Below are 110,967 nucleotides of genomic sequence, written 5' to 3'. Positions count from 1 at the left end.
TTGACCTAACTGGTCATGCTTTCGCCGAAAACTTGACCAATTAGGTCATGGTGAACGATTCGGGAGGCAGATAGGGTCGTTTGCCAGGGCCAAGGAATGCTTGCCGAAGCCCGCCACCTGGTCAGACGGGGTGCAGCATGAGCGACGACCTTATCCAAGCGGCCCAATACGTGCGGATGTCCACGGAACATCAGCAGTATTCGACGGAAAACCAGTCTGATGTTCTAAGGGATTACGCCAATAGGCGTGGCATCCAGATTGTTCGAACCTTCAGTGATGCGGGGAAAAGCGGTCTTCGTCTGGACGGGCGGGACGGGCTGAAGGAACTCATCGAGACGGTGCAATGCGGGCGAGCGAACTTCACCATGGTTCTGGTGTACGACGTGAGCCGATGGGGGCGTTTTCAGGACGCCGATGAGAGCGCCTATTACGAGTACATCTGCAAACGGGCCGGGATCACCGTTCAGTACTGCGCCGAGCAATTTGAAAACGATGGCAGCCCGGTGAGCACCATCGTGAAGGGAGTCAAGCGGGCCATGGCCGGTGAATACAGCCGGGAGCTTTCGACAAAGGTCTTCAAAGGGCAATGCCGATTGATCGAACTCGGGTTCCGGCAAGGAGGTGCAGCCGGGTACGGATTGAGGCGGCTGCTTATCGACCAGGCTGGAAAGCCAAAAGCAGAGCTACAACCCGGCGAACAGAAGAGTCTTCAAACGGATCGGGTGGTTCTGGTGCCTGGACCACCGGAAGAGCGAGCTGTTGTTCGTCGGATCTACCGGCTCTTCGTGGAGGAGGGATACACCGAGCGTCAGATTGCCGGAGAACTCAATCGCGCAGGGATCTTCGGAGAGTTGGGCCGGAATTGGACCCGAGGAATGATCCACCAGGTGCTCACAAACGAGAAATATGTTGGAAACAATGTGTATAATAAGATTTCATTCAAGTTGAAAAAGAAGCGAGTCAAGAACCCACCTCAGATGTGGGTTCGACGCAACGGGGCCTTCGATGCCGTAGTGGATCTGGTTGATTTCACGGCGGCCCAGGAAATCATCCTGGAACGGCACAAACGGTCTTCAGACACTGAGCTTCTAGAAATGCTTCGGGGCCTCGCCCAACGCCATGGCCGCTTGAGCGGGCTGATCATCGACGAGGCAGAAGGGATGCCATCGAGTTCGGCCTATCGGCAGCGCTTCGGGAGCCTGGCGAGGGCCTATCAACTCATTGATTACCTGCCTGATCGGGACTTCGCCTACGTGGAAATCAACCGAAGGCTCCGACAACTTCATCCCGAGATCATGGTGCAGGTCATCAAGGCACTTGAAGACCACGGGGGAACCGTAACACGCGATTCCGAGACCGACTTGCTCCTGGTCAACGGGATGCATTCGGTCGCGATTGTCATTGCCCGATGCCAGGTCTCTCGGGCCGATGCCTTGCGCTGGATCGTCCGATTGGATGCTGGGCTCGCACCAGATCTCACGCTCGTCGTGCGGATGGACTCTGCGAATCTGGCCCCTTTCGATTATTACCTTCTCCCATCATTGGATGTGAAGGAGGCTCGCCTCAGGATCAAGGAGGACAACGGCCTCTTCATGGATGGCTACCGCTACGAATCCCTTGAATATTTTTTGGGGATCGCCCAGACGGTTCGCGCCGGGGCGGCAGCATGACCAAGGTGCAGCTTGTTCCCATCGACAAGATTCGGGTGATCAACGCTCGGGGTCGCAGCAAGGGTAAGTTCAGAGAGATCGTCGAGAACATCGCCAAGATTGGTTTAAAGAAGCCAATCACCGTCAGCCGCTGTGATGGTGACGATGGCTTCGACCTGGTCTGTGGGCAGGGGCGTCTAGAAGCCTTCATCGCCTGCGGCGCCACTGAAATTCCAGCCGTGATCGTAGAGATCCCGCTGGAGGATCGCCTGCTATGTAGCCTGGTAGAGAATCTCACCCGGCGAACACCATCATGCCTGGAGCTGGCGAGAGATCTGGCTGGGTTAAGGGAACGTGGCCACAGCTTGTCCGCCATCGCGGCGCTCACAGGCGTCAGCGAGAGCTACGTGGTGCAACTCGTTCGTCTCATTGAGAACGGTGAGGATCGGCTCGTCGCTGCGGTCGAGCGTGGCGAAATTCCCATTACCTCGGCCATGGAGATCGCGACCGTGGGTGACGCGGAAATGCAGCGCAGCCTTCAGGACGCCTACGACAGTGGAAAGATCCGAGGGCGTGCCCTCCTGAAGATGCGCAAACTCATTGAAGAGCGTCGTGCTCGTGGCAAAGATTTTGGGAAGTCCAATTCCCGCAGATCGGCCAAGGCCCCTTCACCGCAGGATTTGGTTCGCACCCTTCGCAAGGAAACCCAGAAGCAGGAGCTGCTGGTGAAGAAGTCCCGGCACTGTGAGCAACAACTTCGGTTCGTTCTGACGGCGCTCAAGGACCTGATGAAGAACGATCACTTCGTGACGCTCCTTCGGGCTGAGAAGCTCGATTCCCTGCCCAAGTATCTGAACGAAATGCTCCAGAAATGAGTGGCCTACGGATTCAGCCCGCCTTTGAGCTTGAAGGGATCACCCTTCGGGTCGATAGGCTGCTCCCGACACGGGGAACTGGAGAGAACCTGAAGGAGTCCTCAAAATTCCGCGCCTTGGTGGCCTCCATTCGAGAGGTGGGGATTATTGAGCCGCTGAGCGTCTTTCCCCAAAAGGGCGGGAAATATCTCCTGCTCGATGGCCATGCTCGGGCCGAGGCCTTGCGAGAATTGGGGATCGCGGAGGCCCCATGCCTCGTGTCCCTCGCAAATGAAGGCTACAGCTATAACAAGAGGGTGAACCGGATCGCGCCGATTCAGGCCAATCGGATGATCCTGAAGGCACTGGACGCTGGGGTCCCCGCTGAACGCATTGCTCGGGCGCTCAACTTGGCGGTTGATACGGTGCGCTTGAATCGCAGCTTGCTCTTTTCGATCTGCCCAGAGGCTGTAGGCCTTCTCCAGGACAAGCAGGTTCCCTTGAAGACCTTGGCTCTCCTCAAGAAAGTGAAGCCGCTCCGGCAGATCGAAATGGCCGAGATCATGGTCGCGGCTGGAACCTATTCCGTGACCTATGCCCGCGCCCTCGTGATGACCACTTCCAAGGAACAACTTGTCGATCCAGATAGCCCCAAGAAGATCCCGGGCATCCATCCGGACGACCTCGCTCGCATCGAGCACGAGATGCGAATCCAGGAGAAGGACTTCCGCATGCTCGATGAGACCTACAACGAGCACGTCATGGCCCTGACGATAGCTCGTGGGTACCTCAGGCCGCTGCTCGACAACAACCGGGTGGTTCGGTTTCTCGCCCAGAACTTCCGAGAGTTCCTGACGGAGTTCCAACGGATTGTTGAGTCGAATGCCTTGGATACATGAGGACCATTGCCCTCCGGTTATCTCGGACAGTTGGCATTTCCAACCAGCAGGCCCATCTGTCGTCCAGACTTCAAGAGTCCAATTTCAGCCAGATTTGCCGTGCACCCTTTATTTGTAATACTTAGCATTTCTCCCGATCAAGAAAGGCCTGAATTTCTGTGTACGGAACGATGATGGATCGACCTTTTCGTACAACCAGAATTTTACGGTCTTTGATTAGGGAACGAACTGCACTTACGCCCATAGAGATGATTTTTGCCGTCTGCCTAATCGAAAAGGCCAATTTCGGAAGTGGCACAACATCCTCTTCCTGTATGGCTTTCTCCGTTTGTCTTCGGCTCATTTGGATTCTCCTTTCCGGTTGGGACATCGCTGAAACTGGTTGTTCTTGGTGGCTCAAAACATCTGACATGAACCAAATTTTTGGGTTAAGAGGTGATCTTTGTCTCCTGTGGCATGACAACAAATGTAATCAATAAATGACATAGCCTTAGGTGATGGCGCAAACCTCGCTGCTGGATCTCTGGTCAAGGAACCTCTGGCTAGTTTTCGCTGGCTACCAATGATGCATTCAAAGAATCGAATCTATTTGAATTGTATTAGGCATGAAATATCGTGTCAATATAAATAATAACAAACTTCAAAAATAGCCAATGAATTCAAGCAAAAAACGAATCAAAAATATTTAACATTTTAATAATTTCGATTTATGACATTCGTGGTTGCTATCAGATTTTAAACAACTTATTGTGGTTAAAATCTGTAAAGAATTCATAACGGAACGATCTGATGACCCGTGGCAATTCAAGGTCGTAATGCCTTGTCTCCTGCCTCGCTATGGTTGTCATCAACGCCCACGGAGCCGGGAAGGGCTCCGTCCGGGGTGCCCCTATGCCCGGATCAGGAGTCGGGGCATGAGGGCTCCTGGTGGCCTTCCTTGAGGGCGCAGGGCAGACGATTACAGAGACCCAACCCTGCAACGACGGGTGGCCCTGGAGACATGAGGAGGTCGGCTGGTAATGGAGTAGGGGCTGGATGTTTTTGAGGTGCGCTGGAGCCTGCTGTCGGATCGGACATCCCTTTCGCGCCAGCGTTGTCCAGGGCTGCGAATCCCAGTATTTCCGCTGTCTCGGTGTGCCAAGTGGTGCTGGGCGCTGTAGGGTGGTTTTGCAGAACTGGTACAGACGAGGCTCGAGTGTTTGGGAAAAATAGCCACTTTGGGACATCAAAAAACCCCGCAAGCGATTGAGCTTGCGGGGTTTGTCTTGGTGGACCTGATCAGGATCGAACTGACGACCTCTGCATTGCGAACGCAGCGCTCTCCCAGCTGAGCTACAGGCCCACGAATCTCCAGTCTACCCGGCCTGAGGTCCGCGTCAATGCTTGGCCTTGCAGAACAACGGCCGCCCGATGGGGCGGCCGTTGGCAGGGGCTGCGAAAAAAATTACATCAATGCCTGCATGATCTTGTCCAGCTCGGCGGGGCTGGGCTTGAGCAGGTCCTCGCCCAGAGTGGTCAGAGGTTCGTCCACCAGGTTCAGGACCTCGGGCAGGGGGGGCTGGGTGGGGTTGATGTAGAGCAGTCCGGTGAGGAATTCGCCCTTGGCCATGGACTCGTGGATGGCCTTCATGGCGCCGAAGCGGTCCGTGGGCTCATAGCCCTCGTGGATGGCCTTGATGGCGACCTTGGAGCCGTCGGGGAAGGTGACGACTTCCGTCTCGCCGGCCGGGATGTCGACCTGCTCCACCTCGGAGTACTGGATGAAGCCCAGGTCGTGGAGGGGGAAGTCGTGATCCTTCACATGCTTGTAGGAACGGGTCGAGGCATCGTGGTTGTTGAAAGTGACACAGGGGCTGATGACATCGATGACCACGGTGCCCTGGTAGGCGAAGGCGGCCTTGAGGATGGCGTTCAGCTGCTTGGGGTTGCCGGAGAAACTGCGGGCGACGAAACCGCAGCCCAGCTCGATGGCCAGCGTGCAGGGATCGATGGGCGGGAAATCGTTCACCGCGCCGGACTTCAGGTGGGAGCCCTTGTCGGCGGTGGCGGAGAACTGCCCCTTGGTGAGGCCGTAGACGCCGTTGTCCTCGATGATGTAGATCATCGGGACGTTGCGCCGGACGGCATGCACGAACTGGCCCATGCCGATGGACATGGAATCGCCATCGCCGGAGACGCCGATGTTGATGAGGGTCCGGTTGGCCAGGGAGGCGCCGGTGGCGATGGAGGGCATGCGGCCGTGGACGCTGTTGAAGCCCCAGCCCTGGTTGATGAAGTAGGCGGGCGTCTTGGACGAGCAGCCGATGCCGGAATACTTGGTGACGCGGTGGCCTTCGAGGTTGGATTCGAAGGCGGCGTTGATGAGCTGGGCAGTGATGGCGTCATGGCCGCAGCCGGCGCAGAGGGTGGACTTGGAGCCCACGTAGTCCTGCTTGGTGAAGCCGAGCTTGTTGGTGGGGGCGGCGGGCGCAGGGGTGGCAGAAGTCGTGGTGGTCATGGTCGGCTCCTCTTACTTCTGCTCGAAGGCGGTGATCTGGTCCACGATGCTCTTGGCGTCGATGGCGTAGCCGTCGAAATGCAGGACGCTCTTGAACTTGGTGGCGTGCTCGGGGTAGGTCTCGCGGAAGAGGTTGGCCATCTGGCCATCGCGGTTCTGTTCGACCACGTAGACCACCTGCTTCTCCTTCACGTAGGCATCGACCTCGGCGGTGAAGGGGAGTGCGCGGAGGCGCAGGTAGTCGGTCTTGAGGCCCTGGGCCGCGAGGAGGTCCTGGGCCTCGACGACGGCGGGATCGCTGGAGCCGAAGGCCAGGACCCCCTTGTCCGAGCCCAGGTTGCGGAACACGGGGCCGGGCACGTGGGCCTTGGCCGTCTCGTATTTCTTCCTCAGGCGGTTCATCACCTCGAGGTAGTCCTCGGGCTTTTCGGAATACTGGGCGTAGGCGTTGTGGCCGGAGCCGCGGGTGAAGTACGAGCCCTTGCCGCCGGGGGTGCCGGGCAGGCTGCGGTAGCAGATGCCGTCGCCATCCACGTCCTTGTAGCGGCCCCAGTCCTTCATGTCGGCCAGCTGCTGCTGGTTGAGCACCTTGCCGCGGTCATAGGGCTTGGCGGGATAGGCGAAGGGCTTGGAGGCCCAGTTCTGCATGCCCAGGTCCAGATCGGTGACGACGAAGATGGGCGTCTGGAAGCGCTCGGCCAGGTCGAAGGCATCGTAGGCGAACTGGAAGCACTCCTCCATGTTCCCGGGGTAGAGGTTCACGTGCAGGGTGTCGCCGTGGCTGCACTTGGCGCAGAGCTCCACGTCGGACTGCTGGGTGCGGGTGGGGAGGCCGGTGCTGGGGCCCGTGCGGGCGACATTGAAGAAGACGCCGGGCGCCTCCACGTAGTAGCCCAGGCCGATGAACTCGCTCATCAGCGAGATGCCCGGGCCCGCGGTGGAGGTCATGGAGCGGGCGCCGGCCCAGCCGGCGGAGAGCACCACGCCCGCGGAAGCCAGCTCGTCCTCCATCTGCACGATGGCGACGGTGGACTTGCCGGTCTTGGGGTCCTTGCGGTACTCCTCCGCGTATTCGATGAAGGTCTCGACCAGGCTGGAGGCCGGGGTGATGGGATACCAGCCCACCACGGTGACGCCGGCGAAGAGGGCGCCCAGGGCGCAGGCCTCGTTGCCGTCGATGATGATGAGGCCCTGGGTCTTGTCGTCGCGCACGACCTTGATGTGGTCCTGGTCCTCCAGGTTCTCCATGGCCCAGTCATAGCCGGCCATGCAGGCCGTCTGGTTGAGCTCGATGGCCTTGGTCTTGCCCTTGAGCTGCTTGGCGATGGCCTTCTTGACCTCCTCCATGTCGATGCCGAGCAGGCGTGCGGCCACGCCGACATAGATCATGTTCTTCACCAGCTTGTGCAGCTTGGGCTCGGGGCAGGAGGCGGTCACCAGCTTCTGGAAGGGCACCGGGGTGTAGGCGAGGTCGCTGCGCAGCTTGTCGAGCTGCAGCGGCTCATCGTAGATCACGAGCGCGCCGGGGTCGGCCTTGGCGATGTCCTCCTTGGCCGTCTCGGGGTTCATGAGGATCAGCATCTCGTTGCTGGCCTTGCGGGCCACGTAGCCCTGGGCGCTGGCGCGGATGGTGAACCAGGTGGGCAGTCCCGCGATGTTCGAGGGGAAGAGGTTCTTGCCGCTGACGAACACGCCCATCTGGAAGATGGCGCGCAACAGAACCGTGTTGGCCGTCTGGGAACCCGATCCGTTGACCGTGGCCACCTGGATGGAAAAATCATTGATCCGGGTTTTCGCTCCTCCGACAGGCGAGGGGGCGGCAAGGGCGGCAGTCATGGGACTCCTTTCGCATCGGGGCAATGGCGACGAAGAGGGCGTAAATACTAGGCTCGCCAAGGCATCCGTCAGTATGACAGAGGCCAACAGGGGCATCCAGGAAAGGTGTTGGAACGCATGCCCGGGTCGGTCTGAAATAAAGCGAAAAAAAAGGGATTGACGACCTGTGGATCGGCTCTTACCTTGAAGACCATGAAAGCCAGCGATCTCACCAAGCGCCAGCAGGCGGTCCTGAAGTTTATCCGCACCTTCGTGCAGGACGAGGGGCGAAGCCCCACCCTGGCCGAAATCGCCAAGGGTGTGGGTTCCAGTGCCGTGTCCACCATCCACAAGCATGTCCAGCACCTCATGGACAAGGGCTTCCTCGTCCGCAGCCACGGCAAGGGGAACAACCTCGTGGTGGCGGCGGGCCCGGCGCTGGAGGAACCGGCCCCCAGGCCGGAACGCGGCGAACCCCTCAGCCCCGTGCGGATCTTCCCCTTCTGCGGGGATGTGGCCGCCGGCTCACCCATCCTGCCCGAGAGCAGGGCCCTGCCCATCGAGGTGCCCAACAGCATCCACCGGCAGCGGGACGAGCTCTTCGTGCTGCGCGTCCGGGGCGATTCCATGGTCGACGATGCCATCCTTGATGGCGACCTGGTGGTGCTGCAGCGCAAGGGCGAGTATCGGAACGGCGATCGCGTGGTGGCCCTCATCGACCAGGAGGAGGTCACCCTCAAGGAGTTCCGGCGCGACGCCCGGGGCGTATGGCTCGTCCCCCACAACCCGGAGCTTCAGCCCCGCTGCTACGCGCCCCAGAACATCGACATCCAGGGGGTCCTCGTCGGCGTCATGCGCAGCTGTTGACGGGGCGAATCCGGAACCGCCGAGGGCGGTGAAGGGCGGCCCGTGTCTTTCGAGGTTGCGCCTCCAGGTTGATCAGCCTGGCAGGTGGCCGCGGATGGCCGTCCCCATGTCGGAGGTACTCAGGGAACCGCCCAGATCGCGAGTGCGGGCGCCGCTGGCCATTGCGGCCGCGACCGCTGCCTCCACGGCCAAGGCTTCGGATTCCCAGCCCAGGTGCCGGAAGAGCAGGGCCGTGCTGAGGATCATGCCCACGGGGTTGGCCAGGCCCTTCCCGGCAATGTCCGGCGCAGAGCCGTGCACCGGCTCCGCCAGGACCGCACAGCGGAAGGGCCGATGGGGGGCCCAGCTCAGGGAGGGCGCCGTGCCCATGCCGCCGGCGAAGGCGGCCGTGAGATCGCTGATGAGGTCACCGAGGTAGTTGTCGGCGGCGATCACGCCGAAGGGAGATGGATCCTGCACCAGCGCGCAGAGCAGGGCATCCGCGTGCATGCCGCGTGCGGTCACGCCCGGGTGCGCGGCGCAGAGTTCCTGGAACACCCGGACCCAGAGCCCGTGGCCGTGCTTCAGCACATTGGCCTTGTGCGCCAGGGTCAGGGGGCAGCTCCGGGCGCGGGCGCGGGCGAAGGCGGCTTCCAGCAGGCGGCGCACGGCCGGCTCGGTATGCACGGCCAGGTCCACCGCGCGGCCGGGTTCCGTGGAGCCCTGCAGGCAGTACGCCCCTTCCGTGTTCTCGCGGTAGACCTCAAGCCAGAGCCCTTCTCTCTGCAGCCCCGGCAGAGGCCGGCAGGGCCGGAAGTTCACCATCAGCTCCAGACCCTGGCGCAGGCGCAACAGGATCTCCTCGGCATGACGGCCGTCTGGAACCCGCGGATCGCCCACGGCCCCGAAGAGGATGGCGTCGCAGCCGTCGCGCAGCGCCGCATAGGCGGCCTCAGGCAGAGTCTCTCCCGTGGCCAGGTAGTGGTCCGCCCCGTAGGGCAGGCGCTCGACCTCCAGGCGGCGGCCCCGGGCCCGGGCCCAATCCAGCAGCGGCACAGCCTCCGCCATGACCTCGGGTCCAGCTCCGTCACCGGGGATGAGGGCGATGCGCGCCGCGTGGTCCAACACCTTCTGCTCCGTTTCTGTTTCCAGTTCCTGCCGATGGTGCCACACTCCCACCCCTCGGGAGGCGACCATGGACCGGAGATGGAGGGTGGCAATGGGACTTTTCGCTAGCCTCGGCCTGGCCTCGGCCGGCGAGATCGCGGAAGGCATGAAGGCCCCGGCCTTCGAGGCCCGCGATCAGCACGGCGCCCTGATCCGGCTGGCGGATCTGCAGGGGAAATCTACGGTGGTGCTGTATTTCTATCCCAAGGACGATACGCCGGGGTGCACCGCCGAGGCCTGCAGCCTCCGGGACGGCTTCGCGGCGATCCAGGCGGCCGGGGCGGTGATCCTCGGCGTGAGTGCCGATACGACTCAGAGCCACAAGGCGTTTGCGGAGAAGTTCCACCTGCCCTTCAGCATCCTGGCGGATCCGGACAAGCACATCATCGAGGCCTACGGGGTGAAGATGCCCCTCATCGGGATCGCCAAGCGGACCACCGTGCTCATCGACCGGCAGGGAGTCATCCGCAAGATCATCCGGGATGTCCGCACCAAGGACCACGACCAGCAGGTCCTCGCCCTCCTGAAGGCTCTGCCCTGAGCGTGCCTGACAAAATCCCCACCGGCTTTTTCGCGGCCTCCTCGGGGTTTTGTTCGGCACTCTGAGTCCCAGCCGCACCCAGACCGGGGAAAACCCGCAATTGCATTGAGCCCGGAAGGATTTCCGGGCTAAACTTTTTCTTCCCAAGAGGTTCAAGAATGGTGTTCTTCAACCACGCCACCCGGCAGATGACGGCGAAAATCGTCTACTACGGGCCCGGTCTGTGCGGGAAGACCACCAACCTCAACACCATCTACGGCAAGACGAGCCAGAAGGCCCGGGGCGAGATGGTGAGCCTCAATACCGAGACGGACCGCACCCTCTTCTTCGACCTGCTGCCCATGGACGTGGGCATGGTGGGCGGGTTCAGGACCAAGCTCCAGCTCTACACGGTGCCGGGGCAGGTGTTCTACAACAGCACCCGCAAGCTCGTGCTCAAGGGTGTGGACGGCATCGTGTTCGTGGTGGACAGCCAGGTGCCCATGCTGGAGGCCTGCCGGGAGAGCTGGCTCAACCTCGACGAGAACATGCGGGAACTGGGGCTGAACCTGCAGGACATCCCCGTGGTCTTCCAGTGGAACAAGCGGGACTTGAAGCATGTGGTTCCCGTCGAGGAACTCGAACTGGCCTTCAACCCCCGGGGCGTCCCCAGCTTCCAGTCCGTCGCCTCGGATGGCACCGGCGTCTTCGAGACCCTGCGCGGCATCACCCGGCTCGCCCTGTCCCACATCAAGACCCATGTGCTCGGCGAATCGCCGGCGGCCCCCGGTCCCGCCGCCCCCAGCCCGACCGCCGCCAGTGCCCACCCGCCCTCCGAGGGCGGGGCCCTCACCTTGTCGGACCTGCCCTCGGTCACCGACCTGCTCGACATGGAAGGCTCGGTCCAGGCCTCGGGAGGCGCCCCTCTGCCGGATCTGGACGACGACACGGGCATCTTCATCGAGGCGCCCCACCTGCCGGAGCCGCCCCTGGAAGACGAGACCCTCTCCTTCCTCATGGAGGAGGGCGTAGGGCCCTTTGACGCCGAGGCGTTCTCGGCCTTCCAGGCCGAAGAGCCCCACCCGGACGAGCCGTCGCTCCAACCGGAGGCGCCGGCGCCCTGGGAACCCCCCGCTGCGGAGCCGCCCACGGCGTCCAAGTCGGCGGTGAAGGCCGATCCCCTGGCGGCCCTGACCTCCCTGAAACTGGAAGGCAAGCGCCCCGTGCCCCGGCCCAGGAGCGCGGATCCCAAGGACGCCATCAGCTCTCTGCTGGACGAGCTGACCCACGTCGGACGCCAGGGCGCGCCCTCCGTGCTGCGGCTCGAAGTGCCTGCCGGCCTGGAAGGCCAGGAGGTCGAGGTGGTCGTGCAGCTGCGCCACCAGGGGGTGGTGGTGGCCGAGGGGCAGATCCATCGCCCGGCCCCGGCCAAGGGCGGCACCGCCAAGCTCAGCGTCGAGCTGAAGCGGAGCTGAGGTGCGCAGCTTCCGCGGACTCTGTCTCCTGGCCCTGGCGGCGGCGCCGCTGCCGGCGGCTCTGCCAGCCTGGTGGACCGCGTTTCCCCGGGTGCCCGCCCTGGCCAGCCGCTTCCGCCAGGAAAGCGACAGCGCCGTGTTCGGCAAGATGGCCCGGGAAGGGAACCTGCTGCTGGCCCGGGGCGGGAAGCTGAAGGTGACCTACGATTCGGGGCTGACCGTGACGGCCGACGGCCGCCACCTCGTGCAGTACGATCCGGATACCCGCACTGCCCAGCAGGTGGAGCTGGCCCGGGCCGTGCGCGACTTCCCCCTGCTGGGGATCCTGCTGGATCCTTCGCGGATCGAGGCCCTCTACCGGGTCGAGGCGCTCGGGAATGATGCGGTGAAGCTGATTCCCAGGGCCCCCGATGTTCCCGCGCTCAAGGCCACCGGCCGAAAAGGCCTCCTCCACAGCCTCGAGTGGACCGATCCCACCGGCGCGCGCCAGCGGCTGGAGCTCCTGGATCCGAAGACGCCCGCCCCGCCGGGGCCTGCCGCTTTCAAGCCCCAGGTGCCCAAAGGTACGCGCTGGGCTACTCCGAACGGCTGAAGGCGTCGAACACTTCGGGCTGCGGGAAGCGGTCGCGGAGCCAGGCGTCGAGTTCCGGGACCGTGTCGAAGATGCGCTCCGCCCCGGCCTGTTCAAGCTCCGCGTGGTTGCCGTAGCCCCAGCCCACGCCGATGGCCTCCAAGCCGTGATCCCGGGCGGCCTCCATGTCCACGCCCCGGTCGCCGATGAACACCCCTCCAGGCCAGAGCGTGCCCTGCCGGACCAGGCCCGCCACGACTTCGGTCTTGGGTTGCCAGCGGCCCTTGAGGGTGCTGCCGAAGATGTCGTCGAAGATGAGGTTGAGGTCGAACTGGTAGGCGATGCGCCGGGCGAAAAGGCCGGGCTTGGCGGACACGATGTAGATGCGGTGCCCCTGGCGCTTGAGCCGGTGCAGCAGGTGGAAGACGCCCGGGTACAGCTCGTGCTCGAACACCCCGTCCTCCCGGTAGCGCTCCCAGTAGAAGTCCAGCGCCGCCTCCAGGCGCTCCGGATCCTCCAGACCCTCGAGGGTGGCGAGCGACTCGCGCATGCCGAACCCGATCCAGCTGCGGATCGTGGCCTCCTCCGGCAGGGCCAGCCCGAAGGTCTTGCAGGTCTTCCGGAGACAGTTCCGCACCCCCAGCAGGGGATCCACCAGGGTCCCGTCCAGGTCGAAGCAGACGAGGCCCGGGGCCTCCGGCGCGGCCATCTCCCGCTACTTCTTCTGCCGGTTGTAGGCCTCGATGGAGGACCGGACGAAGGCATGGGCTTCGTCCTTGCCACCCCAGCCGTCGCTCGACACGCTCTTGCGCTCAAGGTCCTTGTAGGTGAGGAAGAAGTGCTCCACTTCCAGGAGGAAGTGCGGGGGCAGATCGCTGCGGGAGGTCACGTGGGCGTAGGTGGGATCGTCCGTGGCGACGGCCAGGATCTTCGAGTCCAGTCCCTTGTCGTCCCGCATTCGCAGGAGGGCGATGGGCCTGGCGCGGATCACCACGCCGGGGTAGGTGGACCCGTTGATGAGCACGAGGACGTCCGCGGGATCCCCGTCCTCGGCCAGGGTGCCGGGGATGAAGCCGTACTCGGCGGGGTAGTGGAAGGGGGAGAACAGCACCCGGTCCACATGGACCAGACCCGTGTGGTGGTCGATCTCGTACTTGATGCGGGAGCCCGTGGGGATCTCGATGATGGCATTGACGATTTCGGGCGCCTGCTTGCCGGGATCAAGGTGGACCAGGGACATGGAGGCTCCGCAAAGGCCCCTATTTTCACACGCTTTGTGACCTTCGTCACGGAGTCATGTCGGCCGGCCCTGGAACCGCAGGAAGGCCTCGCGATCTTCGCCCCTGGGTTCGGCATCGATCACCCGCTGGAGGGCCTCCCGCGCTTCGGGGAGACCCTGGGCCGCCAGGGCACGTGCGGCCGATAGGCGGACGGCTTGCGGCTCGGTGGCCCCGAACAGGCCTTTCCGGCGCAGCAGCTCGGCCAGGACCGGCAGGCTCCGGGGCGAGGCGATGTGGCCCAACGTATCGATGGCCTGGACCCTGAGCCGCTCCTGGACGCGCTTGTCCTGGGCGAGCTCGGCGACGGGGGCGACGCTGCTTTCGGAGCGGAGCTGCCCCAGGGCGAAGAGGATCTCCTGGAGGGTCTCGGAATCCGTATCCTTCAGGCGGGCAAGCAGGTGCGGCTCCGCGGAGGGGCCGCCCAGCTTCCAGAGGGCCCGGACCGCGGTCCGGCGCACCCTGGGCTCTGGGTGACGGAGGAGGGGCGCGATGGCGGGCAGGCAGCCGGCGTCCCCCAGGTCGGCCAGCAGGGTCAGGGCGTTCCGCACCAGGAACCAGGCTGGCGAGGCCAGCGCTTCCAGCAGGGGCGGGATCGACAGCGGCCCGAGGCTGCGCAGCGCTTCCACCAGGCGGCCGCGACGGGTCCGGTCATCCTCCGCACCGAGGCGGGCCACCAGGTGGCGGGCCATGGGCGCCCCGAGGTATTCCAGATAGGGGTGCACTTCGGCGGCCAGCAGGTGCCGGTCCACGCCCAGGATGTGCGTGGCGGCGGCGTCCATCAGGTCGGGCCGGGTCAGCGCGGCGCGCAGCTGGCCCAGGGCCTCCATGCGCCAGGGCTGGGGCTCCCCGAGGAAGGTGCACAGCCCCTCGAGTTCCCGCAGGTCGGAGATGCCCTGGCTCAGCTCGCCCCGCAGGATCAGGGCGGCGAGCAGTGGATCCAGGGCCTCGGTGGTCCAGCGATGGACCGGTGGTTCGGGTTCCCACGCGAAGTGGGCGCGCAGGGCCTCGGCCAGGGGACCCTCGCCGCCCGGAGGCAGGCCCGGCTCCATGGCCCAGTTGGCCACTCCCGCCAGGGTCTGGGCCGCCTTGAGACGGTCCTGCATCCGGTCGTCCCGCAGGGCCTCCAGCAGGAGATCCTGCACCCGGAGGAAGGCGTCGAAGCGGCGGTGGTCCAGGAGCTCCCGGAGGAAGGCCAGGCGCTGGGCCAAGGTCAGTTCGAAGAGGTAGCCCTCCTCCAGAACCTTCACCAGCTTCGCCTCGAGGCTGAGGGCGTCCCAGTCCGTCAACCGGAGCAGGGCCTCGGCCTGGCTGGCGTCCAGGCCGGAGCGGCGGAGGTGGAGCACGAGGGTGTGGACCAGGGCGTCCCGGTCCGGCAGGGGGCGGAGGATCTGCTCGAGGGGGCTCTGGAGCTGCGGCCAGGTGGCGCCCAGGGCCAGGGCGGAGGCGACGGCCACCGAGAGGATCTCCCCCGCCAGGGACTTCACGCCCAGCGCCAGGCCGGCGGGGTGGTCCGGAAGGGTCGCCAGGCCTCCGAGCAGGCTCAGCTGCACATCCGGCTCCAGGCCCATGAGGACCTGCCGGAGGGTGCCGAGCTGGGCGGGCGAGGGCATGGTGTCCTGCAGGCCGAGCTCGTGCCCGAGGGGCCCGAGGCCGCCCAGGTCGGCGCCCTGGAAGCCCCGCAGGAAGCCGAGGCCGCGGCGCTCGCCGGGGCCCGGGGGGCCGGGATGACCGGACAAGGCCGCCAGAAGTGCATCGCGGATGGCCTTGACCAGAGGGTCCTGGGGCGGGGTCAGCAGGCTGGCGGGAGCGGCGTGGTCCGCCTGGTCCTCCCCGCCGGGCTGGACCGCCTGGTAGCGGACCTGGGACACCTTGATGTGCTTCACATCCGCAGCCTGGAGGATGAACTCGATGCCGCCGCGCTCCTCCAGGTTCTGGGGCTTGAGCGACAGGGCCTGGAGGAACGCGAGGCACTCGTCTTCCGTCACCCCGCGCTCGAAGACGAATCCGCTGACGTTCCGCTCGGACACCAGGCGGACCAGCGCCGCGACATGGGAATTGCGCCCGTCCTGGACGGCGCCGTCGGCGAAGGCCTTGCCACTGGTCACCACGAACTGGAGGTGGCTGCTCTCCGCCAGCCACTGCTCCAGGGCGCCATGGGCGGCGGCCACGGCGTCCTTCGCCCTCGGGTGGGCCGCGGTATACATCTGGAGGGCCTTGAGGGCCATGACCAGGGTCTGGGCGAGTCGCAGGAAATCGTTCATGCCGGAGTCGCCTTCATGGGGTCGGACCATTCCCGGCGCAGCTGGGCGTAGTGGGCCTCCAGGAAGGCCAGGCGCCGCTGCCCCTCCGCCCGGGCGATCTCGGTGTTGAAGCTGGCGGTGATGCCCCGGGCCAGGTCCAGCCAGGCCTCGCCGCGGCGCAGGATCTCCTCCGTGGTGATGGGCTGGAAGGCGCCGCTGATGCAGCCGAAGTGGATGAGGCTGGCCGCGCCGATCTTGCTGAGCTTGTCGCAGTCCCAGAGGCAGGCTGTCTCAAGGGGCTCCAGGCGCTTTGTGAGCTTCAGCCCCACGTGATGCTCGATGGCGTGGCGCACTGCGGGGATCTTCTCCGCCGGGAAGTCGGTGCCCGCCAGGATCTCCTCCACCTGGGCCGAGGCGTCCTGGGCGTGGGTGTCCTTGGCCTGGGGATCCTTCAGGCGCTTGGCCACGTCGTGCAGCCACGCCGCGCACTCGACCACCTCGGGGTCCGCGCCTGCCAGGGGGGCCAGCCAGCGGGCCAGGAGCACGGCGGCGTAGGTGTGCTCGAAGCGGTAGTTGAAGATGGGCTGGTACACCCCATCCACCTCGTGGCCGATGCCCCAGAACCGGATGGCGTCAGCGTCCGAAAAACGCCGCAGGGCCGATTCGCAGGCAGGTCGCCAGGGGGTGCCAGGGTTCATGCGTGGGCTTCCTGATGGGCATGGAGGGCGTCGAGGGTGGCGCTGATCTCCTGGCACATCACGCGGTCGGTCCAGGGCGCGCAGGCCGTGGCGAGGCGGTGGACCAGGGGCTGGAGGCCCTGGGCGGGAGCCAGCCCGATGATGCGGAGCCCTTCGAGGGCCATGCGGGCCTCGATGGCCAGCACCTGCTCAAGGGCGTCCACGGCGCGCAGCAGTTTCCGCGCGGCGATGGGTCCCATGCTCACGTGGTCCTCCTTGCCGGCGCTGGTGGGGATGGTGTCCACGCAGGCGGGATGGGCCAGGCCCTTCATTTCGCTCACCAGGGCCGCAGAGGTGACGTGGGCCATCATGAACCCGGATTCGAGGCCGCCGTTCTGGGTGAGGAAGGCCGGGAGGTCGCTGTAGGCGGGGTTCACCAGGCGCTCCTGCCGGCGCTCGGAGATGCTGGCCAGGTCGGCCGCCGCGATGGCGAGCACGTCACAGGCGAAGGCGGGATACTGGCCATGGAAGTTGCCACCGGAACGGGACTCCTGGGTGTCTGTAAAGATCATCGGATTATCCGTGGCACTGTTGAGTTCCCGCTCGAGGATGGCGCTGGCGAAATGGAGCGCATCGCGGGTGACGCCATGTACCTGGGGGATGCAGCGCAGGCTGTAGGCGTCCTGGACGCGGTGGCAGTCCTTGTGGCTTTCCGAGATCTCGCTCGAGGCACCCAGGATTCCTCGCATGCGCTCGGCCACCGCGATCTGGCCGGGGTGGGGCCGCGCAGCGTGGATGCGCGGGTCGAAGGCGGAGCGGGTGCCGCGCAGGGCCTCCAGGCTGAGGCCGGCGATCTCGTCCGCCAGCGCAGCCAGGCGGGTGAACTTCTCCGCCGCCAGGTTGCCGAGGGCCGTGATGAGCTGGGTCCCGTTGATGAGGGCGAGCCCCTCCTTGGCCTGGAGGGTCACGGGCTTCAGGTCCGCCTGGGCCAGGGCCTGGCGACCGGGAATGGGCCCTGCGGCGGACCATGCCAGTCCTTCGCCCACCAGGAGCAGGGCCATGTGGGCGAGGGGGGCCAGATCGCCGCTGGCGCCCACGCTGCCCTGGCTGGGCACGACGGGAACGATGTCGCGGTTCAGGCACTCCGCCAGCAGACGGATGGGCTCGGGCCGGATGCCACTGTGGCCCTTGAGCAGGCAATTGATGCGGGCGGCCATGAGGGCTCGGGTCTGATCCTTGGGCAGGGGGTCGCCCACACCGGCGGCGTGGCTCCGCACCAGGTTGAGCTGGAGCTGCTGGAGTTGATCGGGGGGGATCACCACCGTCGCGAACTGGCCGAAGCCGGTGTTGATGCCGTAGACCGTGCGGCCCTCGGCCACGATGCGGTCCACCACGGCCCGGTTCTCGGCCACGAGCGCGAGGGCGCCTTCGTCCAGAGCGACGCCTTCGCCGGCGGCGATGCGAGCGAGCAGGGGGGCGGTGAGGGACTGTCCATCGAGGCGGATCATGCAGGCACCTTGCGGGAGAGGGTGAGGGCGAGGAGGAAGGCCAGGCCCAGGGTCAGGCCGGCCACGGTGTACGAGGCCTGGCCGCCCCAGCGCGCAAAGGCGAAGGTGCCCACGGCGGGGCCGATGATGCGCCCCAGGCCGGTCATGGCGTTCAGCACGCCGAAGAGGCTGCCCTGGTCCTCCGGCGGGGTCAGCTGGCTGGCGAGGGCCGAGCCGGCGGTGTTGCTCATGCCGCTGCCCCAGGAGAGGGGGATGAACAGCAGCACGAAGGGCCACATCCAGGCGGCCATGGGCATGAGCGGCAGGGTGATGCCCAGGAGGAGCAACCCTGTGATGAGGGCCCACCGCTCGGGGATGCGCTTGGACACCACCCGGACGAGGCCGCCCTGGTAGATCACCATGAGGATGCCGATGCCGGCGAAGAGGTAGCCGACTTCGCGCTGGTGGAAGTCGAAGCGGGCATGGACCAGCAGGGCGAAGGTCCCTTCCATCATCGAGAAGCCGGCCATGGCCAGCAGGGACACGACCAGGAGCTGGGGCATGCCCGGTCGCTTGAAGGCCTTCACCAGGGCGTGGCCGCGGGTTTCGCGGGACCGGGCCTGTGCGGCCTTGTCGAGGGTTTCCGGGACCCACAGGGCCACCAGGAGGGAGGCGGCCAGGGAGAGGCCCGCCGCCACGAAGAAGGGCAGGTGCCAGCCGCGGGTCTGGAGGAGGTGGTGGCCGAAGGCGCTGCCACTGAGGATGCCGGCCATGGCCGGGCCCAGTACGAAGCCCAGGCCGAAGGCCGCGCCGATCATGCCCATGGCCTTGGAGCGCTCCTCCGGGGCCGAGCTGTCCGCCATGGCCGCCTGGGCCACGGAGATGTTGCCGCCGGTGATGCCATCCAGGATCCGGGCGGCGAGCATCCACTCGAAGCGGCTGGTGAGGGCCAGCATGAGGTAGCCGATCGCCGAGCCCACCAGACTCATCCACAGCACCGGCTTGCGGCCGATCTTGTCCGAGGTGCGGCCCAGGATGGGCGACGCGATGAACTGCATGAGGCTGAAGCTGAGGAAGCCCACCCCGGCCCAGAAGGCCCCCGGTGTGGTGCCGGTTCCGCCCAGGCCCAGAAGGTGGTTGACGCTCTCCATCCAGGCGCTCGGGTGATCCGCGATCTCCTTGGCGTAGAGGGGCAGGATGGGGATGACGATGCCGAAGCCCAGCAGGTCGACGAACACGGTGAGAAAGATGGCCAGTCTGGCGCGCTTGGAAGACGGCATGAGGTTCTCCAGCCGACCAGTTTAGCTTGGGATGCGTCTCAACTTCCCAGGGCTCTCTGGATCACGGTCTTCAGTTCTTTGAGCTGGTAGGGTTTCTGGAGGAAACCAGCCGGCCCGCCGTCTGGAAGGGTCTGGAGGGAATCCTGCTCCGTGAACCCGCTGCTGAGCACCACGGGGACGGCCGGGTCGAGGCTCCGCATGGCCCGGAAGGCCTCGCGGCCGTCCATGCGCGGCATGGTGAGGTCCATGATCACCAGCCTGAGTTCCTGCTGGTGCTCTCGGAACCGGTCCAGGCCCTCGAGGCCGTCCCGGGCGGCCACCACCCGGAAGCCGAGGGCCGCGAGGGCCAGCCCGGTGGCCTCGAGGATCTGGTCCTCATCGTCCACCAGCAGCACGAGCCCGTGGGAGGGCACCGGGCTGGGGACCGGTTCGTTCCGCAGCTCCTGGAAGATGGCTTCATCCAGGGCGGGGAAGCAGAGCCGGAAGCGGCTGCCCCGCCCGACCTGGCTGGTGATGTTCAGTCCGGCCCCGTGACCCCGGAGGATGCCCAGCATGGCCGAGAGGCCCAGACCGCGGCCGGTGGCCTTGGTGGTGAAGAAGGGATCGAAGATGCGCTCCATCACCTCGGCCGTCATGCCGCAGCCCGTGTCCTCCACCTCGAGGACCACATGGCGGCCCGGCTTGGGGGTCTCGAGGTGGTATTCGCGCCGGAGGGTGGAGGCGTCGAGATCCTGGAAGGAGGTGCTGAGGTGGATGGTGCCTTCCTGATCCCCGATGGCGTCGGAGGCATTGGTGACCAGGTTCATGACCACCTGCTGGAACTGGGCCCCGTCCGCCTGGATGGCTGGAAGGTCCGGCTCCAGGTCCAGCTGCAGGCGGATCTTCTTTGAGATGGTGACTTCCAGCAGGTGCGTGAGGTCCCGGACCACGGCATTGAGGTCGTGGGGCTTCACCTGGAAGTGGCCCCGTCCCGAATAGGCCAGCATCTGCTTGGTCAGCTCCGTGGCGCGCAGGACGGTGGCTTCCATGTTCGCGAGGTAGGGGCGGGCCGGCGAGGTGTCCTCGAGCTTGAGCTGGGCGAGGTTCAGGTTCCCCAGCACCACGGTGAGCAGGTTGTTGAAGTCATGGGCGATGCCGCCCGCCAGGACGCCGAGGCTCTCCAGCTTCTGGGACTGGCGGAGGGCCTCCTCCGCCGCTCGGCGGTCGGTGATGTCCGTGGCGATGCCGATGATGGATTCGATGCGGCCCTGATCGTCGAAGACCGGGGTGAGCAGGTTCTCGAAGACCCGGTCCCGGAAGCGGACGGTCTCGCGGGAGGGCTGCCCCTGCAGGGCCTGGCGGACCTGGGTCAGCACGAGCGGGTCCCATCCCCGGCCGTCGAACACGGAACGCCCCACGATCTCCCCCGGGCGCAGGCCGATCCGGGTGAGCCCCAACCCCTCGGACAAGGTGAAGCGACCCTCCCGGTCCAGCTGATAGATGATGGCCTGCGAATAGGCGAGGACAGTCCTGAGACGCCGCTCGGTGGAGCGCAGGGTCTGTTCGGCGATCTTGCGATCGGTGATGTCCCGGGTGATGGTGAGGAGGCAGGGGGCCCCATCCACCTCCATCACCTTCCCGGACATGAGGCCGGTGAGAACGCTGCCGTCCTTGCGGCGGAAACTGGCTTCCAGGCCGATGTATTCTCCGTGGTCCTGGATCAGCTGGACGGCCCGGGTCCGGTCCTCGGGGCTGGCCCAGAGCCCCAGTTCAAGGGCGGAACGCCCCAGGACCTCCTCCCGGGTCCACCCGGTGAGGCGGGTGAAGCCGTCGCTCACGTCCAGGTAGGTGCCGTCCGCCAGGCGGGTCAGGTTGATGGCGTCCGGTGTGGCGTGGAAGGCCCGGGAGAACTTGTCCTCGCTGCGCCGCAGGGCCGCCTCCACGGCCTTGCGCTCCGTGACGTCCCGGGTGATGGACAACATACAGGGCTGTCCGTCGACCTGGATGATGGTTCCGGAGAGGACCCCGGTCCGGAGGCTGCCGTCCTTCATCCGGAAGGAGGCCTCCAGATCGTTGAAGCTGCCCTCCCGCCGGATCAGGTCCAGGGCCCGGTCCCGGTCCGCCAGATCGGCCCAGATCCCCAGTTCGAGGGTGGTGCGCCCCAGGGCTTCAGCGCGGGTCCAGCCGCTCATGCGGCTGAAGGCCTCATTGACGTCCACGAGGGTCCCGTCCGGGCGGGTGAGGTTGATGGCGTCCGGGCTGGACTGGAAGACCTTCGAGAACTTCTCTTCGCTGAGCCGGAGGGCGTCCCCGGCGGTCCGGCGCTCGATGGCCATGGCCACCTGGCCCGACACGAAGACGAGCAGATCCCGCTCTTCGGGCGTGTAGTGCCGGTCGCCCTCGTAGATCTGGATGGCCAGGACGCCGAACACGCCCCGGGCTCCGATGAGCGGAACCCCCAGCCAGTCCAGGGTGTCCGTTCCGAGGGGCTCGACCTCGCCCGCCGCTTCCAGGCTGTGCAGGATCTCCCCATCCAGGAGCAGGGGGCGCTCCGTGCGGAGCACATATTCCGTCAATCCGAGGCGGAGGGTCCGGGGCGGCGGGACGGGGTCCGAGGCATCCACGAAGTAGGGGAAGGAGACCGTTCCCGACTCCCGGTCCCAGAGGGCGAAGTAGAGGTTCTCCGCCGGCATGAGATCGCGGACGATGGCGTGGACCCGGCCGTACAGCTCCTGGAGGTCCGTGGCTCCGAGGGCGGCCTGGGCGATGCGGTAGGTCGCGCTCAGGTAGTGACGCACCATCACCAGGGCCTCGGCCGGGTTCTCAGGTTCCCTGGGTGGATGCATGAATCCGTTATCGGGTCAGCACCCCCGTCCGCACAAGTACCGAATGAAATCAGGCCCAGCGGAACCGGCGGACCGCCAGGGCGAAGGCCGCGCAACCCCAGGCGGCCACGATGGCCAACCCCACCCCATGTCCCGCCAGGGTGCCCCCATCGTTGAACACGGCCCGCAGGGCCCGCAGGAACGGGGCCAGGGGCATCACGGCCACGGCGTGCTGGAGCCAGGCCGGCGCCGAATCCAGGGTGAAGTAGACGCCGCTGAGCATCATCAGCGGGAAGAACACCAGGTTCGAGATGGCGGCGTAGCCCTCGGAGGTCTCCGCGAAGCCGCTGAGGGCGAAGCCGAACGCCATGAAGCAGCCGGTGCCCAGGGTCATGATGAGCAGCAGGTCCAGGAAGGAGCCCTGGTTCTGGATGCCGAAGGCCAGGCGGCCCACCAGCAGCAGGATGCCGGCCTGGATCACGGTGACCGTGAGACGGTGCAGCACCTGGCCCAACAGGAAGATCCACTTGGGGAGGGGTGTCACGGCCAGGCGGCGGAACTTGCCCTTTTCCCGGTAGGACACGTTCACCATGCCCACGCTGAAGAGGCCCATGCTGACGAGGTTCAGGCCCAGCAGACCCGGCAGCAGGAAGGATGCGTAGTTGGTGGAGTGCTTGTGCCCGGGGCTCTCCACCTGGATGGGGATCCGCTGCGGTTCGGGCTCCCCGTTCAAGCGCGCCTGGGCTACCAGCCAGGCCTGGTTCACCAGCCCGGCGGTCGCTCCCGCCTGGGCCATGAGGTAGCTGTTCAGGCGGAGGCGGTAGCCCGTGCCCTCCGTTTCCAGCTGGGCCGCGGTCTCGCCCCGGGCCCAGCGGGCCTCGGCCTCGGCCTTCGGCAGGGTCTGGACCTTGAGCTGCAGGTCCGTCAGGGCCTGGTCCAGGGCCGTGTCCCGCGCACTGGGTACCGGGGCCTGCACCCGCACGAGGGAGAGCTTGGGACCGCCACCGTCCCGGAAGATCGTCCCGAATCCCATCAGGAGGATCACGGGGAAGGCGAAGGTCCAGAACATGGCCACGCGGTCGCGGCTGTAGAGCCGCCATTCCATCACGAACTGCCGCCAGAGCATCATCGTCACTCCCTCAGGCTGCGCCCGGTGCGGTGCAGGAACACATCCTCGAGGGTGGCCCGGCGGATGTGCACCTGCTGGAAGGGCACCGCCGCAGCCTCGGCGGCTTCCAGGAGCCGCGGGAGGAGCGCCTTGGGATCGGGCGTGGGGATCTCCCAGAGGTCCGCGCGGCACTCCACGGGCTGGTCCAGGCGTGCGGAGAAGGCGGCCGGATCCGGCGCCGCGCCGTCAAACGTCAGCTCCACCACGCTGGGGATGGCCAGCTCCGCGATGAGCGAGGCCGGGGTGCCGGTGGCGATGACCTTCCCGTGGTCCATGATGGCCAGCCGGTCGCAGAGGGCCTCCGCCTCGTCCATGTAGTGGGTGGTGAGCATGACGGTCCGGCCTTCGCTCTTCATGCGGCGCACCACGTCCCAGAGGCTGCGCCGGGCCTGGGGATCGAGACCCGTGGTGGGCTCATCGAGGAAGACCAGTTCGGGATCGTTGACCAGGGCCAACGCCAGGGCCAGCCGCTGCTGCTGCCCGCCGCTGAGGGTGATGTGGTAGGCGTCGGCCTTCTCCTGGAGCTGCACCAGGTCCAGCAGGTCCTCCGTGCTCCGCCGCTTCGGGTAGTAGCTGCCGTAGAGGTCGAGGGATTCCCGGGGCGTGATCTTGTTGAAGAGGCTCGTGCTCTGGAGCTGGACGCCGATTCGGGCGCGGATCTCCTGCCCCTGCTTCGCCCAGGTCAGGCCCAGGATCTCGATGTCGCCGCCGTCGGCCTCGGTCAGGCCCTCGATGATCTCCAGCGTGGTGGTCTTGCCAGCCCCGTTGGGCCCCAGCAGGCCGAAGACCTCGCCCCGGGCCACTTCCAGGTCCACCCCGTCCACGGCGACCACCTTGGGGAAGGCTTTGCGCAGGCCGCGGATGCGGAGGGCTGGATCGGACATGGATACCTCTGGAATGACCATCATGCCCGGGTTCGATCTCTGTGGGCACAGGGAGGTGCTCAGGACAGGTGCGCCAGGGGGATGAGGCCGAACCACAGCAGGTAGGTCAGGGCCAGGAGCATGAGGCCGTTGACCCGTTCGCAGGGAGCGCCCCGGCGCAGGTACTTCCGGATGGCCCGGGCCAGCAGGAACCCATGGGGGATGGCCAGGAAGACGGCCCATCCGCTGATTCCGCCGAAGAGCCCTACCTGCTGCCAGACCACACCGGACACGGCCGCCGCCACCGTGAAGCCCAGGGCGGCCCAGGCGGCGCCCCGGCGGCCCAGGAGGACTGCCAGCGTCTGCTTGGACACGGCCCGGTCGGCCTCGTGATCGGGCAGGGCCGACAGGGTGATGGCGGCAAGGGTGGCGAAGAAGAGGGGGACTCCGATGAGCCACGGGTAGGGGTCGTGCCACCCTCCAGACTGGAGGAGGCCGCCGCAGAGGATCGCCGCGAAGCTGTGCGTGAGACCCACATCGAGTTCGCCGAGGCCGCGGTAGCTGAATTTCAGAGGGGGTGCGGTGTAGCCCACCGCAAGGACCGCCAGGGCGAGCATGACCAGGGGGCCGGGCCCCCCAGCGCGGGGCAGGGCGACCAGGGCCGCCAGGGTCAGGCCCAGGAGCAGCGCGAGGCCGAGCATCACCCCCTGCACGCTGCTGGGGGCGAGTTCCGCCTCCACCAGCACCCGGCTGCCGCCATTGAAGGGGCCGGCGTTCCGGTTGAGGCGGTCGGTGCCCTGATCGAACCACTCGTTGCTGACCACGGTGAGCGCCTCCATCAGGAAGAGGCCCAGATAGCCCAACCAGTAGATCGGTGTCGAGAAGGTCCCGCCATGGCGCCAGGCCGCCAGCGCGCCGATGGTGTATGCCACCCATGCCATGGGGTAGAACTGCAGGCGGAGCAGCCGCAGCCAGGCACTGGTGCGGGCGCGGAGGCGATGGCGCCGAAGGCGGTCCGGAAGGCGGGAGGCTTCCGCCCGCGTCCGATCCAGCCACCGGGCCCGTGCCTCGGCCGTAGCGGGCTTCACGGGGCCGAAGGTGGAGATGAAGGTGGGCGCGACCCCGCAGAAACCCAGCGTGGCGCGTCGCATGGCCTGGTGGCCGGGTTGGCGGTAGACCAGCCGGTACACCCAGGGCGGCGTGTCCATGGTGACCAGCAGGTGCGCCGACCGGCCCTTCAGCAGCTTCGTCCAGGAGGCGGGATCTTCCTCGTCGGCCGCGAAGGCGAAGCCGGGGGTGAGCACGCGATCGAGGAAGCCCTTGAGCAGGGCGGGCAGGGTGCCCCACCAGGCGGGGTAGACGAAGACCAGGTGGTCGGCCCAGCGGATCAGCGCCTGGGCCTTGACCAGGTCCGGCTCCAGGGCCTGGTCCCGGGGCGAGGGCAGCCGCACGTGGGGATCGAAGGCCAGGTGTGCAAGGTCGAGGCGCGCGACCGCCAGACCCGCGGCCCGGGCGCTCTCGGCATAGGCCGAGGCCAGCGCGTCGCAGAAGCTGTCCACGCGGGGATGCCCCAGGATCACCAGGACCCGCGGGGACCGGCCTTCGGTGGGTGCCGCCATCTGCCCTCCATCCGGGTGGGACCGGGTCATCCTACTCCGGTGCCTCTGGGCGCTCAGGCCCGCCAGACGCCCCAGTCCGGCCGGTGGCTGGCGATCTGCGCGGCAGCTTCGTCCCGGGCCCGGGCGGTGGCATACCGGGCGGCCCAGCAGCTGCCGGAGCCGCAGAGCAGGGGGTCGCCGCCGGTGTCGCGCAGGGCGTCGCGCACCTCGGCCAGGGGGGGGCACACCCACAGGGCTGCGCCCGTGAGGTCGTTGCGCCAGGGCGGGGCCGCGCCTTCGGGCTGGGAGGCCAGGGCCTCGGGAAAGGGGTAGCCCACGTCCTGGAGGGCCCGGTACACGCTGGGCGTGCTCACGTGCAGGCCCGGGTGGACCAGCAGGATGGGTTCCAGGGGGACCGGCCGCAGCGGGAACACCCGCTCGCCGCGGCCCAGGCCCAGCACGGTCCCGCCCAGGAGGAACAGGGGCACATCGCTGCCCAGGCGGGCCGCCATGCCCAGCAGCTGGTCATCGCCCAGTGCCAGATCGAACATCCGGTTGCCCAGGCGCAGGGCGGCCGCCGCATCGCTGCTGCCGCCGCCGAGGCCCCCGCCATGGGGGATGCGCTTCTCCAGGCGCAGGGCCGCAGGCAGGGGACGCTTCGCTTCTGCCTCCAGCAGGCGCCAGGCCTTGATCACCAGGTTGGATCCGTCGGCCGTCAGTCCTTCACCCGTGGGGCCGCTGATGTCGAGCGTCAGCGCCGGAGCCGGCTCGCCCGTCAGCGTGTCCGTCAGGTCCGCCACTCCTTCCAGCACGGTGGTGACCAGCTCCAGCTCGTGGAACCCGTCCGCGCGCCGACCCAGGACGGCGAGGAAGCGGTTGAGCTTGGCGGGGGCCTGGATCGCGAGAGCCATGACTCCAAGGTAGCGCATCGCTCCGCTAGGCTGGTCGGATGGTCCTCTTCTTCCGCACCCTCTGGAAGTTCCTCACCCTCGGGTTCCGGCCGGCCCTGGACCCGATGGGCACCTCGATCCTGCGCTTCCGCGTGTGGCCCAACGACCTGGATGTGAACATCCACATGAACAACGGCCGTTTCCTCAGCATCATGGATCTGGGCCGCTTCGACCTCAGCTTCCGCACGAAGCTGGGCCGGGCCATGCTGCGGAACCGCTGGCAGCCCCTCGTGGGGGGCATCACCATGCGCTACCGCCGCAGCCTCGCCCCCTTCGAACCCTACGAGCTGCACACGCGGCTCCTGGGCTGGGACGAGAAGTGGGTCTTCCTGGAGCAGCGCTTCCTCAAGCGTGGCGGTGACCTGGCCGCTGTGGGCGTGGTGAAGGCCCTCTTCCGGGGGAAGGCCGGCAACGTCCCCATGGCCGAGGTGCTTCGCCTGATGGACTACGAAGGGCCCCAGCTCGAGGTGCCGGAAGCCATCCGGCGGTGGGCGAAGGGGTGAGTCGAAGACCGCGTCCGCGTCTTTCGTAGGCGCGCGGGTGGAGCCCCCGCGCCTAAGGACTGATAGCTGATGGCTGATGACTGACAGCCGATGACTACAGTCCGTCTTCCAGCTCGAATTCAGGATCCGGGATCGAGAGGATGTCCGGCCCATCCTTGGTGATGGCGATGTCGTGCTCGAACTGGGCAGAGAGCTGGCCGTCGCGGGTGCGCACGGTCCAGCCGTCGGCCTCCACCAGGCACCGGTGGCTGCCGAGGTTGAGGATGGGCTCGATGGTGATGGTCATGCCCGGCTCCATGCGGAAGCCGGTGCCCGGCCGCTGGTCGGCGAAGACCACCTGGGGATCCTCGTGGAGGTCCCGGCCCAGGCCGTGGCCGATGTACTCGCGCACCACGGAGTAGCCGCGCTCCTCGGCGAAGGTCTGCACGGCGGTGGCCATGTCGCCCAGGCGCTCGCCGGGGCGGCAGTGCTCGATGCCCACGAACATGGCCAACTGGGCCGTCTGGATGAGGCGCCGGGCCTCGTCGCTGATCTGGCCGACCCCCACGGTCAGGCAGGTGTCGCCGTGATAGCCGTCCAGCTTGGCGCCGCAGTCGATGGCGATGATGTCGCCCTCCTGGAGCACATATTTGGAGGGGATGCCGTGCACCACCTTGTCGTTCACGGAGGTGCAGAGGGTGGCGGGGAAGCCGTGGTAGCCCTTGAAGCTGGGCGAGGCGCCCTGCTGGCGGATGTAGGCCTCGGCCACGCGGTCGATCTCCAGGAGGCTCACGCCGGGCTTGGCGGCCCGGGCGGCCAGGCGCAGGGCGTTGGCGGCCACGCGACCGGCTTCGCGAAGCTTCTCGATCTCCTTGCGGCTCTTGTAGCGGATCTGTTCTCGGATCAGGACCATCTTGCCCTCGATCACCAGTCTAGCGGGTCGACGGTAGAATGTCGGGATGACGCGACCCTGGACGATCCTGGTGACGACAACCTTCCTCGCGGTGGGCCTGATGGCCTGCCGGGGCGTCCCCGCCCGTCCGGCCTCCGTCCCCCCCGAGGCCATGTGGTGCGCCGAGGCCAAGGACGGGCTCTTCCTCAAGGTCGGCGGCCACCAGAGCACGCTCTGGCAGCTGGAAGTCTGGGATCGCAAGGGCCGATCCCTGGGTTCCGGATCCTTCCGGTTGCGGGGCTTTGCCAAGGCCAGGATCGTCCCCGAGGAAGTCCTGGCCTGGGAGAATGGGGCCCTGCATCTGAAGGACGGCACCTGGCTGGTTCCGGAAAAGCCCTGATGCCCTACACCCGCGAGGAGAAGGACTGGCTGGAGCGCGAGTGGGCCTTCCGGGCCTGGGGTCGCGCCGGCCTGCTCAGCACCGACGACTACCGGCAGGTCCTGGCCTGGGAGGCCGGGGGCATCCCCATGGACCTGGTGGTGGCGGCCCTCAACGCCTTCTTCGATCGCCGCGAGAAGCGGGAGAAGCCGCGCACCTTCGTGGCCCTCAAGCACCTGGATCGCGATGTGGCCAAGGCCGTGAAGCTGCGCGAGGCCGTGGTCCGGGCCGGCCCCGAGCTGGATGCCGGCAAGGGCTGGGCCCAGGTGAAGGCGCCCCTGAAGGACGATCCGGCCGCGAAGGCCGCCTTCGAAGCGTGGCAGCGGCTGCGGGCCACGGCGCCCTCGCCGGAAGCCGCGGGCTACCTCGCGCATCACGACGGGGAGCGGGAGGCCCGCGCCGCCTTGTTGGGCCTGGCCGAGGCTGCCCTGGGCTCGGCCGTGGAGGCCCTGAAGTCCGACCTCCGCCAGCGGCTCGAAGCCTCCGAGATGAAGGAGGGGAGCCTCGTGTGGAAGCGAGCCTGGAACCACCACTGGGCCCGGCTCGTGGCCGCCGCCTGGAATCTGCCGCTGGAGGGCGCATGACCGTCGATCCCCGCTGGCTGCAGGAGCTGGAAGCGCCCACGGAGCAGTTCTTCGCGGCCTTCGCAAGCCAGCTGGCGGAGCCGGACGGGCTGCGTGACGGGCTCCGCGAGGCGGTGAAGACGCTGGTCCCCCGCATCGACTGGGAGGCCTACCTGCCTCATGTGCCGCACGGCATCCTCGGCCTGCGCGCGGTGCTGCGCCTGCAGCCCCTGCTGAGCGAGGCGGGCTTCCATCGCGCCCTGGCCACCCAGGTGCACATGGCCGCCCATGAAGGGCGCCGCTCGCCGCAGGTCCTGGCCCAGGTGGTGGCGGCGAAGGGCAGCGGCCAGTGGCGGAACCTGGAGGCCTTCGTCGAGTCCCGGCGGCCTGGTTTGGCCTACGCCGAAGCCCAGGGGTTCGACCTGCCCGGAGCAGTGGATTTCCAGCGTCTTCGCAGGCTCACGGAGCTCGACATGGCCACGGTCGGGCACAAGGCGGTGGTGTGCGACCACCTCGCTGACCTGCACGAGCGGTTGGAACGGCCCAAGGCCACGGGGCGGAAGCTCTTCGGCCTGGCGGCCTGGGTGGCGGCTTCGCCCGAGGACACCTTCTGGGCCCGCCGGGCCGCCAAGCGGCTGGGAGAGACGGGGGAAACCGTGCCTTGGACCCCGGCGGGGCTCGACCACTCGGCCTGGGAGCCCCAGGTGCGGGAGATCTGCGACCTGGGCCTGGTGGCCGTCCTGGACGGGTTCACTACCCGGCTGAAGGCGGGCCAGGGGAGCGGGGACCTGCTGGCGACCCTGGTGCTGGCCGCCTCCGAGAAGCAGCTGGATGCCCGCCGGGACCTGGAGGGCAAGACCGCCTGGACCTTCGTCTACCTGGCTAGTGTGGCCCGCGCCCGCGCCGCAGACCCCCGCATCTGGTGCCAGGCCGCGGCCCTGGTGAACCTCTTCCCCACGGACGAGCCCGAGGAGCGGGTGCAGGCCGCCAGGATCGGTGCGCCAGACGCCACGGCCCTGACGGAGGCGGTGCTGGATGTGGAGCCGGCCTTGGCCATGGCCCATGCCGGCGGGCTGGCGAGGTGCGGCCGCGCGGAGGCCGCCCTGGCTGCCCTGGCCGAGGCCGCGGCCCAGGACGACCCCACCTTCAACCACGCCCACCAGCTGTTCGCCGTGGCGGCGGCCGCGGACCTGTCGCCCGACCTGCCGCCTCCGGTGCAGGAGGCCATGCTGGTGGCCCTGGCCAAGAGCCTGGCCAACAGCCAGGGCAGCGGGGACCTGGGACGGCTGGCGGACCGGGCGCTGGCCGCGGCTCGGCCATGAGCCGGACCTTTGCCTTCCTCCGCGCCATCAATGTCGGTGGCCATACGGTCACCATGGAACGGCTGCGGGAGCTGTTCGCGGGCTTCGGGCTGCGGGGTGTGGAATCGTTCATCGCGAGTGGGAACCTCATCTTCGAAACGGGCCGGGAGACCGAGGCGGTCCTTTCCAGCCGCATCGAAGCGGGTTTGAAGGCGGCTCTGGGCTACGAGGTGGCGGTCCTGCTCCGCGGAGAGGCGGAATTGGCTGCCTTGGTGGCGGGGTGCCCCTTCCGCGAGGTCGAGGTGTCCGCCGCCAAGGCCTTGAACGTGGTCTTTCTCGCCGCGCCGCTCACAGAGGCCCAGGAAATGAAGCTCCAGGCCCTCACCACGGCGGTGGACGCCTTTCGAACGACCGGTCGCGAGGTGTGGTGGCTCTGTCAGGTGAAGCAGAGCGAATCCACCTTCTCCAATGCCGTCTTCGAGCGGGCCCTCGGCGTGCGGGGCACGATCCGCGGCTTCAGCACCTTGCAGCGGCTGGCGGCAAAGCACCTGAAGGCTTGACCCATCGGCCCCGGGCCATGGAACAATCGCGGATCCGAGGTCACGCATGGGCAAGAACCGGCTGGAAGCCTTCAGTGACGGCGTGCTCGCCATCATCATCACGATCATGGTGCTGGAGCTGAGGGCGCCCCGCGGCGACTCCTTCTCGGCCCTCAAGCCGCTTCTGCCGACCTTCGTGGGCTATGCGCTGAGCTTCATCTACATCGCCATCTACTGGAACAACCACCACCACATGCTCCACGCGGCCAGGAAGGTGAACGGGCCGATCCTGTGGGCCAACACGCACCTGCTGTTCTGGCTCTCCCTGGTGCCCTTCGCCACGGCCTGGATGGGCGGCAACCAGTTCGCGGCCCGACCGGTGGCCCTCTACGGGGTCGTCCTGCTCATGGCCGCGCTGGCCTATTACCTGCTGAGCCAGTGCCTCATCCACCACCATGGCCGCGGGTCGCTCCTGGAGGCCGCCGTCGGCGCGGACTTCAAGGGGAAGGTCTCCATCGGGATCTACGCCTCGGCCATCTGCCTGTCCTTCGCCAATCGCTGGGCCGGCTTTGCGCTCTATTGGGTGGTGGCTCTCATCTGGCTGGTGCCGGATCGGCGCATCGAGCGGATTCTGGCCCACCAGGACTCCGGGGACGGCGGCTCCCGGCCCTGAAGGGACGCGGAACCCGGCTCAGAACCGCCAGGTGAGGCCCGCCGCGAACGAGGCGTCGTCGGTGTTCTCGTGGTGGGTGATGTTGTTCACGTAGCGGAAGGTCACCGTGGTGCGGGCGCTCAGGTAGACGTGGACGCCCAGGTCGTGCTGCAGGCTGTTGTCATGCAGCTTGGCGAAGGGCTGGGGCGTGCTGAAGCCGCTCAGGAAGTAGAGCTGCACGAAGGGCTGGACCCGTCGGTTCCGGCGGCCCTGCCAGGTCAGGTGGGCCCCCAGGTCCGAGGTGTAGTCCAGCTGGTTGTAGGCGGCGTTGCCGCGGCCCCGGTGGGTGTAGGCGGCCCCGGCGTAGATCACCTGGGTAGGCGTCGCCTGCCACCAGCCGCTGAGCCCGCCTTCGACGTCCCAGCCCGACTGGAACGAGTTGTAGGTGCGGGCCAGGGGCGGCTTCACGGTGAAGGTGGCGCTGAGGCCCGTGGACGCGTTCTGGTGGATGAGGTGGACCACGCCGAACAGGGGGTCCTGGACGCGGGTGGGCTGGGCGCCGACCCGCACGAAATCCAGCTGTCCGTACCGGATGGTGGCCACCACGGCCTGGTTGCGGGCCACCTCGGTGCGGCCCCACTGTTCAAAGCCGAAGGTCTTGTGGAAGGCTTCGATGGGGGCGTCCAGGTCGCCGCCGCCATGGCGCTCCACGGGCAGCTCCACCCAGACGTCCGTGCGGTCCGTGAGGCCGCGGCGCACCTGGAGGGTGGTCCGGGCGATCTCCTCGTCGAAGTAGAAGACGAAGGGGGCGGTGGGGTACTCGGCGGCCAGGGCCTCCAGCGAGGCGCGGTCCATGCGGTGCCGCCCCTGGAACCAGGCGGGCGGATGATCCTTGATGAGGTCGGAGAACTCGAAGACGTTGGCCCGGACGTGGGTGAGGGAGACCTGCCACCGCCCCTCGCCGATGGGGCGGGGCGCCTGGGGCTGGTAGGTCATGGGGGCCTGGAGCAGGGTGAACATGTTCCGGGTGGGCAGGGGGCCCAGCTCCGGGTAGGGCTCGTCCTGGGCCTGGAGGGACAGGCCAAGGGCCAGCGCGAGGATGGCGCGCATGGGGGTGCTCCTTGGTGAAGGCGGGTCGATGACCCTTTCCCGCCCGGCGGGGGTGCCGCTGGCGATGGGTGGTGGGGGGCCGGAGTCGTCCGGGCCGTGCTTTCTTTAGGGAAGCCTATTTCCCTACGAAAGCAATATTGAGATTTTAGCTTCCCCTTGTCAAGCAGCTTTCTTGGAGATAGTTTTAAAGGGCCCCCTCGGGCCCATGGACCGCCCCATGAACCTCCCTGAATCACCGAGCTGCCGCTGCTTCCGCATGGCCATCGACCTGCTGGGCAAGCCCTGGACCGGCCAGATCCTGTGGATCCTCCAGGAGGGCCCCCTGCGGTTCAACGAACTGGCCACCAGGGTCCAGGGCATCGGCGAGAAGGTCCTTTCCGCCCGCTTGAAGGAGCTGGAGTGCCAGGGCCTGCTGGTGCGCCGCGTCCTGCCCACCACGCCCGTGCGGGTGGAGTACGAGCTCACCTGCAAGGGGCAGGGCTTCCGCCAGGTGGTGGAGGCCGTCACCCAGTGGGGGACCCAGCTCGCAGACCCTGAGGCTCAGGCCCGGTAGTTCGGCATCACGGCGCCCTTGGCCCATTCGAAGATGAGGCTGGTCTGGATGTGGGCCACTTCCGTCCGGGTGGTGAAGGCGTCCAGGGCCAGGTCGCGCAGGTGATGCGCGTCCCGCACGGCCACATGCACCTGGAAATCATGGGTGCCCGCGACGTGGAAGACCGACAGCACCTCGGGCAGCCCCAGGGCGTGCTTCCAGAAGGCCTTCACCTGGGCGCGGCTATGCTGGCGCAGCTGGACGGCGATGAGCGCTTGGAGGCCCACGCCCAGGGCCTGGGGGTCCACTTCCGCATGGGCCCCCCGCAGCACGCCCTCGGAACGCAGCCGCTGCACACGTGCCAGGCAGGAGGACGGCGCCAGACCCACGGCGGCGGCGAGTTCCTTGTTGGATAGCCGTGCATCCTTCTGCAAAAGGTTCAAAATGTCGCAATCAATTCGGTCAAGATCCATGAATGTCATTGTTTCACGAAATAAATTCGGGGGATCGACGAATTTTTGAAACCTACATTGGAGACAGGAGCATCCCCATGTCCAAGCCCCTCCCCTCCACGTCGATCGAAACCCAGGCCGTCCACGCGGGTCGCGAGGTGCTGCACGAACAGGGCATCCATGCCATGCCCATCGACCTGAGCAGCACCTATCCCCTGCACGACCTGGACGAGGGCGGGCGCAGCCTGGAGGCCATGGCCATGGGCGGGCTGCCCATCGGGAGCCCGGTCTATTCCCGCCTCTACAATCCGACCACCGCCCGCTATGAGCAGGCCTTGGCCCAGTTGGAAGGCGCCGAGGAGGCGGTCGCCTTCGGTTCCGGCATGGCGGCGGTGACCGCCTGCCTCATGGCGGCCAAGCAGCGCGGCGGCCATGTGGTGGCCGTGCGTCCCCTCTACGGCGGCACGGACCACCTGCTGGCCTCCGGGATGCTGGGCCTCGAGGTGACCTGGGCCGAGGCCGACGGCATCGCCGCCGCCCTCCGTCCCGATACGGCCATGGTCATCGTGGAGACACCCGCCAATCCGACCCTGGCGATGGTGGACCTGGATGAGGTGGTGCGCCAGGCCGGCAAGGTGCCCGTGCTGGTGGACAACACCTTCGCCACGCCCATCCTCCAGAACCCCATCCGTCAGGGCGTGACCCTGGTCCTCCACAGCGCCACCAAGTTCCTGGGTGGGCACGGCGACGTGCTGGCGGGCATCGTGGCCACCAACGACGACTGGGCCACGGAGCTGCGCAAGGTCCGCGTCATCACCGGCAACGTGCTGCATCCCCTGGCGGCCTACCTGCTGCATCGCGGTCTGCCCACGCTGCCTCTGCGCGTGCGGGCCCAGCAGGCGGGCGCCCAGGTCATCGCCGAGCGCCTGGCCAAGCATCCCGCCGTCTCCGCCGTCCACTTCCCGGGCCTGCCCGGTCAGGACCCCAAGGGCCTCCTGGGCCGTCAGATGAAGGGCCCCGGCTCCCTCATGGCCTTCGAGCTGAAGGGCGGTTTCGAGGCCGCCGCCGTGGTCATGGCCGAGGTGAAGCTCATGACGCCGGCCGTCTCGCTCGGCAGCGTGGATACGCTCATCCAGCATCCGGCGGCCCTCACCCACCGCGTGGTGGAGGCCGAGGCCCGGGAGCACTCCGGCATCTCCCAGTCCCTCATGCGGCTGTCCGTGGGCCTGGAGAGCCCTGAGGATCTGTGGGCGGATCTCGAGCAGGCCCTGGCCAAGGCCATGGCGCGCCAGGCCGTGGGCTCCGCCCACTGACCGCGCAGGCCCACAGGGAGCGGATTGACCAGGGTCGTATGCTGGGGTGTCCCCACCTCGGAGCGATCCATGGCTTCGCACGACAGCCTGATCCATCTCCACTGCGGTGACGCTTCCGCGGTGGTGCACCGGCGCTCGGGCCTGCCCGGTTCGGTGCGTGTCTGCCGGGATTCCCCGGCCGTGGGTCCGTGGACGCCGGATGCCTCCCAGCTCCCGGGCCTGAGGGCGGCCTGGTGGGGCCTGCCGGTGGAGGAGGCCCCGGCGCCGCTGGTCCTGGAGGACCTGGGCGGGGTCGCGGAGCCCGTCCTGTGGTTCGGGCCGGATCCCTGGGAGCAGGCCTGCCTCCTCTGGATCCTGGCGGCCCTGCCGGAGGGGACCCTTTCCGACCTGGTGCCGCTGGACCACAGCGTGGCGCAGCTCGCGCCCGCCACCCTGCCGAGCCTCTTCGCCGGGCGCATCCTGCTGGAGGAGGACACCCTGGCGCAGGCCCGGAGCCTTTGGGGGGGCTTCCTCGAGGGGGGCTGGCGCCCCCTGGCGGGCTGCGGCATTCCGGCCTTGCCGTGGCTGGCCCGGGCCCTGGCCAGGCTCGCCGAGGACCATCCGGTGGATGGGCCCGGCCGGACGCACAGGCAGATCCGGGGGCTGGTCGAACAGGGCGTGCATGGGCTGCCGGCCCTCATGGAGGCGCTCCGGAGGCTGGAGGATCCCCGTCACGGGGTCTGGTACGGCGACCGCTTCGTGACGAAGATGGTGGAGTCGATGGAGGCGCGGCTAGGCTGAAACAGCAGCCATGACCCTTGCGCCCCTCCCCCTCTCCTCCAAGGTGACGGTCCTCCGGGGCCTGGGCCCCGCGCGGGCCTCCGCCTTGCAGGAGGCCGGTATCGACAGTCTGCGCGATCTGCTGTGGAGCCTGCCCTATCGCTTCGTGGACCGCGGCAGCCTGCGGTCCCTGGGCAGCCTCGATCTGCGGGGGTTCGAGCCGGTCGACTCCGGCCTCGTGACGGTGCTGGGCACCCTGCGCGACCTGCGGCAGAGCACCACCCGCGTGCAGCGGATGGCGCTCACGGAGGCCCTCCTGGAGGACGGCACGGGCACCTTGCGCCTCATCTGGTTCAACCAGCCCTACCTGGCCCGCGCCCTCAAGGTGGGCGACCGCCTGCTCGTGTTCGGCAACCTGTCCGTGGGCCGGCACGGGCTGGAGATGCGGGGGCCGCAGGTCGAGGTGATGGGCCGCGGCGAGGATATCGGCTGGGTCCGTCGCTTCCTCCCTCTCTACCGCAAGCTGGGCCCCCTCACCGGCCGGGTGCGACAGAAGCTGGTGCAGGAGGCCCTGGGCCGGGTCCATGTGGGGGAGGAGTGGCTGCCCCTGGACCTGGGGAAGGATCTGCCGGACACCCTGACGGCCTTCCGGTTGCTGCATGACCCGCCCGACGACAGCGACCCGGCCCTGCTGGAGGCGGGAACCTCGCCCGCGCACCAGCGGCTGGCGGCGGAGGAACTGTTCGCGTTCTCCCTCGGAGTCGCCCTGCGGCGGGCCGGGCGCCTGAAGCGCCGGGGCCTGGTGGTGCCCACCTCGCCGGAGCTGCGCGAACGTCTGAGGTCGTTCCTGCCCTTCCACCTGACGGGCGCCCAGCGCCGCGCCTTCAAGGACATCGTGGGCGACCTCACCTCGGGCCGCGTGATGAACCGCCTGCTCCAGGGCGATGTGGGGAGCGGCAAGACGCTCGTCGCCCTGCTCGCCCTGGCCATGGTGGCGGAGACGGGCGGGCAGGGGGCCCTGCTGGTGCCCACGGAGGTGCTGGCCCGCCAGCATGCCGCCAGCTTCCGCCGCTACCTGGGGGAGCACGCCGAGGGCATGCAGCTGCTGCTGGGCGGGATGAAGGCCGCGGAGAAGCGGGCGGCCCTCGCCCGCATCGCCAGCGGTGAGGCCCGCTATGTGGTGGGCACCCACGCGCTGTTCCAGGAATCGGTCGCATTCCACCAGCTCCGGCTGGTGGTGGTGGACGAGCAGCACCGCTTTGGGGTGAAGCAGCGCGAGGCGCTGAAGGAGAAGGGCGGCGATCCCCACTGGCTGGTGATGAGCGCCACTCCCATCCCGCGCTCACTGGCCCTGGCGGTCTTCGGCGACCTCGACCAGAGTGTGCTGGATGAACTCCCCCCTGGGCGGCAGCCCATCACCACGAAGCTGCACAAGCCGGAGTTCGCGGAACGGGCCTGGGAGCAGATGCGCCGGGAGCTGGCCGAGGGCCGCCAGGCCTTCGTGGTGAGCCCCAGCATCGATCCGTCGGACGAAGGCAAGGTGCAGCTCCGGGACATCCAGGCCATGGAGGCGCTGCTGCGGGGGATCTTCCCGGACGAGGGCATCGAGGTGGTCCACGGCCGCCTCAAGGCCGACGAGCTGGCCGCCCGCATGGGGCGCTTCGTGTCGGGGGAGGCGCGCATCCTGCTGGCCACCACGGTCATCGAGGTGGGCGTGGACGTACCCAACGCCACGGTGATGGTGGTGGACCACGCAGAGCGGTTCGGCCTCAGCCAGCTCCACCAGCTGCGGGGGCGCGTGGGGCGTGGCGCGCACCGCAGCCACTTCCTCATGATCAGCGGCTCCGAGACGGAGCGTCTGCAGACGCTGGTCGACACCCAGGATGGCTTCCGCATCGCCCAGCGGGACCTGGAGTTGCGCGGCCCTGGGGAATTCTTCGGTGTGCGGCAGGCTGGCCTGCCCCAGTTCCAGGTGGCCGATCTGGTGCGCGACCGCCGCCTCCTGGCCCGCTGCCGTGAGGCCGCGGATCGCGCCCTGGCCCATGGCCTCAGCGAGGCCCAGGCCGCCTGGCTGAAGCGCGAGCAGGTGAGGCTGAAGCTGGCGGACGTGAGCTGACCGTCCGGCCTCAGCCAGATCCGGTACGGCCGACCCGTCCACATGAGCCGGGGCGCCCTGCGCTCAATCTCCGGCCCGATCCGGGTGGAGGTTCGGGCTACCCGGGCCTATCTCATCAGGTGCTGGGAGATGCGGGCCCGCAGCACCTCGGGCACCAGGTCCGCGAGGTTGCCGCCCATGCTGCCGATCTCACGGACGAAGCGGCTGCTGACGGCGCTGTACTTCTCCTTGGGCATGAGGAAGACCGTCTCCAGCTCCGGAGCCAGCTTGCGGTTCATGAGGGCCATCTGGAACTCGTACTCGAAGTCGCTGAAGGCCCGCACGCCCCGGATGATGAACTGCGCATTCTGCGCCTTGGCGAAGTCCACCAGGAGCCCATGGAAGGTGGTCACCTCCACCTGGGGCAGGGAGGCGGTCAGCTCCTTGAGCATGGCCACGCGCTCGTCCACGCTGAAGGCGGGGGTCTTCGTCGGGTTGTGGAGGACGGCCACCACGAGCCGGTCCACGAGCTTGGAGGCCCGCTGGATGAGGTCCCAGTGCCCGAGGGTCACAGGATCGAATGAGCCGGGATAGATGGCCGACCGCACGGGCACTCCGAAGGATGGTGAAACAGCCTAGCGCAACCCTGCCGGCTTCCGGGTCAAAGGTGTCTCCGATTCTCAGGGTTTGAGGATCCAGGTCCGGAACCGGCCCGTCCCTTCGGCTTCGCACCAGCAGGGGGTGCCCTCCTGGCGGAACTGGTCCAGCAGGGGCTCGGGGCGGAAGGGACTCAGGAGCTGAAGGGCCTCGCCGGGGGCCAGGGTCGCCAGGACGCGGCGGACGCGGGCCAGGGGATGGTCTCCGGTCGCCAGGAGGGCATCCGCATCCAGGGTGGACCGCACCGAGCTGGGCCGCGCCCAGTCCGGTCGGGGCCCGGCCACCGGAGCAGGCCCGGGGGCGGTGGGGACCTCCCCCGCCTCGCCCGCGAGTTCGCGGAGGAAGCGCACCAGCTCCGCCGTGGGGAGGCCCGCCATGCGAGCCGCGTGCTCCACCGTGGCCAGCTTCGCGACCGTGCGGCGGAGGATGGGGTTGCGGAGCCTGGCGAATTCGGGAACGCGGGCGATGAGGGCCTCCTGCTGGTCCGGGTGGGCCGCCAGGAAGTCGCCGATCTTGGTTTCGGGGGTGATGGCCATGGGCGCCTCAGGCTTCGTCGTACTGGAGCAGGCGGCGGTCACCTTCGAGGGCGCGGAGGCGGGTGAGGTCCTGGGTGACCTCCAGGGTGCCCAGGTAGGCACCGGCCTCGTCGCGCACGGCGAAGTAGCGGATGTGGACGAACTTCCCCTGCATCTGGATCCAGAACTCCGCCACGGTCTGGCGGCCGGACTTGAAGTCGTTGAGGATGCGCTCCACCACGTCCACGCTCTTGGGCGGGTGGCAGTGCTTCACCTCCCGGCCCAGGATGGTGCGGCTCCGGGCGAAGACCCGGTCGGGGCCCTCGCTGAAGAAGGCCACGCGGTCGTCCGCGTCCACGAAGGTGATGTCCACGGGCAGCGAGGAGAAGATGCCGATGAGCTGCCGGACGCTGAGGGCGCCGCTGGGGAAGGCCACGGCCGAGGCATCGGGCAGGCGGACGGGATCCTCGGGCAGGGCGGCCACGGGGGGCGCGTAACCCGCGGCGGGCTCCACCAGGCACCAGCCATAGCGCGGGCTGTCCCGCCAGACCTCGCCCCACTCCTCCTCGGTGAACAGACCCAGGCACATGGGCAGGAGGATGGTCTCCTCCTTGTAGACCATGGACTCCAGCGCCGCCAGGGCCGGGCGCAGCACCGTGGGGACGAGGATCTTCAGCTCGGCGCCACTGAGGCTCTCCTCCCGCAGCACCTCGATGGCCCCCTTGAGCAGCTCGCGCACCTCATCGTCCTTGGCCCACATGACCTTGGAGGGTCCCGTGTTGCCGTGGCGCTCCAGGATGGAGAACACCAGGTGCTCCTTGCGCTGGTAGTGCTTGTCCACGTCCATGAGGGCGTTGAAGGCCCCCAGCACGGCCAGGCGCTCATCGGCGGGATAGGACTGGTCCGGGACGGACTCCAGGGTCTCCACCCGCTCCCGGGCGGTGCCGATGGCGGCTTCCAGGGCCCGGTTCTCCCGACGGAAGGTGTCTACGGGATGGCCGGCGGGCAGCTCCCGGGCCTTGGGCTGGGCCACGGTGTCCTGGAGCACCTCCGCGTGGAGGTCGCACATGGACTTCACCTCTTCCGGAGTCATGCCATCCGCCATGAGCGACTGCTCCATGGCCGCGATCTCGGTGGCGTCCACCTCGCCCACCAGCTGGGCCAGCCGGCCCCGCACCTGCTCGGGGGCCTCGCCCCGGTGCAGGTGCAGGATGACCTCCTTGAGGGTGGCGATCCGGTGGTCCCGGTTGTTGAGGAGTTCGCTCATGGGTTCCATCTCCGGAGGGGAAATTATCATAGTAAAAGAATCAACTATTCCTAAATGTGATCTCCGTCGCTCCCGGCGCGGGTTCCAGGCCGGAGGGGCCCCGGCCCCGGGTGCTAGAGTAGGGATATGAGCGACAAACTGAGCGTCGGCCTTCTCTTCGGTGGGGAATCTCCCGAGCACGAAGTCTCCATCGTCACGGCGCGGGCCATCGCCGAGCACCTGGATCCGGAGCGCTTCCAGGTGCAGCCCATGGGCATCGCCCGGAACGGCGTGTGGGTCCTTCTCACCACCCCGGTCGGCGACCCCCTGGCCCGCCTGGCCGCCGGCGAGCTGCCGGAGCGCAGCGACCATCCCTTCCTGCCTCTGGAGAAGGGGGCCGAGGACACCCCGCTGCCGGACCTCTTCTTCAACGCCCTGCACGGGGCCGGCGGCGAGGACGGCCAGATCCAGGGCTATCTCGAGATGCTGCACCGACCCTACACGGGCGCGGGACTGCTGGCCATGGCCGCCGGCATGGACAAGTGGATCACCAAGCGCCTTTGGGAATCCGAGGGCCTCCCCGTGGTGCCCTATGTGGGCCTGACCGAGGAACGCTGGCGTCGCGAGCAGCCTGTCTGCCTGGCGGAATGCGCCAAGCTGGGCCGGCCCCTCTTCGTGAAGCCGGCGAACCTGGGCAGCAGCATCGGCGTGGAGAAGGTGAAGCGGGCCGAGGATCTGCCTGCGGCCCTGGAGCGGGCCTTCACCTTCGACCGGCGGGTGCTGGTGGAGCAAGGGCTGGATGTCCGCGAGATCGAGGTGGCGGTGCTGGGTGGTGACGAGCCCCTGGTGTCGAAGCCGGGTGAAGTCATCGTGGCTGACGAGTTCTACACCTTCGAGGACAAGTACCTCCACGGCAAGAGCCGCACGGAGATCCCCGCGAACATCCCCGAGGAGCTGGCCGACTTGGTGCGCAAGCTCGCCGCCAAGGCTTTCGCGGCTTCGGATGGCTACGGCATGGCCCGGGTGGATTTCTTCCTGGAGCGGCTCACGGGGCGGGTGTTCCTCAATGAGCTGAACTTCATCCCCGGCTTCACCAGCATTTCCATGTATCCCAAGATGATGGTCGCCAGCGGGATCCCCTATGCCGAGCTGCTGACCCGGCTCATCGACCTGGCCCTGGCCCGGCATGCCCAGACCGCCGCCAAGCAGAAGGGCTTCCAGTCCGGTACCGACTGGTTCCGCGGCGCCCAGGGGTAGGGTCGCCCCCGGGGGCCGGGGCCGACCGCGCCTCCGTCGATGGCTGATAGCTGACAGCTGACAGCTCATTTCCACGTAGACTGTCCCCATGCACGCCCGTACCTGGCTCTCGGTGTTCTCCTTCCCTCTCGTCGCTGCCTTCACCCTGCCGGTGATCCAGCAGGGCGAGCAGGCCAAGGCCCAGCCCAAACCGGGCGTCAAGACTCCGCCCCAGGATCCCCTGGCCGGCCTTTCCGACATCCAGGATGTGCTGGCCCTGGTGCAGCAGAACTATGTGGATCCCCCCGACATGGAGAAGGTCGTGTCCGGCGGCGTCCAGGCCGTGCTGGAGCGCTCCCATCCCATGAACGCCTACCTGTCGGCGGAGGATCTGCGGCTGCCGGACCCCGGGCCCGCCGAGGCCGGCCTGGTGGTGGTGAAGCGGGGCAGCCTCTACGCCACGGTGCTGGCGGTGACGCCCGGTGGCCCTGCCGCCAAGGCGGGCATCCAGCCGGGCGACGTGATCCGCAAAGTGGACGGGGATTCGGTCGGCCTGCTCAGTTCCTGGGCTCTGGAACGCCGCCTCCGCGGACCTGAAGGAGCGACGCTGGACCTCTATCGCTACAACGCCACGGGGGACCTCACCAAGACCAGCCTGCAGCTGCAGCGGCTGCCGAAGGCCCCCGTGACCGTCAAGCCGGGTGCGGGCGCCCTGCTGGTGTCCCTGCCGGACTTGAACCCCGGGCGCGCCGAGGAGCTGAAGAAGGCGCTGGCTGCGGTGGACCACGGCCAGACCCTGGTGCTGGACCTGCGCCAGTGCGTGAAGGGCGCCGCCGAGGAGGCCGCCGCCGTGGCGGGATTGCTGGGTGCCAAGGGCTCCCTCGGCACCCTGCAGGAAGCCGGGAAACCCGATCGGGACATCGCCGTGGCCGGCACGGGCACGCCCTTCGCCCGCCTGGCGCTCCTGGTGGGACATTCGACCCTGGGCCTTCCCGAAGTGCTGGCCTCCTGCCTGAAGAAGGGCGGCGCCCGGACCCTGGGCGAGAAGACCCCGGGCCTGGGTGTGGAGCGGAGCCGGTTCCTCCTGAAGCAGGGCGGGGCCGTGGAGCTGGTGTCCCGCCGCTGGATGGGCCTCGGCGGCGAGAAACTCGACCGTCAGGGCGTGGCGCCGGACCAGGTGCTGAAGCTGGCGGACTCGGACGATGTCCTGGCCAAGGTGCTGACGGCCCTCCAGACACCCGCGCCCGCGCCGGCCCCCGTGCAGAAGGCCTCCTAGCTTGGCCCGAGGCAAGGGTAAACGCACCTCCACCCTGGCCCTGCTGGGCTGGGCCACCTTCACCCTCCTCCTGGGGCTGGGCGCCGGCCTGATGCTGGGCCAGCAGGGCTGCGACCGGCGCCAGGCCCCCGCCAAGCGGGAGGCGCCCAGCCCCGAACCCCGAAAACCCGAGAAGAAGTCCGCGGAGCCGAAGGCGAAGCCAGGCTCTGAGGTTGCCAAGCCTCAGAGCGAAGAACCGGTGCGCCCGCTGCCCCGACTCGCCCTGGTCATCGACGACCTCGGCTACATGCAGCCGGAGCTGGTGACACGCCTGTGCAGCCTGCCCGTGCCCTTCAGCGTGGCGGTGCTGCCCTACCAGGAGTTCACGCGGGACAGCGCGGACATCGCGTACCGTCTGGGCAAGGAGGTCATGCTGCACCTGCCCATGGAGCCCATCGGCTACCCGGGGCCGGGTCGTGATCCGGGCCCCAACGCCATCCTCTACAACCTGCCGGAGCCCGAGGTTCGCCGCCGCGTGCGGATGGCCCTGGACGGCATCCCCCACCGCGTGGGGGTGAACAACCACATGGGCAGCCGCATCACCCCCGACCGCCTGCGCATGGGGTGGGTGCTCCAGGAGCTCAAGGCCCGCAAGCTCTTCTTCGTGGACAGCCGGACGGAGAAGGACAGCGTGGCCTATGACGTCGCAGAACAGCTCGGCATCCCGGCCGTGCAGCGGAAGGTCTTCCTGGACGACGACAAGGCCTTCCCCGAGATGGAGAAGCAGTGGGACCGCGCCCTCAAGCTCGCGGAGAAGGATGGTTCGGTGCTCATCATTGGGCACATCTACCCCGAGACCGTGGAGGCCCTGGAGAAGCTGGTGCCCCGCAGCAAGGGGCTGGTGCGCTTCGTGAAGGCGGGTGACCTGGCGAAGTGATACGCTGTCCCCGGCGATGGCGTCCGCCCCATAACCGCCTGGATGGCTGATGACGCCTGTGGATCCTGGAGGACACAGGCATGGCTTTCTATTCGTTTCTGGCGGTGGGCGTCGGTGCGGCCCTGGGCGCGTGGCTGCGCTGGGGCCTGGGCGCCTTGTTGAATCCGATGCTGCCGGCGCTTCCGCTCGGGACCCTGGCGGCGAACCTGCTGGGGGGCTACCTTGTGGGCGTGGCCGTCGCCGTGTTCACCCAGCACCCGGGCCTGGCGCCTGAAGCGAGGCTCCTCATCATCACGGGCTTCCTGGGTGGACTCACCACCTTCTCGACCTTCTCGGCGGAGGCGGTCCACCTGCTGACCCGCGGAGAATACGCCTGGGCCGCCGGCCACATGGCCGTCCATCTGGCGGGGTCCCTTTCCATGACCGTGCTGGGCATGCTGACGGTGAAGGTGTTCGTGAAGGCCTGAGGAGGAACCATGAAGGGGATCTACCTGACCTTCTTCGTCCAGGAGGACCGGACCCATCACGGGATCCTGGTCTACGAGTGGCTGCTGAAGGAAGCCCGCAGGCTCGGTCTCAAGGGCGGCACCGCCTTCAAGGCCGTCGCCGGGTTCGGCCGCCACGGCCTCATCCACGCGGACCACTTCATCGAACTGGCGGGAGACCTGCCGGTGGAAGTGACTTTCATGGCTACGGAAGAGGAGGCGGAGCGGCTGATCGCCTTCATCGAGCACGAAGGCCAGTCCATGTTCTACATCCGCATCCCCGCCGAGTGCGGCTTCATCAACGAGCGTGTACGTTCCTAGGGCCTAGTGCCCGCAGCCGCATCCGCCGGTGAAGCGTTCGCTCTTCGCCGCGCGGACCATGCCGAGGCCCTCCTTGCCGATGAGGATCGCCAGGATCAGGGCGGCCACCGCATCCACCCACCAGAGGGCGGGGGCGAGCACGAAGAGCAGGCTGCCCGCGAAGAGCACCACGGAGAGCTGGATGCAGGCCCGGCTGCAGGCCGCATCGGCGGCCACGGTGGCGCTGTCCAGGGCCTGGGCCGCCCGGAGCTTGGCGCGCCAGAGGAACACCATGAAGGTCAGGGAGAGCACCGAGATGACGAGCCCGGGCACCGTGGTGGGCGGGTGGGTGCGGGCGGTGAGCTGGAGGACGGCCCCGCCGGCGATGCCCAGGGCCAGGCCCAGGAACAGCCGGCCGATGCCGAGGGTGGCCTTTCTCTCCCGCCCGAGGTTGCCGTGGTCCAGCAGCTTCCAGAGCACCAGCAGGGCCGAGGCCACTTCGATGAAGCTGTCGGCGCCGAAGCCGAAGAGGGCGATCGAGTCGTCCGCCCAGCCGAAGGCCATGGAGACCAGGCCTTCCAGCAGGTTGTAGGCGATCGTGAAGCCCGCCAGCCAGAGCGCCCGGCGGCGCCAGTCGGGACCGCTCATGCGTGGGGTTCCCGCACCTTCCGCGCCTTCACGAGCACGAGGGTGGAACCCTGGGGGTGGCGTTCCATGTGGACCTCGTCCATGACCTGCCGCATGAAGAACACCCCGCGGCCGCCAGGCTTCAGCAGGTTCTCGGGCAGGTTCGGATCGGGCAGGGCCTCCAGATCCACGCCGGGGCCGCGGTCTTCGATGCGGATCTCGAAGCGGTCGGTCTTGGGGGTGAAGGTGACCTTCACGGGCTTGTCCCGGTCGAGCTTGTTGCCGTGGCGCATGGCATTGGCAATGCCCTCCTGGATCGCCAGCCACAGCCGCTCGCCATCTTCCTGGGTGAAACTCAGGTGCTTCAGGAATTCCGCGCCCACCACCTGGATGAGGTCGATGAAGCGCAGGTCCGTGTTGCAGGTGAGGACGACGGGCAGAAGGGCGGGATGAGCCATAGGAGGGGAATTCCCTTTCAGAGATCCAGAGTGCCAAGGCCAAGTTACTTGGAATCCGCCTTCCGGGGCCAGAGGTTTTGCCTTGGAGCACAAGGCATCCGGGTCGGGCGGGCGGCGTGGCAAAGGTCACAATTAAGAATTAATGGTCCTAAATATGGAGAATTGTGGAACACTGCTTCCCGGCGCCCGGTGCGGGCATGAAGGAGGTTTCCATGAAGGCAAGGTGGTGGCTGGTGTTGCTGGTGCTCCTCGCGGGCTTTGGCGTGCTGGGACTGGGTGGGCGGCAGATTGCCCAGAATGCGCCCCCCATCCCGCAGCGGGTGGTGGCGGAAGATGGCACCCAGCTGGTGGGCCCCGGCCAGATCCTGGAGGGCCAGGTCAGCTACCTGGGCCATGGTGGCCAGCACATCGGTTCCATCTGGGGCCACGGCGCCTACCTGGCGCCGGACTGGACCGCCAAGGCCCTGCACCAGTGGGCGGCTCACACCCTGGACGGCGTGAAGGCCACCGGTGTGTCCAATGCGGATGCCAAGGCCACCACTTTGTCTATATTTCAGAGCAATCAGTATGAATTAGCCACCGGTACCCTGAAGCTGACGGCCGCCCAGGCCGCCGCCTACCTGGCGACCCGGACCGAGCTGGCGAAGGTGGCCGTGGAAGGCGACAAGGGCGCGGCCATCCCGGCCCGCTGGATTCCCACGATGCAGGAAGGCGAGCGCGTGGCCGACTTCTGGCTCTGGACCGCCTGGACTGCCGCGGCCCGCCGCCCCGGCGCCGATCACAGCTACACCCAGAACTGGCCCCAGGAGCCCCTGGTGGGCAACAGCATCACGCCCATCAGCCACCTCTGGAGCATCCTGTCGATCATCCTGCTGATCCTGGGCGTGGGACTCATGGTCTGGCACCACGCCAACCAGCCCGCCGAGGAGTTCCCGGATCCCAAGCCCATTCCCCCGGCGCCCGCGACGCCCAGCCAGCGCTGGTCCGCCATCTACTTCGCCGTGGCCATGGCCCTGTTCTTGGTGCAGGTCGGCATGGGCGTCCTGACGGCCCATGACGCGGTGGAGGGCAACGGCCTCTATGGCCTCGACCTGTCGCACATCCTGCCCTATGCGGCCTCCCGCACCTGGCACCTCCAGCTGGCCGTCTTCTGGATCGCCACCTGCTGGCTGGCCACTGGCCTCTACCTGGGCCCCAAGCTCAGCGCCAAGGAGCCCAAGGGCCAATGGCTGGGCGTGGCGGGCCTGCTCGCCGCCCTCGTGGTGGTGGTGGTCGGCGCCCTCGTGGGCGCACACCAGGCCATCGTGGGCAAGCTGTCCGGCTCCTTCATGCTGGGGCACCAGGGCTATGAATACGTCGAGCTGGGCCGCCTCTGGCAGATCCTGCTGACCGTGGGCATGGTCATCTGGCTGGTGCTGGTGCTGCGCGCGCTGCTCCCGGCCCTGAAGGGCGAGAAAGGCCGCTTGGGTCTGCTCAAGCTCTTCGTGCTGTCCGCCATCGCCATCCCGCTCTTCTACTCCGCAGGCTTCATGTACACCCGCGAGACCCACATCGCCCTCGCCGAATACTGGCGCTGGTGGGTGGTCCACCTCTGGGTCGAGGGCTTCTTCGAGGTCTTCGCCACCGTCGCCATCGCGCTGCTCTCCACCCGCATGGGCCTGCTGCGCGAGAGCACCGCGCTGCGCGCCGTGAGCCTCTCTATGGGCCTCTTCCTGGGCAGCGGCGTCATCGGCACCTTCCACCATCTCTACTACACCGGCTCCCCGGCCTCCATCTCGGCCCTGGGCTCCGTGTTCAGTGCCCTGGAGATCGTGCCCCTCACCATCGTGGGCTTCGAGATCGCCATGAGCCTCAAGGCCGGCCGCGCCCTCGGCAGCGGCTACGAGTGGCCGTTCAAGTACTTCGCGGCGGTCTGCTTCTGGAACCTGCTGGGCGCCGGCGTCTTCGGCATGCTCATCAACCCGCCCTCCGTGCTCTACTTCGGCCAGGGCCTCAACACCACGCCCATCCACAGTCACGCCGCGCTCTTCGGGGTCTACGGCTTCCTGGCGATCTCCCTCATGCTCTTCGCGCTGCGCGGCATGACGCCCGACAGGGCCTGGGACGAGAAGTGGCTGAAGTGGGGCTTCTGGGGCCTGAACCTGGGGCTGGTCCTGATGCTGGCGCTGTCCCTGATCCCCAGCGGGTTCTATCAGGTGGCCCAGAGCCTGAACCACGGCACCTGGTATGCCCGCAGCGCCGAGGTGGTGCAGTCGCCCCTGATGCGCACCTTCACCTGGCTGCGCATGCCCGGCGACACCCTCTTCGGCCTCGGCGCCCTCGCCGTGATCATCTTCACCTTCAAGGCCGTCATCGGTGCCTGGGGCTGGAGGACCGCCGAGGAGACCAAGCCCGCCCGTGAAGAGGTGGACGGCGCCCCCGCCTTCGCCCTGAACGAGGATTGAAGTCACGAGGAAGCCGGGGCCCCCGTCGCAAGGCGGGGGCCCCGGCCTGTCCAGGCGGCCGTCAGCTGGCCTGTTAACCTGACCCGCCCCTGGAGGTGTCCCATGGTTCTTTTCGCCCTGCTGCTGTTCGTGGTCGGTGCTCTGGCTTGGCGATGGAAGACGCGGGTGGGCTATCCCCTCTCGGCCCGGCTGGCCATCCTGCAGTGGGTGGGCCTGGGGTTGGGCGCGATCGTGTTCCTGGCCTCCATGGCGGTGGTGGTGCCCCCGGGCCAGGCCGGTGTCCAGGTGCTCTTCGGCAAGGTGAGCGCGGAGCCGCTGCCCTCGGGCCTGCACTTCATCAACCCCTTCACCCAGGTGGTGGAGATGGAGGTCCGCACCCGGAACTACACCATGTCGACCGTGGGGGACGAGGGCCAGAAGCGGGGTGACGATTCCATTTCGGTCATCAGCAGCGACGGACTCACCGTGAAGCTGGACGCCACCATCTTCTACTCGCTGCAGCAGGCCCGCCTGCCGGAGATCTACCGCACCATCGGCCCGGACGTGGAGGAGCGCATCGTCCGCAGCGAGATCCGCGCCAGCCTGCGGGACGCCGCCGCCGCCCTCTCCGCCACGGAGCTCTACACCTCCAAGCGCCAGGCCTTCGTGGACCAGGTCTCCAAGACCCTCCGGGCGGCCTTCGAAGCCCGGGGCATCACCCTCGAGCAGATGCTGCTCCGCAACGTCATCCTGCCGGACCAGATCACGAAGTCCATCAATGACAAGATCAGCGCGGACCAGGACGCCCAGAAGATGGCCTTCGTGCTCCAGAAGGAGAAGCAGGAGGCCGAGCGGAAGCGCATCGAGGCCGAAGGCCAGGCCAAGGCCCAGCAGATCGTGAGCCAGAGCCTGACGCCCCAGATCATCGAGTACCAGCGCATCCAGGCCCTCCGGGACATCGGCGCCAAGGGCAACCTCATCATCACGCCCATGGGCGGCGCCACCCCCATGATCCAGGTGCCGGCCCGGAAATAGGCCGAGATCATCCGCTGATTGCCTATCCCATCACGATGCATTGACGCCGCTGGATGGTGAATGTAGATTTCCGTGCCGTTTCATAATCATGAGACACGGTATCAAATACCATTCGGTCCTGAATCGCGTCCGGATGCCCCGGACGGCATCACGGGAGGGCGGCATGAGGTGGACGAAGGCACTTGCGGTGGTCCTCGGATCCGGGCTGGTTCTGGCCAGCCTCGCCGGGCAGGAGGCTCCCCCCGTGATCCACGGGGACATCCTGATTCCCGATACCAGCCTTGAGGCCCGGGAGGATGTCGGCCTCAGATCCCACACGAACCATCTGATCCTGCTCCGTCCGGCCGGGGGCCTGGGACCTGGGGGCGGCATGTCCCCGACGCAGCTCCGCGACTTCTACAACCTTCCCGCCACCGGGGGCCACGATGTCATCGCCATCATCGATGCCTATCACTACCCGACGGCTTTGAGCGACTTCAACACCTTCTCCGCTTCGTTCGGGCTGCCCCAGGAGACTTCCACCAGCCCCACGGCCTCCACCAACACGGTCTTCCAGGTCGTCTACCAGGGCGGGAAGCAGCCCCGGACCAATTCCGGGTGGGCCCTGGAGGCGGCGCTCGACATCGAGTGGGCCCACGCCATGGCGCCCAACGCGAAGATCATCCTCGTGGAGGCCCAGTCCAACAGCAACGCCAACCTCTACGCCGCGGTGGACCTGGCGGTGTCCCTCGCGGGGGTGAAGCAGGTGTCCATGAGCTGGGGTGGCAGTGAATCCTCGGGGGAGACCGCCAACGACACGCACTTCAACGTGAACGGGCCCACCTTCTTCGCGGCCAGCGGGGATACGGGCGGCAAGACCATCTACCCCTCCACCTCGCCGTATGTCGTCGCCGTGGGGGGCACCAGCGTGGCCACGGATGCCAACGGCGCTTTCACGGGCGAGACCGGCTGGAGCTCCGGGGGCGGCGGCAACAGCCCCTACGAGGCGAAGCCCAGCTGGCAGGTGGCCGTGTCCATGACGGGTTCCGGCCGGGGTGTGCCGGACATCTCCTCCGATGCGGATCCGAACACGGGGGTGGCGGTGTACGACACCACGAGCTACCACGGGCGGTCCGGCTGGTGGGTGGTGGGCGGCACGAGCGTCTCCTCCCCCTGCATGGCCGGCATGGTGAACCTGGGCGGCGGGACCTTCACGAACACCACCCAGCTGCTCACGGCGATCTACGCCAACTACCTGAATCCTCCGGCCACCCCGGTCTTCCGCGACATCACCTCCGGAAGCAACGGCTTCCCGTGCCTGGTGGGATGGGACTACGTCACGGGCGTGGGTTCGCCCCAGGGGACCGGAGGGTTCTGAACCCCTCCAAGGCTTTGTGAGCCTGGGCCCCGCCGCTCCGGGGCCCGGGCTCAGCCGCTGTTCCGCAGGCCCGCGGCGATGCCGTTGATGGTGAGGAGGATGCTGCGCACGGTGAGGTCGTCGCTGTCGCTGGCGCGGTAGCGGCGCAGCAGCTCCACCTGGAGGTGGTTCAGAGGGTCGAGGTAGGGGAAGCGGTGCTGGATGGAGCGCCTCAGGGCGGGATTGTCCTCCAGCAGCTCGCGCTGCCCGGTGATGGCCTTCAGGGCATGGAGGGTGGCTTCGCACTCGGCCCGGAGGCGCTCGAAGATCCGGTCCCGCAGGACCGCGTCCTCCACCAGGTCCGCATAGCGGGAGGCGATCCCCAGGTCCACCTTGGCCAGGACCATGTCCATGCTGGACAGCAGGCTGCGGAAGGTGGGCCAGCGGGCGTGCATCTCCCTCAGGAGCGCCAGACCGGCCTCGCCGCGGGCGCGCTCGAAGGCGGCCACCGCGGAGCCGAAGCCGTACCAGCCCGGCAGCATCAGCCGGCACTGGCTCCAGCTGAAGACCCAGGGGATGGCACGGAGGTCGGCGATGGCCCGGCTCGCCTTCCGGCTGGCGGGCCGGGAGCCGATGTTGAGCTGGGCGATCTCGGCGATGGGGGTGGATTCCCAGAAGAACCGCTCGAAGCCCTCCGTGCCGTAGACGAGGTCGCGGTAGGCCCGGCAGGCCGCTTCGGACAGGGCGTCCATGGCTTCCGGGAAGCGCGGATCCAGGCTCGCGCCGTCCGCGTCCGGGAGGCTGGCCTCCAGGGTGGCCGCCACCAGCACCTCGAGGTTGCGGCGGCCCACGGCTGGATGGCCGTACTTGGCGGCGATCACTTCGCCCTGCTCGGTGAGGCGGATCTGGCCCTGCACGGCGCCGGGGGGCTGGGCCAGGATGGCCTCGTAGCTGGGGCCGCCGCCGCGGCCCACGGACCCACCCCGGCCGTGGAAGAGCCGCAGGCGGATGCCGTGGCGCGCCGCCACTGCCACCAGGCGGGTCTCTGCCTTGTAGAGCTCCCAGCGCGAGGTCAGGAAGCCGCCGTCCTTGTTGCTGTCCGAATACCCCAGCATCACCTCCTGCACGCCGCCCCGGCCATCCAGCAGGCGGCGGTAGAGGGGCAGGGCGAGCAGGCCATCCAGGATCTCGCCGCAGCGCTGGAGGTCCTCGATGGTCTCGAAGAGGGGGATGAGGTTGAGGTCGAGGCGGTCCTCGGCTGGTCGCAGGAGGCCGGCCTCCCGCAGCATCACGGCGGCCTCCAGCAGGTCGGAGACGCCTTCGGTGTGGCTGACGATGCAGCTGGGGAGCGCCTCGGGCCCCAGGCGCTGCTGGGCTTCGGCGGCGGCGCGGAACAGGGTCAGCTCGCCCTGGGCCGCCTCGCTGTAGGCCAGGTAGGGCGAGGCGAGGGGACGGGGGCTCTCCAGCTCGGCCATCAGCAGGGTCACCCGTTCCGCTTCGGCCAGGCCCAGGTACCTGGTCCCGGGCCGCACGGCCTCCAGCAGCTCGGCCACCACCCGCTCATGGGCGTCGGAACTCTGCCGCAGGTCCAGGGGCGCGAGGTGGAAGCCGAACACCGACACCGCCCGCCGCAGCTCCCGCAGGCGCCCCCGCGCCAGCAACCGCCCGCCGTGGGTCCGCAGGGAACGATCCAGGAGGTCCAGGTCCGCCTGGAGTTCGGCGGGGGACGCGTAGGGCGGGGCGGAGCCGGGCAGCGGTCCGCCGTCGGAGGCCAGCGCCTGCTGCTGCGTGGCCGACAGCCGGTCGAAGATCAGCGAGAGGGCCCGCCGGTAGGCCTCGTCCGCATGCCGGACGGCCTGGTCCGGGGAGCGCTCCGCCAGCTCGAGCACCTCCTGGGAGGCCCGGGACACCTGCAGGCTGAGGGAGAGTTCCTCCGCGAGGGTGCGGGTCTCCCGCAGCAGGTGGCCGAGGATGGTGCGCGACTGGGTCCGCAGGGTCTGCTGGAGCACCTCGGCGGTGACGAAGGGATTGCCATCGCGGTCCCCGCCGATCCAGCTGCCGATCTGGAGGAAGGGCGGTAACTCCTGGTCGCCCCAGGCGGGATCTTCGCCCAGGCGGTCCTCCAGGTCCGCGTAGAGGGCCGGGACCTCCCGGAGAAAGGTGCGGTCGAAGGTGGCGAGGGCGCTGGCCACCTCGTCGGCGACTGCGGGCTGCTGGGGGCGCAGCATCCGGGTCTGCCACAGCAGCTGCACCTGCCGCTGCAGCTGCTCGTCCCGGAGGGCCGCCTCCCTTGGCGTCGCCGCATGGCGGTCCCGCTCGTCCAGCAGCCGGGCGATCCCCATCTGGGCATTGAGGATGCTCTTGCGCTGCACCTCGGTGGGGTGGGCGGTGAGGACCGGACGGACCTGGGCGCCGGCGAAGAAGGCGCGCAAGGCGCCGGTGTCGAGTCCCGCCTCGGCGGCGCGGTCCAGGGCGTGGTCCAGGGAGCTGGGCCGGGGCTTGGTGTCCTCCATGCGGTGCGCCCGGGAGCGGCGCAGGTGGTGCTGGTCCTCCGCCAGGTTGGCCAGCTGGGAGAAGTAGCTGAAGGCCCGGACCACCCGGATGGCGAGGCCGGGGCTGAGGTCCCGCAGGGTCGCCTTGAGCTCATCGCCCGCCGCGGCATCCGCGGTGCGGCGGAACCTCACCCCGCTCTGCCGGATCCGTTCGATGAGTTGGAAGGTCTCCTCACCCTCCTGCTCCCGGACCGTGTCTCCGAGCAGGCGCCCGAGGAGCCGGATGTCCTCCTTCAGAGGCCGATCCTTGTCGGAGGGGGCGAAATCCATGGGGAAGGGTCCCAGGAGAAGGTGAAGGTGGCGTGGTGGAAGCCAGGGTACCCGATCGGTCTCTTTCCTCATCTCGAACGGTGCGTAGGCGTGGCCCGGGCGCTATGATAGGTAATCCGACTAAACCAGTCAGAATTGTGGAGCGCCCATGAAAGTGATCGTCGCCAAGACCGCGGGCTTCTGCTGGGGCGTCAAGCGCGCCATGGACGCGGTGCTGGAGGCCTCGGTGCGCAACGATGGCCGCACCGTGCAGACGCTGGGACCGCTCATCCACAATCCTCAAGCGCTCGAGCTCATCGGCAAGCGGGGCGTGGCCGTGGCGGCGGCACCGGACCAGGTGCAGAACGGCACGGTGGTCATCCGGGCCCATGGCATCCCCATCCAGGATCTGCGCGGCCTCAAGGAGCGGCAGGCCCGGGGCGAGGTGAAGATCGTCAACGCCACCTGTCCCGAGGTGGCGAAGGTCCACCACAAGATCAAGAAATGGAGCCCCAAGGGCTACTTCACCGTGATCCTGGGCAGCCACGGCCATGCGGAGAGCGTGGCGCACCGCAGCTTCGCGGACAGCGGCTCGGCCATCGTCGCGAACATGGCCGAGGCCGAGGCCCTGACGGACGAGCAGCTCAAGAAGGTGCTGGTGGTGGCGCAGACCACCTTCACCGTGAAGGACTACCACGCCATCACCGACTACATCCGCACCCGCGCCGGGGATGCCGTCTTCGAGAACACCATCTGCGAGGACACCTGGATGCGCCAGGACGAGGCCAAATCCCTGGCCCGCACCGTGGACACCGTCATCGTCGTGGGCGGCAAGGCCTCCAGCAACACCAAGCACCTGGCCGAGCTGGCCCACCACTACGGCAAGCCCGTCCAGTATGTGGAAACCGCCGCGGAGCTGGACCTCGGGGCCTTCACCGGCCGCGAGACCGTGGGCGTGCTGGCCGGCGCCTCCACGCCCACCTGGCTGGTGGATGAGGTGGTGGACGTCCTGGAGCAGCTGGGCGACGGTCCAAGCCGCTGGCGCAATTTTCTGCAGGCGGCCTTCGGCAGCTCCTCGCTGCTGGCCATGGGCGCCGCCTTCATGACCCTCGGTGTGCACAAGTGGCTGGGCCTGCCCCTGGGTTGGCGCTACCCGCTGCTGGCGGGAACCTACGTGCTGGCCATGTACCTGCTGACCCCCTTCCTGGATCCCCTGGGCCTCGGTGCCAAGGGGCCCGCCCGGGCGCGCTTCCTGGAGCGCAACCGCCGCATCCTGCTGTCGGCGGGGGGAACGGCCCTGGCAATCACCCTCGGGCTGGCCGCCAGCCTGGGCGGGAAGGCTCTGGCCGTGGCCCTGGCCGCTTCCGTGGTGGGCGCGGGCTACAAGCGGCGCTTCCCGCTGGGCGGCCGGACCTTCAGCCTGCGGAACATCCCGGGTTCCAAGGATGTGGTGGTATCCCTGGCGCTGGCCACCGTGGCCGTCATCATGCCGGTCTGGCAGGAGGGCCGGGGCTGGGATCTCCGCGCCTTCGCAGCCGTCTTCCTGGTGGGTGTCCTGGCCTTCGTCCGCACGGTGATCTACGAGATCCGGGACATGCAGAACGACCAGATCGTCGGGAAGGAGACCCTGCCGATCCTCATGGGCAAGTCGGCCACCAAGGCGGTGCTGGTGGGGCTCCTGGGAACCCTGCTGGCCGGCACCCTCTGGCTCACCTTCGACAACCGCCAGCATGGGCACCCCCTGGCCGTGGCCCTGGTCCTGGTCGTCTGCGCCGCCTACCCGATGCTGTACCTCTGGCTGTTCCACGAGCGGTTCACCGCCGGCAGGCATCGCTTCGAGTTGAGCGTGGATCTGAGTTTCTGGCTGGTGGGGCTGCTGGCCATCGTGTAGTTCTTGCCCTTTCATGGGGGACTGCTAGCCTTGGGGCACCTTTTCAAGGAGAGCCCCATGCGCATGAAGCCTCTCGCCGTTCTTTCGGCCACGGCCATCCTCGGCGCCGCCCTCGGCTGGGCCGCCGCGGCCGCCAGCTATCAGAAGACCGGCACCGTGAAGGAAGTGGCTCCGGACAGCTTCACCCTGGACCTCGGCAAGGAAGCCTGGCGCTTCTACACCGACGCCGGCACCGCCGGGAAGGATGCGCTCAAGGTCGGCGACAAGGTGACCGTCACCTACAAGCAGGTGGCCACCAAGATCGAGTCGAAGGCCGCCGCCAAGGCCCCCGCGAAGAAGAAGTAGTTCCGCCGAAGGCGGTACCTGCAAAACGGGGCGCCGACGGCGCCCCGTTTTGCAGGTATGTGAAAAGATGAATAGATGCGTCACTGGGTCCTCATCACAGGGTGTTCGACGGGTATCGGGCGGGCCCTGGTGCCGCTCTGCCGCGCGGCGGGATGGGGCGTGGTGGCCACGGCGCGGCGGGTGGAGACGCTGGCGGATCTGCCTCCGGGCGAGGACCTGCGCGTGCTGGCGCTGGATGTGACCGAGGCGGCCAGCATCGCCGCCGCGGTCAACGCCTGTGAGGATCTGCCCCTCAAAGCCCTCGTGAACAACGCCGGCTACGGCCAGGTAGGGCCCCTTGAACTCCTCCGCGCGGAGGAACTCCGCGCGCAGTTCGAAACGAATGTCATCGGCCTCCACCAGGTGACGAGCGCCTTCCTGCCCCTGCTGCGACGGGAACCCGGCGCGCGGATCCTCCAGGTGGCCTCCATGCTGGGGCGCCTGTCCATCCCCCTGGCGGGCCCCTACAACGCCTCCAAGCACGCGGTGGTGGCCCTGGCGGAAAGCCTGCGCCTGGAGGTCGGCCGGGAGGTGGCGGTGGTGCTGGTGGAGCCCGGTGCCATCCGCACGGAATTCCGGGAGACGCTGACGAAGGCCTGGGGCGACCTGCCCGAGCGGGCCCGCGGCACGCGCTACGAGGCCATCCTCGCCCGCTACTTGGCGGTGCGGAAGCAGCAGGGCGAGCGCTTCGCCATGGATGCCCAGCGCTGCGCCCGGAAGCTCCTGAAGGCCCTGGTGGCTGAGCACCCGCCGCGGCGCGTGGTCATCGGTCGGGATGCCTTCTGGGCCGGCAAGCTGAAGGCGCTTCTGCCTGCGTCCTGGTGGGAGGCGATCCTGCGCCGCGCCTACGGACTGAGGTGACCCTGGGGCGAGTCCTGCCAGACTGAGGGCATGTCTGAAGACCGCCTGTACCTCATCGACACCTTCGCCTTCATTTTTCGGGCCTACTTCGCCAATCCACGGCTGAAGAACGGCGCGGCCTACACCTTCACGCGGCTGGTGCTCCAGCTGCTGGAGAAGCACCAGCCCACGCACATCGCCTGCGTGTTCGACATGCCGGGGCCCACCTTCCGGCACGAGCTCTATCCGGAGTACAAGGCCAACCGGGCGGAGATGCCGGAGGACCTGCGCCCGCAGATCCCCATGATCCGGCAGCTGGTGGAGGCCCTGAACATCCCCATCGTGGAGCTGTCGGGCTACGAGGCGGACGACGTCATGGGCACGCTGGCCCGCGAATCCGCCGCCCACGGCCTGCCCGCGGTCATCGTCAGCCCCGACAAGGACCTGCTGCAGCTGGTGGACGACGGCCTGAAGATCCAGGTGCTGAACACCAAGGACGGCGAGATCTGGCACGACCGTGAGGGCGTGAAGACCCGCATGGGCGTGTGGCCCGAGCAGGTGGTGGACTTCCTCAGCCTGGTGGGCGACGCCTCCGACAATGTGAAGGGCGTCCCCGGCATCGGCGAGAAGGGGGCGGCCCTGCTGCTGGAGAAGCACGGCAGCCTGGATGGCGTCATCGCCGCCAGGGCCGACCTGAAGCCGAAACAGCGCGAAGGGCTGGAGGCCGCCGCTGAATGGCTGGACCTCACTAGGCGCCTGGTCACCGTGGTGACGGACCTGACGCTGCCCCTGCATCCGAAGGATCTCGTCTACCCCGGCGTGGACGAGGCGAAGGCCCGGGAGACCTTCAAGGCCCTGGGCTTCCAGACTCTCACCAAGGAGTTCACGCAGAGCGCCCGGGAGGCCGGCAGCGAGCGGAAGTACCGCTCCGCGGCCACCGTGGCGGATCTGGAGGCCGCCGTCGCCGCCTGCCGCGCCGCGGGCCGCTTCGGCCTCGACACGGAAACCACCAGCATCGACCCCACTCGGGGCCATATCGTGGGCCTGAGCCTGGCCTGGGCGGCCAATGAGGGCCTCTATGTCCCGCTGGCCCATCTGAAGCCGGCCACGGCCGATACCGAAGGTTCCCTGCCCGGGCTGTTGCCGGATTCGGGTCTGCCCGAGTCCCTGCTGGACCTGCGGGGCGAGGCGGCCACCTTCTTCGCCGAGCTGGCGTCGCACCTCGATCCGCGCAATGTCCCCTTTGCGGCGGCCCGGCGGGTCCTGGCGCCGCTGTTCGCCGATCCGGCGGTGGGCAAGTGCGGCCAGAACCTCAAGTACGACCTCCAGGTGCTGGCCCGCCATGGGATGCCCGTGGCGGGGCTGGCCGATGACAGCATGGTGCTGAGCTTCCTCCTGGAAAGCGGGGTCCGCCACAACCTGGACGACCTGTCCGTGCGCCTGCTGGACGTGAAGCCCATCGCCTTCGAGGAAGTGGTGGGGAAGGGCAAGGCGCAGAAGCGGTTCGACGAGGCCGAATTCGAGCACGCCGTGCAGTACGCCGCGGAGGACGCCGATCTCGCGCTCCAGCTCTGCGACAAGCTGCGGGTCATGCTCGCGGATGACCGGCTGAAGCGGCTCTACGAAGAGGTGGATCTTCCGCTCGTGGATGCCCTGGCGGCTCTCGAAGGCCATGGCGTGCGGCTGGACCTGGAGGTCCTCTCCCAACTCGCCGTGCGCATGCACGGCGAACGCAAGCGCGCCGAGGCCCGCGTCCTCGAGCTCGCTGGCGAGCCCTTCAACCTGAACAGTCCCACGCAGCTGGGGGCCATCCTCTTCGGGAAGCTGGGCTACAAGCCCGTGAAGTACACTGGCAAGACCAAGGCGCCCAGCACGGACGAGGACGTTCTCCAGGAGCTGGCCGAGAAGCAGGGTGCCGAGATCGCCAGCGAACTGCTGCGCCATCGGCAGATGGTGAAGCTGCTGGGCACCTACGTGGAGGCGTTGCCGCAGATGGTGAACCCGGTCACGGGCCGCGTGCACACGCGCCTGCACCAGGCGGCGGTGGCGTCGGGTCGCCTGGCCTCCAGCGATCCCAACCTCCAGAACATCCCCATCCGCACCGAGGAGGGCCGCGCCATCCGGGGCGCCTTCGTGCCCGAGCCCGGCTGGGTCCTGCTGGACGCCGACTACAGCCAGATCGAGCTGCGGGTGGTGGCGGCCCTGGCCGAGGATCCGGTGCTGCTGGGCGCCTTCGCCGCCGGGGAGGACATCCATCGGCGCACGGCCTCGGAAGTCTTCAATGTCCCCATGGACCAGGTCACCTCGGAGCAGCGCAGCGCGTCCAAGGCCGTCAACTTCGGCCTGCTCTATGGCCAGGGGGCCTTCGCCCTGGCCGCCAACATCGGTGTCAGCCAGAAGGAGGCCAAGGCCTTCATCGAGCGCTACTTCGAGCGCATGCCCAAGGTGGCCGCCTGGATCGAGGGTGCCAAGGAGAAGGCGCTGGCGGAGGGCCTGGTGCGCACGCACTGGGGCCGCATCCGGCGGATCCCCGAGCTGGAGAGCCCCAACAAGCAGTTCCAGGCCCAGGGGCTGCGCGAGGCCGTGAACACCATCGTGCAGGGCACCGCCGCCGACCTGATGCGCCGGGCCATGGTGCGCCTGCACCGCAGCCTCCAGGCCTCGGGCCTTCAGGCGCGGCTGCTGCTCCAGGTCCACGACGAGCTGCTCATGGAGGCGCCGCCGGAGGAGGTGGAGCGGGCCTCGGCTCTGCTGAAGGAGGCCATGGAGGGGGCCGATGATCTGGGCGCCCTGGGCGTGAAGCTGGCGGCGGAGGTCCGCACCGGCGACAGCTGGCTGGCCTGCAAGTGACCGGTCATTTTTGACGATCTGTAGGTCCGGAGAATCGAAACCCACCTTTTCCGCCGGAATTGTGATGGCGATCGGGGCTCAAACTTAACGGGGAGGTCATGATTGGGCGATTCCGGCGCATGTCGCGCCGAACCGCAGACCCCTGCCCGAAGGAGCCTGATCATGAGCCAGTTCAACATCGCGTGGTTGCCCGGCGACGGCGTGGGCGTCGAGGTCATGGAGGCGGCCCGGATCTGCCTCGATGCCTTGAAGTTCGACGCCACCTACACCCATGGCGACATCGGCTGGGAATTCTGGCGCACGGAAGGGGAGTCCTTCCCCCAGCGCACCATCGACCTCCTCAAGCAGAGCCATGCCGCCATGTTCGGCGCCATCACCTCCAAGCCCGTGAAGGATGCCGAGGCCGAGCTGGTGCCGGAGCTCAAGGGGAAGGGCCTCGTCTACCGCAGCCCCATCGTCCGCATGCGGCAGATGTTCGACCTCTACACCTGCCTGCGGCCCTGCAAGGCCTATGCGGGCAATCCCCTGAACTACAAGGAGGACATCGACATGGTGATCTTCCGCGAGAACACCGAGGACCTCTATTCCGGGGTGGAGTTCAGCCCCGTTCCCGATGAGCTGAAGGCGACCCTGAAGAAGCTGAGCAAACCCTTCGCCCATTTCGCCGACCTCCCCGGCGACCAGTTCGCCATCACCTGCAAGGTGAACACCCAGAAGGGCTGCGACCGCATCATCCGCGCCGCCTTCGAATACGCGAAGACCTTCGGCTACCCCAAGGTCACGGTCATCCACAAGGCCAACGTGGTGCGGGCCACGGAAGGCATGTTCCTGGAGACCGGCAAGCGCATCGCCAAGGAGTACCCGGGCATCGCCATGGATGACGCCAACGTCGACGCCATCACCATGTGGATGCTGAAGAACCCGAAGAACTACGGCGTGATGGTGGCGACGAACCTCTTCGGGGACATCGTGAGCGACCTGGCGGCCCAGATGGTGGGCGGCCTGGGCTTCGGCTGCTCCGGCAACATCGGCGAGAAGCTGGCGGTCTTCGAGCCCAGCCACGGCAGCGCGCCGAAGTACGCCGGCCAGTACAAGGTGAACCCCATCGCGACCATCCTGGCCGCCAAGATGATGCTCGACTGGCTGGGCGAGACGGAGAAGGGGACGCGCCTCGAGAAGGCCGTGGCCGCCGTCATCGCCGAAGGGAAGGTCCGCACCTACGACATGGGCGGCAGCGCCTCGACCCTCGACATGGGCGAGGCGATCGCGCGGAAGCTCTGAGGCGGCCATGGCTCGCATCCTCATCCACGAAGTCGGCCCCCGCGATGGCCTCCAGGTCGAAGCCGCCGTGGTGCCCACGGAGCTGAAGCTCGACTGGATCCGCCGCGTGGCGGATTCGGGCGTGGACATCGTACAGGTGGGTTCCTTCGTGCGGGGCGACAAGGTGCCCCAGATGGCGGATACCGACGACCTGTTCCGCATCCTCGCGAAGGAGTCCCACCGGGCCCTGCTGTCGGGCCTGGTGCTCAACGAGAAGGGGCTGGACCGGGCCCTGGAGGTGGGCGTGCCGCTCATCTGCCTGGGCGTGTCCGCCTCCGAGACCCACAGCCGCAAGAACACCGGCATGGGCACGGAGGAGGCGCAGCGGCGCATCATCGCCACGGCCCTGGCGGCCAGGCAGGCCGGCCGCAAAGTGCAGGTGAGCGTGCAGAGCGCGTTCGGCTGCGGCTTCGAAGGGCCCATCCCCGAGGAGCGCGTGCTGGGCATCGTGGCCGCCTACCTGGAGGCCGGACTCACCGCCATCAGCCTCGCGGACACGGCCGGGCACTCGCACCCCGACCAGGTCCGACGCTATGTGCATAAGGTGCTGGAGCTCGATCCGACCGCCGAGGTCACGGCCCACATCCACAACACCTACGGCCTGGGCATGGCCAGCGTCTACGCCGCCATGGAAGCCGGCGCCACGGCCATCGAGACCAGCTTCGGCGGCCTCGGCGGCTGCCCCTTCACCAAGGTGGCGGCCGGCAACGTGGCCACGGAGGACCTGGTGCATGGCCTCCAGCGGACCGGACAGCGCATGGACATCGACCTGGCGGCCCTCATCGGCACCACCAGGGACGTGGCCAGGCACTTCGGTCGCGAACTCCCCGGCTGTGTCTACAAGACTGGGCCCATCGCTGCGAAGGTGACGGCATGAGCAGGAAGATCCTCGAAGGCATCAAGGTCCTGGACCTCACCAATGTCCTGTCCGGTCCGTTCACCACCCTCCACATGGCCCTGCTCGGGGCCGAGGTCATCAAGGTGGAGAACCCCAAGGACGGCGACCTCGCCCGCAAGCTGGGCATTGTTCCCGAACTGAACAAGAAGCTCATGGGCACCAGCTTCCTGGCCCAGAACTGCAACAAGAAGTCCATCACCCTGAACACCAAGTCCCCCGAAGGCAAGGAGCTGTTCCGGAAGCTGGTGAAGGACGCGGATGTGGTGGTGGAGAACTTCCGCCCCGGTGTCATGGACCGGCTGGGCCTCGGCTACAAGAGCCTGGCGGAGCTCAATCCGAGGCTCATCTACTGCGCCATCTCCGGCTTCGGCCAGACGGGCCCCGATGCCCTGAAGCCCGCCTACGACCAGATCATCCAGGGACTGTCGGGCGAGATGGCCGTCAACGGCGACGAACGCCTGAGCCCTCTGCGCACCGGCTTCCCCGTCTGCGACACCGTGGGCGGCCTGAACGCGGCCTTCGCGGTGATGGCGGCGCTTTTCCACCGGGAGCGCACGGGGCAGGGCCAGTCCATCGACATCGCGCTGCTGGACAGCATCATGCCTCTCATGGGCTGGGTGGCGGCGAACCTCCTCATCGGCGGCGAGCAGCCCGTACTCATGGGCAACGACAACTTCACGGCCGCTCCCAGCGGCACCTTCCGCACGCAGGACGGTCACATCAACATCGCGGCCAACAAGCAGGAGCAGTGGGAGGCCGTCTGCGAGGTGCTGGGGGTGCCTGAGCTGAAGACGGACCCCCGGTTCCAGGAGCGGGACACCCGCAAGAAGAACCGCAAGGCCCTTACGCCGTTGCTTGAGGTTCGGCTCGCCCAGAAACCGACCAGTTTCTGGGTGGAGGCACTGAACGCGAAGGATGTTCCGAGCGGGGAGATCCTGGGGCTGGAGGAAGCCCTGCGGCAGCCGCAGATCCGGCACCGTGACGTGCTCCGCAAGGTGCAGGTGGCCGGCGTAGGCGAGATCGAGGTCTTCGGATTGACGGCGCTGTTCGAGAAGACGCCGGGCTCCGTGGACGCACCGCCGCCGCTGCTGGGCGAGCACAACGCCGAGGTCTATGGGCACATGGGGCTGGGCGAGTCCGATCTGGCTGAACTGAAAACCAAAGGCGTCATCTGAGGAGGTTCCCATGGGCATGACGGTCGTCGAGAAAATCCTGGCCCGCGCGGCGGGCCTGCCGTCCGTGAAGGTCGGGGACGTGGTGGAGCCCAAGGTGGACCTCGCCATGTCCCACGAGAACGCGGCGCTGGTGATCAACCAGTACCTGGAGGTGTTCCAGGGTACCGGCCTGCAGCCGAAGGTGTGGGATCCCGCCCGGATCGCCATCATCTTCGACCACCGCGTGCCGGCGGAATCGCCCAAGACCGCCACCAACCAGAAGAAGATCCGCGAATTCGTGGCCGCCAATGGCATCGCCAAGTTCCACGATGTCCGCGGCGACGTGGGCGGCATCTGCCACCAGATCCTGCCGGAGTACGGCTATGTGCGACCGGGCTTCGTGGTGGTGGGCACCGACTCCCACACCACGAGCCACGGGGCCATGGGCGCCTTCAGCTTCGGCATCGGCGCCACGGAGATGGCCTCGGTGTGGAGCCTGGGCATCGCGGTGAACATCGAGGTGCCCGCCACCATCAAGGTGGTGGTCAAGGGGGAGTTCCCGCCCTTCGTGGGTCCCAAGGACCTGATCCTCCACCTCATCGGGAAGCTCACGGCCCAGGGCGCCAACTACAAGGTGCTGGAGTTCCATGGCGAGACGATCCGGAAGATGAGCACCAGCGGCCGCATCGCCATCTGCAACATGAGCGTGGAGGCCGGCGCCACCTCGGGCATCGTGCCCGGCGACGCGGAGACCCTGCGGTACCTGCGGGAGGAGGCTGGCGTCACCGATCCCATCCCCTGCGTCACGCCTGATCCGGAGGCCAACTACATCCAGACGGTGGAGATCGACGTCTCCACGCTCGGGCCGCAGATCGCCTGCCCCCACATGGTGGACAACGTGAAGCCCATCGGGGATGTGGCCGGCACGCGGATCCAGCAGATCGTCATCGGCAGCTGCACCAACGGGCGGCTGGACGATCTGGCCGCCGCCGCCGACATCCTGCGGGGCAAGAAGGTGGCCCAGGGCACCCGCATGCTGGTGTTCCCGGCCTCGAGCAAGATCTTCGCCCAGGCCCTGGACAAGGGCTATGTCCACGACCTGATGAAGGCCGGAGCCGTGGTGATGAACTCGGGTTGCGGCCCCTGCCTGGGCGTCCATGAGGGGGCCCTGGGGGACCACGAGAAGGCCCTCAGCACCACCAACCGCAACTTCAAGGGCCGCATGGGCAACCCCACGGGCGAGGTCTACCTCTGCAGCCCGGTGGTGGCCGCGGCCTCCGCCATCACTGGCGTCATCACCGACCCGAGGAAGGGGTAAGCCATGGCCAAGGTCATCATCTCGCTCGGCAACGACATCAGCACCGACGACATCTATCCCGGCCGCTTCATGGCCACCGTGCTGCCTGCGGAGACCCCCCAGTTCGCCTTCTTCGACCGCACGGAGTTCAACGCCCAGCTCAAGGCCAAGGCCTTCGCGCCCGGCTCCATCATCGTGGGCGGCGAGAACTTCGGCTGCGGCTCCAGCCGCGAGCAGGCCTGCTCCACGCTGAAGGGCCACGAGGTGGCGGTGGTGGCCCGGAGCATCTCCCGCATCTTCCTCCAGAACAGCATCAACCTGGGCCTCCAGGTCGTGATCTGCCCGGCCATCGAGGCCAGCGAAGGTGATGACTTGCTGATCACCGCCGACCAGGTGGTCAACAGGACCACCGGCAAGACCTATGACCAGGTCAAGCTGCCGGCCGCCCGCAAGGGGATCATGGATGCCGGTGGGTTGATCCCGTACACGCGGGCGCGACTGATGGCGAAGCAGCCCTGAATCCGTTCACCAAGGCGGAATCGTGTCTCGCGTGATTCCGCCTACTCTGTGCTCTCGAGGGCATCCTCGGGGCATGGGTGGTGGTGGCTCCGGATGGCGTGGACGGCCAATTCGTAATCCGGTTCCCGCGTCAGCTCCGGTACCAGCTCCGTGTGGATGATGGTGCCGTTCTCGTCCAGGGCCACCACGGCCCGGGCGAGGAGGCCCCGCATGGGCCCGTCGATGAGGGTGAGGCCGAAGGCGGCGCCGAACTCGGGATGGCGGAAGGTGGAGGCGGGGACGGCGCGCTCCAGGTTCTTGGAGCCGCAGAAGCGCTCCTGGGCGAAGGGCAGGTCCATGGACACGCACAGCAGGATCGTGTCACTCAGATCCGTGGTCAGGGCATTGAACTTCCGCACGCTCTCCGCGCAGGTCGGGGTGTCCAGGCTGGGGAAGATGCTCAGCAGGACGCGCTTGCCTTCTAGGTCCACACTCGTGGTTTCCCGGAGATCCGTGCGGGTGACCGTGAAGGGCGGAGTGGCGGAGCCGACGTGGGGCAGTTCGCCGCAGGTGTGGAGGAGCTCTCCGTTCAGGGTGATCGTGGCCATGGTGACCTCCCGGCGGGCCCATCCTACTCCCGTTCGGGGTGGTGGACCCGGTCATTCCCGATCCATGGATGATCTTTCCCGGGAGGCCACCCCTGGAATCCCTCGGCTGGTCCCAGGCCGCTGGCGGGATCCTCTTCGGGCCACTAGGCTTGTGGCATGCAGCCCGCGGGGATGAAGTGGCGGTGGTACTGGGGCATCTGGGGCCTGATGGGGCTCTACATGGCCACCTGGGACATGGTCATGTACCCCTCGGCGCCGGTGCTGCGCCTCCTCCTGCTGAACCTGTTGCAGAACGGCGTCTGGGGCCTGCTGGGCCTCTACCTCATCTGGCTGGCGGACCGGCATTCCATCGAATCCTTCACCTGGTCCCAGTGGCGGACCTGGATCCTGCACCTCCTGGCGAGCATCCTCGTGGCGGCGCTGGGGCTCTTCCTGGCCTACCTGGTTTCGCTTCTGCTCGAGTCGGCCTGGGGGAAGGCGATCGATCTGGCGAGGGTCCGCAAGGACCTGCCCCGCTTCTACCGGGCCTACTTCCATACGAATCTGCTCTTGATGTGGGCCGTGGTGGCGGCCTTCCACGCCCTCCGGATCTATCGGAAGTACAAGGCCCGCGAGGTCGAGGCCGCCCAGCTGGAGGCCCGCTTCGCCGAAGCCCAGAACCTTGCCTTGCGCATGCAGCTTCAGCCCCATTTCCTGTTCAACACGCTCAATTCCATCTCCGCCCTGATCCATGAGAACCCGGACGGCGCGGATGACATGATCAGCCGCCTGGGGGGCTTCCTCCGGATGACCCTGGACGCCCCGCCGGATCAGATAGTGCCCTTGCGGAAGGAACTCGCCTTCATCAAGGCCTACCTGGCCATCGAGCAGGTGCGCTTCCAGGGGCGCTTGCAGGTCGAATTGGACGTCCACACCGGGCTGCAGGACCTGCGGGTGCCCAGCTTCATCCTTCAGCCCCTTGTGGAGAATGCCATCAGGCACGGCCTCTCCGACCGCTCCCTGGGTGGCCATCTTCGTGTGCGGGCCTCCCGGGATTCGGAGTATCTGACACTGGAAGTGCAGGATGACGGAGAGGGCTATCTGCCGGGCCGTGAAGGCGTGGGCCTGGGCAGCATCCGGGCCCGCCTGGGACTGATCTACAAGGGGCGGCATCAGATGGACATCCTCGGGGTCCCCGGCCGAGGTACCCTCGTGGTGCTCCGACTGCCCCTCGAAGCCGTGGGCGGGGAGGTGCCATGAATCTCCGGGCCCTGGTGGTGGACGACGAGGCTCTGGCCCGCCAGCGCATCCGCCACCTGCTGCGCCGGTCCACGGACATCGAGGTGGTGGGCGAGTGCACCGACGGCCTCGAGGCGGTGAAGGCCATTGAGGAACTTTCGCCGGATCTGGTCTTCCTGGACATCCAGATGCCGGAGCTGGACGGCTTCGGCGTGGTGGAGGCCGTGGGGGCGGACCGCATGCCGCCCACCCTCTTCGTCACCGCCTACGACCAGCACGCCCTCAAGGCCTTCGAGGTGCATGCCCTGGACTATCTGCTGAAGCCCTTCTCGCCCGAGCGCTTCCACCAGGCTCTGGAGCGGGCCCGCCGCTGGTGCCAGCGCAACGCGCCGGGCGATGGACCGGACCTGGAAGCCCTCATGACCAGCCTCCGCCGGGACCGGCCCTGGGTGGACCGCCTCCTGGTGCGCCAGGGAGACCGGTACATCCTGGTGCGGACGAACGCCCTGCAGTGGGTCGAGGCCGAGGACAACTACGTCCGGCTTCACGTGGAGGGCACCTCGCACCTGCTGCGGCAGACCATGACCGGGCTGCTCGCCCGGCTGGATCCGGCCCAGTTCCGGCGCATCCACCGCTCCGCCATCGTCAACCTCGACTGCATCCGGGAATTCCAGCCCTGGACCGGGGGGGACCACCTCGTGATCATGCGGGATGGCACCCGGCTCACCCTCAGCCGGACCTACCGGGACCAGTTCGGGGAATGGCTCTGAGCAGGACGAAGCCCGGCGGTTGCCGGGCCTCGTCCTGGATCTCCTGGGGTCACTCGGCCGGCAGTACCGCGATGGTGGCCATGCCCGCCTCCCGCAGCACCAGTGCACCCTTCTCGGTCATGGCGGAGCTGGGCAGGATCACGTCCACGGTGCCGATGAGGCGGTCCGTGACCAGCAGCTCGCCCCGGGTGCCGTCACCCATGCTGAACACCGCCCCTTGCTTGAGGGCTACGGGGGTGGTTCCGATGGCGGGAACGCCCCGCTGGCCGAGGTGGGAGATGGCGAGGGTGGCGCCGAAAGCGCCGTCCCGGAACAACCGGTCACCCGGCAGGAGCACCAGGTAGTCCGCCTTGTGGTTGGCGATGAGGTTGGCGGCGAGGGCCGCTTCCTCGACGCGGCGGACGTCGACCACGGTGATGAAGGCCCCTTCGCCGGCGGCCCGGGCCAGGGCCATCACCTCGTCGCGGCTGGCCCTGTAGTCGCAGATCACGCCGAGGTGCTGCTTCGCCGGCCAGGTGGCCAGGGAGGTCTTCATCAGCGGCTGGAAGTCCTCGGCCTGAAGGGCCAGGCCGGCGAAGGCCGCCACGGCCACGAAGAGGGAGGTCGAGATGCGGTTCATGTTGCCTCCGATAGGAAAACAGTCGGGGCTGGGCCCCGGCGGCGGGTGAAGGGAGCCCGGAGCGGCGATCCGTCGGGCGGGGAACGCCGGTCAACTTGAGGCGGAGACGCAAGCCTGGCCAGGGTTCAGGGGTCAGTCCCACCTGCGCTGGGCGAAAGGCCCGCTTCCGGGGGTGGACCGGCCGGGGCCCCAACCAGGCGTGGGTGGACGCCTCCGGCGACACCGGTCCTGCCCTCCCAGGCGATACTGGAGTCTCCGGAGGTTCCATGAAGATCCTGCTCCTCGGCTCGGGTGGCCGGGAACATGCACTGGCGCTGAAGCTCAAGGCTTCGGCCACCCCCGTGGAGCTCATCTCCGCGCCCGGGAGCGATGCCTTGGGGGAGCTGGGGACCTGTGTGGCGCTGGACCTGGAGGCACCCGCGGCCGTGGGCGCCTGGTGCGCCGCGAACCGGCCGGAGCTGGTGGTGGTCGGGCCCGAGGTGCCCCTGGTGGCCGGTGTGGCGGATGCGGTGCGGGCCCTGGGCATCCCCGTGTTCGGCCACGGCGCCGCCACGGCGCGGCTGGAGGGCAGCAAGGCCGTCGCCAAGGCCTTCATGGAGCGGCACGGCATCCCCTGCGCGGCCAGCCGCACCGTGGCCGATCAGGCGGAGGGCGAAGCGCTCATCCGCTCCTGGTCGTACGGTTACCCCATCGTGCTCAAGGCCGATGGATTGGCGGCGGGCAAGGGGGTGGTGCTGGCTGAGACCGAGGCCGAGGCCCTGGAGACCTTCCGGGCCTTCATGGCGGGCCAGTTCGGGGAGGCCAGCCGGACGGTGGTCTTCGAGGAACCCCTGGTCGGCATGGAACTGTCCCTGCATGTGCTGGTGGACGTGGACGCCCGGCACGCGGCCTTTGCCCTGCTGCCGGCCTGCCAGGACCACAAGCGCATCTTCGAAGGGGACCGCGGCCCCAACACTGGCGGCATGGGTGCCTTCGGACCCCTCCCCTTCCTGCGCCCCGGGGACATCGAGCGGATGCGCGCCGAGTTGGTCGAACCCACCGTGCGGGGCCTCCGGGAGGATGGCCTGTCGGCCCGGGGCGTGCTGTTCCTGGGCGTGATGTGGACCGCGACGGGTCCCAAGCTGCTGGAGTACAACGTGCGCTTCGGGGATCCCGAGACCCAGGTGCTGATGCAGCTGCTGGACGAGGACCTGGTGGCCCTGCTGCTGGAAGTCGCCGAAGGCCGGCTGGGACCTCGCGAGCTGAAGCTCAAACCCCACACGGCCATCACGGTCGTGCTGGCGGCCGAGGACTACCCGGAAGGGGCAAAGAAGGGGGTGCCCATCCAGATCGGGACACCCGGCGTCACCGTCATCCACGCCGGAACGCGGAAGCAGGATGGGCGGTGGCTGACGAACGGTGGCCGCGTCCTGAACCTGGCCACCTCCGCGCCGGACCTGTCGGCGGCCCGGGCCGCCATCGAAGCGGCGCTTGCCCAGGTCCAGTGGTCCGGCATGCAGGTGCGGCACGACATCGGCCTCAAGGCGCTGCGGCATGCAGAGGCGGGGAAGACCGTTCAGGATCCCTGGTGAGCCGCTCGTGACCGCTCTCCGACCACCAGCCGAGATCTCAGGGTGGAGGTGCTCCGGGTCTCCGGGGCTCTAGGCCCGGTGGCGCAGCATCCAGATCAGGGTGGTCAGCGCCAGCCCGATCAGGGTCGCGGCCCCGAAGGCCCGGTGGATCCGCGGGGCGGCGGTCCGGGTGCTGCGGCTCTCCCGCCAGGCCAGGGCGGCCCGCCCCGCCAGCATGGTCATGCCGGCCACGGACAGGACGGAGAGCCAGGTCAGGAGGTGGGGCCGGGCCAGGTCCCTCGGGTACAGGAGGACGCGCAGGCCGACCACGGTGAAGGCCGCCATCATGAGGTGGCCATGGAGCCGGTGCTCGCCCCGCCGGACCGCGCGCAGGGCCAGGGCCAGGAGGATCGCGGCGGGGATCAGCAGCAGGTCCAGCATGGCTGCCAGACTACAACAGGTGGCTCAGAGCGGGAGGGCCTCCATGCGCTTCTCGCCTTCCCACCGGTAGAAGCCGGCGCCGGACTTGCGGCCCAGGCGGCCGGCGGCCACCAGCTGGCGCAGCACTGAGGGCGCCTTGAAGCGGGGCTCTCCGAAGGCCTCGAAGAGCACCTCGGCCACGCTCTGCATGGTGTCGAGGCCGATGAAGTCGCTGAGGTGCAGGGGGCCCATGGGATGGCCGCAGCCCAGCTTCATGCCCGTGTCGATGTCCTCCACCGTGGCCAGCTTCTGCTCGGCGCAGCGCAGGGCGTCCAGGAGGTAGGGCACCAGCAGGCGGTTCACCACGAAGCCGGGCGCATCCGGCGCCAGCACGGCGGTCTTGCCCAGCCTCTGGACGAAGGCCTTCAGGGCGTCCAGGGTGTCGCCATCCGTGGCGAGGGTGCGGACGATCTCGACCAGGGGCATGGCGGGCACCGGGTTGAAGAAGTGCAGGCCCGCCAGGCGGGGCAGGCGGCCCGGCGCCAGGACCGGACTCAGATGCGCGACCGTGAGGCTGGAGGTGTTGGTGCAGAGCAGGGCGCTCGGATCCATGACCTTGTCCAGCTCGGCGAAGGTCTCGAGCTTGAGGTCCATGCGCTCCGGGACCGCTTCCACGACCAGATCGCTGCTGGACAGGGCGGTGAACGCGAGGGTGCCGTGGAGCCGGCTGCGATAGGCGGTCCTCTGGTCCTCGGTGATCTTTCCCTTGCCCACGGCCCGCTCCCAGGTCCCATCGATCCGCGCCAGGCCCTTGGCGAGAAGGGACTCGTCCGCCTCTTTCACCCAGACTTCGCAGCCGGCCTCGGCGGCGCACTGCGCGATGCCCGAGCCCATGAGTCCGCAGCCGACGATGCCGATGCGCTGGATGTCCATGGCGTGCCCCCTGATGGAATGGTGATGGTCTGGTCCCCATTCTCCGCCGGTTGCGGACCGCCAGGGAGGATGACCTGCGGTAGGTTTCTTCCGCTATGATTCGGCCCTGCCCAGGAGACGCCCATGACCGGCCTGCTGAAGGATCTGCTCGGCCACCAGGCCTGGGCCGATGCCATGTTCTTCCACGCCTGGGCCAAGTCGGACTTCCGGGAGGATCCCGACCTTCGGATCCGGACGGGCCATCTCGTGGCGGTCCAGGAGGCTTTCCTGGGCGTCCTCAAGGGGGAAACTCGGATCCCCGAAGAGCCACCCACGCCGGATTTCGAGGCCCTGAAGGCGCACTGCCGGACCAACCACGAGGCCTTCCGGGCCCTGGGCCGCGGCCTGGATGCGGCCTCCCTGGCCCGTATCGTGCGCGTGCCCTGGTTCCCCGATCCGCCCTGCCTGGTGTCCGTGGCGGAGGCGCTGACCCAGGTCTGTCTGCACTCCCAGCACCATCGCGCCCAGAACATGACCCGTCTCAAGGCTCTCGGGGTTGCGCCGAAGAACGTGGACTACATCCTCTGGCTCTGGAAGCAGCGGCCCGAGGGGCGCTGGGACCTCTGAGCAGTGGGAGAATGGGGCGGACCGGACGGGAGGGGATCATGGGGACGGATGCGGATGCCCTGCGCTTCATGCGCCGAGCCATCGAGCTGTCGCGTGCCCACATGGAGACAGGCGAGGGGGGCCCCTTCGGCGCGGTGATCGTCAGGGATGGAGAGATCCTGGGCGAGGGCTGGAACCGAGTCACCTCCAGCCACGACCCCACGGCCCACGCGGAGGTGGTGGCCATCCGGCAGGCCTGTGCGAAGCTCGGGACCTTCCACCTGCGGGGCTGCGAGATCTACACGAGCTGCGAACCCTGCCCCATGTGCCTGGCGGCGATCTACTGGGCCCGGCTGGACCGGATCTGGTACGCCAACGGGCGGGCGGACGCGGCGGCCATCCAGTTCGATGACGCGTGGCTCTATCGCGAAGTGGCGCTGCCCCTGGACGAGCGGAGCCTGCCGGCGACCCAGCTGCTGCGCGACGAAGCCCTGGCGGTCTTCCGCGCCTGGGACGCCAAGACCGACAAGATCCCCTACTGACAGCCGATAGCCGAGAACAGACCGCTGACAGCTGACAGCTGATAGCTGATAGCTGATAGCTGATAGCTGATAGCTAAATTTCCAGATACGTGTGCAGCTTCCGCTCTTCCGTGAGCAGGGCGCGCAGGGCCTCGGCGGCATCGCTCTTGGCGCTGGTCTTCCGCTTGGTCTGGGGGCCCTGGACGAGCACATCGGGATCGTAGTGGACGCTGCGGAGCACATGATCCACAGTGTCGCCCTTGACGAGGTGCTGGATCTTGAAGGTGTCGTCCTCGTGGACCACGATGTGGGCCTCGTTGGGCGCGCCGAAGAGGTTGTGCCGCATGCCCAGGATGTCCTGGTAGGCCCCGGTCAGGAAGAAGGCCACGTAGTAGGACTCGCCGCCGCGGGGCTCGTGGAAGGGAAGCTCGTCGCGCACATCCTTCAGGTCGATGAACTTCTCCATCTTCCCGTCGCTGTCGCAGGTGATGTCGCAGAGCGTGGCGGAAAGACCGGGTTTCTCCTTGAGCCGGTGGATGGGCATCACCGGGAAGAGCTGCTCGATGGCCCAGTGGTCCGGCATGGTCTGGAAGATGCTGAAGTTGGCGATGAGCTTGTCCGCCAGGCTCTTGTTGAGGTCCTGGAACTCCTCGGGGACATACTTCAGGCTCTTGCTGCTGAGGATGCGGGAGAGCTTGCGGCAGACCTCCCAGAAGAGGGTCTCGCCCTTGCTGCGGTCCTCCAGGCCCAGGTAGCCCAGGTTGAAGAGGGTGAGCAGCTCGTCCTTCTGGGTGATGGCGTCGTGGTACATCTCGGCGAAGTTCTTCACGGAGATGTTGTCGCGGGTGTAGGCCAGCTCCTTGAGGATCTGGGGCTCGTTGCCGGTGAGGGTCACCGTGTACTTGGTGTGGGTGGTGTCGATGAGGCCGATGATGTCCACCACCACCACCTCGTGGTAGGCCACGATGGCGCGGCCGGACTCGCTCAGGAGGTCCGGCATGGGCACCTGCTCCTGGGTGCAGATGTCCTTGGTGGTGTAGACCACGTCCGCCGCGTACTCGGCGATGGTGTAGTTCATGGAGCTGCTGAAGGTCGTCTTGCTGCCGTCGTAGTCCACGCCGAGGCCGCCGCCCACGTTGAGGTAGCGGATGGGCACGCCCATCTTGCGGAGCTTGGCGTAGATGCGGGTGGCCTCCTTCATGGCCGACTTGATCTTGCGGATGTCCGTGATCTGGCTGCCAATGTGGAAGTGCAGCTCGATGACGCTATCCAGCAGGTCCCGCTTCTCCAGCACCTCGATGGCGTCGAGGATCTCCCGCGTGGTGAGGCCGAACTTGGCGTGGTCGCCGGCGCTGGTCTCCCACTTGCCGCTGCCCTGGGCATTGAGCTTGGCCCGCAGCCCGATGAGCGGCTCCACCTTCAGCTCCTTGGCCACCTTCAGGATCAGGGGCAGTTCCGTCATCTTCTCCACGGTGATGACGACCTTGCGCCCGGCCTTGCGGGCCAGCAGGGCCATGCGGATGAAGGACTCGTCCTTGTAGCCGTTGCAGAGCACCAGGGCCTCGGGATGCAGGTCGAGGCTCAGGGCGATCATGAGCTCGGGCTTGGAGCCGGCCTCCAGGCCGTAGTGGTACTTGTTGCCGGAGCGGACGATCTCCTCGACCACTTCCTTGGTCTGGTTGGTCTTCACGGGGTAGACGCCCTGGTAGCTGCCCTCGTAGCCGAACTCGATGATGGCGCGGCGGAATGCCTCGTTGACCTCCACCACGCGGTGGTCGAGCACCTGCGGGAAGCGCAGGTTCACGGGGGTGCGGATGCCCTTCTTCTTCAGGTGCTGGACGATCTCGTAGACGTCGCAACTGAGGGACTCGTCCTTGGTGGGCGTGATCTCCAGATGGCCCTTGGCATTGATGCCGAAGTAGCCATTCCCCCACTCCTTCACGCCGTACAGGGTCGCGGCGTCCTGGACCGTCCAGTGCTTCATGGGCATCCGAGGTGCCTCCTCAAAACCGGGGCGGCCACCTTTGGCCGGAAGTTTGTTTATATGGAAAAAAGCCCAATAGTTCCAATGAAAAATCACTCTCCCAGGATTCGACCCAGGGTGGCCCGCCAGTGGCGGTCCCTCACGCGCCTCAGGGCGGTCCGCCGGGTGAGCTTCCGCCACTGGGCGGCGCCCCGGGGCAGATCCCCTGCTGAGCGGGTGTGGAGGGGGCTGGGGCCGCCCCAGAGGGCCGGATCGCCCCAGACCGGACCCCGGTTCCAGGGGCAGGCCTCCTGGCAGGCGTCGCAGCCCGCCGCCCAGCGACTCTCCGCCAGGGCCGCGGTGACGGCGGCAGGCGGTTCGGTCTCGGTCTCGATGGTGTAGGTGGTGAGGCAGCGGGCCGGGTCGAGGCGGAAGGGCTCCAGGGCGCCGGAAGGGCAGGCTTCCAGGCAGGCGGTGCAGGTTCCGCACTGCTGGGTTCCGAACGGTTCGTCCGGGGGCAGCCCGATCGACAGCAGCAGGACCCCGAGGAAGCCCCAGGAGCCGCCCTTCCCGGCAATGAGGAGGGTGTGCTTGCCCTGCCAGCCCAGGCCGGCCCGGGCGGCCAGCTGACGCTCCAGGAGGGGGGCCGTGTCCACACAGACCCGGCCCTCCAGGCCCGGCCAGCGGGCCTGGGCCGCCTCCAGCAGCCGGGCGAGGCGGGGCTTCAGGATCATGTGGTAGTCCGGCCCCCAGAGGTACCGGCTCAGCTTCAGGCTGCCCGGAGCCGCTCCCGGCACGGCCTCGGGGCGGGCATAGGGGAAGAACCCGACCAGGGCCGTCCGGGCCTGGGGCCATAGGACCCTGGGGTCCAGCAGGGTGGCTGGTTCCAGGTAGGGCAGGAGGGTCGCGCGGCCCTCCTGGAACCAGGTCCGGAGGCGATCCGCCTCCGGCAGGAAGGGGTCGCAGCCGGCAAACCCCGCCAGGGCGAAACCGGCGGCCAGGGCCTCAGATCGCAGCCAGGCCTTGAACGCCAGGGGGTCCAGGGGTTCGACGGACACGCGCAGGCCACCTCCCTGGATCATCCTCGCTCCGGGACCGGGGCGATGTCACGGGGTTCCGGAACGCGGCGGCCCCGGAAAAGGCGGTAGGCTGGAAGCGGAGCCGAACGCCCGTCATGAACCTGCCCAACGTCCTGTCGCTCGCGCGGATCCTCATGGTCCCTGTCCTGGTCGTGGTGCTCATGACCAAGGTGACGAATCACGAGGTCATCGGCGTGCTGGTGTTCTGGGCCGCGTCCATCACCGATGCCCTGGACGGCTACTTCGCCCGCCGCTGGAAACAGGTGACCACCCTCGGGAAGCTGCTGGACCCCCTGGCGGACAAGCTGCTGGTGTCAGGCGCTCTGATCTCCCTGGTGGAGCTGAATCTGGCTCCGGCCTGGATGACCTTCATCATCCTGGCCCGGGAATTCGCGGTGACGGGCCTGCGCGGCATCGCCAGCGAGGAGGGCATGACCATTCCGGCGGGCACCATCGGCAAGTGGAAGATGGGCTTCCAGGTGGCGGCCATCTCCTGCCTCATCCTGGGCCCGCGGCTGGACTACTGGCTCTTCGAGTGGACCCACAAGGACATCTTCCACCTCTTCATCCAGCTCAACCGGCCCTACAGCTTCTTCTGGGGCATGGGCGTCCTGCTGCTGTGGGGCGCCGTCATCCTCGCCATCTGGAGCGCCATCTCCTACTTCCACGGTTTCTGGAAAGTGGTGGGGCCAAGCATCCTGGCCGAAGACGGCCGCCTCACCGGCCACAAGGACCCTGAATGATCCGCAAGTATCTCCTCGCAGGCCTGTTCACCCTCCTGCCCCTGGTGGTGACGCTCTGGATCCTGAAGGGCATCTTCACGGCCCTGGTGGGGGTCTTCCGGGAGCCGCTGACCTGGGTGGCCCACCAGGTGCACGTGCCGGATCCACCCACCTGGGCGTTGGCCCTGTTCTCCGCTCTGGCCACGGTTCTGCTGCTGCTGGGGGTGGGTGCCCTGATGGGCAACTTCATCGGTCGCCAGCTCCTGACCTGGCTGGATGAGCTGATGATGTCCCTGCCGGTGGTGAAGACCGTCTACGGCGCCACCCGGCAGCTCATGGGCGCCATCCAGTCGGGGCAGGGCGGCAGCTTCAAGGAGGTGGTGGTCGTGGAGTGGCCCCATCCCGGCTCCTTCACCTTGGGCTTCGTGGCCAGCCGGGACTGCTCCTGGGCCATCCCCGGAGGCCAGGGCATGGTCGCCGTCTACGTGCCGACCGCCCCGAACCCGACCTCTGGATATGTGGTCATGGTCGAGGCGTCGAAGGTGAAGCCGGCGGATCTCAGCGCGGACCAGGCGCTGACCTGGGCCATCAGCGGCGGGGTGGTGACGCCGGCCCGGACGGGCACGGGCTCCTTCCGGATGCCGGAAAAGCCATGAGCGCCCTGCAAGGCCGGCGCATCCTCGTCACCGGTGCCGGCAGCGGCATCGGCCGGGCGGCGGCGCGGTGGTTCCGGGACCGCGGTGCCGACTTGATCCTCGCGGGACGCCACCTCGACACCCTGCGCGAAACCCTGCCGGATGCGGTCCACGTGGTCCTGGATCATTCGGATGACGCCGCCGTGGCGGCCTTCGCCCGGGAGTGCCCCGAGCTGGACGGCATGTTCCTGAACGCGGGCGCCCTGGTGCTGGGCTCAGTGGCCTCGACCCCGGCCACCGGTTTCGATACCGCCATCGCCGCGAACCTGCGGGGACCCTGGCTCATGGCCCACCACTTGGGTGCCCGGATGAAGGACGGCGGGAGTGTCGTGCTGGTGGGCTCCAACATCGGCCTCCGGGCCATCCCGGACAGCGCGGCCTACAGCGTGGCCAAGGCCGGCGTCCACATGCTGGCGAAAGTGCTGGCCCTGGAATGGGCGCCCCGGCGGATCCGCTGCAACGCCATCGCGCCCGGACCGGTCCGCACGGCCATGGTGGAGGCCCGCCTCGCCGCCAGCGAGGATCCCGAGGGCGACCTGGCCGCGCTGTCGGCGGTGAATCCCCTCAGGCGCCTCGGCTCCGAGGACGAAGTGGCGGCCCTGGCGGCGCATCTGCTGGGCAGCGAGAGCGGATGGACGACAGGGATCGTCATCCCGATTGATGGTGGTGCCGACGCGGTCTACTAGGCCCGCTGGTCAGGCGATGCTCAGCAGGGCGGGGGCCCCGCTCGAGAGGCTGCCGCGCAGCCTCCGCTCGCGACCCGCCTCTGCTTCGCGGTGGTGCCGACGCGGTCTACTGAGCGGCGCAGCTACTCGACGAAATCCAGGTCCCGCCCATGGGTCTCGGCCATACCCCACAGGGAGACCAGGGCCAGGGCGAAGCAGACGCCGCCCACGACCCAGGCGGAGCCGATGTAGCCCAGGCGGCCGCGCAGCATGACGAAGCTGCTGGTGATGAGCGGCACGGCGCCCCGGACGAAGTTGGGCACGGTGGTGGCCACTGTGGAGCGCAGGTTGGTGCCGAACTGCTCCGCCGCGATCGTCACGAAGACCGCCCAGTAGCCGACCGCCAGGCCCAGGAACCCCGCCAGGAGGTAGAGCATGGTCGGGGTGAGCCCCCGCAGGCTCAGGTAGGCCGCCACGCCCGCCAGACCGGCCAGGATGAAGACCAGCACCACCTTCTTGCGGCTCCCCCAGAGCTGGCTGAGCACCCCGGAGGCCAGGCTGCCCAGGGTGATGCCGCTGTAGCAGAAGGCCACCGCCGTGCCGGCGCTCACCGGGCCCCGCACGGCGATCTTGGGGGCGAACTCCGGCGCGGAGGTGATGAGGATGGCCACCACGAACCAGGTCGGCAGGCCGATGAGGATGCAGCGCAGGTAGCGCAGGAAGCGCTCCCGGTTGGTGAAGAGGCTGAAGAAGTCTCCGCGTTTGACTTCGTGCTGCCCCAGGTCCCGGAACATCCCGCTCTCCCTCAGCCCAAAGCGGGTGGCCAGCAGCAGCAGGCCCAGGCCGCCCCCGGCCAGGTAGGCCACGCGCCAGGGGAGGTACTTGCCCACAAGGCTGGCGGTCACGGTCCCGAAGATGCCCACGCCGGCCACGATGGCCGTGCCGTAGGCGCGAAGGTCCTTGGGGAGGATCTCGCTCACGAGCGTCACCGCGGCCCCCAGCTCGCCGGCCAGACCCAGGCCCGCCAGGAACCGCCACACCGCGTAGGCGGGGATGCCGTGGACGAAGGCATTGGCGATGTTGGCCACGGAATAGAGGGCGATGCTTCCGAACAGGGTGCTCAGGCGGCCCTTCTTGTCCCCCAGCACGCCCCAGAGGATGCCCCCGAGAAGCATGCCGACCATCTGCGCATTGAGCAGCAGGAAGGTGGCCGAGACCTGGGCGTCGCCCTGCGGGACGCCCAGGGCCGTGAGGCTGGGCTGCCGCACGATGGGGAAGAGCAGCAGGTCGAACATGTCGACGAAGTACCCCAGCGCGGCCACGAGGACCGTGAGGTTCAGGATCGCGCGAAGTCGAGTCTGGGCCATGAGGGTCATTGAACCATACGAATCCTTGGGAGAACCCGGCACACTGTTAGGGTCTGGTTTCGAAATGGGATGGGGTCGCGCAAGGGGCGCCGCCCAAGCGAGACAAGGAGAGCGACGCTGGCAATAGCGGCACTATTGGCGAGGAGTTCGACGCGGTATCGCGCCGGGCGCCGCCCCTTGCCCTCCGGGACGAGGCCAGCCGCACCCCTGGCTTCGTTATCGGCCTCGAACGATGTCCCGCATCGCCCTTCGGCCGCTACCTCGCCATGGGCGCGGCTGGCCGGCGTCGCGGCCCGGTCCCACTTCGAAACCAGACCCTAGCGAGGTGATCATGTCGGACGTGGCCTGGCCCGCCCCACCGCAGGGAGCCTGCACCCTGCCTGAGCGCTTGGAGGCGGAGGTGGCCATCCTGGGCGCCGGCATCCACGGCGCGGCCCTGGCGCGGGAACTCACCCTGCGCGGCGTGTCCTGCGCCCTGGTGGACAAGGGCGAGGTGGGGGGCGGCACCAGCCAGTGGTCCAGCCAGCTCCTGCATGGCGGCATCCGCTACATGCTCACGGGCGACATCCGTCAGATGCGGGAGGGTCTGGCGGAACGCGCCACCTGGGCCCGCATCGCACCCCGCCGCTGTCACTGGGAGGCCTTCTGGATGCCCCACCGGTCCTGGCCCGAGGGCCTGGCACACCGGGTGGGCATCGGCCTCTACGACTTCTGGGGCTCCGAGCGCCCCGGCTGGCCCGCGGAACTGAGCCTCGGCCATGTGTCGAAGGAAGCCTTCCTGGCCGACCCGCGGGGCGTCCTCGGTGCGTTCCGCGGCGCCACCGCCTATGCGGACCTCATGACCTGGGACCGCGACCTGACCAGGGACCTGGCGGCCTCCAGCGAGGCCATGCTCCTGGAATTCCACGAGCCGGAGGGCTTCGAGCAGGGCGATGGCGGCCTGAAGCTCCTGCACCTGCGGGACCGCCGGGACGGGTCGGCACGTCAGCTCGCGGCGCGGCGCTGGGTCTTCGCCCTGGGACCCTGGACGGATGGCGCCATGGCGCGCTGGTTCGGCGAGACTCGCAAGCGCCTGCGGCTGTCCTCGGGCATCCACCTCTGGTTCGATGGCGTTCCCGGCTGCGAGCGGCCCTGGGCCATCCGGCGGCCCAAGGGGCGCATCCTCTTCGTGATCCCCCGGGACGGCATGCTCCAGGTGGGCACCACCGAGCGCGAGGTGGAGGACGGCTGGGTGCCCATCCTCGAGGCCGAACGGGAGGAGCTCTTCGGCGCCCTCGAAGCCAACCTGCCCAGCCTTCCCTGGCGCGAGATGCCGGTGCGGGCGGAGGAACTGGGGGTGCGGCCCCTGGTAGCCGCCAGCGGCGCCACCACCCACCTGAGCCGCGAGGCCGTCCTGGAGCGGCATGCCCGCCTCCCGAACCTCACCCTCGTGCTGGGCGGCAAGCTCACCACCGCCCGCGCCCTCATGGACCGTCTGGCCACCGACCTCACCGGCCTCCGCTGCGAGGCCTCCACCACCGCGCCCCTGCGCCTTTGGGATGGACAAGCCGCGCAGATCCGGTAGAATCATTTCTTCACGCGGTCCCGTAGCTCAGCTGGATAGAGCATCAGACTACGAATCTGAGGGTCGGGCGTTCGAGTCGCTCCGGGACCACCACTCACTTAGGCCATCCAAGGGATGGCCTTTTTCATGGCCGCATGATCTTCATGTCCACGAAGGGCGAGTGGGTGGTGAGGCCGTCCACGATGTGCGCCAGGGCGGCCTTGCAGGTGTCGGGGTCGCCCTTGAACAGGGTGTACTGCTCATCGGCGTTGCGGGCGACGATGGCGCTGTCTTCGATGCGGATGGTCCGCACGAACATCAGGTTGATGATCTCGGCGGATTGGGTGCGGACCCACATGACTTCCTCCTGGTCGGGATGATTCTCGACCTAATTGGACGATTTGGCGGCCGGGTTGGCCGGTTCCTTCGGGCGATCGGGCTGCTTCCAGCCGCCGCCCAGGGCTAGGTAGAGGCGGATGACGCTGCGCTGCTGGTCCGAGAGGGCCTCGGCGTAGGACAGCTCGGCGGAGAACAGCTGGCGCTGGGCATCCAGGACTTCGAGGTAGGGCGATACGCCGCCTTCGAAGCGCATGGTGGCGATGCGCTCGGCCTCCCGCAGGGAGCGGAGCAGCTGTTCCTGCGCCGTGACGATCTCCTTGGCCTTGGCCACCCCCGTGAGGGCGTTGGAGACATCGCCGAAGGCGGACAGGACGGTCCTCTCATAGGAGGCCCTGGCCTGCTCCCATCGGGCGATGGCGGCCTTGCGCTGGTACCGCAACGCCCCCCCGTGGAAGATGGGGGCGAGGATCCCGCCGCCCGCGCTCCAGCTCTGCTGCCCGGAGCTGGTGAGACCCGCGAGCTCCACGCTCTGGTAGCCGAGGCTCCCGGTCAGGGTGAGGCTGGGGAAGAGGTTGGCCGTGGCCACGCCGACCTGCGCGTTGGCGGCCCGCAACAGCTCCTCCTTCTGACGGACATCGGGACGCCGCTCCAGCAGCTCCGAGGGCAGCCCCGGGGCGATGGCCTTGGGAGGCACCGCCTGGAGCGCCACACCGCGTGGCACCGGCCCCGGCATACGTCCCAGCAGGAGGTTGATCTGGTTCTCCTGGGTCTGGACGGCCAGCTCCAGCTGGGGCACGGCGGCCTCGGCCAGGGCCAGCGCCGAAGCCGCTTGGCTGGTCTCCAGCTTGTCGCCGACGCCCCCCAGGACGCGGCTCTCCACCAGGGCGAGGGCGCGCTTCCTCACTTCCACGGTGCGCCGCGCGGTCTCCAGCTTCATGTCCAGGGACTGCAGCTGGTAGTAGCTGCCCACCACATCCCCGACCAGGCTGAGGAACACGGCCCGGCGACCCTGCTCGGAAGCCAGATACTGGGCCAGGGCGCTTTCCTGGGTGCGGCGGATCCGCCCCCAGATGTCCAGTTCCCAGGTGGCGGCGAAGCCTGCGGAGAAATTGTCGCTGATGACCGTCTGGGTCCCGCCGGTGGAAGAGAGGGCCCGCTTGCGCGTGGCGGTCCCGCCGAGGTCGAGGTCCGGTCCCAGCCGGTTGATGCCGGCCAGCGCCCGGGCCTCCTCCATGCGGCTGACGGCGATCTGGAGGTCGTGGTTCTTCTTCAGGGCCTCGAGGACGAGCCCCTTCAGCACCGGATCATCGTTGACGATCTCCCACCAGCCCAGGTCGGCGGAGAGGGCCTCCGTGGCCGTGGCGGTCTGGGCCGGATAGGCGGCGGGGATCTCCAGGGCGGGCCGGCGGAAGGTCGGGCCCAGGGCGCAGCCGGTGGACAGGGCCAGCCCCGCCAGGCCGGCGGTCCAGGTCCAGGCTCGGGGTTGCTTCGGCATCAGGGCCTCCCTTCGGGGGTGGGAGATTCCGCAGGGTCGGCCTCGTCGGGATCCGGCTTCTTCTCCCCGAAGCGGTCCACGAGCACGTAGAGGGCCGGGATGAAGGAGACGCCGAAGACGGTGGCCACGAACATGCCCACGCAGACCGTGAGGCCCATGACTTTCCGGGCCTCGGCCATGGCGCCCGAGGCCATCACCAGGGGCAGCACGCCGAGGATGAAGGCGAAGGCGGTCATGAGGATGGGCCGGAAGCGCAGCTTCGCGGCCTCCAGGGCGGCCTGGGTCACGCTGAGGCCCGCCTCGCGCCGCATCTTGGCGAACTCCACGATGAGGATGGCGTTCTTCGCGGCCAGGCCGATCAGGGTGATCATGCCGATCTGGGCGAAGACGTTGTTCACGTAGCTGCCGCCCCAGACCTGCGGCAGCAGCGTGCGAAGCAGCCACAGGCCCGCCATGGCGCCAAAGACCGCGAAGGGCGTCCCCAGGAGCACGCTGAAGGGCAGGGACCAACTCTCGTACTGGGCGGCCAGGATCAGGAACACGAAGACGAGGGCCATCAGGAAGACGACCCCGCCGGTGCCGGCGGCCTTCTTCTCCTGGTAGGAGAGGTTGGACCACTCGTAGCCCCAGCCCTGGGGCAGCACCTTGTCGGCGGTCTCCTCCAGCGCCCGGTGGGCGTCGTCGGAGCTGTAGCCGAGGGCGGGGGAGCCGGTGATCTCCGCCGCCCGGAACAGGTTGAACCGGTTGGTGAAGCTCGGCCCCTGGGTGTCCTTCATGGTGACGAGGGTATCCAGCGGGATCATCTGGCCCTCGTTGCTTCGCACGAAGAACTGGCTCAGAGACTTCGGCGAGGTCCTGAACTCCGGCTCCGCCTGGAGGTACACGCGGTAGACGCGGCCGAACCGGTTGAAGTCGTTGATGTAGGAACTGCCCAGCAGCGCGCCCATGGTGCGGTTCACTTCCTGGATGGGCACGCCCAGCTTCTGCGCCTTCTCGATGTCGATATCCGCATAGATCTGGGGTTCGGTGGCGCGGAAGAAGGTGGCGATGCGCCCGATCTCGGGGCGCTTCCGGGCCTCCGCGATGAACTTGTCGGCCAGGGCTGCCAGGGCCTCCGGCGTGCTGCCCGAGCGGTCCTGCAGCATGAACGTGAAGCCGGCGCTGGACCCCAGGCCGCGGATGGGCGGCGGCCCGAAGGCGAAGACCTGCGCCTCCGGGATCTTCTGGTAGAACTCCTGGTTCAGCTGCTGCATGACCTGGTCGATCCGCTCCTTGACCCCGCCCCGCTCATCCCACGGCTTCAGCGCCGCGAAGCAGAGGCCGGTGTTCGGTGAGACGGTTCCGGTCAGCACGCTCCGGCCGGAGGAAGCGGTGTAGTCCTGGATCGCGGGGTTGCTCGCCAGGACCTTCTCCACCTTGCGGAGCACGGCCTCGGTGCGCTCCAGGGAGGCCGCGTCCGGCAGCTGGACATTGACCAGGAAGTAGCCGTTGTCCTCGTTGGGAAGAAAGCCCGAGGGAACCGACTTCAGGAGGCCGCCCGCCACGAGCACCAGGGCGCCCACGACCAGGAGGCTGCGCGCGCCCTTGCGGATAAGGACGTGGGTGAAGGCCAGGTAGCGGTCGGTGCCGATGCCGAAGATCCGGTTGAACCAGGCATAGAAGGGGTCGAGAACGTGCTTCTCATCCGGCTTCCGGGCCCGCAGGAACTTCGACGCCAGGGCAGGGCTCAAGGTGAGGGCGCTGATGGCGGAGAAGGCCACGGAGATGGCGATGGTCACGGCGAACTGCTGGTAGAGCCGCCCCGTGATGCCGCCCATGAAGGCAACGGGCACGAAGACCGAGATGAGGATGAGGGCGATGGCGACCACGGGACCGGTCACTTCCTTCATGGCCTGGGCCGTGGCCTCGCGGGGACTCATCCCCTGCTCGATGTGGTGCATGACCGCTTCCACCACCACGATGGAGTCATCCACCACGATGCCGATGGCCAGCACGAGGCCCAGCAGCGAGAGCACGTTGATGGAGAAGCCCACGAGGGGGAATACCGCAAACGTCGCGATGAGGGACACCGGCACGGTGATGAGGGGGATCAGCGTGGCCCGCCAGTTCTGGAGGAACACGAAGACCACCAGGATCACAAGCAGGACGGCCTCGAACAGGGTGATCAGGATCTCGTGGATGCCGGCGCTGATGGCCTTGGTCGTGTCCAGCACCGTCTTCTGCTCCATGTCCCTCGGGAAAGCGGGGGCCACCTCGGCCATGGCCTTCTCGACGGCGTCCCGCACGTCCAGGGCATTGGAGCCCGGGGCCTGGTAGACGGCCAGCAGGGCGGAGGGCTTGCCGTTGATGCGGCCGGAGGACATGTAGCTGAGGCTGCCCAGCTCCACGCGGGCCACGTCACGCAGGCGGACCTGGCTGCCGTCCGGGTTCGAGCGCACGATGATCGCGCCGAACTCGTCCGCCGTGGCCAGGCGGCCCTGGGTCTTGACGGTGTAGGTGAAGGCCGTGCCCGCGGGCGCGGGCGGTCCGCCCAGCTGGCCGGCCGGAGTGATGTCGTTCTGCGCGGAGATGGCGGCGAGCAGGTCACTCACCGTGAGGCCCAGGGTCATCAGGCGGTCGGGCCTCACCCAGACGCGCATGGAGTAGTCCGTGCCGCCGAGCACGCCCACCTCGCCCACGCCGTTCACGCGGGTGAGGCGGTCCTGGATGTTGATGCTGGCGTAGTTGGTGAGGAAGGTGTTGTCCCAGGTGCCCTTGGGAGAGGTGAGGGCGATGATCAGCACCGGCAGGGAGGTGGACTTCTTGGTATTGACGCCGTACTGCTTCACGGCCGCGGGCAGGGCCGCATTGGCCTGGGCCACGCGGTTCTGCACCAGCATGGTGGACGTGTCGAGGTTGGCGCCCACTTCGAAGGTGACCTCGGTCTTGAGGGTGCCGTCATTGCCGTTGGTGGACTTGAGGTAGAGCATGTTGTCCACGCCGTTGAGCTGCTGCTCGATGGGCGTGGCCACGGCCCTCTCCACGTCCTGGGCGGCCGCGCCCGTGAAGGTGGTGGAGACGATGATATTGGGCGGCGAGATGTCCGGGTACTGGGCGATGGGCAGGCCCTTCAGGGCGACCAGGCCGACGATCACCATGAGGATGGCCATGACCATCGCGAGGATGGGCCGGCGGATGAAGATGTTGCCCATGGCTCAGTTCCTTCCGGCCTTGACGAAGGGCTTGGTGGTCACCGCGGCGCCCTGCTTGATCTGCTGCAGGCCCTCGACCACCACGATCTCGTTGGGTTTGAGCCCTTCGCTCACCACCCAGTCCTCGCCCTGGCGGGGGCCCATCTTCACGGGGCGGAGCTGGACCTTGCCCCCTTCGACGACGGCCACCTGGTAGGCGCCCTGGACCTCCTGGACGGCCCGCTGGGGCACCAGCACGGCGTCCTTGAGGGTCTCGTAGTTGAAGCGGACCTTCACGAACTGGCCGGGGCGGAGCTGGTGATCGGGATTGGGGAACACGGCGCGCACGGAGATCGTGCCGGTGCGGGGGTCGATGCCCCTCTGCACGGCGTCGAAGCGCCCCTTCCGGGGATACAGGCTGCCGTCGGAGAGGAGGAGCTCCGCGCCGGGGGCGTCCTTGCCTTCCATGGGCCGGTTCCCGCCGCGGCTGTGTTCGGCAAGCTTGAGGTAGTCGCCCTCCTGCATGCCCACGATCACATGGATGGGGTCCACGTTGGAGACGGTGGTGAGCAGCGTGGAATCCCCCCGGCCCACGAGGTTGCCCGGCTTCACCTTGGCGAAGTCCGCCAGTCCCGAGGTGGGGGCCGTGATGCGGGTGTAGCTGAGGTCGAGCAGGGCCTTGTCGAGGGCGGCCTTCGCGGCGTCCACGGCCGCGCGCGAGGTCTTCTGCATCGAGAGGGCCGAATCGAAGGTCTGGCGGCTCACGGCCTGCTGTTCAGCCAGGGGGCGCAGGCGGTTCACTTCGAGATCTGCCAGGTTCAGGCGGGCCTCGGCGGAGGCCACATCGGCCCGGCGCTGGGAGACGACGGACTGGAAGGTCTTGGACTCGATGGTGAAGAGCAGGTCGCCCTTCTTCACCGGCTGGCCTTCGGTGTAGTGGACGCTCTCCAGGTAGCCCTCCACCCGGGCGCGGATCTCCACATCCAGGGAACCCGCGGTCTGCCCCACCAGCTCCATCACCACGGGGACATCCCGCTGGGTGGACGGCAGGACATAGACCTCGGGCGTCGGCGCCTGGCGCTTCTTCTGGCAGCCGAGAGCCACGCCGAGGCTGAGGAGGATGAGGGCTCCGGCCCCGATTCGGCCCGTCGCGGAGAAGGCTCGTGTCATGGGTGCTCCAAGGGGTGAAGGCGTTCGGGGGTCATCGTGGCGAACCTGGGGTGGGCGGCATGGAGGAGGGCGGGGCGCCGATGGCGCGCAGGGTGATGTCGGCGATCTGCTCGGCCATGTGGTCCGGGGATTCGGGGTAGCAGTCGGGTCCGAAGACCAGCTGGTTGAAGTCGTGCATCATGGTGTTCGCCACGCACTGGCCGTAGACCAGGGCGCACCAGAACGGGATCTCCCGGACCGGCAGATCGGGGCGCAGGGCCTGGATGCAGGCGGCGATCTGGGTTCGGAGGGGCGCCAGGCGCTCGCGCAGCAGGGGCTCCAGCTCCGGGATCGGGGACCGCACGGCCCGCTGCCACAGGCGGAAGGATGCCATCCGCCGGGGATCGCCGCTCTCGAAGGTGTCGCGCATCCCCTTGAAGACCCCGACGATGAGCTTCCGCAGCAGCTCCGCGGCCTGGACGGGGTCGTCCCGGAGTTCCTCCAGGCCCACGAAGGGGCCGGGGAACTGCCCCTGCGGTCGCTCCGCCACCATGGCCTTGAGCACCGCGAGGTAGAGCCCCTCCTTGTTGCCGAAGTGGTGGGCGATGAGGGAACTCGGCCGGCCCGCCCGCTCGGCCAGCTGGCGCAGGCTGGTGCCCTCGAAGCCCTGTTCGGAGAAGCAGAACAGGCCGGCTTCCAGCAGGGCGGCCCGGGTGGCTGCGGCCCCGCGATCCGTGCATGGGCTCATCGATTCAGCCGTCATGATCTTAGATTGATCGATCAATCAATATGCGTCAATGGATGAAATGATCCCAGGGCTCAGTCTCAGTTGGGAATTACCTTGTCTGCGAGCCCGAGAAGGGCCATCAAGAGCGCAGCAGCAGCCGCACCATCAGAGGCGCGAGGGTGGCGGTGGTGATGCCGGCGAGGGTCATGGCGAGGCCGGCCATGGAGCCCTCCCGTTCGCCTTCCATGAAGGCCATGGCCGTCCCCTGGCCGTGGGCGCCGGTACCCAGAGCCAGGCCCCGGGCCACAGGATGCCGGATCCCGGCCCAGGTCAGCAGGGTCGCCCCGAAGACGGAGCCCAGCGTGCCCGTCGCCACGACGAAGGCCGAGGCCAGCCCGGGGCTTCCGCCGTGGATCCTGGCGATCTCGACGGCGAAGGGGATGGTGACGCTCTTGGGCAGGACCGAAAGCACCACCTCCCTGGGCAGGCCGGCCATCAGGGCGATCAAGCCGGCGACGAGCATCGAGGCGAGCGAACCGAGGCCGACGCCCGCCACGATCGCCGGAGCATGCCGCCGCACCAGGCTGCGCTGGCGGTAGAGGGGCACCGCCAGCCCGACGGTGGCGGGTCCGAGCAGCGAGGTCATGATCCGCCGGCCCGGGAGGTAGGCCTGATACGGGATGTTCAAGGCGAGGAGGGTCGCGATGACGAGGGCCGCCCCGAGCAGCACGATGTTCAGCAAGGGGTGGCGATACCGCAGGTACAGGGCCTTGGAGAGCAGGTAGGCGCCCACCGTCAGCAGGATGGTGAACAGGATCATCAGTCGGGGCATGTCGCGTCCCCCCTCTGGAGCCACTGGGCGAGGTAGCCGGTGCCCAGGAAGGTCAGGACCGTGCTGATGACGATGGCCAGGGCCAGCATCAGGCCGTACCGGTAGAAGACCCCGCCCCAGTTCATGAGGTCCACGGCCACGGGGATGAAGAAGAAGACCAGGTGCTTGAGCAGGAAGTCGGCGGCGTCCTGGACATATTCGAGGGGAACGATCCCGAGGTTCAGGAGGGCGTAGAGCAGGACGATGCCCACCACGTTCCCCGGTATGGGGAGGCCCATCAGGAGTGCGAGTTTGTTGCCGAGGTAGTAGATCCCGCTCAGGAGGGCGATCTGGCAGAGGAATTGCAGTTTCTTCATCACGACCAGCCTCTTGCGGAGCGGCGGCGCACGCGCGGTAAGCAGCGATTGTGAGGGCAAATCCGCCGCCGTCCAAACGGCCGTCCTCTCTTGCCTCCTCCAAGAAGAAGGGCCCCTGGAGACCAGGGGCCCTTCACGGCAGCGCGGGGCGCTGGATCAGAAGGCGACCAGGAGGGCCGCCACGACGGTGTTGCCGCCCTGCTCGCCGGTCTCGGTGCCGAAGGGCTTGAGGAAGTTCTTGCTGCGGGCGATGTAGTTCAGCTTGAAGTTGGCAGCCTTCACCTTCTCGGGAACCCAGGCGTAGGTATAGCCGACGGTGACTTCGGTGTACTTGGGCGTGTAGTCCACGGGGGCGCCGTTGGCCAGGAGCGGAACGCCGGGCGAGCTCTCGGTGTAGGGGTTGTAGGCGGTGTACCAGTCGTCCCCGCTGTTGAAGTTCATGAAGTCGTAGCGGGCCATGACGCTGTGGTGGCCGAAGGTGTAGCCGCCAGTGACGTAGTAGCTCGTGAACTTCTGGTCCAGATGCTCACGCTTCACTGTGGGGGCGGTGGCGGCCAGGGTGGCGAAGCGACGGCCGAGCAGGCCGGTCATGTACTCGGTGGTGAGCGTCCAGGTGCCGTCTTGGTACGCGTAGAACGCACCCAGGTTGGTGGTCTTGTCCTTGTTGTCGTAGATCGCCACCTGGGTGGGCCAGGCGCCCCCGGGGTTGGCGGCAATGGCGATGGAGGGGTTGCCCTTGTCCGCCACGTCCGTCGACCCCTGCAGGGTGTAGGCACCGAACTTGTGGGCCTTGCCGAGGTTGAAGTCCAGGCGCAGGACGAAATCCTTCTGGGCATTGGTGTCGTTGGCCTTGCCCGAAGCCGCATCATTCATGCCATTGAACACGGCGGCGGTGACCTTGCCCGCGAAGCCGTTGGGATCGCCGTAGGAGAAGCCGAGGGCGAGGCCGCGGTCGCGCTTGTCCCCGAACATCCGGCCCAGCTGGCTGCGCTCGGCGAAGAGCAGCTCGGTGGAGCTCATCACGCCTTCGTAGGTCTGGAGGTTCTTGAACTGGCCGACCTTCAGGTCAAGGCCGGCGGCGGGCTTCCAGGTGACGAAGGCATCCTGGAGGATGATGGGGTTCGTCGTCCCGGTGGAGATGGAGGGATCGAACATCACCTCGTAGTCCAGGCCTTCGGCCACGCTGCCGGAGAGCTTGATCTCGGACCGGCGAATGGAGAAGGTGTTCTCCTTGAATTCGCTGCGCAGGTTGTAGTACCCGCCGGGCGCCGAGCTGTTGGTGCGCAGGTTGCTGTCCAGCATCTGGGTGTACCAGAGCTGGATGTCGCCGCCGATTTTGACCGTCTGGGCGGAGGCCGGCAGGGCGGCGAGGAGGAAGGCGGCCAGGCCGAGGTTGCGGGTGCGCTTCATGGAGTCTCCTTGGGGCCGTCAGGCCTGTGGGAAAAGGTTCCCGGTCGCCTGTGACGGGGGCGCGAAGACTCTGGTCCAGGTCTGTGCTGGGCTCGTGAATTTATGTTGATGAGTCCAATTCTCAACATCCCCCCAGATGCTGGTCTTGGATCAGGTCTGTATTTGACCAGTGACGACAAGGCCCATCCGCTTGAAGACGCCGATCGGAGGTCACCCCCTGCGAGGCTCCCTTCCTTTCCCTGAGCCGTTTCCAGGGGCGGTGTCAGCACACCTTTGTGTCTCGCATCACAACAGTCGGAACCTTTGCTTCATTTTTGATAGACGCAACGAGTTCCCCCGTTTAGCTTGAATCCGTTTGATCCGCTCATCGATTTGGAACGACTGGTGTCCCGGACATCAGGTGGTCTGACCTGAACTCGGCCCTCAATCCCTCCCAACCCTCCCTCACTAGGAGCCCATCCATGAAGATCACCCGCCTTGCCGGCATCGCCGCCCTCCTCGCCGCCGGAGTCACCCAGGCCCAGGCTCAGGACATCAAGCTCACCGGCGTCCTCTTCGAGTTCTGGCAGACCCAGATGCTGGACAACAACCTGCGCAACAACACGACCGCCACGGCCGGGGCTTCCAAGTACTACGGCCTCGACTCCCGGTTCCAGGAGAACAACTTCGCCGTCAAGCGGGCTGAGATCTACCTGAACGGCAAGATCACCGACGACATCACCTGGAACGCGATGTTCGATCCCAACAACAGCAACACGGCCACGGTTCCCAACAACGTCCTCCAGGACCTGGTCGTCACCTGGAACCTCGGCAACGGCTTCTCCGTCAAGGCCGGCCAGTTCAAGATGCCCACGACCTATGAAGCCACCATGGTCGCGGCCACCAACATCCTGTTCTTCGAGCGGAACCAGATCAACCGCGTCTTCGGCGACAAGCGCGACCGCGCCATCTGGGGCATCTATGCCTTCGGCGATCCCAAGGGCTTCAGCGGCAAGTTCAATCTCGCCGTCTCCAACGGCACCACCGATGACGGCAGCGGCGGCAAGAACAACGAGAACACCGTGGCCGGTTCCGGCAATGCCCAGAAGGACTGGACCACCCGCCTCGAGTTCGCCTACGGCCCCGAGCAGAAGTTCGGCGCCTACTACCGCGAAGGCGTGACCGGCCTGAAGGATTCCACCTTCCTGAATGCCACCGTCCCCGCCACCTGGACTGTGGGCGCTCCTTCCGCCACCCAGATCAAGGACAACAAGGACAAGACCACCCTCATGGGTGCCTACTACGCCTTTGACACGGCCACCTGGCACGCCAGCGCCGAGTTCGCGACGGGCCTGCTGGGCCGCCGCTTCCCCACCCTCTTCGCCGCCGGCTCGACCACGCTCACTCCGCTGCGCGAGCACCTCGACCAGAAGTTCCAGGGCTTCGCCATCGATGGCGCCTACAAGATGGGCCAGCACTGGTTCACCGCCCGCTACGACGTGCTGAACTACAACTCCGGGGACGACTGGTACACCGCCACCAACCCCTACACCACGAACGTGGCCACCGGCCTCCCCACGGGCAACGACCTCAGCCCCAAGTACACCGAGATCACCGTGGGCTACAACTACGTGTTCAATCCCGCCAAGTACGGCGCGGGCAAGCTGAAGCTGGACTACGTGCACCGCAGCAAGAACTTCCTGCTGCCTCGCGCGGGCCAGACCGGCGAGCAGGGCGGCGATTCCCTCGTCGCTTCCCTGATGGTCGGATTCTGATCCGAGCACGTTCTACCTAGCCGAACACTTTCGGCATCGCAGCCACGGAACTCATGGGTCACAACCCATGGGTTCCGTGGTTTTTTTGGTCCAGAGGGGGTGTAGAATCGGCCATACCTTCCACCCACATCACCTTTGCACTGGAGCTGCCATGCGAAAGCACCTCTTGGCCCTGGGCACCGCACTCGCCCTCTCTCCGTGTCTCATGGCGCAGAAGATCGGCGTCATCAATTCCATGAGCGGGCCCGAGGCGCCCATCGGGGAGAACATCACCAACGGCATCAAGCTCGCGGACGAAGACCTCCGGAAGAAGGGCATCAACCTCCAGCTCGTCTGGGAGGACGATACGGGCAAGCCGCAGATCTCCATGAGCGCCATGGAGAAGCTGGCCACGCGCGACGGCGTCGTCGGCGTCGTGGGGCCCTACACCTCGGCCTGCTCCAACGCCGTGGCCAAGCTGGCGGAGAAGTATCGCGTGCCCCTGCTCATCCCCGCGGCGGCCAAGGAGGAGATCACGCGTCAGGGCCTCAAGTACGTCTTCCGCATGAATGCCCCCGCGGACAAGTACGCCTCCAGCCTCATCGACGCGGCCACCTCGCTCGGCAAGCCCAGGTCCATCGCCTTCATCTACGAGAACACCGATTTCGGCACCTCCACCACCAAGACCGCCAAGGAGTATGTGGCGAAGAAGGGCATGCAGGTCGTCGCGGACGAGCCCTATCCCAAGGGTGCCGCAGACTACCGGTCCACCCTCGCCAAGGTGAAGTCGAAGAATCCTGATCTTGTGTTCATGGTGTCCTACGTGGCTGACGCCATCCTGCTCATGCGGCAGTCGAAGGAAGTGGGTCTCCAGCCCCAGGCCTTCCTCGGTGCCGGTGCGGGGTTCACCACCACGGAGTTCGCCAAAGAGCGTGCGATCTCGGAGAACGTCATCTCCTGCACCCAGTGGACGAACGACGTGAACTGGCCCGGTGCGAAGGAGTTCGGGGCCCGCTACAAGGCGAAGTTCGGCAAGGAGCCCACCTATCATGCCGCCTGCGCCTACGCCTCCATGATGATCATGGCGGAAACCGCCAAGAACGCCGGCGGCGACCGCGCCAAGACCCGGGATGCGCTGAAGTCCGGCAAGTGGAATGGCGTGATGGGCGAGGTGCAGTTCGCCGACTACGAAGGCTTCACCAACCAGAACAACCACCAGATGCTCGTGCAGCAGATCCTCCAGGGGAACTACGAGACGGTGCTGCCTGCCAAGTTCGCCACCAAGAAGGCTGTGTACCCCTTCCCCAAGTGGAAGTGACTCCTCCCTGAGCGGGGGCGCCTTGCGGCGCCCCCCTTTTCCACCTCCTCCAGGAGTTCCAGACGCCCATGGCTGTATTCCTGCAATCTCTCATCAGTGGGATCCTGATCGGTGGCGTGTATGCGCTCATCGGCATCGGCCTCACGCTCATCTTCGGCGTGATGCGGGTCGTCAACTTCGCCCACGGCGACATCATGATGGTGGGGATGTATCTCACCTACCTGCTGTTCACGCTGCTGGGGGTGGATCCCTTCGTCTCCGTGCTCATCAGCTTCCCGTTGATGTTCTTCTTCGGGGGCTTCCTCCAGAAGGTCTTCATCAACCGCGTGCTCAACGCCGTGGCCCAGAACCAGATCCTGCTGACCATCGGGCTGGGGCTCATCATGAGCAACACGGTGATGCTGATCTTCACCTCGGACTACAAGATCCTCACCACCTCGTATTCCTCCTCCACCATCCAGGTGGGCGGGGGGGTCTCGATCTCCACACCCCTGCTGATCTCCTTCCTGATCACGGCTGCCATTACGGCGGTGCTGGGCTGGTTCCTCCTGAAGACCGATACGGGCCAGGCCATCCGGGCCACGGCCCAGGACCGGGAGGCGGCCCAGCTGATGGGCATCAACGTCAGCCGCATGTCGGTCATCGCCTTCGGCCTCGGCGCCGCCCTGGCGGGGACTGCCGGCGCGCTGATCTCGCCCACCTACTACATCTTCCCGCAGGTGGGCGGCACCTTCACCCTGAAGGCCTTCGTCATCACGGTGCTCGGCGGCATGGGCAGCGTCGTGGGCGCCACCCTCGGCGGGATCCTCATCGGCGTCACCGAATCCATGAGCGCGGTCTACATCTCCTCCGGCTGGAAGGATGTGGTGGTCTTCGTGCTCTTCCTGCTCGTACTCCTCTTCAAGCCCTCGGGCTTGATGGGCAAGTCGCGGACCTGAGGAGGACGACATGACCAAGACCATTCTCAAGGCTGTGGTCGGCCTCATCCTACTGGCCGCCCTCCTCGTGGTTCCCCGTTATGTGGAGAGCCCCTACGCGCTGCACATGATGATCCTGCTCTTCCTGAGCGTGTCCCAGGGCCAGAGCTGGAACATCCTGGGCGGCTACGCAGGACAGTATTCGGTCGGCCACGCCGCCTACTTCGGTGTGGGGGCCTACACCACCATGATGCTCATGCACTCCAAGCAGGTCGTTCCCTGGGTGGGCGTGTGGGTGGGCGTGGCCATCGTGATCGTGGTGGCGCTCGTGATCGGCAGCATCTGCTTCCGCCTTCGGGGCCCCTACTTCGTGCTGGCCTCCATCGCCGTGGCGGAGATCATGCGCCTTTCCGCCATCAACCTCACCACCCTCACCAATGGGGCCGAAGGCATCCTGGCCACCGAGATCCCCGCCTTCAAGATCGGGGAGCGGGTCATCACGGATTTCCTGACCAAGGTGCCCTTCTACTACATCGGCCTCTTCCTGGCCCTGCTGACCATCGGGATCACCTACTGGGTGCAGCATTCCAAGCTGGGCTACTACTTCCAGGCCATCCGCGAGGACCAGGACGCGGCCCATTCCCTGGGCATCCACATCACGATCTACAAGAACATCGGCCTGGTCATCTCCGCCGTGCTCACCTCCCTGGCCGGTGCCTTCTACGGCATCTACGTGGGATTCGTGGATCCGCCGACGGTGCTCGGATTGGATGTCTCGGTCCAGATTATGCTGATCTGCATCATCGGGGGCATGGGGACCATCTGGGGCCCCGTACTCGGCTCCCTGCTGCTCGTGCCCCTCTCAGAGGCGCTCCGCAGCAACATGATCACGGAAGGTCTGGTGAAAGTCGGCCTCGTGAGCGCGGACTCGAGGGTGGGGCTCTTCCTCAAGGAGAACCTCGCGCATGCCCACGTGCTGCTCTACGGCATCCTCGTGGTGCTGGTGATCCTCTTCATGCCGGAGGGGCTCATGGGCTTCCTCAAGAAGCTGGCCCCGCGCCGGAATCGGGAGGCGGTCTGATGGCCATCCTGGAGATCAAGAGCGTCAGCAAGTTCTTCGGCGGCCTGGCGGCCAATTCCGATGTGTCCTTCTCTGTGGAGCAGGGCACGATCATGGGGCTGATCGGGCCCAACGGCGCCGGCAAGACCACCCTCTTCAACTGCATCACCGGCTACTATCCTCCGTCCAGGGGCGAGGTCATCTTCGATGGCCGCCGCATGAACGGGCTCCAGCCCGACAAGGTCTGCATGCTGGGCATGGTGCGGACCTGGCAGAAGGTGCGGCCCCTGGCCAAGCTCTCGGTGATCGACAACGTGATGGTGGGCGCCCTCGCCCATACCTCGTCGTTGAAGCACGCCCGCGAGCTGGCCATGGAACAGCTCAAGGTGGTCCGCCTGGAACACCGGGAGGACTTCCTGGCCGGCGGCCTGCCCATCGGCGAGCGGAAGAAGCTCGAAGTGGCCCGGGCCCTGGCCACCAAGCCGAAGCTCCTGCTGCTGGACGAGGTCATGGGCGGTCTCAACCCCGCGGAAAGCGAGGAGATCATCCAGCTCATCCTGGACATCAAGGCGCAGGGCCTCACACAGATGGTCATCGAGCACGACATGAAGGCCATCATGCGGATCTCCGACCGGATCGTCGTCCTCACCTCCGGCGAGAAGCTGACCGAAGGCACTCCTCAGGAGGTGGTGAGCAATCAGGACGTGATCGATGCCTACCTGGGTGAAAGCCATGCTTAAGATCGAGAAGCTGAATTTCGCCTACGGCGATCTGAAGGTCCTGTGGGATGTGGATCTGGAAGTCCACGAGGGTGAGATCGTCACCGTGGTCGGCGCCAATGGCGCCGGGAAGTCCACCACCCTCAAGAACATCTCGCGCCTGGTCAAGCCCACCTCCGGGAGCATCACCTTCGAAGGGAAGGAACTCAGCAAGATGCTGTCCCACCAGGTGGTGGAGGCAGGGCTGGTACAGGTCCCCGAAGGGCGCCGCATCTTCCCGGAGATGACCGTGATGGAGAACCTCCGCATGGGGTCCTACGTCAAGGCCACCCGGGCGGACCGCCGGAAGAACATCGACTGGGTGTTCGAGCTGTTCCCCCGCCTCAAGGAACGGGAAAAACAGCTCGGCGGGACCATGTCCGGCGGCGAGCAGCAGATGCTGGCCATCGCCCGGGGGCTGATGGCCAACCCCAAGGTGCTCCTCCTGGATGAGCCTTCGCTGGGCCTTTCGCCCCTGCTGGTGAAGAACATTTTCGACATCATCACCGGCATCAACAAGCAGGGCGTTACCATCCTTCTCGTGGAGCAGAACGTCTACCAGTCCCTGCGTATCGCCCATCGCGCCTATGTCATGGAGACGGGCCGGGTGGTGCTGACGGGCCGGGGCGACGAGCTGCTGAACAATGAACACATCAAGAAAGCCTTCCTGGGCATGTGAGGAGATTCCGATGACCACCGTCGAAAAGTGGATGACCAAGAACCCCATCACGATCAGCGAGGACGCCTCGATCATCGAGGCCATCCACCTCATGAAGGAGAAGGGCATCCGGCGTCTCCCCGTCATGGCCGGCAACCACTTCGTGGGCCTGATCACCGAGCGGATGATCAAGGACTACACCCCGGGCAAGGCCACCTCGCTGGACACCTGGGAAGTGCATTACCTGCTGTCCAAGACCGCCGTGAAGGAGGTCATGAACGCGCATCCCCACACCGTGACCCCGGACACGGATCTGGCGGTGGCGGCCCAGGCCATCCTGGACCACAAGCTGTACGGTCTGTGCGTGGTGGATGCCAAGGGCAAGCTGGTGGGCATCATGTCCGTGGGCGACATGCTCAAGGCCGTGGTCGAGTTCGCCAAGACCCGGGAATAGTCGCCTCCATCCGAAGGGCGGGCATCGCCCCCCCCCTTCTTCAGATTGGCCCAGGGCGGAGCGGTTCCGGGCTCATCACCCGGCAGACCGGGTTGACCGCCCCTACGGATCCCCAGGAAGATCGAGGGGCAGTTCTCTTGCCCAGGAGGCACCTTGAGCAAAGCGCAGCGCTTGCGCGACATCCGCGATGGATTTGAGCGACCCTTCTGGGTCGCCAATGTCAGCGAGTTGTTCGAGCGGCTTTCGTACTACGCGGCCTTTGCGTCCCTGGCCCGCTACCTGAACGAATCGCTCGGCTTTCCGACGCAGGATGCCAGCAGCCTGGCCGGGTTGTTCGGCGGGCTGGTCTGGTTCCTGGCGGCCTTCGGAGGTGCGATCGCCGACCGCCTCGGCTTCCGTCGCGCACTCTCCCTCGCCTATCTGATCCTCAGCTGCTCCTATTTCCTGCTCGGCTCGCTCGGTTCCTCCTGGATGGCTCCGGTCCGAGGCCTGGTGCCGCTCGGCGTGCTCGTCGCATTCCTGCTGATGCTGCCGGCCCTCGGCATCGCGCTGGTGAAGCCGGCCGTGGTCGGAACCACCGCGCGGGCCTCGAAGGAGAATGTCCGCTCCATCGGCTATTCGATCTATTACACGCTGGTGAACATCGGCGGCGCCGCCGGTCCCTTTGTCGCGTCCTATGTCCACCGGCACATGAGCGTGGAGAATGTCTTCCGCGTAGCGGCCATCAGCGTGTTCCTGATGTTCTTCGCGGTGCTGCTGCTGTTCAAGGAACCGCGCAAAGAGGGCGATGTGCCGCCTCCCTCCCTGGCGGAGACGGGCAGGAACTTCCTCACAGTCCTTTCGAACCCGAAGTTCATGCTGTTCCTGCTGATCTTCACGGGATACTGGGTGGTGTACTGGCAGGAATTCATCACGCTGCCCCTGTATGTCGCCAAGTACATCGACCCGAAGGCGGACACGGAACTGCTGCTGATGACGGGCCCGCTGGTCGTGATCTCCCTGACGGTCCTGATCAACCTGGCCACCCAGAGGATCGCCTCGGTGAAGGCGGTCACGATCGGCACCCTGATGTCGTCCCTCGCCTGGATCGTGCTGATCTTCAGGCCGACCGTGACGGGCGTGATCATCACGCTCGTCTGCGTCGCGCTGGGGGAGATCGTGCAGTCGCCGCGCTACTACGAGTACATCTCCCGCCTCGCCCCTCCAGGTCAGCAGGGGACCTACATGGGCTTCGCCTTCCTCCCCATCGGCCTTGGTTCCCTCATCGGGGGCTGGTTCGGGGGGAAGCTGATGCACCACTTCGGCGAGGTGACCCACAAGCCGGCGGGCATGCTCTGGACGATCATCGGCGTGGGCGTGCTCACGGCCGTGCTGCTCTGGGTGTACGACCGGATGCTGCCCGCGACACAGGAAGCCTGATCTAAGAGTGCCTAACAAAACCCCCATGGGGTCGCGCGCCGCCCACCTGGCTTTATCGCGGTCCCGTCAGGGGTGTTAGGCACTCTATAGGTACTTCGACAGGAACTCCCACATGGCCTGGAAGCGCGCCCAGTTGTGCTGGGATGCCCGGGGGCTGTGGTCGGAGCCCGGAAGGGGCACCATCTGGACGGGGAAGCCGGCTTTCTGAAGCGCGTCGATGAGCATCACGGTGTTCTGGGGGTGCACGTTGTCGTCGAGGGTGCCGTGCAGCAGCAGCAGGCGACCGGAGAGGTTCTGCGCGGCCTTCAGCACGGAACTGGAGTCGTAGCCCGCGGGGTTGTCGGCGGGCAGGCCCATGTAGCGCTCGGTGTAGATGCTGTCGTAGAGGTGCCAGTCCGTCACGGGGGCGCCCGCGATGCCCAGCTTCCAGGCCTTGCTGTGGGTGAGGCCGTAGGTGGTCATGAACCCGCCGTAGCTCCAGCCATCCAGGCAGATCCGGTCCATGTCCGCCCAGCCCTGGGCCTTCAGCCAGGCCAGGCCGTCGAGCTGATCCTGCAGCTCCTGGGCGCCCAGGTTGCGGTGGATGCCGTGGGCACTGGCCAGACCCTTGCCCGAAGCGCTGCGGTTGTCGCAGACCCAGGTGGCGATGCCCTGCTGGGCCAGGAACTGGAACCAGGGCATGTCCCGGCGCCAGAGGTTCCGCACCTCGGGGGCCATCGGCCCGCCGTAGAGCGTCTGGAACACGGGGTACTTCTTCGCGGGATCGAAATCCACGGGCAGGACCAGCATCGTCTCCATGGGGAAGCCGTCCCGGGTCTTCACCTGCTGGAAGGTCACCCGGCCGAGCTTCAGGGCCTTCCAGGCCTCGGTGGGGTTTGCGTCGATGAGGCGGAGCCGCTTCCCGGTGCCGTCGTGGAGGGCCTGTTGGGGTGGGGTCTGGATGTCGCTCCAGGTGTCCAGGAAGGCGGTGAAGGTGGCGTTGAACTTCACCCGGTGGGTGCCCGGCCGCTCGGTGAGGCGGGTCAGACTCTTGCCATCGAGCCCGATGCGGTAGGCATCGACCCCGATGGGGCTGCGCTCGGTGGCATCGAAGTAGAGCACCTGACCCAGGGCATCAAGGCCATGGACCTGCCTCACATCCCAGTTGCCGGCCGTGACGGCGCCGATCAGCCGGGCCTCCTTTCCGTAGCGGTAGACGTGGTGATGGCCGCTGCGCCCGGATTCCCACAGGAAGCCGCCGTCTGGCAGGAAGTGGGGCAGGGGCAGCCGCTCCTGCCAGGCCTGGCCATTCTCGCGGATGAGCAGCTGGGAGGCGCTCTCTTCGTAGCGGCGCAGATCCAGCCAGCTCTGGATGCGGTCCTGGTGGGTGGCGAGCAGGCGGCCCGAGGGATCCCAGCCCACCTGGACGATGAGAGTTTCCTTCCCCGGATAAGGGTCGTCCATCCACCGGGTGGTTCCGGCGAGGTCCACCACGCCCAGCCGGGCGATGGGGTTGGGATCTCCGGCCTTGGGATAGCGCGCCTTCAAAGCCTTCTGGGGCTGGAAGCGGTCGTCCATGAGGGTGTAGACCGGGACCTTCGACTCGTCCAGGCTGAGGAAGGCCAGGCGCTTGGAATCCGGCGCCCACCAGAACGCACGGAAGCTGCCGCGGCCATAGATCTCCTCCTGGTACACCCAGTCCAGGCGGCCGTTGAACACCGTCTCGCTGCCGCCGGTGGTGAGGCGGGTCTCCTGGGCCGTGGCCGCGTCCACCCGGTAGAGGTCGTTCCCTCGCATGTAGGCCACCTGGGTACCGTCAGGGCTGAAGGTCGGCTCCTCGGGCTTCCCGCCTGCAAGCTGCCGGGCAGCGGCCCTCTTCACATCCACCAGGAAAAGGTCCTCTCCGACCTCCAGGAGGAAAGCGCTGTGGCTCCGGTTCCAGGTGAAGCTGCCGCGGCCGAGGGCGGCCCTGGCCGCGGCTTCGCTGGCCCCGGCCGCGACCAGGGCGGCGTGGAGTCGGGCGGATTCCAGCAAGGGGCTGCGCTCCCCGGTGATGGGATCCACCCGGTACAGGGCCGTCTGGTCGCCCTCCCGGCGGGTCTGCACCAGGGCGCCATCCGGCAGCCAGTCCAGGCGCGTGGCGGGCAGGCCCCCATAGGCCACCTTCCTCGTGGGATGGGCGACGGCTTCGAGCGTGAGCCGGCCCGAGCCTTGACCCCACAGAGCGGGGACGAGGATCAGGCAGGCCAGGAGGGCGCGGGCGGGCATGGAGGCTCCGTGAGATGTCCTATATATATCGCGAAGCGAGGCTTCTTGGACTCAGGCTTCCTCGAACTCTATTTCCACCCAGGCCAGGGTGCCCGTGGCAACCGGGATCAAGCCCATCCGGCCCCCCATCAGTTGGAGGATGCCGGCGGCCAGGGGCAGGCCGATGCCCAGGCCGCCCCGGCGCCGGCGGAGGCTGCGCTCCTCCTGCTCGAAAGGCTTCAGCAGACGCTCCCAGTCCAGGGGCAGTCCCGGTCCCTCATCCTGGATCTCGAAGCGCAGATGCCAGGTCCGGCCTTCCGGTCGGGCCTTCAGGCCGAAGGTCACGAGCCCGCGTTCCGTGAAGCCCGCGGCATTGTCCAGGAGAAACCCCAGCGCCTGGGTGAGGCGGGCGGCATCGCAGACCAGGGGGTGGGGCAGGGGGTCCAGGGCCACGCGGGCTTCCAGGCCCTTCGCCCGGGCCTGGGTCTCGAGATCCTTTCCGAGGAGGGCCAGGTGGGCGCCGAGGTCCGTCAGGGCGGGACGGATGGCGAGGGTGCCCTGGGCCAGGCTGGCGAGATCGAGCAGACCCTGCACCAGGCCGCCCAGGCGCACCGTGGTCTCCTCGGCCCGGGAGAGGATCTCGGCCTGCGGCGCGGTGGGATCCATGTCCCGCAGCATCTGCAGGTGCCCGGCCAGCACCTGCACGGGCGTGCGCAGCTCGTGGTGCGCATTGTCCGTGAAGGCCTCCTGGGCGCCGCGCAGCCGCTGCTCCGTTTCCAGAGCCTTGCGCTGTTCGCGGATGATGCGGTTCTTGGCCTGGGCCATGGCATAGAGGGCCAGCCCGCCAAGGGCCGCCAGGGCGAGGACGCCCAAGAGGTAGCTCAGTACGAGTTGGTTTTCCGGCACAGGTAGGTCCTGGCGAGGGCGAGGTTGAGGAGCAGTCCGATGAAGAATCTCACCAGCCAGGGAATCAGGACCCAATCCCGTGAGAGCTGGTGGATGAACAGGTTCTGCAGGGGATAGAACATCAGCATGATCCCCTGGTCCAGCGCCCAGGTCCCGAGCAGCCAGGCAGCGGGCCGATTCCAGGGGGACTGCTCATCCACCTTCGTCACGAGCCCCTTGAGCAGCCAGAGACTCAGCGCGAACAGCACGAGGCTCGCCGTGGTCTCGGCCATGGACCACCGGGAGCCGATCCCGACCCGGGCGGCGTCCCAGGCGGCACTCGCCACCATGGCAACGGCGGCGACGAGGGAGGCGGGCCCGGGAAGCACCTTCGGGCCCAGTCCCGCCAGCACCCACAGGGCGCCGAGCATCTCGGGCAGGTGAGCCAGGTCGGCCACCCAGGCGTTGTGGACCCGGTTCAGGGCCATGCCGAGCATGGTCCAGTTCACGATGAGCTGGAAGACCAGGAGCGCCGTCAGGCGCCGCATCCAGGGGAAGGACTGGAAGCGCTCCGAGCGGGCGTGGACCGCAGCCGCCAGCACGGGAACCAGGGGGGAAACCGACTGGATGCCCCATCCGACCCAGAGAAGGACCCTGAAGCGGTCCATGGAGGGCTAGAACCAGGCCTGCGACACGCAATAGGGCGGGCAGTCCGTACCCTTCTGGATGAACACGGCGTCCAGGGTGGCGAGGTCCTGCCCTGTCGCGTCCACTGCCACCATCACCAGGGTCGGCGAACCGTCCTCGTGCCGGGCCCGGTAGACGCGGATGCCGGCGGCACCGGGCTGATCGAGGAGCCGCTCGAAGGCGCCGCGGTTGAAGGTGGAGGACCGGTGTTCGCCGGCCTCGGCCCTGGAGTGGAAGGTCCGGACCAGGCTGGCGGCCTCCGCACGGCTGATGCGGTGGTCGCGGTTGGCGTCGAAGGCTTCAGTGGACACAGGGATGCTCCTCGGGCTACGGCCCTGGCGGTGGAATGGAAGGCGGTGGGAAAGGCTCTTCCAATCAGACCCGAAGACGGTCTGGCCCACAAGATGGAACTGCGGCAGAGGTTGGGGTTGAACAGCCGTCCCCAGCGGGTGCGGCCGTCCAACCCCGTAATTCCCCCTGGAGCGCTGTGTCCTCGGCCCCTGACGCTCAGTTGGGCAGGTGGGGCCGGGTGAGGTTGCGATGTCCGCCGGTGGTCACCAGCAGGTTGTCCTCGATTCGGATGCCGCCACAGGGTGTGAGCTCGTCGATGAGCTTCCAGTCGAAGCGGTCCTTGTGCTCGTTCTCGCGGAAGGGGCGCAGCAGCATGGGGATGAAGTAGAGGCCCGGTTCCACGGTGAACACCTGGCCGGCCTCGATGGTGCGGGTGGTGCGCAGGGTGGGGTGCTGGGGCGGCGGTGGCGCCATGGTGCCGTCCGGCGCGCCCTGCCGCCCCGCCACGTCATGCACCTGGATGCCGAGGTGGTGGCCCAGGCCGTGGGGGAAGAAGGGGCGGCTGAGACCCTTCTCCACGGCCTCCTCGGGGGTCGCCTTCAGGATGCCGTGGTCCCTCAGGAGGCCCGCGATGGCCAGGTGCCCCTGGTGGTGCAGGTCGCCATAGGGCAGGCCGGGCTTCACGATGTCGCAGAGCTGGAGCTCGAGCTTCACCATGCCGTCCACGAGGTCCGCGAAGCGGCTGTCGCAGTGGGGCGCCGCCACGGTTCGGGTGATGTCGGCGGCGTAGCCACGGACCTGGGCGCCGGCATCGATCAGCATGACGGACCCGTTCTTCAAGGTGCGCTTGCCCTCGTAGTGGAGGGTGGCGCCCTTCTCGTTGAGGGCCACGATGCTGCCGTAGGGCATCTCGTGATCCACGATGCCCACGGCCTGGATGTAGGCGTAGTGGATTTCCAGCTCGCTGGCGCCGGCCAGGAAGGCCGCCTTGGCGGCCAGATGGCCCCGGGCCGCGAGTACCGTGGCCTCCTCGATGTTCTGCACTTCGTAGGCGGACTTGTTGGTGCGGTGCCAGTCCAGGCGGGCGGTGAGGCCGACGGGATTCAGTTCCAGGTTCGCGGTCTCGGCCCGGTCCGTCTCGTTGCCGATGTAGGCGGCCCGGGCAGGCGTTCCCAGGCGCTTCCAGGCATCTTCGACGGTGCCCACCTCCTCGATGTCGAACTCAGCGGCCCAGAAAGGGTTCCCGAGGGGCAGCTGCTCGTACCAGAAGTCCTCCGGAGCGTAGCGGATGAGCCGCGGGCGCTGGCCCGGGCGGATCACCAGGATGTGGTGGGGCCCGGCCATGGGGCACCAGTGGGCGAAGTGGGGCGTGGGGTGGAAGGGGGCGTCCTGATCATCCGCGAAGTGCGTGTAGACCTTGCCGCTGGAGATCACGAGCGTGTCGAACCCCGTTTCGGCCAGGGCCTCGTCCGTCGTGCGCTGGCGCTCGGCGATGTGGGTATGGAAGAGAGAGGAGAGGTTGGTCATGGGGTCCCTTCAGGGGTGGTCAGCAGGCGGAGGATCGGGTCATCGGAAGCGTCAGAGGAACCGCAGGGGTTTCACCTCGGGTGCGAAGCCGTGGCGGACGGCCTTCTCGAAGAAGAGCGCGAGGCTTTCGCGTTCGGCCTCGCCCAGGGTGTAGCTGATGTTCTCGGTGAGGTACTCGTGCAGCTCGATCTTGGTCCAGCCGATGGTGCGCCGGGCCTCCTCGATGATGGCGGGTAGCTGGGCCTGGCCGATCTCGAAGCTCTTGTGGAAGAAGGAGGCCACTCCGCCGGGAACCGGCAGTTCCGGGGCGTCCTTGCGGACCAGCCAGAGTGCGAAGACGAAGGGCAGGCCGGTCCAGGCGTGCCACTCCTCCGCCAGGTCCAGCACGAAGAGGCCCTGGCGGGGGGCCCGCATGGCCGAGTCGCCGATCATCAGGGCCGCGTCATTGGCTTCGAGCATGGCGGGGAGATCGGGGCCCATGTCGGTCACAGTCGGGACCACGCCGTAGCGCTCCCGCAGCAGCAGCTGGGCCAGCACCACGCTGGTGCGGCTCGAGGTGTCCAGGGCCAGGCTGCGGATCTGCTCCGGCGGCACCTTCGACAGGATCACGACGCTGCGCACCCGCTTGGGGGAGGCGATGCAGAGGCCTGGCACGATGCGGAGGCCCGGGATCCGCAAGTACTCGATGCTGCTCAGGATCCCCGCATCCGCATCCCCACTCCGCAGGCGGTCGGCGCAGGCCGAGGGGTAGTGGAATTTCAGGTGGAAATGCTCCCAGCCGAGGCCGTGCTTGAATCCGTGGTTCAGGGGGGCGGCGTTCAGGTAGTCGATGATGGACAGGCGAAATGGTTCAGTGGCCATGGCAACAGTCTACCGACCCTGCGATGATTCCCTGATGGTCCTCTGGCATTACGAGTTGAATACCCTGATGGGGCCGGTGCATGCGGCTTTCGATGGCCGCGGGCGCCTGCGGGAGCTGGCGGTGGAAGGACTGGATCCCCGCAAGACCACCCCCTTGCCGCCCAAGGAGCAGCGCGAGGCCAAGCGCTACCTGGACCGCCAGCTGGACGCCTACCTGGGTGGCACCCTGCGCACCTTCACCGTACCCGTGGATCCCCAGGGCTCGCCCCTGCAGCTGCGCATCTGGGACACGGTGCGGACCATCCCCTACGGGCAATCCCGGCGGCCGGCGGACCTCGCGTCCTGGCTGGGGGTGGATGAAGATCTCATCATCATGGCCTGTGCCTCGAACCCCATCCTCCTGCTGGTGCCGTCCCACCGGGTCCTCCTGCCCGGCGAGGGACCCCTGCCGAAGGCCCTGAGGGAACTGGAATCGGGCATGGGTTGGCGGCGCCCTTGATCAGGCGCAACAAAAAACCGTGATTCTGCCATGCTGGTGCCCATGAACGGGCCCTATCATCTGCTGCCCACGCCTCTGGGAGACCTGGGCGCGGTCTTCGATGGGGAGGGGCGCCTGATCCGCCTGGACCGCCTGCACGGTCACCCGCTCCTGGCCCCCGCCAGTCCCGTCCCCAAGAGCCTGCCCTACCTGAAGCGGCAGCTGGAGTCCTATTTCTCCGGTAACCTCCGGGACTTCAACATCCCCATGCTGGCCGAGGGCACGGATTTCCAGCGGCGGGTCTGGAAGGAGCTGCAGAAGATCCCCTATGGCCAGGCCATCTCCTATCTGGAGCTGGCACGGCGCCTGGGGGATGAGAAGTGCATCCGCGCGGCGGCCCGGGCCAACGGCGCCAACCCCATCGCCATCCTCATCCCCTGCCACCGGGTGATCGGCTCCGACGGATCCCTGGTCGGTTATGCCGGGGGACTGGACATGAAGGAGTTCCTGCTGCGCCTGGAGGGTGTGCTGCCCAAGGCTCCGCCCCAGCCCCGCCTTCCGCTGGAGTGGGACTGAGACTGAAATCATTCCGACGCCGCCCATCGGAGGACTTCTCCCGGGCGGGCCTCTAGCATGGAGCCATGCGCTGGTCGGAGGAGCACCTCTACGAACGGATCCTGGCCAAGGACGCGTCCTTCGACGGGCGGGTCCTCATGGGCGTCCTGACCACAGGGATCTACTGCCTGCCCTCCTGTCCGGCGCGGAAGCCCCTGGCCCGGAACGTCAGGTTCTTCGTGGACGAGGCCACGGCGCAAGCGGCGGGGCTGCGTCCCTGCAAGCGCTGCCGGCCCGATGCGTTCTACCGGGGCGAGGACGCGGACCTGGCGCGTCTGGAGGACGCCATGGCCCGGGCCTTGGCGGACCCGGCGGCCTTTCCGGCGGCGGAGGCCCTGGCGAAGGCGGCCGGCGTCGGTCTCACCAAGCTGAAGACCCTGTTCCGGGACCACGCCCATACCCAGCCCGCGGCCTTCCTCCAGCGGGCCCGCATCCAGGCTGCCTGTGCGCGGCTGGAGGCAGGGGAGGGATCCCTGCTGGATCTGGGGGCCGCAGTCGGGTTCGAGAGTCCCTCGGGTTTCCACGAGGCCTTCCGGCGGCAGACCGGCCTGACCCCCGGGGCCTACCGGGATCTGCTGGGCTCGGACCGTTTCACCCTGCCCCTGCCGGAGCACACGCGCCTGGACGACCTCCTCCGCTTCCATGGGCGCGATCCCGACAGCGTCTCCGAGCGGGTGGCGGGCACCACCCTCCGCAAGGCCGCGCACTTCGCAGGGAGGCCGGGGATCCTGGACCTGGCCTTCGGCGCGGCCACGGTCGTCGTGTCCCTAGAGGGGACGCACGGTCCCGCCGCCATGGCCGAGGCCCACCGGGCGGCCCTGCGGTTGCTGGCCTGGCATGGGGATTCGGCCTCCTTCGAGGCGGCCCAGCCTGCGCTGGCCCGGGGGCGGGAGGGCCTGCGGGTGCCGCTGACGCTGGATCCCTTCGAGGCGCTGGTCTGGGCCATCCTGGGCCAGCAGGTGAACCTGGCCTTCGCCTACGCCTTGCGCCGCGACCTGATCCGCTTGGCGGGAACCTCCGTGGGGGATCTCATCGCCCATCCGGAGGCCACCCGCCTGGCGGCCCTGGATCCGGCGGAGCTGGTGGCCCGGCGCTTCTCACGGCGCAAGGTCGAATACGTTCTGACAGCCGCCCGGAAGGTGGCGGAAGGCGAACTGCGCCTGGACGAGATGCTCACGGCCACCAGCGCCGGGAAGGCCCTGCTCGCCCTGCGGGGCTGCGGACCCTGGACGGCCCAGTATGTGCTGATGCGTGGCCTCGGCTTCCGGGACTGCGTTCCCGTGGGGGATGCGGCCCTCACCATGGCCCTCCAGCGCTGGTTCAAGCTCGAGGCGCGCCCCGGAGGCCCCGAGACCCTGCGCCTCATGGCCCCCTTCGCGCCCCACCGGAGCCTTGCCACCTTCCACCTCTGGGCCAGCCTGAAAGGGGTCCCCGCATGACGGGCATCCACCGCCACGGCACCTCGCTCTGAAGAAGCGGCGGCAGCACCTGGAGGGCGGTGTCAGGGCTGGAGCGTCCGCAGGGGCCCCCGCTCCAGCGCCAGCCGGGTTTCCCCGGTCGCGCTGAAAGCCGTGTGGAGGACCGCCAGTCCCCGGTCCATGTCCACGGCCCCGCAGCTGAAGAAGTCCACGGCCGCGAAACGATGCTCAGGCCAGGTGTGGATGGCCAGGTGGCTCTCCGCGATGATCACGGCCCCGCTCACGCCGTAGGGGCTGAAGTGGTGGAAGCTGTCGGTGATGATGGTGGCGCCGGAGGCTGTCGCCGCGGTCAGCATGGCGGAGCGGACCCGGTCCAGGTCCGCCAGGGCCGCGGCCTCGCAGCCGGTGAACTCCGCGAGCAGATGCCGGCCCAGGGGAGTCATGGCCGCCGGGTCAGCAGCGCCACACACTCCACATGGCTGGTGAGGGGGAACAGGTCCAGCACGGCCAGATGCTCGAGGCTCCAGGCCTGGGACAGCCGCTTCAGGTCCCGGCAGAAAGCCGCGCCGTCGCAGCCCACCAGCACCAGTGTTCCGGCCCCGGCAGTGCAGAGGCGGTCGCTCAGCGCCGGCTCGAGGCCGGATCGCGGCGGATCCAGCAGGATGACATCGCCCGCTTCGCCCAGTCCTTCGGGCACCCACGCGGCCACATCACCGACCAGGCATTCCGCCGGCAGGCCCAGGGCCTCCAGGTTGCGCCGGGCCCAGGCGACGGCGGCCTCGCCGGATTCCACCAGCACCCGGTGATTGAAGCGCTTGCCCAATAGAGCGGAGAAGAGGCCCACGCCACCGTAGAGGTCGAAGAGGGTGCCGCCCTGAACCTCCCAGCCCTCCATGAGGCTGCGGAAGGCCTCGGCCGCCCAGGGCGGACTCACCTGGAAGAAGGCGCCGGGTTCATGGCGCAGGGTGATCCCCCCCAGCCGGTGCGCCAGGGGCGCTTCCGTTCGGTGCCAGCCGTCCGGTTCCAGGCGCCAGCTGCGGCCCCGTTCATCGGTGGCCAGGACCTCGCTCGCAGGGGTGCCCGTGGACAGCTCCCATCGGCCGGGCCGAGAGGAGAGAATGTGCGCCGCCAGGGCTTCCTGCATGCGCGGAATGGCCAGGGACAAGGGCTCAGCGGCGGCAGGGCAGGCGGACACGGGCACCAGCGCGTGGCTGTGGCGGCGGAAGTAGCCGAGAGAGGCTCCGTCCCAGTGGAGCTGGATGCGGTGGCGGAGGGCCTCCGCCGGGGCCGGATGCCAGTCCCAGGGCACCCCTTCGCCCAGCTGGCGGCGCAGGAGGTCGGCGACCATCTGCCGTTTGAGGTCCGGGGCGTGCCGGCCGGCTTCCCAGAGTTCACAGCCGCCGCAGACCTCGGCCACCGGGCACCCGGCCGCAGCACGGCGGGGATCCCGGGTGATCCAGCGGAGGACACGGCCTTCGCCGTGCCGGGCCTTCCAGACGACGGTGGCCTCCACCACCTCGCCCGGGAACAGGGCCAGCGGGGCCTCCAGGAGCAGCAGGCGGCCGTCGGTCCCGCGGCCCACGCCCTTGCCGCCCCAGGCCAGCCGCTCCACGGGGCCTTGCCAGGTTTCGGTGGGGGCTGGGGAATTCCGATATGCTGTCGGGACTTTCGCCGTCACCCTTCTGGAGCCTGATTCCGCCTTGCGATTCACCGTCGCCGTCCCCCCAGAGCACCGTAGCATCCTCCTGGGCCGTATGGCCGGCGAGATGCGCCGCTCCATGGTCTTCGTGGACGGTGGCCTCGCCGATGTGGTTCTGGGTCTGCCGGGGGACGGGACCTTCGCGGACTGCGAAACCTGGCCGGGTCTGGAGGCCGCGGAGGCGCTGGTGCGGTCGGCCTGGGCACGTCTGCAGGACCGCCGGGACATGGAACGGCTCCACGAGGTGGGTCGCGCCCTGGCCTCGGAGCAGAACCTGGACCGGCTGCTGGATCTGATCCTCACCAAGGCCCGGGAGCTGCTGCTGGCCGAGGCCGGGTCCATCTACCTGCTCATCGGCGGTGAGGATCACCCCGAACTGCTCTTCGCCCACACCCAGAACGCCCGGGTGAGCCTGCCCTTCGCCCGGGTCGCCATGCCCATCTCACGTGAGGCCCTGGCCGGTTTCGTGGCCCTCAGCAAGGAGAGCCTGAATCTGCCGGATGTGTATGGGATCCCCCCGGAGGCGCCCTATCGGTTCAACGACCGCTTCGACCGCCAAGCCGGGTACCGCACCCAATCCGCCCTGGTGGTGCCCATGCTCGACACGGAAGGGCAGGTGCTGGGCGTCCTGCAGCTCCTCAACCGCCTGAAGGAGGATGGCCAGGTGGCCGCCTTCTCCGCCGCGGACCAGAGGCTGGCCCAGAGCCTGGCGGGGCAGGCGGCGGTGGCCGTGAAGAATGCCCAGCTGCGGGAGGAGATCGAGCGCCTCTTCGAGGGGTTCGTGGCGGCCTCCGTGACCGCCATCGAGGCCCGGGACCCGGTCACCAGCGGCCATTCCGGCCGAGTGGCGGACCTCACCGTGGGCCTTGCGGAGGCCGTCAATGCTACGCCGAACGGCCCATACGGCCACCTGGATTTCACGGACCGCCAGCTGCGGGAGCTGCGCTACGCGAGCCTGCTGCACGATTTCGGCAAGGTGGGGGTCCGTGAGCAGGTGCTGGTGAAGGCCAAGAAGCTGGATCCCGGCCAGCTCGAGATCATCCTCCAGCGTCTGCGCCAGCGGGAGCTGGAGGAGGCTCTGGAAGCGCTGGCCCAGGCCTGGAAAGGCGGGGGGCAGCCGGAACTATGGGAACGGGCCATCCAGGACCGGCAGGCCGAGGCGGAGCGCCTCATCCACCTGGTCCGCCAGAGCAACGAGCCCACGGTGATGGCCCAGGAGGTGGCGGAAGGTCTGGGCCTGCTGGAGAACCTGACCTTCACGCACTGGAGCGGGGACCGCCGCCCGCTGGTGGAGCCGGCGGATCTGGCCAGCCTCCGCATCCGCCGGGGCAGCCTGTCCGAGGCCGAGCGCCTCGAAATCGAAAGCCACGTCACCCACACCTTCCGCTTCCTGGAGCGCATCCCCTGGACCCGGGACCTGGCGGGCATTCCCGACATCGCCTATGCCCACCATGAGCGGCTGACCGGTCGTGGCTATCCCCGGAAGCTGGCCGAGCCGGATATTCCGGTCCAGAGCCGCGCCATGGCCATCGCGGATGTCTACGACGCCCTCACGGCCCAGGATCGGCCCTACAAGGGGGCCGTCCCTGTGGAGCGCAGCCTGGACATCCTGGCGGAGGAGGCCCGGGAAGGAGCCCTGGACCGGGGCCTGCTGGACCTCTTCATCGAAGCCCGGGTCTACGAGCGGACGGCCCGGCGGTCCTGAGGGTGGAGGCCGAAGCCCATAGCCGGTAGGCTATAGGATTGGAGTGCCCATGTCGGAACGCGAACCCCGAACGATCGACCTGCAAGGAATCATGGATCTGCTGCCTCACCGGTATCCGATCCTGCTGGTGGACCGCATCCTGGATTTCGAGCCCAAGCAGTGGATCCGGGGTCTCAAGAACATCAGCTTCAACGAGCAGATCTTCCAGGGCCACTTCCCCAGCCGGCCGGTCTTCCCCGGGGTCTATATCATCGAGGCCATGGCCCAGACGGGCGGCTGCCTGCTGCTCCAGGAGATCGAGGACCGGGCCCGGAAGGTGATCTACTTCATGGGCATCGACGCGGTGAAGTTCCGCAAGCCGGTGCTGCCCGGCGATCAGCTGGTGATGGACGTCAAGGTGATCCAGCTCAAGGGCCGGATCTGCAAGATGCGCGGCGAGGCCTTCGTGGAGGGCCAGAAGGTCGCGGAAGCCGAATTCATGTCCATGCTGATGGACCTGGCCGAGGGAGAAGGACGATGAGCGCGCAGATCCATCCGAGCAGCGTCGTGAGCCCGGAGGCCCAGCTGGGCGAGGGCGTGGTCGTCGGCCCCTTCTGTGTGATCGAAGGCAACGCCGTCATCGGCGCCCGTACCCTGCTGCGCAGCCATGTCGTGATCGGTCCCCACACCGAGATCGGCGAGGACAACGACATCTACCCCCATGCCACCCTGGGCATGGGTCCCCAGGATCTCAAGTTCAAGGGAGCGCCCACGCGCCTGCAGGTCGGGAACCGGAACGTGATCCGCGAGGGCAGCACCCTCCATCGCGGCACCGAGGGCGGGGGCGGCCTCACCACCCTGGGCGACGACAACTTCCTGATGACCGGCTCCCATGTGGCCCATGACTGCCATGTGGGGAACAAGAACATTTTCGCCAACTGCGCCACGCTGGCGGGCCATGTCGAAGTGGGTGACGGCTGCAACATCGGGGCCTTCTCCGCGGTCCACCAGTTCTGCCGGGTCGGGCACCACGCCTTCATGGGCGGGTTCACCGTGGCCACTCAGGACGTGCTGCCGTTCATGAAGACCGCCGGCGCCCGGGACACCAAGAGCTACGGGGTGAACACCATCGGCCTCCAGCGCAAGGGCTTCCCCGTGGAGGTGGTCGAGGGCCTGAAGAAGGCCCACCGCCTGCTCTTCCACTCAGGGCTGCTCCGGGACGAGGCCATGGCTCAGACCGAGAAGGAGCTGGGCCACATCGCCGAAGTCGCCTACCTGCTCACGTTCATCCGCGAAGCCAAGCGGGGCGTGCATCGTGGTTGACCAGCCCA

At 67.7% G+C, this 110,967-nt stretch carries 103 protein-coding genes, 2 tRNA genes, 1 pseudogene and 1 riboswitch (1 of these 107 only partly in view); of the genes and pseudogenes, 59 read left to right on the top strand and 47 right to left on the bottom strand.

Going from position 1 to position 110,967, the window contains the following annotated elements:
• The first annotated feature begins 137 nt into the window (after positions 1–137).
• Genes MLE43_RS04125 through MLE43_RS04115 form a run of 3 tightly spaced genes read left to right on the top strand, consistent with a single transcriptional unit; the run spans position 138 to position 3,402 of the window.
• A complete protein-coding gene (locus tag MLE43_RS04125) occupies positions 138–1,670 on the top strand; it encodes a recombinase family protein (protein ID WP_243302201.1) in 1,533 nt (510 codons plus the stop codon).
• Positions 1,667–2,524 carry a ParB/RepB/Spo0J family partition protein gene (locus MLE43_RS04120; RefSeq protein ID WP_243302200.1) on the top strand — a complete coding sequence of 286 codons (858 nt, stop codon included), beginning with the start codon at positions 1,667–1,669 and terminating at the stop codon, positions 2,522–2,524. The genes MLE43_RS04125 and MLE43_RS04120 overlap by 4 nt, the downstream gene beginning before the upstream one ends.
• The gene (locus tag MLE43_RS04115) at positions 2,521–3,402 is read left to right on the top strand and encodes a plasmid partitioning protein RepB C-terminal domain-containing protein (RefSeq protein ID WP_275976004.1); all 882 of its coding nucleotides are present in this window, start codon (positions 2,521–2,523) and stop codon (positions 3,400–3,402) included. The genes MLE43_RS04120 and MLE43_RS04115 overlap by 4 nt, the downstream gene beginning before the upstream one ends.
• Before the next feature lie 1,266 nt (positions 3,403–4,668).
• Here the strand turns inward: MLE43_RS04115 and MLE43_RS04110 are convergent.
• From MLE43_RS04110 to MLE43_RS04100, 3 genes are all read right to left on the bottom strand, one after another.
• Positions 4,669–4,744, bottom strand: a tRNA-Ala gene (locus MLE43_RS04110).
• Between the two features lie 102 nt (positions 4,745–4,846).
• Positions 4,847–5,899 (bottom strand): 2-oxoacid:ferredoxin oxidoreductase subunit beta, encoded by a 1,053-nt coding sequence (locus tag MLE43_RS04105; protein ID WP_243302198.1) that lies wholly within the window; start codon positions 5,897–5,899, stop codon positions 4,847–4,849.
• A 12-nt stretch (positions 5,900–5,911) separates the two neighbouring features.
• The gene (locus tag MLE43_RS04100) at positions 5,912–7,735 is read right to left on the bottom strand and encodes a 2-oxoacid:acceptor oxidoreductase subunit alpha (RefSeq protein WP_243302197.1); all 1,824 of its coding nucleotides are present in this window, start codon (positions 7,733–7,735) and stop codon (positions 5,912–5,914) included.
• A gap of 192 nt (positions 7,736–7,927) precedes the next feature.
• On the opposite strand from MLE43_RS04100, the gene lexA reads away from it, so the two are divergent.
• Positions 7,928–8,581 (top strand): transcriptional repressor LexA, encoded by a 654-nt coding sequence (lexA, locus tag MLE43_RS04095; RefSeq protein WP_243302196.1) that lies wholly within the window; start codon positions 7,928–7,930, stop codon positions 8,579–8,581.
• 72 nt (positions 8,582–8,653) lie between these two features.
• Here the strand turns inward: lexA and MLE43_RS04090 are convergent, their stop codons facing one another.
• Positions 8,654–9,688 (bottom strand): isocitrate/isopropylmalate dehydrogenase family protein, encoded by a 1,035-nt coding sequence (locus tag MLE43_RS04090; RefSeq protein WP_243302195.1) that lies wholly within the window; start codon positions 9,686–9,688, stop codon positions 8,654–8,656.
• Positions 9,689–9,779: 91 nt separating this feature from the next.
• On the opposite strand from MLE43_RS04090, the gene MLE43_RS04085 reads away from it, so the two are divergent.
• From MLE43_RS04085 to MLE43_RS04075, 3 genes and pseudogenes are all read left to right on the top strand, one after another.
• Complete coding sequence (locus tag MLE43_RS04085) at positions 9,780–10,268, top strand: peroxiredoxin (RefSeq protein ID WP_243302194.1); 489 nt, start codon at positions 9,780–9,782, stop codon at positions 10,266–10,268.
• A gap of 158 nt (positions 10,269–10,426) precedes the next feature.
• Positions 10,427–11,002 (top strand): annotated as a pseudogene (locus MLE43_RS15045) (GTP-binding protein); the annotation flags it as partial.
• A 721-nt stretch (positions 11,003–11,723) separates the two neighbouring features.
• Positions 11,724–12,314 carry a LolA family protein gene (locus MLE43_RS04075; protein ID WP_243302192.1) on the top strand — a complete coding sequence of 197 codons (591 nt, stop codon included), beginning with the start codon at positions 11,724–11,726 and terminating at the stop codon, positions 12,312–12,314.
• Here MLE43_RS04075 and MLE43_RS04070 read toward each other — a convergent pair.
• Genes MLE43_RS04070 through ispE form a run of 11 tightly spaced genes read right to left on the bottom strand, consistent with a single transcriptional unit; the run spans position 12,298 to position 26,601 of the window.
• Positions 12,298–13,002, bottom strand: coding sequence for an HAD hydrolase-like protein (locus MLE43_RS04070; protein ID WP_243302191.1), 705 nt, complete (start codon positions 13,000–13,002; stop codon positions 12,298–12,300). The genes MLE43_RS04075 and MLE43_RS04070 overlap by 17 nt on opposite strands.
• A gap of 6 nt (positions 13,003–13,008) precedes the next feature.
• Positions 13,009–13,533: an inorganic diphosphatase gene (locus MLE43_RS04065; protein WP_243302190.1), complete on the bottom strand. Its 525-nt coding sequence runs from the start codon at positions 13,531–13,533 to the stop codon at positions 13,009–13,011.
• 54 nt (positions 13,534–13,587) lie between these two features.
• Complete coding sequence (locus MLE43_RS14765; RefSeq protein ID WP_275976003.1) at positions 13,588–15,834, bottom strand: HEAT repeat domain-containing protein; 2,247 nt, start codon at positions 15,832–15,834, stop codon at positions 13,588–13,590.
• Positions 15,831–16,511 (bottom strand): HD domain-containing protein, encoded by a 681-nt coding sequence (locus MLE43_RS04050; protein WP_243302189.1) that lies wholly within the window; start codon positions 16,509–16,511, stop codon positions 15,831–15,833. Before MLE43_RS04050 ends, MLE43_RS14765 begins: the two co-directional genes overlap by 4 nt.
• Entirely contained in the window at positions 16,508–17,998 is a 1,491-nt protein-coding gene (gene hutH / locus MLE43_RS04045; RefSeq protein ID WP_243302188.1) for a histidine ammonia-lyase, read from the bottom strand. Before hutH ends, MLE43_RS04050 begins: the two co-directional genes overlap by 4 nt.
• The gene (locus MLE43_RS04040; protein WP_243302187.1) at positions 17,995–19,257 is read right to left on the bottom strand and encodes an MFS transporter; all 1,263 of its coding nucleotides are present in this window, start codon (positions 19,255–19,257) and stop codon (positions 17,995–17,997) included. The genes hutH and MLE43_RS04040 overlap by 4 nt, the downstream gene beginning before the upstream one ends.
• A gap of 38 nt (positions 19,258–19,295) precedes the next feature.
• A complete protein-coding gene (locus tag MLE43_RS04035; protein WP_243302186.1) occupies positions 19,296–22,082 on the bottom strand; it encodes a hybrid sensor histidine kinase/response regulator in 2,787 nt (928 codons plus the stop codon).
• 49 nt (positions 22,083–22,131) lie between these two features.
• Complete coding sequence (locus tag MLE43_RS04030; protein WP_243302185.1) at positions 22,132–23,190, bottom strand: ABC transporter permease; 1,059 nt, start codon at positions 23,188–23,190, stop codon at positions 22,132–22,134.
• Between the two features lie 2 nt (positions 23,191–23,192).
• Positions 23,193–24,113 (bottom strand): ABC transporter ATP-binding protein, encoded by a 921-nt coding sequence (locus MLE43_RS04025; protein WP_243302184.1) that lies wholly within the window; start codon positions 24,111–24,113, stop codon positions 23,193–23,195.
• 59 nt (positions 24,114–24,172) lie between these two features.
• Complete coding sequence (locus tag MLE43_RS04020; RefSeq protein ID WP_243302183.1) at positions 24,173–25,711, bottom strand: NAD(P)H-dependent oxidoreductase; 1,539 nt, start codon at positions 25,709–25,711, stop codon at positions 24,173–24,175.
• A gap of 53 nt (positions 25,712–25,764) precedes the next feature.
• Complete coding sequence (gene ispE / locus MLE43_RS04015; protein ID WP_243302182.1) at positions 25,765–26,601, bottom strand: 4-(cytidine 5'-diphospho)-2-C-methyl-D-erythritol kinase; 837 nt, start codon at positions 26,599–26,601, stop codon at positions 25,765–25,767.
• A 38-nt stretch (positions 26,602–26,639) separates the two neighbouring features.
• On the opposite strand from ispE, the gene MLE43_RS04010 reads away from it, so the two are divergent.
• On the top strand, positions 26,640–27,143 hold the full coding sequence (locus tag MLE43_RS04010) for a thioesterase family protein (protein ID WP_243302181.1): 504 nt from the start codon (positions 26,640–26,642) through the stop codon (positions 27,141–27,143).
• Positions 27,144–27,237: 94 nt separating this feature from the next.
• Here the strand turns inward: MLE43_RS04010 and map are convergent, their stop codons facing one another.
• Positions 27,238–28,035, bottom strand: a complete 798-nt coding sequence (map, locus tag MLE43_RS04005) for a type I methionyl aminopeptidase (protein WP_243302180.1) — start codon at positions 28,033–28,035, stop codon at positions 27,238–27,240.
• A 46-nt stretch (positions 28,036–28,081) separates the two neighbouring features.
• Here map and MLE43_RS04000 point away from each other — a divergent pair, with 46 nt between their 5' ends.
• Genes MLE43_RS04000 through MLE43_RS03980 form a run of 5 tightly spaced genes read left to right on the top strand, consistent with a single transcriptional unit; the run spans position 28,082 to position 31,529 of the window.
• Positions 28,082–28,414 carry a hypothetical protein gene (locus MLE43_RS04000; protein WP_243302179.1) on the top strand — a complete coding sequence of 111 codons (333 nt, stop codon included), beginning with the start codon at positions 28,082–28,084 and terminating at the stop codon, positions 28,412–28,414.
• Positions 28,414–29,037, top strand: a complete 624-nt coding sequence (locus tag MLE43_RS03995; RefSeq protein WP_243302178.1) for a hypothetical protein — start codon at positions 28,414–28,416, stop codon at positions 29,035–29,037. The genes MLE43_RS04000 and MLE43_RS03995 overlap by 1 nt, the downstream gene beginning before the upstream one ends.
• The gene (locus tag MLE43_RS03990) at positions 29,034–30,338 is read left to right on the top strand and encodes a hypothetical protein (protein ID WP_243302177.1); all 1,305 of its coding nucleotides are present in this window, start codon (positions 29,034–29,036) and stop codon (positions 30,336–30,338) included. The genes MLE43_RS03995 and MLE43_RS03990 overlap by 4 nt, the downstream gene beginning before the upstream one ends.
• A complete protein-coding gene (locus tag MLE43_RS03985) occupies positions 30,335–30,877 on the top strand; it encodes a DUF1697 domain-containing protein (RefSeq protein WP_243302176.1) in 543 nt (180 codons plus the stop codon). Before MLE43_RS03990 ends, MLE43_RS03985 begins: the two co-directional genes overlap by 4 nt.
• A gap of 46 nt (positions 30,878–30,923) precedes the next feature.
• Entirely contained in the window at positions 30,924–31,529 is a 606-nt protein-coding gene (locus MLE43_RS03980) for a TMEM175 family protein (RefSeq protein ID WP_243302175.1), read from the top strand.
• 18 nt (positions 31,530–31,547) lie between these two features.
• Here the strand turns inward: MLE43_RS03980 and MLE43_RS03975 are convergent, their stop codons facing one another.
• Positions 31,548–32,618 carry a DUF3187 family protein gene (locus MLE43_RS03975; protein WP_243302174.1) on the bottom strand — a complete coding sequence of 357 codons (1,071 nt, stop codon included), beginning with the start codon at positions 32,616–32,618 and terminating at the stop codon, positions 31,548–31,550.
• Positions 32,619–32,835: 217 nt separating this feature from the next.
• On the opposite strand from MLE43_RS03975, the gene MLE43_RS03970 reads away from it, so the two are divergent.
• The gene (locus MLE43_RS03970; protein ID WP_243302173.1) at positions 32,836–33,171 is read left to right on the top strand and encodes a winged helix-turn-helix transcriptional regulator; all 336 of its coding nucleotides are present in this window, start codon (positions 32,836–32,838) and stop codon (positions 33,169–33,171) included.
• Here MLE43_RS03970 and MLE43_RS03965 read toward each other — a convergent pair.
• Positions 33,159–33,593, bottom strand: a complete 435-nt coding sequence (locus tag MLE43_RS03965) for an Lrp/AsnC family transcriptional regulator (protein WP_243302172.1) — start codon at positions 33,591–33,593, stop codon at positions 33,159–33,161. The two genes, MLE43_RS03970 and MLE43_RS03965, sit on opposite strands and share 13 nt — an antisense overlap.
• Before the next feature lie 107 nt (positions 33,594–33,700).
• Here MLE43_RS03965 and MLE43_RS03960 point away from each other — a divergent pair, with 107 nt between their 5' ends.
• From MLE43_RS03960 to recG, 3 genes are all read left to right on the top strand, one after another.
• Positions 33,701–34,915 (top strand): trans-sulfuration enzyme family protein, encoded by a 1,215-nt coding sequence (locus MLE43_RS03960; RefSeq protein WP_243302171.1) that lies wholly within the window; start codon positions 33,701–33,703, stop codon positions 34,913–34,915.
• Positions 34,916–34,984: 69 nt separating this feature from the next.
• On the top strand, positions 34,985–35,695 hold the full coding sequence (locus tag MLE43_RS03955) for a hypothetical protein (RefSeq protein WP_243302170.1): 711 nt from the start codon (positions 34,985–34,987) through the stop codon (positions 35,693–35,695).
• A 10-nt stretch (positions 35,696–35,705) separates the two neighbouring features.
• Positions 35,706–37,790, top strand: a complete 2,085-nt coding sequence (recG, locus tag MLE43_RS03950; protein WP_243302169.1) for an ATP-dependent DNA helicase RecG — start codon at positions 35,706–35,708, stop codon at positions 37,788–37,790.
• A 107-nt stretch (positions 37,791–37,897) separates the two neighbouring features.
• Here the strand turns inward: recG and coaD are convergent, their stop codons facing one another.
• The 3 genes from coaD to MLE43_RS03935 form a co-directional block, all read right to left on the bottom strand.
• Complete coding sequence (gene coaD, locus MLE43_RS03945; RefSeq protein ID WP_243302168.1) at positions 37,898–38,377, bottom strand: pantetheine-phosphate adenylyltransferase; 480 nt, start codon at positions 38,375–38,377, stop codon at positions 37,898–37,900.
• A 72-nt stretch (positions 38,378–38,449) separates the two neighbouring features.
• Positions 38,450–38,962 carry a DUF1858 domain-containing protein gene (locus MLE43_RS03940; protein WP_243302167.1) on the bottom strand — a complete coding sequence of 171 codons (513 nt, stop codon included), beginning with the start codon at positions 38,960–38,962 and terminating at the stop codon, positions 38,450–38,452.
• A gap of 7 nt (positions 38,963–38,969) precedes the next feature.
• Entirely contained in the window at positions 38,970–40,208 is a 1,239-nt protein-coding gene (locus tag MLE43_RS03935) for a DUF438 domain-containing protein (RefSeq protein WP_243302166.1), read from the bottom strand.
• A 126-nt stretch (positions 40,209–40,334) separates the two neighbouring features.
• On the opposite strand from MLE43_RS03935, the gene MLE43_RS03930 reads away from it, so the two are divergent.
• The 5 genes from MLE43_RS03930 (at position 40,335) to MLE43_RS03910 (ending at position 44,421) form a co-directional block, all read left to right on the top strand.
• Complete coding sequence (locus MLE43_RS03930; protein ID WP_243302165.1) at positions 40,335–41,444, top strand: D-alanine--D-alanine ligase family protein; 1,110 nt, start codon at positions 40,335–40,337, stop codon at positions 41,442–41,444.
• 88 nt (positions 41,445–41,532) lie between these two features.
• On the top strand, positions 41,533–42,699 hold the full coding sequence (locus tag MLE43_RS03925) for a S41 family peptidase (protein WP_243302164.1): 1,167 nt from the start codon (positions 41,533–41,535) through the stop codon (positions 42,697–42,699).
• Position 42,700: 1 nt separating this feature from the next.
• Positions 42,701–43,615, top strand: coding sequence for a divergent polysaccharide deacetylase family protein (locus MLE43_RS03920; RefSeq protein ID WP_243302163.1), 915 nt, complete (start codon positions 42,701–42,703; stop codon positions 43,613–43,615).
• Positions 43,616–43,618: 3 nt separating this feature from the next.
• A riboswitch (Fluoride riboswitch) is annotated at positions 43,619–43,681 on the top strand.
• A 14-nt stretch (positions 43,682–43,695) separates the two neighbouring features.
• Positions 43,696–44,082, top strand: a complete 387-nt coding sequence (gene crcB, locus MLE43_RS03915; RefSeq protein ID WP_243302162.1) for a fluoride efflux transporter CrcB — start codon at positions 43,696–43,698, stop codon at positions 44,080–44,082.
• Positions 44,083–44,091: 9 nt separating this feature from the next.
• The gene (locus MLE43_RS03910) at positions 44,092–44,421 is read left to right on the top strand and encodes a DUF190 domain-containing protein (RefSeq protein ID WP_243302161.1); all 330 of its coding nucleotides are present in this window, start codon (positions 44,092–44,094) and stop codon (positions 44,419–44,421) included.
• Positions 44,422–44,424: 3 nt separating this feature from the next.
• Here MLE43_RS03910 and MLE43_RS03905 read toward each other — a convergent pair whose 3' ends face one another.
• Positions 44,425–45,048: a cation efflux transmembrane domain-containing protein gene (locus MLE43_RS03905; protein ID WP_243302160.1), complete on the bottom strand. Its 624-nt coding sequence runs from the start codon at positions 45,046–45,048 to the stop codon at positions 44,425–44,427.
• Complete coding sequence (locus MLE43_RS03900) at positions 45,045–45,485, bottom strand: ATP-binding protein (protein ID WP_243302159.1); 441 nt, start codon at positions 45,483–45,485, stop codon at positions 45,045–45,047. Before MLE43_RS03900 ends, MLE43_RS03905 begins: the two co-directional genes overlap by 4 nt.
• Positions 45,486–45,697: 212 nt before the next feature.
• Here MLE43_RS03900 and MLE43_RS03895 point away from each other — a divergent pair, with 212 nt between their 5' ends.
• From MLE43_RS03895 to MLE43_RS03885, 3 genes are all read left to right on the top strand, one after another.
• The gene (locus MLE43_RS03895; RefSeq protein ID WP_243302158.1) at positions 45,698–47,929 is read left to right on the top strand and encodes a nitric-oxide reductase large subunit; all 2,232 of its coding nucleotides are present in this window, start codon (positions 45,698–45,700) and stop codon (positions 47,927–47,929) included.
• 102 nt (positions 47,930–48,031) lie between these two features.
• A complete protein-coding gene (locus MLE43_RS03890; RefSeq protein WP_243302157.1) occupies positions 48,032–48,943 on the top strand; it encodes a prohibitin family protein in 912 nt (303 codons plus the stop codon).
• A gap of 163 nt (positions 48,944–49,106) precedes the next feature.
• Positions 49,107–50,300 (top strand): S53 family peptidase, encoded by a 1,194-nt coding sequence (locus MLE43_RS03885; RefSeq protein WP_243302156.1) that lies wholly within the window; start codon positions 49,107–49,109, stop codon positions 50,298–50,300.
• A 50-nt stretch (positions 50,301–50,350) separates the two neighbouring features.
• Here MLE43_RS03885 and ppc read toward each other — a convergent pair whose 3' ends face one another.
• Positions 50,351–53,101 carry a phosphoenolpyruvate carboxylase gene (gene ppc / locus MLE43_RS03880; protein ID WP_243302155.1) on the bottom strand — a complete coding sequence of 917 codons (2,751 nt, stop codon included), beginning with the start codon at positions 53,099–53,101 and terminating at the stop codon, positions 50,351–50,353.
• A gap of 148 nt (positions 53,102–53,249) precedes the next feature.
• Here ppc and ispH point away from each other — a divergent pair, with 148 nt between their 5' ends.
• From ispH to MLE43_RS03835, 9 genes are all read left to right on the top strand, one after another.
• Entirely contained in the window at positions 53,250–54,971 is a 1,722-nt protein-coding gene (gene ispH / locus MLE43_RS03875) for a 4-hydroxy-3-methylbut-2-enyl diphosphate reductase (protein ID WP_243302154.1), read from the top strand.
• Between the two features lie 57 nt (positions 54,972–55,028).
• Positions 55,029–55,316 (top strand): hypothetical protein, encoded by a 288-nt coding sequence (locus tag MLE43_RS03870; RefSeq protein WP_243302153.1) that lies wholly within the window; start codon positions 55,029–55,031, stop codon positions 55,314–55,316.
• 75 nt (positions 55,317–55,391) lie between these two features.
• Positions 55,392–56,216, top strand: coding sequence for an SDR family oxidoreductase (locus MLE43_RS03865; protein WP_243302152.1), 825 nt, complete (start codon positions 55,392–55,394; stop codon positions 56,214–56,216).
• 30 nt (positions 56,217–56,246) lie between these two features.
• The gene (gene polA, locus MLE43_RS03860; protein ID WP_243302151.1) at positions 56,247–59,045 is read left to right on the top strand and encodes a DNA polymerase I; all 2,799 of its coding nucleotides are present in this window, start codon (positions 56,247–56,249) and stop codon (positions 59,043–59,045) included.
• A 162-nt stretch (positions 59,046–59,207) separates the two neighbouring features.
• On the top strand, positions 59,208–60,326 hold the full coding sequence (locus MLE43_RS03855) for an isocitrate/isopropylmalate dehydrogenase family protein (RefSeq protein ID WP_243302149.1): 1,119 nt from the start codon (positions 59,208–59,210) through the stop codon (positions 60,324–60,326).
• A gap of 7 nt (positions 60,327–60,333) precedes the next feature.
• Positions 60,334–61,242 carry a hydroxymethylglutaryl-CoA lyase gene (locus MLE43_RS03850; RefSeq protein WP_243302147.1) on the top strand — a complete coding sequence of 303 codons (909 nt, stop codon included), beginning with the start codon at positions 60,334–60,336 and terminating at the stop codon, positions 61,240–61,242.
• The gene (locus tag MLE43_RS03845; protein ID WP_243302144.1) at positions 61,239–62,438 is read left to right on the top strand and encodes a CaiB/BaiF CoA transferase family protein; all 1,200 of its coding nucleotides are present in this window, start codon (positions 61,239–61,241) and stop codon (positions 62,436–62,438) included. The genes MLE43_RS03850 and MLE43_RS03845 overlap by 4 nt, the downstream gene beginning before the upstream one ends.
• A 10-nt stretch (positions 62,439–62,448) precedes the next feature.
• A complete protein-coding gene (locus tag MLE43_RS03840; RefSeq protein ID WP_243302143.1) occupies positions 62,449–63,735 on the top strand; it encodes a 3-isopropylmalate dehydratase large subunit in 1,287 nt (428 codons plus the stop codon).
• Between the two features lie 3 nt (positions 63,736–63,738).
• On the top strand, positions 63,739–64,233 hold the full coding sequence (locus tag MLE43_RS03835) for a 3-isopropylmalate dehydratase small subunit (protein WP_243302141.1): 495 nt from the start codon (positions 63,739–63,741) through the stop codon (positions 64,231–64,233).
• A gap of 41 nt (positions 64,234–64,274) precedes the next feature.
• Here the strand turns inward: MLE43_RS03835 and tpx are convergent, their stop codons facing one another.
• Positions 64,275–64,820: a thiol peroxidase gene (gene tpx, locus MLE43_RS03830; RefSeq protein WP_243302138.1), complete on the bottom strand. Its 546-nt coding sequence runs from the start codon at positions 64,818–64,820 to the stop codon at positions 64,275–64,277.
• Between the two features lie 156 nt (positions 64,821–64,976).
• Here tpx and MLE43_RS03825 point away from each other — a divergent pair, with 156 nt between their 5' ends.
• Positions 64,977–66,059, top strand: coding sequence for a sensor histidine kinase (locus MLE43_RS03825; RefSeq protein ID WP_243302137.1), 1,083 nt, complete (start codon positions 64,977–64,979; stop codon positions 66,057–66,059).
• Positions 66,056–66,808, top strand: a complete 753-nt coding sequence (locus MLE43_RS03820; RefSeq protein ID WP_243302135.1) for a LytR/AlgR family response regulator transcription factor — start codon at positions 66,056–66,058, stop codon at positions 66,806–66,808. The genes MLE43_RS03825 and MLE43_RS03820 overlap by 4 nt, the downstream gene beginning before the upstream one ends.
• A 49-nt stretch (positions 66,809–66,857) precedes the next feature.
• Here the strand turns inward: MLE43_RS03820 and MLE43_RS03815 are convergent, their stop codons facing one another.
• Positions 66,858–67,427, bottom strand: coding sequence for a hypothetical protein (locus tag MLE43_RS03815; protein ID WP_243302133.1), 570 nt, complete (start codon positions 67,425–67,427; stop codon positions 66,858–66,860).
• Positions 67,428–67,693: 266 nt separating this feature from the next.
• Here MLE43_RS03815 and purD point away from each other — a divergent pair, with 266 nt between their 5' ends.
• The gene (gene purD, locus MLE43_RS03810) at positions 67,694–68,998 is read left to right on the top strand and encodes a phosphoribosylamine--glycine ligase (RefSeq protein WP_243302131.1); all 1,305 of its coding nucleotides are present in this window, start codon (positions 67,694–67,696) and stop codon (positions 68,996–68,998) included.
• Between the two features lie 69 nt (positions 68,999–69,067).
• Here the strand turns inward: purD and MLE43_RS03805 are convergent, their stop codons facing one another.
• Both MLE43_RS03805 and MLE43_RS03800 read right to left on the bottom strand, forming a co-directional pair.
• Positions 69,068–69,418, bottom strand: a complete 351-nt coding sequence (locus MLE43_RS03805; RefSeq protein ID WP_243302125.1) for a hypothetical protein — start codon at positions 69,416–69,418, stop codon at positions 69,068–69,070.
• A 24-nt stretch (positions 69,419–69,442) separates the two neighbouring features.
• Complete coding sequence (locus MLE43_RS03800; RefSeq protein WP_243302123.1) at positions 69,443–70,330, bottom strand: 3-hydroxyacyl-CoA dehydrogenase family protein; 888 nt, start codon at positions 70,328–70,330, stop codon at positions 69,443–69,445.
• Between the two features lie 123 nt (positions 70,331–70,453).
• Here MLE43_RS03800 and MLE43_RS03795 point away from each other — a divergent pair, with 123 nt between their 5' ends.
• Positions 70,454–70,936, top strand: a complete 483-nt coding sequence (locus tag MLE43_RS03795) for a DinB family protein (RefSeq protein WP_243302121.1) — start codon at positions 70,454–70,456, stop codon at positions 70,934–70,936.
• 38 nt (positions 70,937–70,974) lie between these two features.
• A complete protein-coding gene (locus tag MLE43_RS03790; protein WP_243302112.1) occupies positions 70,975–71,457 on the top strand; it encodes a nucleoside deaminase in 483 nt (160 codons plus the stop codon).
• A gap of 73 nt (positions 71,458–71,530) precedes the next feature.
• On the opposite strand, the gene speA is transcribed toward MLE43_RS03790, so the two are convergent.
• Positions 71,531–73,420, bottom strand: coding sequence for a biosynthetic arginine decarboxylase (gene speA, locus MLE43_RS03785; protein WP_243302110.1), 1,890 nt, complete (start codon positions 73,418–73,420; stop codon positions 71,531–71,533).
• A 92-nt stretch (positions 73,421–73,512) separates the two neighbouring features.
• Positions 73,513–74,481 carry a tRNA epoxyqueuosine(34) reductase QueG gene (gene queG, locus MLE43_RS03780; RefSeq protein ID WP_243302092.1) on the bottom strand — a complete coding sequence of 323 codons (969 nt, stop codon included), beginning with the start codon at positions 74,479–74,481 and terminating at the stop codon, positions 73,513–73,515.
• A gap of 92 nt (positions 74,482–74,573) precedes the next feature.
• Between queG and pgsA the strand changes: the two genes are divergently transcribed.
• From pgsA to MLE43_RS03765, 3 genes are read left to right on the top strand one after another with little or no spacing between them, the layout of a single operon-like run.
• Positions 74,574–75,221 (top strand): CDP-diacylglycerol--glycerol-3-phosphate 3-phosphatidyltransferase, encoded by a 648-nt coding sequence (gene pgsA / locus MLE43_RS03775; protein WP_243302089.1) that lies wholly within the window; start codon positions 74,574–74,576, stop codon positions 75,219–75,221.
• Complete coding sequence (locus MLE43_RS03770) at positions 75,218–75,856, top strand: DUF502 domain-containing protein (protein ID WP_243302087.1); 639 nt, start codon at positions 75,218–75,220, stop codon at positions 75,854–75,856. The genes pgsA and MLE43_RS03770 overlap by 4 nt, the downstream gene beginning before the upstream one ends.
• Complete coding sequence (locus MLE43_RS03765; RefSeq protein WP_243302085.1) at positions 75,853–76,581, top strand: SDR family NAD(P)-dependent oxidoreductase; 729 nt, start codon at positions 75,853–75,855, stop codon at positions 76,579–76,581. Before MLE43_RS03770 ends, MLE43_RS03765 begins: the two co-directional genes overlap by 4 nt.
• Positions 76,582–76,703: 122 nt before the next feature.
• Here MLE43_RS03765 and MLE43_RS03760 read toward each other — a convergent pair whose 3' ends face one another.
• A complete protein-coding gene (locus MLE43_RS03760; protein WP_243302082.1) occupies positions 76,704–77,927 on the bottom strand; it encodes an MFS transporter in 1,224 nt (407 codons plus the stop codon).
• A 331-nt stretch (positions 77,928–78,258) separates the two neighbouring features.
• On the opposite strand from MLE43_RS03760, the gene MLE43_RS03755 reads away from it, so the two are divergent.
• Positions 78,259–79,491: an FAD-dependent oxidoreductase gene (locus tag MLE43_RS03755; RefSeq protein ID WP_243302079.1), complete on the top strand. Its 1,233-nt coding sequence runs from the start codon at positions 78,259–78,261 to the stop codon at positions 79,489–79,491.
• Positions 79,492–79,507: 16 nt separating this feature from the next.
• Positions 79,508–79,584: transfer RNA gene (locus MLE43_RS03750), tRNA-Arg, on the top strand.
• A gap of 31 nt (positions 79,585–79,615) precedes the next feature.
• Here the strand turns inward: MLE43_RS03750 and MLE43_RS03745 are convergent.
• The 8 genes from MLE43_RS03745 to MLE43_RS03710 all read right to left on the bottom strand — a co-directional run bounded on the left by MLE43_RS03745 (position 79,616) and on the right by MLE43_RS03710 (position 88,948).
• Complete coding sequence (locus MLE43_RS03745; protein ID WP_243302077.1) at positions 79,616–79,828, bottom strand: hypothetical protein; 213 nt, start codon at positions 79,826–79,828, stop codon at positions 79,616–79,618.
• A gap of 30 nt (positions 79,829–79,858) precedes the next feature.
• Positions 79,859–81,304: an efflux transporter outer membrane subunit gene (locus MLE43_RS03740; protein ID WP_243302075.1), complete on the bottom strand. Its 1,446-nt coding sequence runs from the start codon at positions 81,302–81,304 to the stop codon at positions 79,859–79,861.
• Positions 81,304–84,495 (bottom strand): efflux RND transporter permease subunit, encoded by a 3,192-nt coding sequence (locus tag MLE43_RS03735; protein WP_243302061.1) that lies wholly within the window; start codon positions 84,493–84,495, stop codon positions 81,304–81,306. The genes MLE43_RS03740 and MLE43_RS03735 overlap by 1 nt, the downstream gene beginning before the upstream one ends.
• 3 nt (positions 84,496–84,498) lie before the next feature.
• Complete coding sequence (locus tag MLE43_RS03730; RefSeq protein WP_243302052.1) at positions 84,499–85,644, bottom strand: efflux RND transporter periplasmic adaptor subunit; 1,146 nt, start codon at positions 85,642–85,644, stop codon at positions 84,499–84,501.
• A gap of 31 nt (positions 85,645–85,675) precedes the next feature.
• Positions 85,676–86,371 (bottom strand): TetR/AcrR family transcriptional regulator, encoded by a 696-nt coding sequence (locus tag MLE43_RS03725; RefSeq protein ID WP_243302050.1) that lies wholly within the window; start codon positions 86,369–86,371, stop codon positions 85,676–85,678.
• Between the two features lie 118 nt (positions 86,372–86,489).
• Complete coding sequence (locus MLE43_RS03720; protein WP_243302048.1) at positions 86,490–87,182, bottom strand: LrgB family protein; 693 nt, start codon at positions 87,180–87,182, stop codon at positions 86,490–86,492.
• Positions 87,170–87,538, bottom strand: coding sequence for a CidA/LrgA family protein (locus MLE43_RS03715; protein ID WP_243302046.1), 369 nt, complete (start codon positions 87,536–87,538; stop codon positions 87,170–87,172). Before MLE43_RS03715 ends, MLE43_RS03720 begins: the two co-directional genes overlap by 13 nt.
• A gap of 156 nt (positions 87,539–87,694) precedes the next feature.
• Positions 87,695–88,948, bottom strand: coding sequence for a porin (locus MLE43_RS03710; protein ID WP_243302044.1), 1,254 nt, complete (start codon positions 88,946–88,948; stop codon positions 87,695–87,697).
• Positions 88,949–89,409: 461 nt separating this feature from the next.
• Here MLE43_RS03710 and MLE43_RS03705 point away from each other — a divergent pair, with 461 nt between their 5' ends.
• From MLE43_RS03705 to MLE43_RS03670, 8 genes are all read left to right on the top strand, one after another.
• On the top strand, positions 89,410–90,702 hold the full coding sequence (locus MLE43_RS03705) for a porin (RefSeq protein WP_243302041.1): 1,293 nt from the start codon (positions 89,410–89,412) through the stop codon (positions 90,700–90,702).
• A 151-nt stretch (positions 90,703–90,853) separates the two neighbouring features.
• Entirely contained in the window at positions 90,854–91,999 is a 1,146-nt protein-coding gene (locus MLE43_RS03700) for an ABC transporter substrate-binding protein (protein WP_243302039.1), read from the top strand.
• A gap of 68 nt (positions 92,000–92,067) precedes the next feature.
• A complete protein-coding gene (locus MLE43_RS03695; RefSeq protein WP_243302037.1) occupies positions 92,068–92,937 on the top strand; it encodes a branched-chain amino acid ABC transporter permease in 870 nt (289 codons plus the stop codon).
• A 10-nt stretch (positions 92,938–92,947) separates the two neighbouring features.
• Entirely contained in the window at positions 92,948–93,997 is a 1,050-nt protein-coding gene (locus MLE43_RS03690; protein WP_243302035.1) for a branched-chain amino acid ABC transporter permease, read from the top strand.
• Positions 93,997–94,716 (top strand): ABC transporter ATP-binding protein, encoded by a 720-nt coding sequence (locus MLE43_RS03685; RefSeq protein ID WP_243302033.1) that lies wholly within the window; start codon positions 93,997–93,999, stop codon positions 94,714–94,716. Before MLE43_RS03690 ends, MLE43_RS03685 begins: the two co-directional genes overlap by 1 nt.
• On the top strand, positions 94,709–95,413 hold the full coding sequence (locus tag MLE43_RS03680) for an ABC transporter ATP-binding protein (RefSeq protein WP_243302028.1): 705 nt from the start codon (positions 94,709–94,711) through the stop codon (positions 95,411–95,413). The genes MLE43_RS03685 and MLE43_RS03680 overlap by 8 nt, the downstream gene beginning before the upstream one ends.
• A 10-nt stretch (positions 95,414–95,423) precedes the next feature.
• Positions 95,424–95,846: a CBS domain-containing protein gene (locus tag MLE43_RS03675; RefSeq protein ID WP_243302019.1), complete on the top strand. Its 423-nt coding sequence runs from the start codon at positions 95,424–95,426 to the stop codon at positions 95,844–95,846.
• A 153-nt stretch (positions 95,847–95,999) separates the two neighbouring features.
• Entirely contained in the window at positions 96,000–97,265 is a 1,266-nt protein-coding gene (locus MLE43_RS03670; RefSeq protein WP_243302017.1) for an MFS transporter, read from the top strand.
• A gap of 84 nt (positions 97,266–97,349) precedes the next feature.
• On the opposite strand, the gene MLE43_RS03665 is transcribed toward MLE43_RS03670, so the two are convergent.
• From MLE43_RS03665 to MLE43_RS03640, 6 genes are all read right to left on the bottom strand, one after another.
• Positions 97,350–99,512 (bottom strand): S9 family peptidase, encoded by a 2,163-nt coding sequence (locus MLE43_RS03665; RefSeq protein WP_243302015.1) that lies wholly within the window; start codon positions 99,510–99,512, stop codon positions 97,350–97,352.
• Positions 99,513–99,563: 51 nt separating this feature from the next.
• Complete coding sequence (locus MLE43_RS03660) at positions 99,564–100,364, bottom strand: sensor histidine kinase (protein WP_243302013.1); 801 nt, start codon at positions 100,362–100,364, stop codon at positions 99,564–99,566.
• 8 nt (positions 100,365–100,372) lie between these two features.
• Entirely contained in the window at positions 100,373–101,044 is a 672-nt protein-coding gene (locus MLE43_RS03655; protein WP_243302011.1) for a hypothetical protein, read from the bottom strand.
• A gap of 6 nt (positions 101,045–101,050) precedes the next feature.
• On the bottom strand, positions 101,051–101,374 hold the full coding sequence (locus MLE43_RS03650) for a hypothetical protein (protein ID WP_243302007.1): 324 nt from the start codon (positions 101,372–101,374) through the stop codon (positions 101,051–101,053).
• A 196-nt stretch (positions 101,375–101,570) separates the two neighbouring features.
• A complete protein-coding gene (pepQ, locus tag MLE43_RS03645; protein ID WP_243302005.1) occupies positions 101,571–102,881 on the bottom strand; it encodes a Xaa-Pro dipeptidase in 1,311 nt (436 codons plus the stop codon).
• A 51-nt stretch (positions 102,882–102,932) separates the two neighbouring features.
• On the bottom strand, positions 102,933–103,742 hold the full coding sequence (locus MLE43_RS03640) for a menaquinone biosynthetic enzyme MqnA/MqnD family protein (protein ID WP_243302003.1): 810 nt from the start codon (positions 103,740–103,742) through the stop codon (positions 102,933–102,935).
• A gap of 34 nt (positions 103,743–103,776) precedes the next feature.
• Between MLE43_RS03640 and MLE43_RS03635 the strand changes: the two genes are divergently transcribed.
• The 3 genes from MLE43_RS03635 to MLE43_RS03625 all read left to right on the top strand — a co-directional run bounded on the left by MLE43_RS03635 (position 103,777) and on the right by MLE43_RS03625 (position 106,274).
• Positions 103,777–104,241, top strand: coding sequence for a methylated-DNA--[protein]-cysteine S-methyltransferase (locus tag MLE43_RS03635; RefSeq protein ID WP_243302001.1), 465 nt, complete (start codon positions 103,777–103,779; stop codon positions 104,239–104,241).
• 30 nt (positions 104,242–104,271) lie between these two features.
• A complete protein-coding gene (locus MLE43_RS03630) occupies positions 104,272–104,796 on the top strand; it encodes a methylated-DNA--[protein]-cysteine S-methyltransferase (protein WP_243302000.1) in 525 nt (174 codons plus the stop codon).
• Positions 104,797–104,861: 65 nt separating this feature from the next.
• Entirely contained in the window at positions 104,862–106,274 is a 1,413-nt protein-coding gene (locus MLE43_RS03625; RefSeq protein ID WP_243301998.1) for a DNA-3-methyladenine glycosylase 2, read from the top strand.
• 62 nt (positions 106,275–106,336) lie between these two features.
• On the opposite strand, the gene speD is transcribed toward MLE43_RS03625, so the two are convergent.
• Both speD and MLE43_RS14760 read right to left on the bottom strand, forming a co-directional pair.
• Positions 106,337–106,696: an adenosylmethionine decarboxylase gene (gene speD, locus MLE43_RS03620; RefSeq protein ID WP_243301996.1), complete on the bottom strand. Its 360-nt coding sequence runs from the start codon at positions 106,694–106,696 to the stop codon at positions 106,337–106,339.
• Positions 106,693–107,865 (bottom strand): class I SAM-dependent RNA methyltransferase, encoded by a 1,173-nt coding sequence (locus MLE43_RS14760; RefSeq protein WP_338029049.1) that lies wholly within the window; start codon positions 107,863–107,865, stop codon positions 106,693–106,695. The genes speD and MLE43_RS14760 overlap by 4 nt, the downstream gene beginning before the upstream one ends.
• 88 nt (positions 107,866–107,953) lie before the next feature.
• Between MLE43_RS14760 and MLE43_RS03610 the strand changes: the two genes are divergently transcribed.
• The 4 genes in view from MLE43_RS03610 to era are tightly spaced (at most 49 nt apart) and all read left to right on the top strand, a layout consistent with a single transcriptional unit that may run on beyond the window.
• Positions 107,954–109,657 (top strand): HD family phosphohydrolase, encoded by a 1,704-nt coding sequence (locus MLE43_RS03610; protein WP_243301994.1) that lies wholly within the window; start codon positions 107,954–107,956, stop codon positions 109,655–109,657.
• Positions 109,658–109,706: 49 nt separating this feature from the next.
• The gene (fabZ, locus tag MLE43_RS03605) at positions 109,707–110,177 is read left to right on the top strand and encodes a 3-hydroxyacyl-ACP dehydratase FabZ (protein WP_275976001.1); all 471 of its coding nucleotides are present in this window, start codon (positions 109,707–109,709) and stop codon (positions 110,175–110,177) included.
• Positions 110,174–110,959, top strand: a complete 786-nt coding sequence (lpxA, locus tag MLE43_RS03600) for an acyl-ACP--UDP-N-acetylglucosamine O-acyltransferase (RefSeq protein ID WP_243301977.1) — start codon at positions 110,174–110,176, stop codon at positions 110,957–110,959. The genes fabZ and lpxA overlap by 4 nt, the downstream gene beginning before the upstream one ends.
• A protein-coding gene (era, locus tag MLE43_RS03595; RefSeq protein ID WP_243301975.1) for a GTPase Era crosses the window boundary here: on the top strand, positions 110,952–110,967 show its 5' portion. 917 nt of this gene lie beyond the right edge of the window; 16 of the gene's 933 nt are visible here — the first part of the coding sequence; the start codon lies at positions 110,952–110,954; its stop codon lies off the right edge, out of view. Before lpxA ends, era begins: the two co-directional genes overlap by 8 nt.

The organism is Geothrix oryzisoli, assembly GCF_022808865.1.
Classification (GTDB): domain Bacteria; phylum Acidobacteriota; class Holophagae; order Holophagales; family Holophagaceae; genus Geothrix; species Geothrix oryzisoli.
Note: the sequence above shows the minus strand (reverse complement) of the source record. Positions and strands in the feature narration are given on the sequence as shown.

Bases quoted from the DNA above. Each gene is read 5' to 3' on its own strand.
- MLE43_RS04125 (WP_243302201.1), top strand. From the start codon at position 138: ATGAGCGACGACCTTATCCAAGCGGCCCAATACGTGCGGATGTCCACG.
- MLE43_RS04120 (WP_243302200.1), top strand. From the start codon at position 1,667: ATGACCAAGGTGCAGCTTGTTCCCATCGACAAGATTCGGGTGATCAAC.
- MLE43_RS04115 (WP_275976004.1), top strand. From the start codon at position 2,521: ATGAGTGGCCTACGGATTCAGCCCGCCTTTGAGCTTGAAGGGATCACC.
- MLE43_RS04105 (WP_243302198.1), bottom strand. From the start codon at position 5,899: ATGACCACCACGACTTCTGCCACCCCTGCGCCCGCCGCCCCCACCAAC.
- MLE43_RS04100 (WP_243302197.1), bottom strand. From the start codon at position 7,735: ATGACTGCCGCCCTTGCCGCCCCCTCGCCTGTCGGAGGAGCGAAAACC.
- lexA (WP_243302196.1), top strand. From the start codon at position 7,928: ATGAAAGCCAGCGATCTCACCAAGCGCCAGCAGGCGGTCCTGAAGTTT.
- MLE43_RS04085 (WP_243302194.1), top strand. From the start codon at position 9,780: ATGGGACTTTTCGCTAGCCTCGGCCTGGCCTCGGCCGGCGAGATCGCG.
- MLE43_RS04070 (WP_243302191.1), bottom strand. From the start codon at position 13,002: ATGGCCGCGCCGGAGGCCCCGGGCCTCGTCTGCTTCGACCTGGACGGG.
- MLE43_RS04065 (WP_243302190.1), bottom strand. From the start codon at position 13,533: ATGTCCCTGGTCCACCTTGATCCCGGCAAGCAGGCGCCCGAAATCGTC.
- MLE43_RS14765 (WP_275976003.1), bottom strand. From the start codon at position 15,834: ATGAACGATTTCCTGCGACTCGCCCAGACCCTGGTCATGGCCCTCAAG.
- MLE43_RS04050 (WP_243302189.1), bottom strand. From the start codon at position 16,511: ATGAACCCTGGCACCCCCTGGCGACCTGCCTGCGAATCGGCCCTGCGG.
- hutH (WP_243302188.1), bottom strand. From the start codon at position 17,998: ATGATCCGCCTCGATGGACAGTCCCTCACCGCCCCCCTGCTCGCTCGC.
- MLE43_RS04040 (WP_243302187.1), bottom strand. From the start codon at position 19,257: ATGCCGTCTTCCAAGCGCGCCAGACTGGCCATCTTTCTCACCGTGTTC.
- MLE43_RS04035 (WP_243302186.1), bottom strand. From the start codon at position 22,082: ATGCATCCACCCAGGGAACCTGAGAACCCGGCCGAGGCCCTGGTGATG.
- MLE43_RS04030 (WP_243302185.1), bottom strand. From the start codon at position 23,190: ATGATGCTCTGGCGGCAGTTCGTGATGGAATGGCGGCTCTACAGCCGC.
- MLE43_RS04025 (WP_243302184.1), bottom strand. From the start codon at position 24,113: ATGTCCGATCCAGCCCTCCGCATCCGCGGCCTGCGCAAAGCCTTCCCC.
- MLE43_RS04020 (WP_243302183.1), bottom strand. From the start codon at position 25,711: ATGGCGGCACCCACCGAAGGCCGGTCCCCGCGGGTCCTGGTGATCCTG.
- ispE (WP_243302182.1), bottom strand. From the start codon at position 26,601: ATGGCTCTCGCGATCCAGGCCCCCGCCAAGCTCAACCGCTTCCTCGCC.
- MLE43_RS04010 (WP_243302181.1), top strand. From the start codon at position 26,640: ATGGTCCTCTTCTTCCGCACCCTCTGGAAGTTCCTCACCCTCGGGTTC.
- map (WP_243302180.1), bottom strand. From the start codon at position 28,035: ATGGTCCTGATCCGAGAACAGATCCGCTACAAGAGCCGCAAGGAGATC.
- MLE43_RS04000 (WP_243302179.1), top strand. From the start codon at position 28,082: ATGACGCGACCCTGGACGATCCTGGTGACGACAACCTTCCTCGCGGTG.
- MLE43_RS03995 (WP_243302178.1), top strand. From the start codon at position 28,414: ATGCCCTACACCCGCGAGGAGAAGGACTGGCTGGAGCGCGAGTGGGCC.
- MLE43_RS03990 (WP_243302177.1), top strand. From the start codon at position 29,034: ATGACCGTCGATCCCCGCTGGCTGCAGGAGCTGGAAGCGCCCACGGAG.
- MLE43_RS03985 (WP_243302176.1), top strand. From the start codon at position 30,335: ATGAGCCGGACCTTTGCCTTCCTCCGCGCCATCAATGTCGGTGGCCAT.
- MLE43_RS03980 (WP_243302175.1), top strand. From the start codon at position 30,924: ATGGGCAAGAACCGGCTGGAAGCCTTCAGTGACGGCGTGCTCGCCATC.
- MLE43_RS03975 (WP_243302174.1), bottom strand. From the start codon at position 32,618: ATGCGCGCCATCCTCGCGCTGGCCCTTGGCCTGTCCCTCCAGGCCCAG.
- MLE43_RS03970 (WP_243302173.1), top strand. From the start codon at position 32,836: ATGAACCTCCCTGAATCACCGAGCTGCCGCTGCTTCCGCATGGCCATC.
- MLE43_RS03960 (WP_243302171.1), top strand. From the start codon at position 33,701: ATGTCCAAGCCCCTCCCCTCCACGTCGATCGAAACCCAGGCCGTCCAC.
- MLE43_RS03955 (WP_243302170.1), top strand. From the start codon at position 34,985: ATGGCTTCGCACGACAGCCTGATCCATCTCCACTGCGGTGACGCTTCC.
- recG (WP_243302169.1), top strand. From the start codon at position 35,706: ATGACCCTTGCGCCCCTCCCCCTCTCCTCCAAGGTGACGGTCCTCCGG.
- MLE43_RS03940 (WP_243302167.1), bottom strand. From the start codon at position 38,962: ATGGCCATCACCCCCGAAACCAAGATCGGCGACTTCCTGGCGGCCCAC.
- MLE43_RS03935 (WP_243302166.1), bottom strand. From the start codon at position 40,208: ATGAGCGAACTCCTCAACAACCGGGACCACCGGATCGCCACCCTCAAG.
- MLE43_RS03930 (WP_243302165.1), top strand. From the start codon at position 40,335: ATGAGCGACAAACTGAGCGTCGGCCTTCTCTTCGGTGGGGAATCTCCC.
- MLE43_RS03925 (WP_243302164.1), top strand. From the start codon at position 41,533: ATGCACGCCCGTACCTGGCTCTCGGTGTTCTCCTTCCCTCTCGTCGCT.
- crcB (WP_243302162.1), top strand. From the start codon at position 43,696: ATGGCTTTCTATTCGTTTCTGGCGGTGGGCGTCGGTGCGGCCCTGGGC.
- MLE43_RS03910 (WP_243302161.1), top strand. From the start codon at position 44,092: ATGAAGGGGATCTACCTGACCTTCTTCGTCCAGGAGGACCGGACCCAT.
- MLE43_RS03905 (WP_243302160.1), bottom strand. From the start codon at position 45,048: ATGAGCGGTCCCGACTGGCGCCGCCGGGCGCTCTGGCTGGCGGGCTTC.
- MLE43_RS03900 (WP_243302159.1), bottom strand. From the start codon at position 45,485: ATGGCTCATCCCGCCCTTCTGCCCGTCGTCCTCACCTGCAACACGGAC.
- MLE43_RS03895 (WP_243302158.1), top strand. From the start codon at position 45,698: ATGAAGGCAAGGTGGTGGCTGGTGTTGCTGGTGCTCCTCGCGGGCTTT.
- MLE43_RS03890 (WP_243302157.1), top strand. From the start codon at position 48,032: ATGGTTCTTTTCGCCCTGCTGCTGTTCGTGGTCGGTGCTCTGGCTTGG.
- MLE43_RS03885 (WP_243302156.1), top strand. From the start codon at position 49,107: ATGAGGTGGACGAAGGCACTTGCGGTGGTCCTCGGATCCGGGCTGGTT.
- ppc (WP_243302155.1), bottom strand. From the start codon at position 53,101: ATGGATTTCGCCCCCTCCGACAAGGATCGGCCTCTGAAGGAGGACATC.
- ispH (WP_243302154.1), top strand. From the start codon at position 53,250: ATGAAAGTGATCGTCGCCAAGACCGCGGGCTTCTGCTGGGGCGTCAAG.
- MLE43_RS03870 (WP_243302153.1), top strand. From the start codon at position 55,029: ATGCGCATGAAGCCTCTCGCCGTTCTTTCGGCCACGGCCATCCTCGGC.
- MLE43_RS03865 (WP_243302152.1), top strand. From the start codon at position 55,392: ATGCGTCACTGGGTCCTCATCACAGGGTGTTCGACGGGTATCGGGCGG.
- polA (WP_243302151.1), top strand. From the start codon at position 56,247: ATGTCTGAAGACCGCCTGTACCTCATCGACACCTTCGCCTTCATTTTT.
- MLE43_RS03855 (WP_243302149.1), top strand. From the start codon at position 59,208: ATGAGCCAGTTCAACATCGCGTGGTTGCCCGGCGACGGCGTGGGCGTC.
- MLE43_RS03850 (WP_243302147.1), top strand. From the start codon at position 60,334: ATGGCTCGCATCCTCATCCACGAAGTCGGCCCCCGCGATGGCCTCCAG.
- MLE43_RS03845 (WP_243302144.1), top strand. From the start codon at position 61,239: ATGAGCAGGAAGATCCTCGAAGGCATCAAGGTCCTGGACCTCACCAAT.
- MLE43_RS03840 (WP_243302143.1), top strand. From the start codon at position 62,449: ATGGGCATGACGGTCGTCGAGAAAATCCTGGCCCGCGCGGCGGGCCTG.
- MLE43_RS03835 (WP_243302141.1), top strand. From the start codon at position 63,739: ATGGCCAAGGTCATCATCTCGCTCGGCAACGACATCAGCACCGACGAC.
- tpx (WP_243302138.1), bottom strand. From the start codon at position 64,820: ATGGCCACGATCACCCTGAACGGAGAGCTCCTCCACACCTGCGGCGAA.
- MLE43_RS03825 (WP_243302137.1), top strand. From the start codon at position 64,977: ATGCAGCCCGCGGGGATGAAGTGGCGGTGGTACTGGGGCATCTGGGGC.
- MLE43_RS03820 (WP_243302135.1), top strand. From the start codon at position 66,056: ATGAATCTCCGGGCCCTGGTGGTGGACGACGAGGCTCTGGCCCGCCAG.
- MLE43_RS03815 (WP_243302133.1), bottom strand. From the start codon at position 67,427: ATGAACCGCATCTCGACCTCCCTCTTCGTGGCCGTGGCGGCCTTCGCC.
- purD (WP_243302131.1), top strand. From the start codon at position 67,694: ATGAAGATCCTGCTCCTCGGCTCGGGTGGCCGGGAACATGCACTGGCG.
- MLE43_RS03805 (WP_243302125.1), bottom strand. From the start codon at position 69,418: ATGCTGGACCTGCTGCTGATCCCCGCCGCGATCCTCCTGGCCCTGGCC.
- MLE43_RS03800 (WP_243302123.1), bottom strand. From the start codon at position 70,330: ATGGACATCCAGCGCATCGGCATCGTCGGCTGCGGACTCATGGGCTCG.
- MLE43_RS03795 (WP_243302121.1), top strand. From the start codon at position 70,454: ATGACCGGCCTGCTGAAGGATCTGCTCGGCCACCAGGCCTGGGCCGAT.
- MLE43_RS03790 (WP_243302112.1), top strand. From the start codon at position 70,975: ATGGGGACGGATGCGGATGCCCTGCGCTTCATGCGCCGAGCCATCGAG.
- speA (WP_243302110.1), bottom strand. From the start codon at position 73,420: ATGAAGCACTGGACGGTCCAGGACGCCGCGACCCTGTACGGCGTGAAG.
- queG (WP_243302092.1), bottom strand. From the start codon at position 74,481: ATGATCCAGGGAGGTGGCCTGCGCGTGTCCGTCGAACCCCTGGACCCC.
- pgsA (WP_243302089.1), top strand. From the start codon at position 74,574: ATGAACCTGCCCAACGTCCTGTCGCTCGCGCGGATCCTCATGGTCCCT.
- MLE43_RS03770 (WP_243302087.1), top strand. From the start codon at position 75,218: ATGATCCGCAAGTATCTCCTCGCAGGCCTGTTCACCCTCCTGCCCCTG.
- MLE43_RS03765 (WP_243302085.1), top strand. From the start codon at position 75,853: ATGAGCGCCCTGCAAGGCCGGCGCATCCTCGTCACCGGTGCCGGCAGC.
- MLE43_RS03760 (WP_243302082.1), bottom strand. From the start codon at position 77,927: ATGGCCCAGACTCGACTTCGCGCGATCCTGAACCTCACGGTCCTCGTG.
- MLE43_RS03755 (WP_243302079.1), top strand. From the start codon at position 78,259: ATGTCGGACGTGGCCTGGCCCGCCCCACCGCAGGGAGCCTGCACCCTG.
- MLE43_RS03745 (WP_243302077.1), bottom strand. From the start codon at position 79,828: ATGTGGGTCCGCACCCAATCCGCCGAGATCATCAACCTGATGTTCGTG.
- MLE43_RS03740 (WP_243302075.1), bottom strand. From the start codon at position 81,304: ATGCCGAAGCAACCCCGAGCCTGGACCTGGACCGCCGGCCTGGCGGGG.
- MLE43_RS03735 (WP_243302061.1), bottom strand. From the start codon at position 84,495: ATGGGCAACATCTTCATCCGCCGGCCCATCCTCGCGATGGTCATGGCC.
- MLE43_RS03730 (WP_243302052.1), bottom strand. From the start codon at position 85,644: ATGACACGAGCCTTCTCCGCGACGGGCCGAATCGGGGCCGGAGCCCTC.
- MLE43_RS03725 (WP_243302050.1), bottom strand. From the start codon at position 86,371: ATGAGCCCATGCACGGATCGCGGGGCCGCAGCCACCCGGGCCGCCCTG.
- MLE43_RS03720 (WP_243302048.1), bottom strand. From the start codon at position 87,182: ATGCCCCGACTGATGATCCTGTTCACCATCCTGCTGACGGTGGGCGCC.
- MLE43_RS03715 (WP_243302046.1), bottom strand. From the start codon at position 87,538: ATGAAGAAACTGCAATTCCTCTGCCAGATCGCCCTCCTGAGCGGGATC.
- MLE43_RS03710 (WP_243302044.1), bottom strand. From the start codon at position 88,948: ATGAAGCGCACCCGCAACCTCGGCCTGGCCGCCTTCCTCCTCGCCGCC.
- MLE43_RS03705 (WP_243302041.1), top strand. From the start codon at position 89,410: ATGAAGATCACCCGCCTTGCCGGCATCGCCGCCCTCCTCGCCGCCGGA.
- MLE43_RS03700 (WP_243302039.1), top strand. From the start codon at position 90,854: ATGCGAAAGCACCTCTTGGCCCTGGGCACCGCACTCGCCCTCTCTCCG.
- MLE43_RS03695 (WP_243302037.1), top strand. From the start codon at position 92,068: ATGGCTGTATTCCTGCAATCTCTCATCAGTGGGATCCTGATCGGTGGC.
- MLE43_RS03690 (WP_243302035.1), top strand. From the start codon at position 92,948: ATGACCAAGACCATTCTCAAGGCTGTGGTCGGCCTCATCCTACTGGCC.
- MLE43_RS03685 (WP_243302033.1), top strand. From the start codon at position 93,997: ATGGCCATCCTGGAGATCAAGAGCGTCAGCAAGTTCTTCGGCGGCCTG.
- MLE43_RS03680 (WP_243302028.1), top strand. From the start codon at position 94,709: ATGCTTAAGATCGAGAAGCTGAATTTCGCCTACGGCGATCTGAAGGTC.
- MLE43_RS03675 (WP_243302019.1), top strand. From the start codon at position 95,424: ATGACCACCGTCGAAAAGTGGATGACCAAGAACCCCATCACGATCAGC.
- MLE43_RS03665 (WP_243302015.1), bottom strand. From the start codon at position 99,512: ATGCCCGCCCGCGCCCTCCTGGCCTGCCTGATCCTCGTCCCCGCTCTG.
- MLE43_RS03655 (WP_243302011.1), bottom strand. From the start codon at position 101,044: ATGGACCGCTTCAGGGTCCTTCTCTGGGTCGGATGGGGCATCCAGTCG.
- pepQ (WP_243302005.1), bottom strand. From the start codon at position 102,881: ATGACCAACCTCTCCTCTCTCTTCCATACCCACATCGCCGAGCGCCAG.
- MLE43_RS03640 (WP_243302003.1), bottom strand. From the start codon at position 103,742: ATGGCCACTGAACCATTTCGCCTGTCCATCATCGACTACCTGAACGCC.
- MLE43_RS03635 (WP_243302001.1), top strand. From the start codon at position 103,777: ATGGTCCTCTGGCATTACGAGTTGAATACCCTGATGGGGCCGGTGCAT.
- MLE43_RS03630 (WP_243302000.1), top strand. From the start codon at position 104,272: ATGCTGGTGCCCATGAACGGGCCCTATCATCTGCTGCCCACGCCTCTG.
- MLE43_RS03625 (WP_243301998.1), top strand. From the start codon at position 104,862: ATGCGCTGGTCGGAGGAGCACCTCTACGAACGGATCCTGGCCAAGGAC.
- speD (WP_243301996.1), bottom strand. From the start codon at position 106,696: ATGACTCCCCTGGGCCGGCATCTGCTCGCGGAGTTCACCGGCTGCGAG.
- fabZ (WP_275976001.1), top strand. From the start codon at position 109,707: ATGTCGGAACGCGAACCCCGAACGATCGACCTGCAAGGAATCATGGAT.
- lpxA (WP_243301977.1), top strand. From the start codon at position 110,174: ATGAGCGCGCAGATCCATCCGAGCAGCGTCGTGAGCCCGGAGGCCCAG.